Origin of the sequence: Moritella sp., from assembly GCF_033791185.1 — a bacterium.
Lineage (GTDB): Bacteria > Pseudomonadota > Gammaproteobacteria > Enterobacterales > Moritellaceae > Moritella.
Genome location: NZ_JASJHF010000104.1, coordinates 1 through 90,354 on the forward strand (window position 1 = coordinate 1; position 90,354 = coordinate 90,354).

Genomic DNA, 90,354 nt, shown 5'->3' on the forward strand with positions numbered 1-90,354 from the left:
GAAATCATCCAAGAGCGCCTTGAGCGTGAGTATGACCTTGATCTAATTACAACAGCACCGACCGTGGTTTTTGAGTTGTTGCTGAATAATGGTGATGTCATGCTGGTTGATAACCCATCAAAGTTACCTGAAGGGACAAAAATAGATGAATTTAGAGAACCGATAGCCGAAGTGCATATTCTTGTGCCTCAAGAGCATCTAGGTAATGTTATTACGCTTTGTGTTGAAAAGCGTGGGGTGCAAAAAAACCTACAGTTCTTAGGAAGCCAGGTTGCTGTACATTATGAGATTCCGATGAGTGAAGTTGTGTTAGATTTCTTTGATCGGTTGAAGTCCACTAGCCGTGGCTATGCTTCTCTTGATTACAGCTTCAAGCGTTTTGAGGCGAGTAAGCTAGTGCGTGTCGATATGTTGATTAATGGCGATAAAGTGGATGCATTAGCACTGATTTGTCACGCGGATAAAGCACAGAGTCGCGGTCGGGCGATAACGGATAAAATGAGAGAAATTATTCCTCGTCAAATGTTTGATGTCGCGATACAAGCCGCAATTGGGAGTCAGATAATTGCCCGTCAAACGGTAAAAGCGCTACGTAAAAATGTAACAGCAAAATGCTACGGTGGTGATATCAGCCGTAAGAAAAAATTGCTTCAAAAACAAAAAGATGGAAAGAAACGCATGAAGCAGGTGGGTAATGTTGAAATTCCTCAAGATGCATTTTTGGCAGTATTGAAGGTGGATAGTTAAATGGATATGGATTTCTCGCTTATTCTTGTTGTACTTGTTGGTTTTACCGGTGTATTTGTTGCGTTGGATTTATTGGTTTTTAATCGTCAACGTCAACAGGCAGTCAATACTTATAAAAATGGTGTTGACGAAAAAACGGTTGATAATGAGGTTGTTGAACGGTTGCTGTTGGAGCCTTGGTGGATTGAATATCCGAAAGCATTTTTTCCAGTATTAGCGTTAGTATTGGTATTACGTTCATTTTTATACGAACCATTTCAAATTCCATCAGGCTCTATGATGCCAACGTTATTAGTTGGTGATTTTATTCTGGTTGAAAAATTTAGTTATGGCGTTAAAGATCCAGTATTACGTTCTACACTTATCGAAACCGGTAAGCCAGAACGTGGCGATGTGGCGGTATTTAAATACCCACCACAGCCAACCGTTGATTACATCAAACGTGTCGTCGGTTTGCCGGGGGATCGTATCGCTTATCGTGGGAAGCAGGTTTACATTCAAAAGGCATGTACTGGGACAGACTGCAAAGGATTTAAAAAACTCGATCTGAGCTTAGTCGAAATCGGCAAATTTAAAGATCAAATGGTTGAATTGCAGCAATATACAGAGCAACTAGGGGATGTCGCACATAACATCTTAATTAATCCTAGTCGTCCTGATTTAGCCAGTGATTTTTATCAGCAAGTTAATCCGCCAACCCGTCAATATGAATGGGTTGTACCGGCCGGTAATTACTTCATGATGGGTGATAACCGCGATAATAGTGCTGATAGCCGTTTTTGGGGTTTTGTTCCAGAAGCAAACTTAGTCGGCAAGGCTGTGTTCATTTGGACTAGTTTCGAATTTGAACGCGACCAAGATTCTTTATTACCTAGTTGGATCCCAACAGGTATACGCTTTAGTCGTATTGGCAAGTTAAAATAATTATGACAATTTTATTAGAAAGATTACAAACAGTACTTGGTTATGAGTACAAAGATGCTGCGTTATTACAGCAAGCGCTGACTCACCGTAGTGCGTATTTCAAGCATAACGAACGCTTAGAATTTCTAGGTGATTCGGTACTTGGTTTTATTATCTCTGATGCATTATTTTGCAAGTTCCCAGAGGTGCCTGAAGGCGATCTCAGTCGTATGCGCGCAACCTTAGTTAAAGGGTTAACGCTTGCAGAGATTGCGCGTGAATTTGAGTTAAGTGAATGCTTAATCTTAGGTCCAGGTGAATTAAAAAGTGGCGGCTTCCGTCGCGAATCTATCTTAGCGGATACCGTTGAAGCCTTAATTGGTGCAATGTATTTAGATAGTGACATTGAAACAACTCGTGAACGCGTACTGGCTTGGTATGCAACACGTTTAGCGGACATCAAACCAGGTATTGGTCAGAAAGACGCGAAAACACAGTTACAAGAATGGTTGCAAGGACGTAAGCAAGCTCTTCCACTGTATCAAGTAGAGGAAGTTAAAGGTGAAGCTCATAATCAAGAGTTCACTATTCATTGCGTTATTGAAGGCCTAGAGCAACCTGTTACAGGTAAAGGTACTAGTCGTCGTAAAGCAGAACAAGAAGCAGCTCAAAAAGCATTGGAGCAATTACAATGAGTGATATGACTTATAGCGGCTTTGTTGCTATCGTTGGTCGTCCTAACGTCGGCAAATCAACGTTACTAAACCGTATTCTGGGACAAAAGGTAAGTATTACCTCGCGTAAGCCACAAACGACTCGTCACCGTATTCTAGGTATTGATACTGAAGAAAATCGTCAAACTGTCTATGTTGATACTCCAGGTCTACATATTGATGAAAAACGTGCCATCAACCGTTTAATGAACCGTGCAGCAAGCAGTTCACTAAAAGACATTGATGTTGATGCGGTAATTTTTGTCGTTGATGGTACGCGTTGGACTGACGATGACGAAATGGTATTAAACAAGTTACGTGATATTAAATGCCCAATTTATTTGGCGATTAATAAAACCGATGCGATTAAAGATAAAGCTGAAGAATTAATGCCTCATTTAAAGGTATTAGCTGATAAGTTTAACTTCGCAGAAATTATCCCGATCTCGGCAACGAAAGGTACTAATGTAGAAATGCTACGTGGTATTTGTTCGCAGCAGTTACAAGAAGGTGATTTTTACTTCCCTGAAGATTATGTAACTGATCGTTCTTCACGTTTCATGGCATCTGAAATCATTCGTGAAAAACTGATGCGCTTCACTGGTCAAGAATTGCCTTACTCAACTACGGTCGAGATTGAGCAGTTTAAAGTCAGCGAAAACGGCACATTCCACATCAATGCGTTAATTTTAGTTGAGCGTGATACTCAAAAACGTATGGTTATTGGTAATAAAGGTTCGAAATTAAAAACCATTGGTACTGAAGCACGACGTGATATGGAAACTTTGTTTGATAATAAAGTATTCCTAGAATGTTGGGTTAAAGTGAAGTCTGGTTGGGCTGATGATGAACGTGCACTTCGTAGCTTAGGTTACGGAGATGAAGTGTAAATAGCACTATTGCATGGACTTACAAAACGCCTTTGTACTGCACCGTCGACCATTTAAGGAGTCGAGTTTACTCATCGACTTCTTTACCATTAATGATGGTAAAATTTCGTTAGTGGGACGTGCAGGGCGAGGGCGTAAGAATAGTCAAAGTGCTATTTTACAGCCGTTTACCTTACTCAATATCGCCTATGCCGGCAAAGGTGGATTAAAATCCATGCGCCAGGTTGAGGCGGTATCTAACTCATTACCTCTCTCTGGGCGGCATCTTTATGCTAGCTTTTATCTCAACGAATTACTTTATCGCTTACTTGCCAGTGAACAAGCTAACCCCGAGCTATTCTCCCATTATCAACATGCCTTATTAGCGTTAGCCAAACGCGAACCTCTTGAACCCTTATTGCGTGAATTTGAACTTAATTTAATGCAATGTTTAGGTAACATTGGTACGTTAAGTTATTGTGCTGATACGATGGATGCCGTGTTCCCTGACCGTATGTATAAATACGTCGCGCATGTTGGGATAATACCGTCTATCTATAAAGTAGCTGTGGGTAGCTCATTTTTAGGTAAAGACTTGCTAGCATTTGAACAACGACAATTTAATCCAGATAATTTAGCCGCAGCAAAACGCTTTTGTCGCCAAATTTTGCTACCCTATTTAGGTAACAAACCGCTGAAAAGCAGAGAACTATTTATTAATAAGGGAATTAAACGTGAATAAGATCTTTTTAGGTGTCAATATTGACCACATCGCAACCTTACGCCAAGCACGAGGCACGACTTACCCTGATCCTGTCCATGCTGCATCTGTCGCAGAATTAAATGGCGCAGACGGTATTACGGTGCATTTACGTGAAGACCGTCGTCACATTGTTGATCGCGATGTACGTGTATTAAAAGAAACCATTCAAACTCGCATGAATCTAGAAATGGCGGTAACCGCTGAGATGCTCGATATTGCTTGTGAGATCAAACCTGAATTTGTTTGTTTAGTTCCTGAAAAGCGTGAAGAGCTAACAACAGAAGGTGGCTTAGATGTCGTTGGTCAGCAAGACAAGATCACTCAAGCTGTTAAACGTTTAACTGAAGCCGGTATTTTAGTATCGTTATTCATTGATGCAGATAAAGAGCAAATCGATGCAGCTGTTAGTTCTGGTGCGCCGTACATTGAAGTGCATACTGGTGCTTATGCTGATGCAGACTCTGACTCTGAGCAACAAGCTGAATTGAAGAAGATTGCTGCAGGCGTGAGCTATGCGCACAACGCTGGCTTAAAAGTAAATGCTGGTCATGGTTTGCATTACCATAACGTGCAACCAATCGCCGCTATTCCTGAGATTTATGAACTAAACATCGGTCATGCCATTATTGCTCGTGCGACATTTGATGGTCTAGGTAAAGCAGTTAAAGACATGCAGATTCTTATTCAAGAAGCGCGTAATAACCGTTAGATTATGACAGTCTGTCAGTATAAAGACCAATGCCAAGGCGTTGGCCTTTATTTGAAAAAGTCCAAACATGACTACTGCTTTTTGAATTGGTAATAACTCAATATTGCAAGTAAGCTAAAGAATACTGGATCACTCCAACCGAAACCAATAAACACCCCCGTTACTCCTGCATATAAAGTGATTGCAACGCCAAGTAGGTTGCTAATTAGCAGCGCGAGAAATAGCTTTTTGGCTAAAGTCCCAGGCTCTATATCCCTTAGCAATAAACTTATCGCGGCCATGCCTCCTAAGAAAATACTGTTATGTTGTGATAAAAAATATGCATATTTGTCATTTAGCTCTACCCCGTACATCGGCCATATGAGCGTAGGGATAAAAAATAAGCCCAAAGCAAAGATGCCATAGATGATGCCATGTGCGGTTAAGAAGGTGTTATTATTCATCATTGTCGCCCTCTGTTAGTGGCGCGTGGTTAATACTGGATAACGGCATGTTTATATCGAAAATATGCCCTCTGATCTCAGTCACACCCATCGCTTTTAATCGTCTCGAGTGCATGTCTAAGTAAGCCTGAGCATAAGCTTGATTCTCAAACAGATAAATACCACCACCTAATTGTGCGGTTTTCTTTTCAGTCCAAATTTTCCATATCATCCCCGGTTCATGGTTTATCGATTCGGCTAGTCCGACTAACATCGCCGACATCTCATCACCAAATGGACCGGTAAAATCGAAATCTACTTGTAATAATTTTTGCATTTTTTATCTCCAGTTGCGTATTGGTGCGCAGAGTTAAATAAAGAGAAAAGTAAAGAGTAAGCGAGATGCTTTTGCTTGCTCTTTGTTATAGGCACTATAATATCTATAAAAATTGAACATAAAAGTTCATAAAACTGTGTATAACTGTGGAATAAATAGACCGATGAGATTAAAGACAACATTAGATCAATGGCTGACCTTATTTGAGGTGGATAAGGCCGGTAGCATCCAAGCGGCCGCTACAGTGCTAAATAAAAGTCATACCACTTTGATCTATGCAATAAAGAAACTTGAAGATCAACTTGGTGTATCCTTGGTTAAAATTAAAGGTCGACGGGCTGTACTTACTGAAGACGGTAAGTCGTTATTACGCAGGGCGCAGTCGATGATTGAGCAAGCCCAAGCATTAGAGGAAATAAGCACTCAGCTAACGCAGGGGGTGGAATCTGAGCTGGTGATTGCCATTGATCATCTATGCGACCGACAATGGCTGTATGGCCCGTTGGCTGGATTCCTTGCGCAGAACAGTACGACGTCGATTAAAATTGTAGAAACGTCGTTATCAAAAACCACGAGTATGGTAGAAGCGCAACAAGCTGATATTTCTATTGTGAACTTTCCAATCACTAACCATCCCTGTGAATCATTTGGTACTGTGAGTATGTTGCCAGTGGTCATGAAGGGGCATTTATTAGCGGATAAGGCTGAACTTTGTTTGGCAGATTTAACGGTTAATAGACAAATTGTCATCCGTGATTTAGGCGTGGCAGATAATATTGATGTCGGTTGGCTAAAGTCGAGTCAGCGTATTACGGTCGATAACTTTGATCACGCTTGGCAGGCGGTTAAGCAAGGTCTGGGTTATTGTCGTTTGCCCAAGCATATTGTAGATCAACATAAGGATTGCGATGTGGTTGTACTTAGCGTCGAGTATTCAAATTGTTACCATGTGCCTTTGCATCTCACCTTGCCAAAAGGGCCGAAGACCGGGCCTGCGGCAAAGGGGTTGTATCAGCTGTTATTGGCATCGGTAAATGGAAGGTAACAATATTGCCTCGCATCCTTGCTTGCACCCGTAATAACCTCACGATCATGTTTTGCAACACCACCGTGAGGTTATAGGTTAATTTGGTAAATAAGGCTGTGCTTCTTTTATCACGCTTTCAATCGCTTCCTGTAGCTCAAAAATTTCCGGTTCGACATCTTCAATTTCAGCTCCTTTGCGTAACCCGCGTTCAATTTGATCGGCTAAATTCTGAATAGGTAATACCCCACAACAGGCCGCGCCACCATGGAATTTATGAATGATCTGCTTAAACTCAGAACGTGACAAGCTACGTGCAAGTGCCAGTTCTAAGTGTTCACTGATTTCCGGTAGGCTATTAATAAACAGCTCGAGCATATCAACGGCAAGGTCTTCTTTGCCCATCGATCGTTGCAGGGTCAGTGGCCAGTCTAAGATATGATTTTGTACCACAGTACTATCATGTGAATTACTGCTCCACTGCTGCAGAATTCGCTTAAGAATCGATTCATCAATAGGTTTAGTTAAGTAATCATCCATGCCTTTACTGAGTAAACGATCGCGTTCACCACTCATGGCGTGGGCTGTGACTGCAATGATCGGTGTTGATTGATTACGCGTACCAGAACGGATCGCTTTACAGGCGCTGATACCATCCATAATAGGCATCTGAATATCCATAAAGATAATATCAAAGTCCATCAAATTGGCTTTCGCAACGGCTTCTGCACCATTGCTACAGCTTTCAATCTTGGTGACTGAATCTGCTAACATAGCACTAATTAATTTTAGATTGGCTGGGTTATCATCAACCGCTAAAATAGACAGGTCAACTTTGGCTTTTGGTTTCTCAATCTTCAATTGCGGGATTGGATGTTCAGCGGGTTTGTCTAAGTACGCTAAGGCATTAACTAATTTACGGTGATTACATGGCTTGGTCAGGCAATGTCTTGCGCCCACGCGAATTATTTCTTCTTGTAAACAAGGATCTGAAGAGTTAATTAATACCACGACCGCTGAGCCTAGATCATGACATTGACTCATCTTGTTATACATAGGGGTTAAATTACTTTCATCGTTCTGGGCAATAATCACGCAGTGATAGGGTTGATTAATGTAATGCTGCCACTCTGCTTCATTAGCACAATGGAGCACGTCAAGATCCCAGCTATTAAGCAGTGATATTAATGAGCGTGCTGAGTAATTGTCTGCCTCGTAAAGTAATACCTGTTTACCTTTAAAATCACTCACCGGTAGTGGCTCTGATAGTGAGGTTGAGGTAACGTTAAACTTCAGCGAGAATTTAAAGTTAGAACCTTGGCCTAAGTCAGAGTCAAGTGAGATCTCACCACCCATAAACTCAACCAAGCGTTGGGTGATCACTAGGCCTAGACCTGTTCCGCCATAACGACGTGAAATACTGGTATCGGCTTGATTAAAGGCTTCAAACAACTGCGCTTGTTGTTGCTCTGAAATACCAATACCAGTATCACGGATATTAGTTTGAATGGTGACGCTATTATCCGTCCATTCCAGCAATTCGATATGAATGTCAATGTTACCATTTTCAGTAAACTTGATCGCATTACCGAGTAAGTTAGTGATCACTTGTTGGAAACGGAATGGGTCACCAATAATACCGTCAGGTACATTCTTATCAACGTGTAGCGATAATTCGAGGCCTTTATCATGCACAGTTGGTGCGAGTAAGATCGCCGCTTCTTCAATGGTATCGCGCAGATTGAATGGGATCTGCTCTAAGGTCAGTTTACCGGCTTCAAGCTTAGAGAAATCGAGAATATCATTAATAATGTTAAGTAAATTCTTAGCTGATTTTTCAATGGTCTGTAAGTAATCGGTTTGGTTAGGGCTTAGCGATGTTTTTAATAATTGGCGCGAGAAGCCAATCACACCATTAAGTGGGGTTCTTAATTCATGACTCATATTGGCCAGAAATTCAGACTTCACTCGAGCTGCTGCTTGGGCACGCTTTTTCGCCATATCCAATTCAATATTTTGAATTTCGATCTGCTCTAATGTTTCACGTAGATCTGAGGTCGCTTGGTCAATGTTTTGCTGCATTTCCTCGTGATAAGCCGATAGCGATTTGGCCATCGAGTTGATCCCGTTCTTGAGCAGGGCTAGTTCACCAGTATGCTCACCAGTAACCCTAGCGTCGAGTCGACCCTCTCTGATCCTATCAACCACGGCCACCATATCTGTAATCGGTTGGGTTACGTTTTTAACTAATCGCCAAGAAAAGATAAGTGCGCTAAAAAAGCCCAGTAATACAATAAATACCGCGACGGTAGTATCACGGTATTGCAGTAATATGGCTTTGTCACGTACTAGCTGAATCGATAAATAACCAAGAACCTGCTCTGGGTTTTCTAAGCTCAATGGGAAGTTGGTATTGTCAATTTCGGCAATAATAGGTGAGCGCAGAATAATGTAATCATCAAGTACTTCGACTTGGGTGGTATCTGGTATTTTTATGCCATCAGGATTTTTAAGTACTGAAAAATTACGATGATAATTACTGGTTACAAACAGCTTATTATTGGTATCGAAAATAGCGATACTTTTAATCGTAGGGGCAAACTTACGGTGGGTTAAGCCGAGTAATTTTTTTAGTGATTCCCTGCTGTTTTGCAGCATGCCGTACTCACCTGCAATCGCTAGGGGTTCAATAATATTGATGCCCTGCTCAATAAGTACAGTCTCTAACTGTTGATAGCGGTTAAAGGTGAAATAGCTGGCTAATAATGTACCGATCAAAATGGTCGGTAAAATCGTCAGCGACATTACTTTGGCACGAAGTCCATATTTAGTCATAAAGTCATCTTATTGGTATCGGGTTTAATGCCATCTGCGAAGTTATTTAAAGTATAAAGCGGGAAAGCAGGTTAGAATAATACCCTAATGATGACATAGGCAATAGTTGTATATCAATATGGCACAAATTTTTAAAGCAAAAAAAGTACAGAAAACTCCGAGTAAAGCGGTCGAGATCACTATTGAAAAGTTAGATCATCAAGGTCTAGGTTTTGGTCGTCTTGATGGCAAAGCGATATTTGTTGCTGGTGCACTACCAGGTGAGCGAGTATCAGTGAATATTATTGAGCAAAAAAAGCAATATGCCAAAGCGACGTTAAGAAAAGTATTAACCCCTTCTGAGCAACGAATTACACCCGCGTGTCCACATTATGCAACGTGTGGCGGCTGTAGTTTACAAACTCTCGATAGCCATGATCAGGCAGATTATAAACAAACAGCACTGTTTAGTTTATTACAGAACTTCAGTAAAAATGATGCTATTGAATGTGCCGAGCCTATTTTATCGCAACCTTGGCACTACCGTCGTACAGCACGGTTAAGTGTGATGTTTGATCGCAAGGCTAAACAATTAGTATTTGGCTTCCGTGAACGTAACAGTAAATCACTAGTGGCGATTAATGAGTGCCCTGTATTAGTACCAACCTTGTCTGCATTAATCCAACCGTTACGCCAATTAATTGCTACGCTTACAGTACGTCGTGATCTAGGTCATATTGAAATATTTGCTGTCGATTCTGGCATTATATGCTTGTTCCGCATTTTAAAACCATTAAATGATAAAGATCAGGGTTTATTACAAGCGTTCGCCCGTGAACAGCAATTAAGTATTTACCTGCAACCTGAGCCGGACTCGGTGCTTAAGCTAACGCCTGATACACCCGCCGCTTGGTATCAGCTGGCTGATGGTGAATTTAAGTTAAGCTTTACCCCTGGTAATTTTATTCAGGTTAACCCAGCAGTGAATAATCAGATGGTAAAACAAGCGATTGATTGGCTTGAATTAAACCCTGAAGATAAAGTGTTAGATCTGTTCTGCGGTGGTGGTAACTTTAGCTTGCCAGTGGCGAGCTTATGCCACTCGGTGGTTGGTGTTGAAGGCGTTGATGAAATGGTGCGTCAAGCACAAGCCAATGCGATTGCCAACAATGTTGATAATGCCACGTTTTATCAAGCGGACTTATCCGCGGATTTCTCCAAGCTGCCTTGGGCTAAAAATAGTTTCGATAAAGTATTGTTAGATCCGGCGCGCGCGGGTGCTGCTGAAACAGTGCAATATTTACATAAACTAAAAGTGAAAAAAATTGTCTATGTATCTTGTAATCCAGGAACATTAGCGCGAGACTCGAAGTTGTTGATGGAAAAGCATTATAAATTAACACGCCTAGGCATGATTGATATGTTCCCACAAACAGGACATGTCGAATCAATGGCGTTATTTGAACGCGTTTAGACATTAAACGTGTGTATTTTGGTTTAATCTTGTTAGGAATTAAGACATGGTTGCGGTACGTGATTCTCATTTGACCAACCCGGAAGACTTTGATGCGAAGACTTGGACGTCTTCGTTAGCACTCACCTCGACAGAGCAAGATGAATTATTTGAGTTATATACTCAATTAGCATTAAAAGAAACAGCGGAATCTTTAGCAGACGACGCTGGGCTCACTTTCCCGTTATTGGCTTACGGGGTAGAAATGGTCGAAATATTAATGACCATGGATATGGACATGGATACTCTTAAGGTAGCCTTGTTATACCCGTTCTTTGACGCCAAACTTTATGATAATGAACAAATTGAAGCCTTGTTTGGCAGTAAATTACTGCCGCTACTTGTTGCTGTTGTAGAGATGGATGCGATCCGTACGCTGCAAGCAAAATCACAAAAACCATCAGAAACCCAAGTCGACAATTTACGTCGTATGTTAATGGCGATCGTGGATGATGTGCGCGCGATTGTGATCAAATTAGCGGAACGTATTTGTCATCTTCGTCAGGTTAAAAATGCCTCTGAAGAAGAACGCGTACTGGCAGCAAAAGAAATTTCCGATATCTATTCACCGTTAGCAAATCGCCTCGGTATTGGTCAGTTAAAATGGGAGCTCGAAGATCTCTCATTCCGTTATTCTCATCCCGATACCTATAAGCAAATCGCCAAGTTGTTACTGGAACGTCGTATTGACCGCGAAGAGTTTATCGACAGCTTCGTATCGCAAGTTAAAGATGGTGTTGAAGCGGCTGGTGGTCGCGTTGAAGTTTATGGCCGTCCTAAGCATATCTATAGTATCTGGAAAAAGATGCAGAAGAAAAACTTGGACTTTACTGGTCTTTATGACGTGCGTGCCGTACGGGTGATCGCTGCAGAGTTGCAAGATTGCTATGCGGCATTAGGTGTGATCCATAACTTATTCCGTCCGATCCCAAGTGAATTTGATGATTACGTGGCGAATCCAAAAGCTAATGGTTATCAATCTATTCATACCGTTGTTGCGGTCGGCGATGAAAATAAAGCCGTTGAAGTGCAGATCCGCACTAAGCAAATGCATGATGATGCTGAATTAGGTGTTGCTGCGCATTGGCGTTACAAAGAAGGCGCGGATACAACTAAGAAAGGCAGCTACGAAGAGAAAATTGCTTGGCTACGTAAACTACTTGCATGGCAGGATGATATGGCTGAAAGCGGTAGCTTAGTTGATGAGTTACGCAGTCAGGTATTTGATGATCGTGTTTATGTGTTTACCCCAAAAGGTGATGTGGTTGATATGCCGCAAGGCTCGACACCGCTTGATTTTGCTTACTATGTACATAGCATGGTTGGTCACCGTTGTATTGGTGCCAAGATCAGTGGCCGTATTGTGCCGTTCACTTATGAGCTGCAAACTGGCGATCAGATTGAGATCATCACCCAGAAAAATCCCAACCCAAGCCGTGACTGGTTATTACCAAACCTCGGTTATGTGAAGTCGGCGCGTGCACGAGCGAAGATTAATACCTACTTTAAGCGTCTTGATCGCGATAAGAATGTTGCCGCGGGCAAGGACATGTTAGAGGGGGAGTTGCATAAACTTAAGCTACAACTGGCTGATGCCAGTTGTGCCTTTGAGCGTTTTAATTCAAATACCTTAGAAGATTTATTGGCGCAGGTTGGTAGTGGTGATGCACGCCTTAACCAAGTTATTAACCACATTAAAGTGCTGTTATTGCAACCTAGTGCTGAAGAAGAAGATAAACTGGCGTTAGAGTTGGTTGACCAGCAAGTACAAAAATCACAGAATCAGGCGAAGAAAAAGCGCAACAAAGACCATATTGTCGTGGAAGGCATGGGTAATCTCATGACCCACATTGCCAATTGTTGCCAGCCGATCCCGGGTGATGAAATTGTTGGTTATATCACCCAAGGCCGCGGTATCTCTATTCACCGCCATGGCTGTTTACAGTATGCTGATTTATGTAACCGCCAACCAGAACGTATTATTGATGCGGTTTGGGGCAGCGACTTTAGCGGTGGCTATGGCGTGACATTAGTCGTGCATGCCAGTGACCGCAGTGGTTTACTACGCGATTTAACGACTATTTTTGCTAATGATCGTATTCATGTCGTTGGCATGAATACTCGTACTGATGCTAAGCAGCAAACAGCAACCTTAGAAATTAATATCGAACTTTATAATATTGATACCTTAAGCCATCTGACTAACCGTATGAGTCAAGTGAAAGGCGTTATTTATGCTAAGCGGTTAAAATAACAACTTAATGGCATTATTGAAGAAGCCAGTATTGTTCGCGCAATACTGGCTTTTTTATTGGCTATTTTCGCGGAGTTGGTGTTGCTGAACGGTTGGCTTAAGGCGCTATTTTATTTTGGGTCTCTTTTTAATTCAGTTACTTATATCAATAAACAGAGTGGTTGATATATACCCAATTTCAGGTATATTTATTTTAGATAAGTGAGATCAATACTTTAATATATTTTATATAAAAATCAGTAATTGTATTTAGGGATGAACTACAATGAAAAAAACTAAGTTTTCACTTCGCTTTACTGTGGGTGGGATGTTTTTACTCGCCACAATATTAACCACGCTGGTTGCTATCTCACTGCAATATCACTTTAGTAAAAAGATGGCAGCAGAACAGGCATTGTCTTTGTTGTCAGTGTCATCGACAGAACTCAGTGAGTATGTACAAGATTTAGAGGTTGATGCCACGAGCACTGCTAAATTATTAGCCTCGATTAGCCGAACCCTTGATATGACTGCCGATGAAATTGATATTCGTGACATACTATCGAAATCAATGGAAGATAACCCGCTTTTTTATAGTATCTATATTGGTGCTGATAATAATCAATTTTATCAAGTTATTAATTTAGAGTCTTCGCCGATAGTTCGCCAAAAAATAGTTGCTGACAAGAGTGACCGTTGGGTGGTGATTAAAATAACTGGAGAGCCAAATAAACGTATTCGAGAGACGTATTATTACAATCATGCCTTTGAATTACGTGAACTGAAAACCACCCAAAGTAATTACTTTCCCAGTGTCAGACCTTGGTTTATATCGGCTAATGCCGATAGTGTCACGAAAACTAAGCCCTATTTATTCCAGCACTTAAAGATCACTGGGCAAACTTATTCTTTGCAATTTTCATCTAAATCGAATAATCAACAAAATTATGTATTGGGCATTGATATTGTATTGTCATCGTTGGCCAGTAAGCTTTCTGTTGATAAGCTTAATTTAGGTGATGACGCTAATATTGAATCGTTTATTTACCTTAAATCAGGGGAGGTTATTGCATCTAACCGTAAACATGTAAAAACGATTGAGGTGCCAGTATCGAAGCGACTTGATTTAAGCCCTGCACAAGAACGTGTATTAAGCCAGACTACCTCCATAAAAATGTCGAACCAAAATGATTGGGCTCCGATAGATTTTGCTGCATCGGGTGAGCCGAAAGGTTATGCAATTGATGTCTTGAATCTTATTGAAGATATGACGGGCATTGATTTTGAATTTATCAATGGCTTCACTTGGGCGCAATTAGTTGGTAAATACAATAACGGTTCATTGGATGGGTTACATTCATTGCAGAAATCCAATGCAAATAGCATTCATGGAGCATATTCAGCTCCGATTTATAATTTACCCTTTTCAATCGTAACCAAAGATAGCATCCCCTATATTCGTGATTACGCTGAGTTGGAAGGGAAAAAAGTGGCTATTTTATCGGGTTGGTCAATCATTCCTGCATTGAAACAAGATTTTCCGAACATTGAGCTGATTGAGTTCCAAACACTTAAAGCAGCATTTGAATCCGTGTCACTCGGTGAAACCTCTGCATTACTTGATAGTGCTGCTGTGTTGGACGCTGGACTGGTGCAATATTTCTATCAGAACCTGCGGTTACATCAATCGTTCAGCATCGCCTCACAAGGTTATTTGTCTGAATTTCATATTGTGTTAAATAAAAAATATGAAGCTCTGATCCCGATCATTAATTTAGCTATTCGTCATATCACCCCAGAGCAACGCCTGGTACTGCAACGTAAGTGGATGGATGAACGTCAGTTGCTGAGAGGGGATATCATGATCCCTTATCCCGAATTATTAGCGTTAGCTAACCAAGAAAATGTATATGGAAAAATAGTCAAACGGATCATTGACGGTGAAGAACGATTTATTTATATAAGCCCGATTAAACCTGGCAATAATGCGACTGAATTCTTTTCGGTGATCATCCCCAAAGACGTTATTTACAGTGGTGTGAATAAACGAGTCGTGATGTCTGTCGGTATTACGCTTGGGATTATGCTACTGATATTACCATTAGCATGGCTATTTAGCGGACCGATTGTACGCCCGATTTACCTGTTACGCCTGCAGGCTCAGCAAATAAAGCATCGTGACTATGATCTCGTCGAACTTGTCGATACCTCGATTAAAGAGATATGGGATTTATCGAATTCATTGACCGAAATGTCAACCGCATTGAAACAGCATGAGGCTGCTCAGGAAGAGTTTTTAGAAGCGTTTATTAAACTGATAGCCCAAGCCATTGATGATAAGTCTGCTTATACCGCAGGGCATTGTAATCGTGTTCCTGAGCTTGGCATCATGTTAGCTGAAGCGGTTGAGCTGAGTGATGCGACTTTATTTAAAGATTTCAAGTTTGCCAATGCGGATGAGAAACGTGAGTTTAGGATCGCGGCTTGGTTACATGATTGTGGCAAAATAACGACGCCAGAGTACATTGTTGATAAAGGTAGTAAATTAGAAACCAACTATAACCGTATTCACGAAATTAGAGCTCGATTTGAAATCTTGTGGCGTGATGCCGAAATAGCAGCTTTAAAACAGCGATTAGCGACACCTGCAGATAAGGTCGCGATAGATGCAGAACTGGCATCAAAACAGCGGCAATTAACCGATGACTTTGAATTTATTGCTACTTCAAATGTGGGTGGGGAGTTCATGAGTAACGATAAGATTGAGCGTATTAAATCGCTATCATCACAAACTTGGTTACGTCATTTTGATGATAGTATCGGGCTATCACCTGTCGAAGAGTTAGCCAAAGCACCGGCGTCATCAGTATTACCCGCAGTTGAGCAGCTACTGTCTGACAAGCCTGAGCATATTATCAAGCGTGAACGTAACGTTGAGTTTGATCCGAAACATGGCATTAAAATGGATGTACCTGAGCATCAATATAATTTGGGTGAAGTGTATAACCTGACGATTAGCCGCGGTACACTAACTCTGGAAGATAGGTATAAGATTAACGAGCATATGATTAGTACTATCAAGATGTTAGAGAATCTACCGTTTCCTCCAGAATTAAGTCGAGTACCACGTTATGCCTCAACACACCATGAAACGCTTAAAGGTACTGGTTATCCACGTAAGTTGACTGCAGACGATCTTTCAATTCCTGAACGTATCTTGGTGATCGCAGATATCTTTGAAGCCTTAACCGCTTCAGATCGCCCTTACAAAAAAGCCAAACCAGTCAGTGTCGCTGTCGATATCATGCATAAGATGGCATTGGATGAGCACTTAGATATTGAGTTATTTAAATTATTTTTGCAGAGCGGAACTCATGTTAAATATGCTCTGCAATACTTGAAACCTGAGCAGCTTGATGAGGTTGATTTAAGTCGATACCTGTAGGCTTACTAAAGGGCTTGAAGTATTAACCTCAAACCCTTTTCTGTTTATTGTACTAACTTAAATATTATGCGGTGGCAGGTTGTTTCTGAGTTTTGTAGTATTTAACGAGCTGCACAACGACAGCGATGTTGAGTACTAAGCTCAATGCTGCTAATGAATAAGTCATCACGTCATTTCGAGGGAATACTAACAAATTACGAGTATAGAATTCAGGGAAGGTAAAGTAGAACATGAACCAAGCAGCGAGCGTGTAAGCACGAGCTTGTAACCAAGTACCGTCTTTGATTAATACCGCGGGTATTGTTGCTGCGATAATGACCATGAGATGTGCAGATGACGATGCAGGGAAATTGATATAAACATAGACAAAGTTCCAAACGTCATAAGCAATGATCCAAAGTACCGTCATTTGTGGCCAGATCATATCTTGCTGTGGACTTCTGTCAGCAGTAATACCTTTCCAACCAAAGTAACAAGTTAATATAGATAGTGCACCTGCAAGGCCGTTAAGGATATTTGGTGTGAAACCCATCGAGAAATCCTGCACTACGGCTTCACCGATGTTTCCTGCTAAGAAAACTACACAGAAGATCTTAGCCAAGCGATATTGGTGTACAGTGGTGAAGCGCATTAACAAGAAGAACAAAGAGGCAAATACCACAGAGTATAATTTTGCCCATTTAAACCAATATACTATGCCTTGATTTGGCCATACAAAAATTGTAAGTGCCAGCCCCAATCCACCAAAGAATACAAAGCCACTCCATTTTACAAAACGGAAAAGTTCATTTAATACAAGTAATACGATCAGAGTCATGAAAAAGACAAGGTAAGCAGCAACATTATTCCATCGATACAGCTCAAACTGCATGTCTTTTTCTAAAACACCCAATGTTGACCCTGGAACGTTAAGGTTCACACTAATGGTTTTCTCATCAAGGATCACCATTGTCGCTTTATCAAAATCACTGATAATACCTATGTCCAATGGGATTATCTGGACGTTGTGTCCATCTGTGCGCCATTGATGAATTTCATCATGATCTTGACCTGCGAATTTTTTAATTATGTTGACGCTACCATTTGTTGAAAACTCTAATCGGTAGAACAAGCCACCATTCCCCGATTCGCCTTCTAAGTTGATTTGGTAAATACCGATATCAGGTAAAGGTTCTGTTGATATGCTCTGTTGCGCAAATGCATTACCTGCTGTGAGCATAAAGATAAGAGCAATATAGCTAGCCCATTTTTTAAATAAATTACTTGTATACATTCAAGCCTCTCTTTATTTTACATTTGTGTAGATATAAATGTGAACAAATCCCTGTGTCAACTTGCGCTATTGCTTCTTTAGTAAATGTACTTTCAGGTTCTGTCGCTGGATGTCTAAATAATGGATTGCGTCATTACTCGCCATATATATTCAGCCCCACTCATTGGAGTTAAAGCTCTAATTTTTAGTCGAGAAATCACCAACGAATTAATTTATCGTGTGTTTAAATTTCTTTCCGTGACAAGGTGGTACCCATTAATGGGTATCAATTGGGTGAATGATAAGTGAATGTAAAATAAAAAAAGAGATCTGGCTCAAATTGTTAGTATTGACGTGTAAATGTAAGGTAAATGTATTGATTGGTGAGGTGGTGAGTTATGTTTGATGATTTTTTATTTTGGCGAAAGCTGAAGTTTGGCTATTATTTTATATCACACAGTGGTTTTTTGGCTTTCTTTTTTTTTGGTGTTAACGTCAGCACTAGATCTGCAATGTAAAATGAATTAAAGAGGGTTTTATGAAAGAAAAGTACACGATCAATGATTTACGTGAAATGGTGGAACAATTACGTAACCCAGATACAGGTTGCCCTTGGCACTTACAGCAAAACTTCGCTTCGATCACCAAGTTCACCCTCGAAGAAGCTTATGAAATGGTTGATACTATAGAAAATAATGACCTTTCCGGCCTAGAAGGGGAACTGGGTGATTTACTCTATCATGTATTGTATTATGCGAAACTTGGCCAGGAACAGGCATTATTTAGCTTTGACGATGTTATTCAACAGCTCGCAAATAAATTAGCACAACGTCACCCACATGTTTTTGGTGAAATAAAACTACAATCTGAATCTAAAATAGTCGCCGCATGGCAACAGCAGAAGTCTAAAGAACGCTTGGAAAGTCATAAAGATAGCGCGCAGCACAGTGCATTAGACAATATACCGAAGGCATTACCCGCCTTGGTTAGAGCGGCTAAAATACAGCAACGTGCGGCCGATGTTAAATTTGATTTTGAAAGTTATAAGCAAGCATTATCAAAGGTTTATGAGGAGGTTGACGAGGTTGTTGAAGAGGCTGATGCCGCGGTTGTTGATAGCGATAAACTGGAAGAGGAGTTAGGCGATCTGTTGTTCTCTGTGGTGAATGTCACCCGCCACTTAAAGCAAGATCCTGAGCAAGCACTCAGAAAGGCAAATGAAAAGTTTGAAAAAAGATTTAGACAGGTAGAAGTACTTGCATTACAGAATGGTAAACACTTAAGTTGTTGTTCTGTAAGTGAAATGGAGTCGCTGTGGCAAAAAGTGAAATAAAATTACAACATATGATCTACCGCACAGTTATGGAAAAACGACAATGCTATACTTGTCAACATTGTGGGATGAGGGGGATTTGTTTATAATGTCGTCCCTTCTGGTATATATTCAATAATACTTATTTAATCCCTAACAACTTCAGGTTATGTATGACAACTAAGTACGTTTTTGTTACTGGTGGGGTAGTATCCTCATTAGGTAAAGGTATTGCGGCAGCATCATTAGCAGCTATTTTAGAAGCACGTGGCTTAAACGTCACAATGATGAAACTAGACCCTTACATTAACATTGATCCGGGCACAATGAGCCCGATTCAACATGGTGAAGTATTCGTAACGGACGATGGTGCTGAGACAGATCTAGATTTAGGTCACTATGAGCGCTTTATTCGAACTCACATGACTAAACGTAATAACTTTACAACTGGTAAAGTGTATTCATCAGTGCTTGCTAAAGAGCGCCGTGGTGATTACTTAGGTGCAACGATTCAGGTTATTCCACATATTACCAACGAGATCAAAGAACGCGTAATCGCGGGCAGTGAAGGCTTTGATGTTGCAGTAGTAGAAGTGGGTGGTACGGTAGGTGATATCGAATCGCAACCTTTCCTAGAAGCATTACGCCAAATGGGCGTGCAACTAGGTCGTGACCACACAATGTTTATGCATTTAACACTAGTACCTTATTTAGGTGCTGCTGGTGAAGTTAAAACAAAACCAACACAACACTCAGTGAAAGAGTTACGTTCAATTGGTATTCAGCCTGACATCCTAATTTGTCGTTCTGATCGTAATGTACCAGCGAACGAACGCGCTAAGATCTCGTTATTCTGTAACGTAGAAGAAAAAGCTGTTATCTCACTGAAAGATGTAGACAGTATTTATAAAATTCCTGCGCTATTAAAATCGCAAGGTTTAGATGAGCTAATCGTTAACCGTTTCGGGTTAACTGCACCAGAAGCAAATCTTGCTGAGTGGGAACAAGTTATTTTTGAAGAAGCGAACCCAACTGATGAACTTGTTATCGGTATGGTTGGTAAATACATCGAACTACCTGATGCTTACAAATCAGTAAATGAAGCACTTAAACATGGTGGTTTGAAAAACCGTTTCAGCGTGAAAATCAAATATATTGATTCACAAGATCTTGAAGCGAAAGGCACTGACATACTTAAAACTGTTGATGGTATTTTGGTACCAGGTGGTTTCGGTGAACGTGGCGTTGAAGGTAAAATTCTTGCAGCGAAATTTGCACGTGAGAATAACGTTCCTTACTTCGGTATCTGTTTAGGTATGCAAGTAGCGTTAATCGAATTCGCACGTAATGTTGCTGGCCTAGAAGGCGCGCATTCAACAGAATTTGACCCAGCAACTAAGTTCCCTGTAGTTGGTTTAATTACAGAGTGGATTGATGAATCAGGTAACGTTGAAGAACGTACTGGTAAATCAGATCTGGGTGGTACTATGCGTTTAGGTGCACAACTATGTCACCTTAAAGCGGGTAGTAAAGTAAGAGAAATGTACGGTAGTGCGACGATTAAAGAACGTCATCGTCACCGTTATGAAGTTAACAACAACCTTCTGCCTAAAATCGAAAAAGCAGGCCTGAAAGTAACAGGTTTATCTGCAGATAAGAAATTAGTTGAGATTGTTGAGAATCCGAACCATCCTTGGTTTGTTGCTGCGCAATTCCACCCGGAATTCACATCAACACCGCGCGATGGTCATGCATTATTTGAAGGATTCATTAATGCTGCTGGTGAATATAAAAAATCATCAACTAGCTAGTCAGAGATTTTAATATTAGTGTCGCGGTAACGCGGCATACTTAAATTTTTAATAGTTAAGGAAATCAAAATGTCTAAGATCGTTAAAGTTCTAGGTCGCGAAATCATGGATTCACGTGGTAATCCAACGGTAGAAGCTGAAGTTCATCTTGCTGACGGTTCTATCGGTATGGCCGCTGCTCCATCTGGCGCATCAACTGGTTCTCGTGAAGCGCTTGAATTACGTGACGGCGATAAAGCGCGTTACTTAGGTAAAGGCGTACTTAAAGCTGTTGCTGCTGTAAATGGTCCAATCGCTGAAGCGCTAGCTGGTAAAGATGCACTAGCACAAGCTGAGCTTGATCAAATTATGATCGACCTAGATGGCACTGAAAACAAAGCTTTATTTGGCGCAAACGCGATCTTAGCTGTTTCTTTAGCTGCAGCTAAAGCTGCTGCAATCTCTAAGAAAGTACCTCTTTATGCTCACATTGCTGATCTAAACGGTACTCCTGGTGTTTACTCTATGCCTCTTCCAATGATGAACATCATCAACGGTGGCGAGCATGCGGATAACTCTGTAGATATTCAAGAATTCATGATCCAACCTGTTGGCGCTGAAAACTTCCGTGAAGGTCTACGTATGGGTGCTGAAGTATTCCATAGCCTAGCTAAAGTACTTAAAGCTGACGGTCACTCAACGGCTGTTGGTGATGAAGGTGGTTTCGCTCCTAACCTAGCTTCAAACGAAGCTGCACTTGCTGCAATTAAAGTTGCCGTTGCAAACGCTGGTTATGAACTAGGTAAAGACATCACTTTAGCGATGGATTGTGCCGCTTCTGAGTTCTACAACAAAGAAACTGGTAACTACGAGCTTACAGGTGAAGGTAAAACTTTCACTGCTGAAGAGTTCAACTTCTTCTTACAAGACCTTACTAAACAATATCCAATCGTTTCTATTGAAGATGGTCTTGACGAGTCTGATTGGGTTGGTTTCAAACATCAAACTGAACTTCTTGGTGATAAAATTCAATTAGTTGGTGACGATTTATTCGTAACTAACACTAAGATCCTTAAGCGTGGTATTGATGAAGGTATTACTAACTCTATCTTAATCAAGTTTAACCAAATCGGTTCTTTAACTGAAACTTTAGCTGCAATCAAAATGGCTAAAGACGCTGGTTTCACTGTTGTTATCTCTCACCGTTCAGGTGAAACTGAAGATTCAACAATTGCTGATCTAGCTGTTGGTACTGCTGCAGGCCAAATCAAAACTGGTTCACTGAGCCGCTCTGATCGTGTTGCTAAGTACAACCAACTTCTACGTATCGAAGAAGCGCTAGGTTCAAAAGCACCATACAACGGTCTTAAAGAGGTTAAGGGTCAAGCTTAATTTGCTTAACACTTAATTTTGAATAGATTAAAAAACCCGCTTTATAGCGGGTTTTTTTTGTTTATACGCTAACCAATCTCTGCATTATATGTGACAATAACTGATTCATTTACGGGATGATTGTCATGCGCCTGCTTTATTTTGTATTAATCTCAATTCTCAGCTTATTGCTCTATCATTTTATTGCCGGTAATAACGGCGTGATGGACTATAAACGTATCGAACGTGAAGTCACCGACCAACATAAGAACAATCAAGTATTAATCGATCGTAATACCGCGTTAAAAAATGAGATCTTAGATCTGCGTAATGGTAACGATGCGATTGAAGAGCGTACCCGTAATGAACTGGGTATGATCAAAGAAGGGGAAACCTTCTACCGTATTATTAATGATGATAACTAGGCTACAGAGATGACTGAACAATTTATAGCGGTTGTCCCTGCCGCTGGTGTTGGTGCACGTATGGGTGCGAATATTCCTAAGCAATACTTAATGCTGCAAGATAAAACCGTAATCGAACACACATTAATGACGTTATTAAGCCACCCGCGGATTAACCAAGTTGTGGTTGTGTTAGGGCCTGAAGATGGCTGGTTCACGGATTTAAACATCGCTAACGATCCAGCAATAATACGTGTTGATGGTGGTAAAGAACGCGCTGACTCGGTATTAGCAGGGTTGCAGGCCTGTCATTCATATCAGTGGGTGTTAGTGCATGACGCCGCAAGGCCTTGCCTTACTCACGTTGATATCGATAATTTAATTTCTGCAGCACTCGATTCCGATCATGGTGCTATTCTTGGTAGCCAAGTTCGCGATACGATGAAACGTACTGATGCCCAAGGTAATATCATTGCGACTGTGGATCGAGACCTATTGTGGCATGCGTTAACGCCACAGATGTTTCCGGTTGAATTGCTGACCGATGCACTTACCACTGGTCTTGCTAGCAATGCCAATATTACTGATGAAGCCTCAGCCATTGAATTGCTGGGCTTAACCCCCAAAATGGTGGTTGGCCGTGCAGATAATATTAAGATAACTCGTCCTGAAGACATGCCGCTAGCGAAGCTTTTTTTACAGCAGCTAACGCAAAAGAATAATCATGAAATGTAATGGGGAAGATAAATAATGTTTAGAATTGGTCATGGTTTTGATGTACATAAATTTGGTAATGCTGGCCCAGTGATGATTAACGGCGTTGCAATTCCTTACCGACAGGGGTTTCTGGCTCACTCTGATGGTGATGTGGCGTTACATGCTATTTGTGATGCTTTACTTGGCGCATTAGCGCTGGGTGATATTGGTCATCATTTCCCTGATACTTCTGCCGAATTCGAGAATATTGATAGTCGTATTTTACTACGTGACGTATTTAGTAAAGTCAAAGAACTGGGTTACCGAATTGGTAATTTAGATGTCACTATTATTGCCCAAGCGCCGAAGATTGCGCCGCATATTCAAGCTATGCGCGTTGTATTAAGTGATGATCTTGAAACGGACATATCAACCGTAAATGTGAAAGCCACCACCACCGAAAAACTCGGTTTCACTGGTCGTAAAGAAGGCGTGGCATGTGAAGCGGTCGTATTGTTAATGAAGAATGCGTAAATTATTAATAAAGAATACATAAGTGAAAACAAATTAATGCAAACTAATCTTAATGCGGAGAACACAATGCTTCCTGAATTTGAATATTTATACGGCAAACCTACTATCACAGGTTTTATTAAGCAGGAAGCTGCCGATTTTGTGGTTATTGAAGACCTTGGTTTTGAGTTAACGGGTGAAGGTGAACATATCTTCATCTCGATCCGCAAGCAAGGTGAGAATACCCAATATGTGGCGCGCGCATTAGCGAAAGCGGCAGGTGTTGCAGATAAACATGTGAGCTATGCTGGGCTTAAAGATCGTCATGCGATCACGGAACAATGGTTTGGTATTCATATGCCAGGTAAGGAAACACCTGACTTCTCTGTGGTTGAAACGGAGCAAATTAAAGTATTAAAAATTGTCCGTCATAACAAAAAATTGCGCACCGGTGCACTTAAAGGTAACCAGTTTACGTTAAAGTTGACTGATTTAAGCAGTACTGACGGATTAGCTGAGCGCTTAGAAAACATCAAAACTGCCGGTGTACCAAATTATTTCGGTGAGCAGCGTTTTGGCCGTAATGGTAGCAATATAACAGCTGCTCAAGAGATGTTTGCAGGCAAAAAAATTAGAGACCGTAACAAGCGTAGTTTTTATATGTCAGCGGCACGCAGTTTGATATTCAATCAGGTCGTTAGCGAGCGAATTCGCCAGGCCAAATGGCAAACGGCAATGCCGGGCGATTGTCTAATATTACAGGGGTCTAACTCATTTTTTGCTGAAGAAACCTTAACTGACGATATTATTGAGCGCGTAGGCCAAGGTGCTTTACAATTGTCTGCACCGTTAGTTGGTAAGGGCAATAGTAGCGCCATGAGTGAGGCGTTGGCATTTGAAGACTCTATTATCGCGCAATATCCCGATTTGCTTGCTGGCTTAATTGCTGCAGGCCTGCGCCAAGAACGTAAAGCGTTAATATTACGTCCACAAAACTTTAGCTATGAGTTAGCAGAAAATAGCTTAACAGTAAGCTTCTATCTACCATCCGGTTGTTTTGCGACAAGTATTGTCCGTGAGTTGATTGAAGAAAAAGTGGTTATTCGTCATTTTGACCAAGAGCCAACATCAGGAACAGTATGATCGAACTGGGTAATACAGGAGTAGCAGGGCAACGTATAAAAGCGTTGCTTGAACAACAAGGGATCAGTGCACCAAGAGTATTAACGGTAATACAAGATACGCCACGTGACTATTTTGTTGAAGAAGCATTTGCTTTGCAGGCTTGGGGTAATCAAGCACTGCCGATTGGCGCTGGTCAAACGATATCTCAGCCTTATATCGTCGCGAGAATGACGGAACTGTTAATGCAAAGCAATCCACAACGGGTACTGGAAATTGGTACCGGTTCGGGTTATCAAACCGCTATTCTTGCGCAAGTTTTTCCGCGTGTGTATTCGGTCGAACGGATCCAAGCATTGCAGTGGCAAGCGAAACGTCGGCTAAAGAACCTTGATCTGCACAACGTGATGATGAAATATGGTGATGGTTGGCTGGGCTGGCAAAGTAAAGCCCCGTTTGATGCGATTATTGTCACCGCAGCTCCGGCTGTCGTGCCTCAAGCATTATTAACTCAGTTGGCCGATGGCGGGCAACTTATTCTGCCATTGGGTGTCGAATCACAAGTATTACAAGTAATTACCCGCAATGGCGATTGCTATACGAGCCAGAATATTGAAAATGTACGCTTTGTGCCGCTAGTTAAGGGTGAATTAATGTGAGTGTACTGTCGGCATTAAATGTAAAGGTGATGGAATCAGGGAATCAGGTGCTGTGATGGTCAGCAACAGACTATTATGCAAGTTACGCGGATGGCCGTTATGGCATCGTTGCGGGCTGTATTTTTTGCTCGCGCAGTTAGTTGGTTGTAGTACTGCCAATCATAGCCCTGCGCCTGTCACCAGTGTCCAAGGTTATAAGATTGAACTTAGATCTCGCATCAATACGCCGACTTATCGTGTCAGCAAAGGTGAAACCTTGTATGCAATTGCATGGCGAAGTAATCAAGATTTTAAATTCTTAGCGGCTTTGAATCAGATCCCCGATCCTTACCAAATTTATCCGGGGCAAGTATTAAAACTGAAAGGTAAAATACCCTCAGCTTCTTATAAAAAACCGACTGCGTTGACAGTGGCCAAAACAAACAATGCTAACAAAAGCACTGCTAAAGCCAGTACTAAGGCCCCATCAAAGCCATTAGCGAAACTGACGAAAACTAAAACAGTCACTGCGAAAGCTAGCCCGCCGATCAAGTATAAGCAGCCAGTGAAAACTAAACCTGCTGTGAAAGTCGTAAAACCAAAAGTGGTGGTGAGTAATAATAAACTAAAATGGGGATGGCCAAGTTCTGGCAAGTTAATTAGTGGTTATTCTAATAGTAAATCAGGGCAACAAGGGGTCAACATTGCTGGTACATTAGGGCGAAATATTATCGCTTCTGAAAATGGCCGTGTGGTTTATTCTGGTAATGGTTTACGTGGTTATGGCAACCTGATTATTATTAAGCATAACGATGATTACCTCAGTGCATACGCCTACAATCAAAAGCTATTAGTGAAAGAGCAACAATGGGTTAAGGCTGGTCAGAAGATCGCAACCATGGGTAATAGCGGACCTAACTCGGGTGCCGAACTGTATTTTGAGATCCGCTATCGGGGTAAACCGGTAAACCCAATGCGCTACTTGCCGAAGCGTTAAGCTCGACCGAAAGTAGTTTATTAGACTAGTCTTAATAAGCTATTTACTTCAGTCAGGAGGCGATACGTAATGAGCAAGATAACTGACGCTAATAAGTTAAACGTTGCAGATAATGAAGTATCTGATAACGCTAAAAAAGTACTGCCAGGGATGGAAAAATTTGAAGATGAACACCTCATTCCTAGCGATGCTAAAAGCTTAGATGCCACGCAGCTTTATCTTGGGGAGATCGGTTTTTCACCTCTGCTAACCGCAGAAGAAGAAGTTTTTTATGCGCGGCGTGCATTACGTGGTGATGCTAGTTCTCGCAAACGTATGATCGAGAGTAACTTACGCTTAGTGGTGAAAATAGCTCGGCGGTATAATAACCGTGGGTTGGCCTTATTAGATTTGATTGAAGAAGGTAATCTTGGTCTGATCCGAGCGGTAGAGAAATTCGATCCCGAGCGTGGTTTTCGCTTTTCAACCTATGCGACATGGTGGATAAGGCAAACCATTGAGCGTGCCATTATGAATCAAACTCGTACCATCCGTTTACCCATCCATGTTGTCAAAGAGCTCAATGTTTACCTGCGCGCCGCGCGTGAACTTGCCCATGAATTAGATCACGAACCGACAGCGGAAGACATCGCCGAGAAATTAGATAAACCGGTTGCTGATGTCAGTAAAATGCTGCGTTTAAATGAACGTATTAGCTCGGTTGATACGCCTATTGGTGGTGATTCTGAAAAAGCATTATTAGACATTATCTCGGATGATAAAGGTGATAGCCCTGAAAGCTGCACCCAAAATGAGGACATTAAATTCAGTATTGTGCGCTGGCTTGAAGAGTTGAATCCAAAGCAGCGTGAAGTATTAGCAAGGCGTTTTGGACTGCTAGGTTATGATGCTTCAACCCTCGAAGATGTTGGACGTGAGATTGGCTTAACGCGTGAACGCGTGCGTCAGATCCAAGTCGAAGCACTGCGGCGGTTACGAGAAGTGCTCGCCCAGCAAGGCTTATCTGTAGAAGCTTTATTTAGACTATAAAATACGGGTAAGTATGGTTATTGAGTAGTTAATCATTAAAGTTAAGCTAGTCTTAATAATTAGTACTTGATTCAGCCTTTATACTGGTTTTATTAAAATCAGTCATACTATTCATACATTTCTAGTATTTTAGTAACCCTCTGCAAACATGGATTGTTTAAGGAAGGTTATGTTATTGACTCACTCTCTCATTAAGCTATTACTCACTCTTAGCTTGACGTTATTTATCACATCATGCTCTACCCCTAGATTATTTATCAATAGTGATCTGCCTGTTATTGTCGATGATGCTAAATTTATTTTATTACCAACTGAAATTCATGGTTTATCGGGCGAAAATGCGGCAAGGGAGGCGGTTTTTTATGAATCCTTTGAAGCGGCCTTTGGGGCGCAGATCATTAATACCCCACCGCACTCTTCGCTACTTAAGAATAATGGCTTTGTTGATGTGTCGTGGCAAATGAGTCATGCAATGCACCGCCTTGTTACCGAACAAGATTGCTTCAGCTATGCACAAGCATATCAATTAGCGCTGGATAATGGTGAGGCGAGTAGTAAATTTAGAGCCCTTGATAGAGATGTTTATCAATTAAGCAGATGGTTAAAGCAAGCTTATCAACTACCTGTTGTACCTGAGTATATCGCGATTGCGCACATTGATAGTATGGGGGTATCCCTGGCTGGAAAACTGATAAAGTACCGTGTCATTGCGGGTATTTATGCTACTCAACACCAAGCTTTAGAGCGGGTGGTGAGTTATGTCGCAGAAAGCCCAAACCACCACAAAGCCATTTTACATGACCTAGATAATTTGGGCTTTTTAATTTACCGCGAGCTATTTGAGTTAGATTAAACCTAAGTACTTAAATTAAATGAAGAACTAAACATAAGTACTTAAAGTTGTTCTTTTAAGCGATATAACATCTCTAATGCTTCACGCGGCGTCAAGTTGTCAACGTTTAAGGCACTCAAGTCATCAATCACCGGATGAGCCGCCGGCTGTGCTTCAATTTGTTGACGTTCACCAGCTGCGACGGGATGTTGTGCGTTAAGCTCTAACTCATGTAGCTTAACTTTCGCTGCATGGATCACTGTTTTTGGCACGCCTGCAAGCGCCGCTACTTGTAAACCATAACTGCGATCGGCTGCGCCATCTTGTACCGCATGCATAAACACAATTGAGTCACCGTGTTCAACGGCATCTAAATGCACATTGACGAGGCTTGGATGCTGTTCTGTTAGCGTCGTTAATTCAAAATAGTGGGTGGCAAACAGGGTGTAGGCTTGGATCTTATTCGTCAGATATTCAGCACAAGCCCAAGCAAGTGATAAACCATCGTAGGTACTGGTACCACGACCAATTTCATCCATCAATACTAAGCTGTTCGCCGTGGCATTATGCAAGATGTTCGCTGTTTCCGTCATTTCTACCATGAAGGTTGAACGGCCGGATGCCAAATCATCTGATGCACCAATACGGGTAAAGATACGGTCGATTAATGATGTTGTTACTTGTTCTGCCGGTACAAAGCTACCGATGTGCGCCATTAACGTGATCAACGCTGTTTGACGCATGTATGTCGATTTACCGCCCATGTTTGGACCGGTAATGATTAACATGCGACGCTCTGGGTTGAGTTGCACTGGGTTGGCAATAAACGGTTCTGTCATCACTTGTTCAACCACAGGGTGGCGACCATTGGTAATATCGATACCCGGTTTAACGCTAATCGTTGGGCGGCAGTAGTTTAAAGTTTCTGCGCGCTCGGCAAAGTTACACAGTACATCGAGTTCAGATAATGCCGCCGCACTGTCTTGTAAAGCTGGGATGTAAGGTAATAATTTATCTAATAGTTGTTCGTATAACTGTTTTTCTAGCGCCAGTGATTTACCTTGGCTACTCAGCACTTTATCTTCGTGCTCTTTCAGCTCTGGAATAATATAACGTTCGGTGTTTTTCAGTGTTTGACGGCGGATGTAATGTACTGGCACTTGATCTGATTGCAGACGGCTGACTTCGATGAAGTAACCGTGCACGCGGTTATAACCCACTTTTAAGGTTGGAATACCGGTCTGCTGTTTTTCACGTTCTTCTAACGCGTGCAAGTAGTCTGTCGCGCCTTGGCTTAGTTCACGCCATTCATCGAGTTCTTTATTATAACCGGGGGCTATCACGCCACCGTCACGAATTAATACCGGCGGATTGTCGATAACCGCAAAGCTTAATAACGTTTCCAGTTCACTAAATTCGCCAGCCAGTTGTTGTAGTGAACTTAAGTGATCGGCATGGTGCTCTGTAAGCAGAGTTTGCAGTTCTGGCAGTTGCTGGAATGCATTGCGTAAACGCACCAGATCGCGTGGGCGAGCAGAACGCAGTGATAAACGCGCAATAATACGTTCGATATCACCAATAGTACGCAGTACCGGTTGGATGCTGTTTAATGCGCCCACATCCAATAACGATTGAATGCTTGATTGGCGTTGCTCTAATACTAAGCTATCGCGGACCGGCTGATGTAGCCAGCGTTTTAATAGACGGCTGCCCATCGGTGTTGAAGTATGATCGAGTATTTCAGCCAGGGTATTATCAGTGCCGCCAGATAAGTTTTGGGTCAGTTCTAAATTGCGACGTGTTGCTGCATCCATCACCACCATTTGCTCGGTTTGTTCAAGCTTGATGGCACGGATATGCGGTAATGCTGTGCGCTGGGTTTCTTTGACATACTGCATTAAGCAGCCTGCTGCACACAATGCTACTGGTGAGTTTTCAACACCAAAACCGACCAGATCTTTAGTGCCAAACTGTTGGCATAAAACGTTGCGGCCAGTTTGTAAATCAAACTCCCATTCAGGGCGACGACGTAGACCCTTAAGGTGTTTAATATGTTGAACTGATTCAAACGACTCACAATATAATAACTCCGCAGGTTCAGTACGCTGCAGCTCTGCAAGTAAGGTTTCTTCAGAATTAAATTGATTAATCAGGAAACGACCACTTCCCATATCAAGGGTGGCATAACCAAAAGTACTACCGTCATGAAATAATGCGGCGAGTAGATTGTCATTACGCTCGGTGAGTAAGGCCTCGTCACTGACAGTACCAGGCGTAACAATACGCACGATTTTACGCTCAACCGGGCCTTTTGAGGTTGCTGGATCGCCAATTTGCTCACAAATAGCTACCGATTCGCCACTACGCACTAGCTTTGCGAGATAACCTTCTAATGAATGATAGGGAATCCCCGCCATTGGAATTGGGTTACCATTTGACTTGCCACGCTTGGTCAACGAGATACCTAAAAGCTGTGAGGCTTTTTTAGCATCATCATAAAATAACTCGTAAAAGTCACCCATACGATAAAATAATAAGATATCTGGTTGCTCAGCTTTTAACTTAAAAAATTGCTGCATCATAGGCGTGTGATTAGGTAAGTCTTTAGGTGCAAGAAAGTCAGGTTGCATAGCGGCTCGGTTCTGAAAAAATAATTGCCGCTATAATAACAATGCTAAAGCATGGTGGCGACTGTATTTTTTTGTTGATAAATATGAGTTAGGAATAATTTTTAAAAAAATATTATTTTATTGCTTGATACTGTATGAACGAACAGTATACTTAAGCCATAAAATTAAATACTCGATTATGCCTCAGGGGAATAAAATGGACGCGAATAAAGAAAAAGCCTTAGCAGCTGCACTTGGACAAATTGAAAAACAATTTGGTAAAGGTTCGATCATGAAGCTAGGTGATAACCGTACCATGGACGTAGAAACAGTTTCTACTGGTTCACTTTCTCTTGATATCGCATTGGGTGCTGGTGGTTTACCGATGGGACGTATCGTTGAAATTTACGGTCCAGAATCAAGTGGTAAAACAACGCTGACGTTAGAAGTTATCGCATCTGCACAGCGTGATGGTAAAATCTGTGCCTTTATCGATGCTGAGCATGCGCTTGATCCAATCTATGCTGGTAAGTTGGGCGTCGATATTAATGAATTATTAGTATCTCAACCAGATACCGGTGAGCAAGCATTAGAAATTTGTGACATGCTAGCACGCTCTGGTGCTGTTGATATTATTGTTATCGATTCTGTAGCAGCGCTAACACCAAAAGCTGAAATTGAAGGCGACATGGGCGATAGCCACATGGGTCTGCAAGCACGTATGTTATCGCAAGCAATGCGTAAATTAACGGGTAACTTAAAAACGACTAACACTATGTGTATCTTCATTAACCAAATTCGTATGAAGATTGGTGTTATGTTTGGTTCACCTGAAACAACCACGGGTGGTAATGCACTTAAATTCTACGCGTCAGTGCGTTTAGATATTCGTCGTATTGGTTCAGTGAAAGATGGCGACGAGATCACGGGTAATGAAACACGTGTTAAAGTGGTAAAAAACAAAATTGCAGCACCATTTAGACAAGCTGAATTCCAAATCCTATACGGTAAAGGTTTTAACCGTAACGGTGAATTAATTGACCTAGGTGTTAAAGAGAAGCTAATTGAAAAAGCTGGCGCTTGGTATTCATACAAAGGTGAGAAAATCGGTCAAGGTAAAGCTAAATCAACACAATTCCTTATCGATAATCCAGCTATTGCCGCTGAAATCGATGGTTTGATCCGTGATAACCTACTTGGCAATAAAGACGAAGAAGTGGCCGTTGTTAATACGCCTGAAACTGAAAACGAATTTTAATTCTGCTATCGATTAGCGCTGAGTCATTAGACTTACGTTGATTGAACAAGATGAATGTTAAAAAAGGCAGGGTTGGTGACATCCTGCCTTTTTATTATGCATTTTTTCATGGGGTTATTTATTGGACTTTATTCACAGATTTCTTGATCATAACCACGCCCGTTAGTGCCATTAATACCAGCAATCCTAAACCGATATAACCAAACCATTGATCAAATAATTTATTGCCAGTCCAGCGTAGGTAATGAATATCATACATGGTGTTGAAGAAGCGACTATCTGCACCTTGTTGACGTAGACTTAACCGAGACCAATCAAACATCAGCTTTACCTTCGTATCCGTCAATGCGACCCCATCTTGATAGTTTAATACTGAGCCATAGCGGTCAGGATTATGTTTTATCGCATCTTGTAATAAGTTGATGATGCTCTGTGAGCTTGGTTCTGACAGCGTTTGGTTATCTAAAGGGTTAATATGCTGCCATTTGTTGGCTACTTTAATCCGATAATGGCTGCCTAAAATACTGCGGTTTATTGCAATTGCTTGCCACTCAGGCTGAGGCGCTAGCGGTAATGTTGAAGTGAGTGGATAGCTGGTGACTTGCAATTGCTCGTAGGCATTTTTATAACCAGGTTTAATCAAAAAGAATGCCCCAGTAAGCGCCCAGAGAGTCACTGGTAATATTAAGGCATAACCAAGATAGCGGTGGAGTTTGTAGCTATTCATGAGGGTCTATTAAAGGAAATGTTGTTAGGTATTCTACGGTTTAATGATGAAAAAACCAGTTTCGATGGTTATTATGACGGAAAGGTTATGATTAACGATTTGCTTACCGTCGCCAAGTTACAAAAAAGCACCTTCTAAAAGGTGCCTTTAACATCTTTAAATATCAATGAATTAGAATTTAGCTGAAACTTGTAATACAAAGCCGTCGATACCATAGGTAGCATCGTCACCAGTTGAATTGCCTGAATTAAGGCCTCCATCGCTAAATTCACCGTCTTGGTACACACTGTAAGCGCCATTTTTACTGACAGTTGCGGCAAGATCAATATGCACTAGCTCCATTGGCGAAATACCAAACCCTAAGGTATAGAGATCGTCGCGCATATCATTTAAATCATGACGCACACCAGCACGTAATTGAAGAGCGTTAAATAAGTTAACTTCTACACCACCGCGGGCATAACGTGATTCACTGTTACTTTCAAAGCCGATAGCATCGTTTAAGTCCATTTCTGCGGTTAATGTCGCATAGCTATGATGTAATGCAAAACCGGCTGTGACTAAGGGAGCTAATGTGAAGATCAGTTTTTCATCTGCTTGATTGATACCTTTATAGGCCGTGGTTTCTATTTCTAGATTTTTCTTCAGCATATTACGGCCACTAACAGCTACACGGAATATATCATAAAAATCAAGGGCAATACCGGCATCTAAATTAAAATGACTTTGCATATCGAGCCCGTCCAGAAAGCCATCTTCAAATTTACGTAAACCATTGTCATCAAGAGAAATATCATAACTATAAGTGTCGATACGCTGGTATTTTGGAGATATCCCAATCGAGACTTTGGCAATGTTAGCATCCCAGTTCATTGATAATGCTAAACCGAGGTCGGAAACCGATACTCCGGCTAAATTCACCTTACTGTCGAGGTCATCTAAGTTCTGGCTCTTGGCAAGGTCAATATCATTCTGACTCACTTTCGCTGTTGCGACACTGGTCATATAAGAGTTACCAAAGAAAGCCACAGATAAAGCACTGCTGGGTAATGCAATCGCAAAACTGGTGCCGGCGTTGATGCCCATACGTTGGCCATCAAACTCACCCAGTGCATTTGCATACGCTGCCGCGGTTGATGGGTTGCTGTTATTGTCATAAGCTTCCAGTGTGGTTTTGACGTTATCTAAGGCACCTAAAAATGCATCGGATGTTTCAGTTTGAATACCAAAAGAGGTGGGTGCATAACGGGTATGACCATTATCACTGTAAGGGATAGCCGGTAAGATCATTCCGATATAATCGGTGTTACCTTGACCCAATAAGGCTGGGTTCACAAAGGCGGCAGTAACAAAATCTGAAGACGCGACACCTGCACCTCCCATCGCATCATTACGGGCATCAAAATAAAGCTGAGAAGCGAACACGGTTGGTGTGAGCGCGTTGGTTAGTGCTGCAGTAATAAGTAAACGTTTCATATCAATCCCTGATGTTTATGCGATGTCATGCTTATTAAGTAAATGCTAGCGTGAGAATGTGCCGATTAATCCGTTAATCGACCCTGTATTTCGCTGTCATGAACCGTGAGTGATGTATGTTGCTTGATGGCTAAATAGTAGCATTGGATTAAATGAACTTAAGTTTGATGTTAAGTACTAGATTACAAGGATGGATCTGTGATCCAGATCTTTTCGTTTGAATTGCCGCCGATTTCGTTAGATTGATTTGGTCAGTCTTGTATCTCTCTAATATAGCGAGTATAAATAGCTAGACTCACGGTGAGAAACTAAATTTTATAATATGAATATATTAGCGTGGTATGCACTCGGCGGGAGTTAAGTAGCAAAGTATGAGGTGACGGTTTCATACTTTCATTCCTAGTATCGTCATGCATGACAATACAACTCGAGCTAATCACTCGTACGCTTATCTTTAAGTAAATATCTGCATTAAGTTGGCAATATTTAGCTATTATAGAAAGAATAAAAACAATAAATAAGAGGTTATTTTTGTGCTTGAAGCAAACTACGAACAGCAATTAACGAAATTATTACCTTGGCAGAAAGTGAGCTTTATTGCGGCACTTGCCGAGCGTAGTTTTCCGAACTACAAATTATTTTCTGAAGCTTGTGAAACCGGTGATGCGAAGCAATTCCGTTTATCATTAGATCTATTTTGGGAATCATTAACGGTTAAAAGTAGTAAAATCAACTTTGCTATTCAATTTGATCGCTTTGAACCAATCATTCCAGAGCTAGATAAATTTGATGTGTATGGCGTTTACCCTGCGCTTGATGCATGTGTAATCTTGAACAGCGCGTTTAATAGTTTAGTCGGCCCAGATCCGGACGTGAACGAAGCGATTAATGCATCACGTGTATCGGTTGGTACTGTGGCGAGTTATTTAGAGGCGCTAGCGGGTGAAGAACTTGACGACGCGATCATCTTTGCTGATGAACTAATGCAAAAAGAATTCGAATTTCAACAAGCGGTACTGGATCTATTAACCGTACAGAAATCAGCTGAGAGTATCAAAGCAATACGCCAGTTTGCCAAAAATGATGGTATTTCTAACATTGGTATTACCTTAGATTAAGGGGTTGAAATATCATTAAACAGCCGTCATCACTGGTATTCACGGCGGTTGTGATAAGCTAAAAGAGCAATAATAGTGGCTTTGGGATGATGTTTTTTTGTACATAGAGTGAGATTAGTGTGAGCGCTACCTCATTTGTTGATTATTCTCTCAGCAATTGACTTAATTAAAGCGATAAATCCTTTGCGGTCAAAGGTTTTTTTGAATAAAGTGTTTAACAGTTTAATGTTATTGAATAGTGGAAAGGACATTCTTATGAACAAAACTCAATTAATCGATGCAGTTGCAGCGAAAGCAGATCTAACTAAAGTACAAGCTAAAGCAGCACTAGAAGAGATCCTAAATGCGATCACTGATAGCCTTAAAGAAAAAGAAGCTGTACAGCTAATTGGTTTCGGTACTTTTAAAGTAAGCGAACGTTCAGCACGTACTGGCCGTAACCCACAAACGGGTGAAGAAATTCAGATTTCTGCTGCTACAATTCCAGCATTCGTTGCTGGTAAAGCACTGAAAGATGCAGTTAAAAACGCAAACAAATAAGCATTAATTTTTATTCATTTAAAAATTAATAAAAAAAGCACCTTAAACAGGTGCTTTTTTATTATCTACGATTTATGGTCATACCGATAGCCGCTGGTTTTAAGGTGCAGTTGTAGCCTTATTATCATCTGCGGGTTGCACGCGTACACGCTGGATAACATTGTTTTCTATTTCTAATACTTCCAGTGGGTGGCCTTCTATTTTAAGGCTGATATTCGCCTCTGGGATCTCTTCCAAATATTCTAAAATTAAACCATTCAATGTTTTTGGCCCGTCAGTAGGGAAGTGCCAGTTCATTTCTTTATTAATATCACGTACGTTTGCAGTACCATCAATAATATAACTACCGTCAGCTTGAGCCTCAATCTCTTCACTTGCAGAAGGCGCCATTGTGGTTGTAAAGTCACCAACAATCTCTTCTAAAATATCTTCTAGGGTTACTAGACCCTGAATATCACCATACTCGTCCACAATTAAGCCGATACGCTCTTTCTTGCGTTGGAACTTTAATAGCTGCACGTTAAGCGGCGTCGATTCAGGAATGAAGTACAGCTCTTTTACCGCACGTAAAAGACTGGTTTTATCAAACTGTTCTTTTAATAGCAGGCGTAATGCATCACGGGTATGCACAAAACCAACCGCGTCATCAATAGTGTCACGATACAGCAATACTTTAGTGTGTGAGATATTACGTAATTGACGTAACAGGATCTCCCATTCATCGTTAATATCAATGGCGATGATCTCGTTACGCGGTACCATGATGTCATCAACTGTCACTTTTTCAAGATCAAGAATACTGATCAACATATCTTGGTGACGTTGCGGGATCATCGAGCCAGCTTCATGCACCACTGTGCGCAGCTCTTCAGAGTTCAATGCGCCGGAGTGATTATGATTGACATTAATGCGGAAAAGACGCAATAAGCCATTGGAAATGATATTAACCAGCCATACCAGTGGATAAAATAGCGTTAATAACGGGCGTAAGATAAATGAACTTGGGAATGCTACTTTTTCAGGATGCAGCGCAGCGAGCGTTTTCGGGGTTACTTCTGCAAAAATCAGGATGACAATCGTTAACAGGCTGGTTGAAATAGCCAAACCGAGGGCTTCGTTTTCGGCAAATAAACGCATGCCAATGATAGTTGCTATAGATGAGGCCAAGATATTGACCAGGTTGTTACCAATTAAAATGAGACCAATCAAGCGATCTGGTCTATCGAGGAGTTTTTCTACACGTTTCGCACCCGTATGGTTATTCTTAACCAGGTGCTTAAGCCTGTAACGATTGAGGGACATCATGCCTGTTTCTGAACTAGAGAAATAGGCTGATATAAGGATTAAAATAGCCAGGAGGCCAAATAAGGTCCCTGTTGATATGTCGTCCAAGTGTTATCCTTTGATTACGCGTGTGTGAGTATAATAATTTATAGGTGTCTGTTGTCTGTTGTCAGTTTCGTTAAGGACTAATTGAGTAGAACCTCTTTTACAAAACGAGAACCGAAGTAGGCTAGTGATAGTAGTATAGAACCAAATAATGTACCAAATGCAATCTTATTGCTACGCCAACCTTGCTTAAAGTGTCCCCAGAGTAATACTGAATAGAACAACCAAGCTAAGATAGATAATACGGTCTTATGGGCCTGTGTATGAGTAAAGGCATCTTCAAAAAATATAAAACTGGTCAGTATCGCAATCGACAATAATACTAAACCCACGCTGAGTAATCTTATCAGTTGTTTTTCTATTGTCATTAATGATGGTAGTGCGGGGTGCATAGCGATGGGACGCTTGTGCTTGAGTTGATAATCTAAGTAAGCCATTTGCAGCGCAAGTAGGCTTGCTACAATGAACGCGGCATAGGCAAAAAGGATCACTACAATGTGGACTACCAGTGGCGTGTTATCGCTTAGGTTGGAAATATAAATTGTCGGTAATAGATAGCTTAATGTAATGATAATCGCTGAAAAACCATAGACGATAGGTAATAAAGGTAATATTTTAAACTTATTAATCGACAGCGTCATGATCATCGATATCAGTAAACTGATAAGCGCAACAACATTGATAATGCTCAGGTTAATTCCTGCTGCTGTAACAATATCAAATCCCATCCAGAATAAGTGGCAAAGTGTTGCACCTGCTCCTAACATGAAGATAGTACGTATACTCGGCTGCTGCGTGACAGTTAAGGCTTTAATGCAATAATAAGTTGCAGCTATGTAGAAGATAATAGCGCCGAGAGCAAACAGTTCCATAGGGCTCACTTTAATGTTGATTTATATGTAGTTATACACTCCAGTATACGCTTGCTGTATCTATAGAGCCATATTCAAATGCATTATTTGGAAAGGAAAATATTATTTTTTTATAAAACAATGCCTAGGATGACTTGAGTGTGTGATTTTTGCCCTCAAATAAGGTTATAATCATCAGTAATTATTGCATTTAATCTAATTTATAACGGATAACGTCATGTTTGAGAATTTAACCGATCGCTTATCGGCAACGCTGAAAAACGTCAGCGGCCGTGGTCGTTTGACTGAAGATAATGTCAAAGAGACACTACGTGAAGTGCGCATGGCGTTACTCGAAGCGGATGTTGCTTTACCAGTCGTACGCGAATTTATTAAAAACGTAAAAGAAAAAGCCCTAGGCCAAGATGTGTCTAAGAGTCTAAACCCAGGTCAAGCCTTCATCAAGATCGTGCAAACGGAACTTGAGTCGGCAATGGGTGAAGCCAACGAAACATTGAATCTTGCTGCGCAACCGCCAGCTGTATTAATGATGGCGGGTTTACAAGGTGCGGGTAAAACCACCTCTGTAGCCAAATTAGCGCTGTTTTTAAAACAACGAGAAAAGAAATCAGTATTGGTTGTAAGTGCCGACGTTTACCGTCCAGCGGCAATCAAACAGCTAGAAACATTAGCGCAAGAAGTTGATGTTGAATTTTTCCCAAGTAATATCGAACAGAAACCTGTTGATATTGCCAATGCGGCCATTGAATACGCACGTAAATCATTTATTGATGTTGTGATTGTCGATACTGCGGGTCGTTTACATGTCGATACCGACATGATGCAAGAGATTCAAGATTTACACGCAGCGATTAACCCAATTGAAACCTTGTTTGTTGTTGATGCGATGACAGGTCAAGATGCGGCAAATACAGCAGCGGCATTTAATGAGAGCTTGCCATTAACAGGTATCATCTTAACCAAAGCCGATGGTGATGCGCGTGGTGGTGCAGCATTGTCGATTCGTCATATTACGGGTAAACCAATTAAGTTTATCGGTATGGGTGAAAAAATTGATGCATTGGAACCTTTCCATCCAGAGCGTATCGCGTCTCGTATTCTCGGTATGGGTGATGTTCTATCACTTATCGAAGAAGTTGAACGTAAAGTAGATAAAGACAAAGCCGAAAAACTGGCGAAAAAAGTTCAGAAAGGTAAAGGCTTTGATTTAGAAGATTTCCGTGACCAACTTGTGCAAATGAAAAGCATGGGCGGCATGATGGGCATGATGGATAAGTTACCTGGCATGAACGAGGTACCTGACGCTGTTAAAGACCAAATGGATGATAAATTAACGAACCGTATGGAAGCGATTATTAATTCGATGACACCAGCTGAACGTCAGCGTCCTGAAATCATCAAAGGTTCACGTAAGCGTCGTATTGCGACAGGTTCTGGTACCCAGATCCAAGACGTGAACAAACTGCTTAAACAGTTTACCCAGATGCAAAAAATGATGAAAAAAATGTCGGGCAAAGGCGGCATGAAAAAAATGATGGGTAAAATGAAAGGTATGATGCCACCAGGAATGGGCGGCGGTATGGGAGGAATGGGTGGTGGTAAAGGACCGTTTGGTTAATCCACCATTTTAAATTCCTTCTTTATATAGTCATTTTTATCTAAAGCCCTGCCAATTATAGCAGGGCTTTTTTATTTCAGCTTATTCTCGCTAACTTGTATTTGAATGACGTAATTACAGCATAATGATTGTTTATAGTATAAATAGCGCTAACTAAAGTGTTCGTGTCACACAATAGGGTTGCTTTTAATTAAAATAAGAGTAAAATTGCGCGACTTCGAATCGTCTCATTCGTGAGTACTATTTGAACTAAATGGGACCTTGTCAGTGCAAGGTCGGAATACACACTTAATTTATAAAGAGGACGATATGGTAACTATTCGTTTATCTCGTGGTGGTTCTAAGAAATCACCTTTCTATACAGTTGTTGTTACAGACAGCCGTAACGCTCGTGATGGTAAATTCATCGAGAAGCTAGGTTTCTTTAACCCAATGGCTGCTGGTCAAGAAGAACGTGTTCGTCTTGACAACGTGAAAATTGAAGCTTGGGTTGCTAAAGGCGCTACAGTTTCAAACACAGTTGCTAAGTTAATCAAAGACGCTGCTAAAGCTGCTTAATTATCTTAAGGTAAGGAGATCTTGTGAGTTCAACTGACAAACCGATGGTAGTTGGCCGTCTTGGTGCTGTTTACGGCATTAAGGGCTGGATAAAAATCAACTCCTTTACCGATATTCCTGAAGGGATTTTTGACTATTCACCTTGGCTTATCGAGCAAAAGGGCGAATGGGTTGAAGTGGCGATTGAAGATTGCAAACGTCATGGCAAAGGTTTAGTTGCTAAGTTAGTTGGTATTGATGTACGTGAAGAAGCGCAGGCCCTTACGGGTGCTGAGATTGCTATTAACGCAGATCAACTTCCAGAATTAGAAGATGAGTATTACTGGCGCGATATCATTGGCTGCTCTGTTGAGACAGACAAAGGTTACACGTTAGGTAAAGTCACTGATATGATGGAAACCGGTTCTAACGACGTATTAGTAATTAAAGCGAATGCAACAGATGCCTTCGGAAAAAAAGAACGGTTAATCCCGTATCTTGATGGGCAAGTAATTATCAGTGTTGATATTACAGCTCAAAAAATTATTGTTAATTGGGATCCGAGTTTTTAAGACTCATGGTCAGCGGAGGCTAGTATGTGGTTAGGGGTTATAAGCCTTTTTCCAGAGATGTTTGATGCCATCACTGAGCAAGGAGTCATCGGTCGAGCAATAAAACGCGATCTGCTTAAGTTCCAAACTTGGAACCCTAGGGATTTTGCCCACGATAAACATAAGACGGTCGATGATCGCCCTTATGGTGGTGGCCCTGGCATGTTGATGATGGTTCAACCATTACGAGATGCTATCCATGCAGCAAAACAGGCGGCAGGTGGTGAGGCGAAAGTTATTTATCTTTCACCGCAAGGACGTAAATTGGATCAAGCTGGCGTACTGGACTTGGCAACAAATGAAAAGATGATTTTTATTTGTGGTCGTTATGAAGGTATTGATGAGCGTATCATCCAATCGGAAGTTGATGAAGAGTGGTCTATCGGTGACTTCGTGTTAACTGGTGGTGAACTTGCCGCAATGACGATGATTGATGCTGTCTCACGCATGATCCCTGGTGTTTTAGGCACTCAGGCATCCGCAGAGCAAGATTCGTTTGCAGACGGTCTTTTAGATTGTCCGCATTATACGCGTCCGGAAGTGTTAGATGGTATGGTCGTTCCTAAGGTTCTCCTTAGTGGCAATCATAGTAAAATTAGCCAATATAGACAGAAACAGTCTTTAGCTCGAACGTTAGAACGACGACCTGATTTATTAAGTAACCTAGCTCTGACTGATCTGCAAGAAAAAATTCTTGTTGAGATCGTTCGCGAAAGTCGCGAGTTAAAGTAGAGTTTTTCAGTTTATTCTAGGGTATAGAAAATGAGCAACATTATTGCACAGATCGAACAAGATCAAATGAAAACAGATCTACCAACTTTTGCACCAGGTGCTACAGTTGTAGTTCAAGTTAAAGTTGTTGAAGGTGATAAATCACGTCTACAGGCTTTTGAAGGCGTAGTTATCGCTAAACGTAACCGTGGTCTGCACTCTGCATTCACAGTACGTAAAATCACTTCAAACGGTGAAGGTGTGGAACGTGTATTCCAAACACATTCTCCAGTGGTAGCAAGCATCACTGTTAAGCGTCACGGCGATGTTCGTCAAGCTAAGCTATACTACCTACGTGGTCTTACTGGTAAAGCTGCACGTATTAAAGAAAAATTGGGTAAACGTAAGTAATCCATTTTTCATGCAGTTTAAGGTCCGTCATCTGACGGGCCTTTTTTTTGCCTGATTTTTAGGTAGCTATTAAATAACGACAGTTTCATATTATCGCGATCAGATATTAAAGTGCTTTTTGAGTAACTGATGGGTAAAGGCTTTTTTAAGATAAAAACCGCGTGGTCGCACCTGAATAATCTCCCCCTCGCTGCCATACGCCTTAGTACGCACTTTATTGTTGGCTGCCTTAGGGCGAAGTTGTAAAAATTTACCGTGACGAGCAGTGATCTGTTCTACTTGCCCAAGCGCGATCATATCCATTAGTTCTTCCCAGTCTTCTTGTAACTGTGCATTCTCAACTGCATCGGGCTGCCAGAGTAATGGTGAGCCAACTATCCGCTCAGCCACAGGAATATCACGCTCACCAAGTACTGGGATCCATAATACCTGTTTTAATTTGTTGGCGACGTTACAGGTTTGCCAGCTGATGCCATGGTTTCCGGTGAGTGGTGCGACGCACACGAACGTTGTTTCAAGGGGTTTGCCTTGCGCATTAATCGGAATAGTTTTGAGTTCAACACCAAGCTCGGGAAAATCTTGAATTGGTTTACTACCTGCCGTCGCGCCAAGGTGAAGTTCTAAGAGTTGACCGATCCAACCTTTTTCCTTACGCAAGTCATTCGGTACGGTGAGGTTATGTAGCGTGGCTATTTGCTGTAAATTGAATCCAGCAATATCTTGTGCTCGAGTCATAAGCTCATTGATGTTATGGGGTTCGTTAATCAGTGCTGGCATATCAAATGATTCTATATATCAAGGTTTCTACTAGCAGAATAACATTTTTAAATCTAGCTGTTAACGGTCGTTTTTCATACAAAGTGAGACGTCGGTCTCATTTTTATGTTGCACAGATGTTTTCGTTGAAGTTAACCCAAATAGGTTACTGTTTTTTATGCATTTTATATCTAATTGATGAGGGGGAGAATAATTCTAGCGGTATTTTATTATGTTAAATGACAATAATGGAAACTCTGCACAAGGTTATCCACAGAAAAAGTGGATAACTTGCCATTGGCATGGCTTTATTTGTTAATAAATATCGATAATAGCCATTGGCAGCCCTAATTTTCGTATGAATTGTCACTTTTCCACACCTGATATGTGCATAACTGTTTATATTGTGGATTAGGACGATAATTATGGATATATTGATGCTTTATTGACCAGTTGTTGAGGGGCTAAAGTTTGAGCATCTCTCTGCTAAAGGAAGACACTGCTAAGTCGACTATTGTTGGTAAATAGACGCTATTTTGGCTTGGTAAAGGGATCTTTGGTAAAACAAGCCGTGTAAATTTGCTGCTTATTGATTTATATGAAACAATCAAGTTAACTAAGTTCTACCCTTAAGGTGCTAATGTGATTGATAGCGATGGCTATCGTCTTAATGTAGGCATCCTAATTTGTAATCGTGAAGGTCAAGTTTTATGGGCTAAACGTTGTGGGCAACATTCTTGGCAATTTCCGCAAGGTGGTGTAGATAATGGAGAGTCTGCAGAGCAAGCAATGTATCGAGAACTGTATGAAGAAGTTGGACTCAAAGCGAATCATGTTTCGATTCTAGCCACTTCTAAAACATGGTTGAAATATAAATTACCAAAGCGATTAGTCAGATGGGATAGTAAACCAGTCTGCATTGGACAAAAGCAAAAATGGTTTTTACTGCGTCTGGAAGCGGATGACAGTCAGATCGACTTTAAACGCACAGGGCATCCGGAATTTGATGATTGGCGTTGGGTCAGTTATTGGTATCCCGTACGTCAGGTGGTATCGTTTAAAAAAGACGTTTATCGTCGTGTAATGAAAGAGTTTGCACCCGTGGCATTACCTTTTTTACGCAAAGACATCAAACGTAAACGACGTTAATGCTAAATAATGCCTGCGTATTGAATTATCTATGATTCAATACAAAGGCATTACTTATTCACCACTTCAGAAGAATACCTCTATTCTTGTTATTTTAGCTTGTTGAACACCCTCTAATACTTTGGTTTCATTTACCTTATTTTACCGATTCTATTACTGCAGTGGCTTTGTTGTGACTGGCATTTGGTGTAAGGTGTGTTTTAACTTTACTGCCTTAGCATAGGCGAGCTCTTTCTTTTACTCAGGAACGCAACGATGTCGCAGACATATCTACAATATCCAGAAATTGATCCTATTGCGATCAGCCTTGGTCCTATCAATGTGTATTGGTATGGGTTGATGTATTTACTTGGTTTTTTATTTGCTAATTGGATGGGTAATCGTCAAGCAGCTAAACCGGGAAGTAAGTGGGATAAAGAAGAAGTTGGTGATTTATTATTTTATGGTTTCCTCGGTGTTATCCTCGGTGGTCGGATCGGTTACGTGCTGTTCTATAATTTTGGTTTATTCCTTGATGATCCTATGTACTTATTCCGTATCACCGACGGTGGCATGTCATTCCACGGCGGTCTGATTGGTGTGTTATTAGCATTTGCTTATTTTGGTCGTAAGACCCAACGTTCATTTTTTGTCATTGCCGATTTTATTGCTCCTATGGTGCCATTTGGTTTAGCGGCTGGCCGTATTGGTAATTTTATCAATGGCGAACTGTGGGGACGCGTGACGGATGTGCCTTGGGCGATGATCTTCCCAACCGGTGGTGATTTACCACGTCACCCGAGTCAGTTGTATCAGTTTGCAATGGAAGGGGTATTACTACTTGTTATTTTACAAATATTTGCCCGCAAACCGCGTCCTGTTGGCGCTATTTCAGGTCTGTTCTTATTTGGTTACGGTATTTTCCGTTTTGTGGCTGAGTACTTCCGCCAACCTGATTCACAGTTAGGGCTTTATTTTGACTTAATTAGTATGGGGCAAATTTTATCAACGCCAATGATCTTCCTCGGTGCGTTAATTATGTTTATTGCGTATAAAAAACCGACGTTATTTAGTGCTAAAACCGATAAATAGTATTGTGTTAAACAAACTGAGATACCAATGCTATGCTTAGGTATTGGTATCTTATCGATGTAATTATCATTTTTGAACTGGTGTTGCCGGTTATACTTACCACCGGTAAAATAAATTAATAGATGAAACGGCTAAGTAGTATTGGGTTTACGTCTCAACCTGATGTTATGTTTACTCTGTTACTTGCCTACCTAATTATACGCTGTTAATAACAACAAGCGAATTCGACAAGCTACTCGCTTAGCCATGAGTCATACTGAAATATGAATGTTCCCTCTATTTTTTTAGTTGCGTTTGGATTGATTTTTTTATCGACCAGCTTTAAACCGGCCATTAAAATTTATAAACAAGAGCGCAGTGTAGGCTGGCTGTTACTGTTGTTATTAATCATATTCTTCTTTTTTGGTTACTGTGCTTTTCTTTATTACCTCACCACTATTTCGACAGTTTCTATTGTTGAAATTTGCCTATCGAGCATTTTATTTGGTGGTAGTATTTTTGTCTTTATGGTGATTAATTTTAGTCTTGCTAGCATCGAGGAACTGCGTCGTGTTGCGCAACAGGAGCGCCATAATGCCTTACATGATTCATTAACGGGCTTACCTAATCGTTTACATTTAATGGAGTCGCTGTCTGCGAAAGTCGTTGCCGCAGCGCCTTTCTCGGTATTTGTATTAGATTTAAATGATTTTAAGCAAATCAATGATGTGGTCGGACATTATTATGGCGACCAACTGCTGATTAAATTATCGAACAGACTGTCAGCGGTATTACCCGAGGATTGTTTTTTTTCGCGTGTAGGGGGCGATGAGTTTGTCTTGCTGCTTGATGCGATTGAGCACTCAGAAATTAGTCAGTTAGTGGCGATTGTAGATAAAGCATTAATTACCCCATTTAATATTAATAGCTATAACTTTAATGTATGTATAAGTACTGGCGTCAGTCTATTCCCCTCTCATAGTCGGACTATTGCGCCATTATTACAGAAAGCGGATACGGCAATGTATGAATCGAAAAAGCGGCTGGTGCCTTATCGACTATACAACGACACCTTAGACCATGATGCCAAAGCCCGTCTGGCTATATCGAGTAAATTAAACCTTGCATTAATAGAAAATCAATTTCAGTTGTATTACCAACCGTTGATAAAATTACAAACGACTAAGGTACATCATTTTGAAGCCTTGTTACGTTGGCCGCAAGCAGATGGTAGTTTTATTCCACCGGATCAGTTTATTCCATTGGCTGAGCAAAATGGCACGATCCGTCAAGTGACGCTATGGGTGTTAGATAATATTACCCAGCATTTAGCGCACTTTGCTCAGCAAGATATCGATGCGTGTATCCACATTAATTTATCCGCTCGCGATCTACAAGATGATGGCTTTTCTACCCGACTGGCAAGCTTGGTTCGCGAGGGGCGGTTATCTCCAGCACAATTGGTTTTAGAGGTCACTGAAACGGCAATTATGGCTGACGTAGCGAAAACCCGCGAGATCCTTTCTCAGCTCTCCCATCAGGGATTTCGCATCAGCTTGGATGACTTTGGTACTGGCTTTTCGTCACTGTCTATTTTAAGAGAGCTGCCGATTAATCAAATTAAGATTGATCGTTCATTTGTGATGGCAATGCATAACGGTAATACCAATAATGCTATTGTCCGTTCAATCGTATTTTTAGCACAAAACCTTGGTTGTAGTGTGGTTGCAGAAGGTGTCGAGACCAAAGCCATCGCGGCCGAATTGGCGCTATTGAAGTGTGATTACTTACAAGGTTATTATTACTGTAAACCGCTACCACTTGCGTTAGTGTTTCCTTACTGTGAACAGCAAGGTTGGAAAGTGACATTGCAGGAATAGTAAGTGGTTATTAAAAGTGAAAGAGGGCGTTAGCTTTATCAGCCAACGCCCTCTCTATTTTCGGATTACTTGTTATAAGTACTATACCGAGAATGGATACTTAATCGCATCATGGTGTTGATAATCGGTCACTTCAAAATCAGCCATAGTTACCCACGTTTCTAAGTCTTCTAGGGTCTTAATTTTTGGGTTTATGTGTAATTTTGGTAGCGCGAGTGGTTCGCGTTTTAACTGTACGTCACGCATCAACTCCAGTTGGTCTTCATAAATATGTGCGTTAACAATTTTATGGTATGCCTGGCCTGCTTTATGGCCAGTTATTTGTGCAACCAATGCTAACAATACGTGTACTTGTACCATATTGAAATTTAGCCCTAGCGGCACGTCACACGAACGCTGTGTACTGTTTAGGTATAACGTATCACCGAGTAGTGAAAAGTGGTGACTGTACATGCAAGGGCGTAAACAACCCAGTTCAAATGCACCCGGGTTGAAGAAGGTTAAGATCTCGCCACGGTTATCAATACCCTTGCTTAAGTCATCAATAATTTGACGTAATAAATCGACGGTACCGCCTTGTGGTTTTACCCAATTACGTGCACATGCGCCATACACATAACCCATGTCATCTTCACCTTTACGGTGTGGGCTTGCTAACCAAACCGGATTGTCATTGGCATTGGCATCCCAAGTTTTGGTGCCTAACGCACGAAAATCAGCGGCATTGTCATACCCTCGGATGTAACCAATGATCTCGGCAATGGCTGATTTCCAAAAGCTTTTTCGTGTGGTGACTAATGGAAATTCATTGTTCGCGACATCATAAGTGAGATCAGCATTGATTACGGTTAAACAGCGCTTTCCAGTACGTTCATTTTCAACCCATACACCTTGTTCCACTATTCGTGTACATAAATCAAGATACTGTTTCATCGACTACTACCCACTTTTATTGTTATACATTAATTATTGTGCATTATTTGCATGGGCAGGATCTTTACATAGATCAGTTGATGTTACAAATAAGAATGTAGCGAATAGTAGCGATTATTGCTGAGTTACTCGCAGCGATAATCGTGTTTTAACAGTGGCGGCTAAGCATGTTCGAGTTGCAGTAGTTGCGCGTTAAAACGCTTTTTGTTCTTGTCTGTAAATTGGGTCAGGTCTAATACGATTAAACCATCAATGCAGTGATTGAAGCTTGGGTCAATATTGAAATCAAAGATCTGTACACCTCCGGTTTTGCACAACTTAGTATATTGTTTAAATAAAGTTGGCACGCTAAAGCCCATATGACTGAGTTGCGCCTTTAACACTGAGAAGCCTTCTTCTGCCTCACAGCCAGCGAATAAATCGCTTAGGCGTAAGTTGGTTTGCTCTGATAGGCGAAATGGCATGGTTGCACTGGCTACATTGTTCGAATTACCGTAAAAATGGGCATAGTAATAAACCAGTAGTTCTTTTGCTGGTTGCGAGTAACTGTTGCTGATACTCACAGTGCCAAACAGATAACGGCAACTACTGTGCTGAAGAATGTATTCCATAATCCCTTGCCACAGATATTCAAGACAGCGGCTGCCCCAGTATTTTGGCTGAATAAAGCTGCGCCCCAACTCAATACCGGATGCAAGGTAAGGTGTCATCGCAGTGTGATAATCAAATAACGTCGCGCTGTAGAGCTGTTGTTGGACATTGGCTAAATTAATATTATTGGTTTCGATCAACCGATACGCACCGATTAACTCCAGTGTGCTGTCATCCCACAGTAAAATATGTACATAGGAATTATCGTAGATATCCACATCTCGGCGCTCGCCAGTGCCTTCTCCGACTAATCGGAACGATTCTTCTCGTAAACGGCCTATTTCACGCATGATGCTGGAGTTGCTTTGATGACGATAGCAGTAAATTTGTTTACCGTCTCGACTTGCATTTATTTGCTGACAGGCATGTATCTCGCTGCGTAACAAAGCTTTGTTCTCTGGATGCGCAATGGCGGACTGAGTATTGAAAATAGACGGTTTATCTTTGCTTAAGCGGTATAAATGCTTACGGAAAAGGGCTGTTTTGGTATTAATGGGTAAATCGAGTGATTGATAGGTTTGATAGTTAATCTGTTCACCAATGCGAATCGATACCGAGTTATGGGCATGCTTAAACATTTCACGGATCAACCACAAGGTCGATATTGGTTTGGATAACATCGATAAACTATAGAAAAGCAGTGAGTTTTTAGCGTTAATATAAATGGGGATGATAGGGGCCTGGATACTGCTGGCAATACGTAAAAAACCATTACGCCATTTACCGTCTTTCACGCCCTGTGGGCTAATACGCGATACTTCACCTGCCGGGAACATGATGATGACCCCCTCATCCTTGAGGTGCGCTTTGATTGCGTGTAAGCGCTCGCTTACGGTACCGCCATTCATATTATCAACCGGTAAAAAGTAATCGCTTAGCGGCTTGATAATCATCAGCATATCATTGGCAACGACTTTAACATCGGGGCGGATCTTACTGACCATTTTCAGTAGTGCCATACCATCGAGTGTGCCTATTGGGTGATTGGCGATGATCACTGCCTTGCCAGTTGCCGGAATGCGTTCTAGTTCATTAGAACGTACTGAATAGCTAAAACTAAAATGTTCGAATACTTGTTCGATAAATTCGATACCAGTGAGGTGGGCATAGGTTTCACCAAATTGGCGTAATTCACGTTCGTGGAACAGTAATCTGAGTATCGCCAGCATAGGCTTAGCGATAAGACGGGTGCTTTTTTTTTGAAAAAAGTCAGGGTAACGTTGGTTCATTTCCGTTTCTACATTGAGCATAATCTTTATCCTTTAGATTATTGTTGGTTTTATCATAGAAGCCTGAGATGACATTTTTAGTGGTTTTTTATGGCAATTGAATGACGAGTTAACGTCCTATTCTGTGAGCCACCCTGCGATCTTACGGCAGACCCAATTGCCGTCATCAAGCGGTAAATCGTGACCTGCTGTGGGGTGATAATGAATTGGACACAACCATTGTTTGGCTATTACAGTACTGCAGCGAACATCAACGAGTTGGTCGCGTGAGCTTGCGAGTAACAAAATATGCTTAATGGGCGCCTGTGTGGGCGGACTAAAACGGCAGGCCGCCACCAGTTGTCGCAGTGCATTTTGACGACTTACTGGCTGCTGCACTGCATAATCTGCCCAGCGTAGTGCTAATGCTTGATGATGATTAACTTGAGTGTGACTCTGCTGGTTATGGGGACCAGTATGGCTGGTCATCTTTAATATGAGCTGTTCTTGCTGCAAAGCTGGGCGGGTTAATATTTTCAGTAGCGTGGGGATATTATGCAATTTAAGGCGCTGGTGAAGAGGGCTGAATTGTTTGAAACTGGTATTTATGAACACCATGCGCTCGATTTCATTGGGAAAATGCTTTGCCCATTCCGTTGCGATCATGCCGCCCATCGAAATCCCCAGTAATCGGATCGGAGAACTCACGTGCTGGTGCTGCTGTCTAAATGTATGACGCAGTTGTCGCATGATAGCGGTGATTGAACTTGGTGTTGTGACTTGCCATTGACTACCCGTACCAGCAATATCACAACATATAACTTGGCAATTAAGTTGTTGATAAAGTTTGGTTGGAAAGTCTTCCCAGTGCAATTTTTGGCGGCACAGCCCACGGATTAATAGCCACATTGGAGCGGTTTTTTCCTTCTCAGTCGGTAATGGTAATACACTATTCGTTATACCAGAGCGAAGTTGCATCGGCATGATGACGTTCCTTGTTTAGTTGTGGTAACCAATGGCTATATGACCCAGTTACCTTAATTAAAAACTCCATGAGTACGTGGTGTTGGCGCAGTACGCGTTTAATACGGTGAGGTTGAATCGGATGGAAAATACCACTGGACTGGAATACTTGCAGCGGGTTCTTTTTGATCCAGGTCCAAGATCCCATTTCCAAAGTCAGTGGCAGAAAAGTGGTATTAAGGCTGAGAGATTGGTCGTATAAATAATCCCAGAGATCACCGTGAGTCATGTAATTACGCGCTTGTGGTTCGAACACATAATCTTGATGTGGGTAGGTTTCTAACAGCATTTTTCGCAGTTTAAATATTTCAGCAAGGTGAGGAATTGGTTGCTTGGATTTGGCATAAGGAAACCAGATCTGATTATTAAAACCAAAACCAGAATGGCAGTCGAGCGCGATGCTAAATGGCGCGTTGAATAACTGCTGACTGATATGCTCAACCAGTACCCGTGATTCATGTTGCATGACGTTGCCTTTTTTACCTCGATACCAAGGTAAGGCATTGCTAATCCGTTGCCCGCCAACAAGCCAGGGTACACGGCCTACGGCATCAACAGGGGCATTACGCATTAGGTCGATGCCATTACCATTGGCGCGACGATTGTTTAGCATACCGATGGGATTCATTAATGGCAGGAAGACTAATCTGACTTGGCTGAGTTCTTGGTGCAGGGATTTATCCCACTTTAAGCGCCGAATAAGGCTTTCAAATAAGGCTAAGATAACCTGAGTTCCGATACGCTCTACACCGTGTATTCCGCCAATAAAAGCGACAACAGGGACATTCGGCTCTTGTGATCCCATACTGATAGAGTACAGCGGGTAGCTCGATGTCTTGTAAGATACATGGGCTAAAATTTCGCTGTGTAGATGTTTACCACCTAATTTGATTAATTTTTCTAGTTGCACCAGTTCGGGCAATGGCTGTTGCTGTTGGCTTTTTAATGGCATTAATAATTACCTAAATAGGGTGATTAAAACGATTAATGCATACCAATATAGCGAAATTAAACAAATTAAAGGTTAAATCTTTATGAACTTTCTATACTAGACCTATGTGGTTGATGCTTTGATTATTTATTGAGTTCAACTACCCAATAAAAGCAAGGAGGCTGATTTGTATAAATCTTTAATGCAATTCTTACGTACTGAGTCATCAGGCGGTGTATTACTTATCATTGCCGCATTGTTAGCGATGATCGTTGCTAATTCCCCTTTATCTGAACTTTACTTGAGTTTTTTACATACCGAGATCCAAGTACGTGTCGCTGATATAGATATTAATAAGTCATTCAGTCATTGGATTAATGACGGTTTGATGGCGGTATTTTTCTTATTAATTGGGTTAGAAGTAAAACAAGAACTGGTGGAAGGGGCACTAGCGAGTCGTAAAAAATCTCTGTTCCCAGTCATTGCCGCTGCTGGCGGTATGTTCGCGCCCGCATTGGTATATCTAAGTTTTAATGGTGCAGATCCACAAGCGGTTAAAGGTTGGGCGATCCCCGCTGCTACGGATATCGCTTTTGCGTTAGGGGTATTGTCATTACTGGGCAAGCGCGTGCCGCTGAATCTGAAAATATTTTTATTAGCGCTCGCGATCATGGATGACTTGGGCGTGATTATCATTATAGCCCTGTTTTATACTGCCGAGATGTCATTGTTATCATTGGGTTTAGCTTGTGCCTGTATCAGTGCGCTGTGGTTAATGCATCGATACAATATCATGAGTCTAACGCCATATCTCATTGTCGGTGCGCTCTTATGGGTGGCGGTATTAAAATCGGGAGTACATGCAACATTAGCAGGTGTGGTTATTGGTTTTGCTATCCCTATGTACCGCAAAGATAATAAAGATGATGTCGAGAATCCGCATTCACCAGCAAAAACCTTAGCGCGCTGGTTACACCCTTGGACTAAATATTACATTTTACCTTTGTTTGCATTTGCTAATGCGGGGGTCTCGTTAACCAATATTCAATTCAGCGATATGACATCTGCATTGCCTATTGGTGTGGCATTAGGGCTTTTCATTGGTAAACCGTTAGGGATTTTTACGGTTAGTTGGCTAGCAGTGAAATTGAAAATTGCGACGTTACCAGAAGGCGTTAATTTTAAACAAGTTTTTGCTGTATCTGTGTTGTGCGGTATTGGCTTTACGATGTCGATGTTTATTACATCATTAGCGTTTACTGGACCAGTGATGGCTGATTTGGCGCGTTTAGGGATATTAATTGGGTCGACGTTAGCGGCGGTGTGTGGTTATTATTTATTGGCGTGTGCAACAAGGGCTAAGGATCAGATCGATATAGAAGAAGCTGCGGGGTAGCTAGGAATATTATTTGGTAAGTCTGACAGACTTAATTTTTAGGTATAAAAAAACCAGCCGAAGCTGGTTTTTCATTATCGTATTAAGCAATAATTAAAGTGCTTTGATCTTTGCAGAAAGACGGCTCTTAACGCGAGCAGCTTTATTTGCGTGGATCAGGCCTTTAGTAGCCATACGATCAAGAATCGGTTGTGCAGCAACGAATGCAGCAGTAGCTTCTTCTTTGTTACCTGCAGCGATAGCTACGATAACTTTCTTTGTAAGTGTACGCATCATAGAACGACGTGAAGCGTTATGTTGACGGCGTTTTTCAGATTGGATTGCGCGTTTCTTAGCAGACTTGATATTAGCCAAGGTCCTACTCCTAAATGTCTAAAGACGTTAATTTTATAAAGGCGAGGAATATGCCTTGCCTAACGAAATTTGTCAATATTTTTGTGTAAATAACAGCCAAAATATTGGCAACTAACTGCAATGACAGTTAAGATGTGGGACATATTTTAGCAGCAAATGCGGCCCACGAATAGGGTTTGATTGACATAAAAGGTGTTTCTTGAGTAATAAATTAATAAAATCTGGCCTTATTGTTAGTTCGATGACCATGATCTCGCGTATTTTGGGTTTAGTTCGAGATGTTATTGTTGCAAATCTGATGGGGGCGGGTGCCGCTGCCGATGTTTTTTTCTTTGCCAATAAAATTCCTAATTTTTTACGCCGACTCTTTGCCGAAGGGGCATTCGCACAGGCGTTTGTGCCAGTTCTGACCGAATATCAACAAACTGGTGATAAACAAAAGGTACAACAACTGATTGCCTCAGTATCGGGCACATTAGGTGTGCTAGTGACGATTGTTACCTTTTTGGGGGTAATCGGCTCGCCATTAATCACCATTTTGTTTGGTGCTGGTTGGTTTGTTGACTGGCTCAATGATGGACCCGATGCACATAAATTTGAACTTGCTTCATTTATGCTGAAAATTACTTTCCCTTATTTGTGGTTTATTACTTTTACAGCACTTTCTGGTGCAATTTTGAACACTCTGGGTAAGTTTGCCGTTGCTGGCTTTACACCCGTGTTTTTAAATATTGCCATTATTGGCGCGGCATTATTTATTTCACCTAACTTAGAGCAGCCTGAGATTGGCCTCGCTATTGGGGTATTCATCGGCGGAGCGATCCAGTTCTTATTTCAGATACCATTTTTAGCGAAACAGCAGATGTTGGTGAAACCACGTTGGGGTTGGCATGATCCTGGCGTGACTAAAATTAGAAAGTTAATGATACCGGCAATGTTTGGGGTATCAGTAAGCCAAATCAATCTATTGTTTGATACTTTTATTGCTTCATTTTTAATGACGGGCTCGATCAGCTGGTTGTATTACTCAGACCGCTTATTAGAGTTTCCATTAGGGTTATTTGGTATTGCGATTGCAACGGTGATCTTACCTGCGCTATCTCGTACTCATTCAGCACGTTCAGATCAGCTGTTTAAGCAAACCATGGATTGGGGCGTGAGAGTGGTGCTATTGCTTGGTATTCCGGCGATGATGGGGATGATCGTACTGGCCGGTCCAATGCTTAAAGTGCTGTTTATGCGTGGTGAGTTTGGCGCGGATGATGTTTCTATGGCCTCAATGAGTCTGATGGCTTATGGCTCAGGGCTACTGAGTTTTATGCTTATTAAGGTACTTGCCCCTGGCTATTATGCGCGCCAAGACACCCGTACTCCGGTTAAATTTGGCATCATCGCGATGATCAGTAATATGGTCTTTAACATTATTTTAGCTATTCCCTTTGGTTATGTCGGCTTAGCATTGGCGACAGCCGGCTCCGCGACCTTAAATGCGGGCTTATTATATTGGGGTTTACACACGGAAGGGGTGTATAAGATCAATGCCGATACAGGGAAGGTCGTTGCCAAGTTATTCTTGTCTGCAGGTTTGATGACTGGCTTAGTTCAATACGCTAAACCCGAGATGCAACAGTGGTACGCTTGGGACTTATTAGACAGCAGTTTATACTTATTAGGCTTAATTGGCCTGGCTGCAATAAGCTATATTATAGCGTTATTGGTGTTGGGTTTACGCCCTCGGCATTTTAAAATTAACGACTGAGTACAAATTGTTGCTGACCCTGTGCGTTGACTAAGTTATAATTTGTCGTTTTAGTGGAATAGTTGGCAAAAACATGGAGCTGATTCGAGGCATTCACAACCTGAAGCCCCACCATCAAGGGTGCGTTTTAACTATAGGTAACTTTGATGGCGTTCATCTTGGGCACCAATCGGTATTACAACAGTTAATCGAAAAAGCGAGCCAGTTGAATTTACCTGCGACGGTAATGACGTTTGAGCCGCAACCACTAGAGATGATTATTGGTGACAAAGCACCTGCGCGATTAACGCGATTACGTGACAAATACGCAGCGTTAAAAGACCAAAATATAGATCAACTATTATGTGTTAACTTTAATGCTAAGTTTGCTGCACTTTCTGCCGATGATTTTATTACCCAGCTACTAGTGAAGCAGCTTGGGGTTAAATATTTAGTCGTTGGCGATGACTTCCGCTTTGGCCATAAGCGCATCGGTGATTTTGCCATGCTGCAAGCCGCGGGTGTTAAATATGGCTTTGATGTGGTGAGCATGGATACCTTTAGCGTCGCACAAGCACGTGTCAGTAGTACCATGATCCGTAACGCATTAGCACAAGATAAACTTGATTTAGCCGCTGAATTACTCGGCCGACCATTCAGTATTTTTGGTAAGGTTTCTCACGGCGCGAAATTAGGCAGGACGATAGGATTTCCAACCGCAAACATACCACTAAAACGTTGCGTAGACCCAATCCACGGTGTTTATGTTGTGGAAGTATTCGGTATTAAAGAAACAGCGGTACAGGGTGTTGCCAATATCGGTAAACGCCCTACAGTGGGTGGCGTTCGTACCCAGCTGGAAGTTAATTTATTTAATTTTGATGGCGATCTTTACGGTAAACAGTTAGAGGTTGTACTGAAGAAAAAATTACGCGGTGAAGAAAAATTTGCATCTTTTGATGTACTTCGCCAGCAAATAGCAAGAGATGTCATTGCAGCCAAAAACTATTTTGGTCTGTCAGTTTAATTTTTAATAATACGCATTACATTACGTAATAAGTATAAGACCATAACGGAATTAGGATACATGAGCGAATATAAAAAAACGCTGAACCTGCCGAAAACTGGCTTTGCGATGCGCGCTAATTTAGCGAACCGCGAACCAAACATGTTGAAGCAGTGGACTACTGATGATTTATACGGAAAAATCCGTGCCGCTAAGAAAGGTAAAAAAACCTTTATTTTGCACGATGGCCCTCCTTATGCGAATGGTAACATTCACATCGGTCACTCAGTTAACAAGATCCTGAAAGACGTTATTATTAAAGCCAAAGGCTTGTCTGGATTTGACGCACCTTACATTCCAGGTTGGGATTGTCACGGTCTACCAATTGAATTAATGGTAGAAAAGAAAGTGGGCAAACCTGGCCGTAAAGTAACGGCTGCACAGTTCCGCGAAGAATGTCGTAAATATGCGACAAAACAAGTTAACGGTCAACGTCAAGACTTTATCCGTCTTGGCGTATTAGGTGATTGGCAGAATCCGTACTTAACAATGGATTTCAGCACTGAAGCAAACATTATCCGCGCTTTAGGTAAAATCGTTGAAAACGGTCACTTACAAAAAGGTTCTAAACCTGTTCACTGGTGTACAGACTGTGGTTCTGCACTTGCTGAAGCAGAAGTTGAATACGAAGATAAGAAATCACCTGCTATCTACGTGCGTTTCACTGCGCAAGATCAAGCGGCTGTTAAAGCGGTATTCGGTAGCGATGTTGAAGGTTTAGTGTCAACTGTTATCTGGACAACGACACCTTGGACATTACCTGCTAACCGCGCGGTTGCATTAGCTGAAAGAGTAGAATACTCATTAGTTAATATGGTAACTGAAACTGGTTCACAACAGTTAATTCTAGCAACAGATTTAGTAGAATCTTGCATGGCGGCATTTGCACCTGAAAGCTTCACTACACTGGGTACTTGTACTGGTGCGGCACTAGAAAACTTACGCTTTAACCACCCATTCTACGATTTCGATGTACCAGCTATCTTAGCTGATCACGTAACGACTGAAGCGGGTACAGGTGTTGTACATACAGCGCCGGGTCACGGTCAAGAAGATTACGTGGCTGGTCTACGTTATAACCTAGAAATTGCAAACCCTGTTGGCAACAATGGTGTTTATCTTGAAGATACGCCGTTATTTGCTGGCCAACATGTATTTAAAGCCAACGATAGCGTACTTGAAGTGCTAACTGAAAAAGGTGCGTTACTAAACCACCAAGTGCTGAAACACAGCTATCCACATTGCTGGCGCCACAAAACGCCAATCATTTTCCGTGCGACCCCACAATGGTTTATCAGCATGGAACAAAATGGTTTGCGTAAGGCTGCGATGAAAGAAATTCAAGATGTGCAATGGGTTCCTGCATGGGGTCAAGAGCGTATCGAAAGTATGGTAACGAACCGTCCTGACTGGTGTATTTCTCGTCAGCGTACTTGGGGCGTGCCAATTTCTTTATTCGTGCATAACGAAACTCAAGAACCGCATCCACGTTCTGCAGAGTTAATGCAAGATGTTGCTAACTTAGTTGAACAAAAAGGCATCCAAGCTTGGTGGGATCTTGATTCTGCTGATTTATTAGGTGACGACGCTGTTAACTATACTAAAGCACCTGATACCTTAGACGTATGGTTCGATTCGGGTTCAACACACTTCTCAGTTGTTGATGCACGTAAAGAATACGACGGCGCAGATATCGATCTTTATCTTGAAGGTTCAGATCAACATCGTGGTTGGTTCCAATCATCATTGATGATCTCGACTGCAATTAAAGGTAAAGCCCCTTACAAAGACGTGTTAACACATGGCTTCGTTGTTGATGCTAAAGGCCGTAAAATGTCTAAATCTATCGGTAACGTAATGGCACCACAAGACGTAATGAATCGTCTTGGCGGCGACGTATTACGCTGGTGGGTTGCAAGTACCGATTACACCGGTGAAATGACAGTATCTGATGAGATCTTAGATCGCAGTGCTGACGCTTACCGCCGTATTCGTAATACTGCGCGTTTCCTACTGTCTAACCTTGAAGGTTTCAACCCTGAAACTGATATGGTTGCAGCTGAAGACATGGTGGCGTTGGATCGTTGGGCTGTTGGTCGTGCACACGCACTACAAACTGAAATCCTAGCTGATTATGAAAACTACCAAATGCAGAATGTAACGCAAAAGCTAATGACATTCTGTTCAATTGAATTAGGTAGTTTCTACTTAGATATCATTAAAGATCGTCAGTACACGGCAAAATCAGACGGTATTGCCCGTCGTAGTTGTCAAACTGCGATGTTCCATATCTTAGAAGCGATGGTTCGTTGGACTGCGCCGATCTTAAGCTTTACATCGTTTGAAATTTGGAATGCTATGCCAGGTGAACGTTCTGAGTATGTATTTACTGAAGAATGGTACACAGGTCTAACACCACTTGCAGACGATGCTGAGCTAAACAATGCTTACTGGAGCAAGTTACAAGCTGTGCGTAGTGAAGTGAACAAGACTGTTGAAATAGCCCGTAACAACGCTGTTGTTGGTGGTTCACTACAAGCTGGCGTAACATTGTATGCCAATGCTGAATTAGCGGCAGACCTTAATAAGCTTGGTAACGAGTTACGTTTCCTACTATTAACGTCAAACACTAACGTTGTGGCTGTAACTGAAGCTCCTGCTGATGTTGAAGCAAGCGCTATCGATGGTTTATGGATCAGCGTTGCTAAGAGTGAAGCTGAAAAGTGTGAGCGTTGCTGGCACCATAATGAGACTGTTGGTCAGTCTCAAGCACATCCAACTATTTGTGCTCGTTGTGAAGACAATATCGATGGTGAAGGCGAACAACGTCAATTTGCTTAATCGCATTTGTACGAGCTAAATAGCATAAGTAAAGAAGGGTAATAGCAATTAAGTTGTTATTATCGTTCACATAGAATGCCTACTGTATACTGGTCATCATCACTAGTATAAATACAGTAGGCATTTTTTATGGATAAATGCTTAACCCATGTCATGAAAATGATATGATTGTTAACATTCTATTCAAACATGCGGGATTGATAGTGTTAGCAATGCCGTCGTTGCATGACATTTATCGTAATCACATTGGCGTATCAGAGGATAATAATGACCGTAGGCACACATAAGAGAACGGGATTAATTTGGCTGTGGCTAGCCGTTATCGTATTTTTTATTGATTTGGGCAGCAAGTCTTTTGTAATAAGTCATTTTCAATTAGGTGAATCGGTAAATATATTACCCGTATTCAACTTTACCTATGCACGTAACTATGGCGCTGCATTTAGTATGCTTGCTGATGCGGGTGGTTGGCAACGTTGGTTCTTTGGATTGATTGCTGTATCGGTTTCTGGTTTGTTGATTTATTGGTTAAAGCAACAATCGGCCCAAAAGTATTGGAGCAACATTGCTTACGCGTTGATCTTAGGCGGGGCGTTAGGTAATTTATACGATCGTATTATTCATGGCTATGTGGTTGATTTTTTACATGTATATTGGGAGAGAAGTCATTTTCCAATCTTTAACTTAGCAGACACTTGGATCTGTATTGGTGCCGCGATGTTAATTTTGGAAGCCATTATGGAAAGTAAAAACGACAAGGAATCATCAAATGACAGTTAACGTAGCAACAATTGGTAATGATAGTGAAGTACTGATGCATTTTACTATTACCTTAGCAGATGGCTCTGTTGCCGATAGTACTGAATTACAAGGTAAACCTGCTAAGTTAGTGATCGGCGATGGCAGTTTAACGCCTAATTTTGAACGTTGTTTATTAGGTTTAACTGTTGGTGACAAGAGTAAGTTTGAACTGCAACCTGAAGATGCATTTGGACAGTCGAATCCTGACAATATTTATTATTTAGACCGTGCTAAATTTACTGAAGTTAAAGCAGAAGTCGGTTTAATTGTTGGTTTTACTCAGCCTGATGGTGCTGAATTACCGGGTATGATCCGTGACGTGGTTGGCGACTCAGTAACGGTCGATTTTAATCATCCGTTAGCGGGACAAATCGTGACTTTTGAAGTTGAAGTTTTAGAAATTAATGCAGAATAAATAAGGTTTATGATGGAAATTTTACTCGCTAATCCTCGAGGGTTCTGTGCTGGTGTTGACCGTGCAATTAGCATTGTTGAACGTGCGCTTGAGTTATTTGAAACCCCTGTTTATGTACGTCATGAAGTTGTACATAACCGTTATGTGGTTGATGGCCTAAAAGAGAACGGTGCTGTTTTTGTCGAAGAGCTTGATGAAGTGCCAGACGGCCGCGTGGTTATTTTTAGTGCGCACGGGGTATCAAAAGCAGTACAAGCTGAAGCTAAACGCCGTGACTTAAAAGTATTTGATGCAACCTGCCCATTAGTCACAAAAGTACACATGGAAGTCACACGTGCGAGTCGCCGTGGTATTGAATGTGTATTGATTGGTCATAAAGGTCACCCTGAAGTTGAGGGCACTATGGGTCAGTATGATAATGCTGACGGTGGTATGTATTTGGTTGAATCGATTGCTGATGTTGCAGCGCTCGACGTGAAAGATGTAACGAATTTGACTTACAGTTCGCAAACGACGTTATCGGTTGATGACTGTGCAGAGATCATTGATGCATTACGTGAACGCTTCCCTGAGATCAAGGGCCCACGTAAAGATGATATTTGCTATGCAACACAGAATCGTCAAGATGCAGTCTCTAAACTCGCCAACATGGTTGATATTATGTTTGTGGTTGGTTCTAAAAATTCATCTAACTCAAACCGCTTACGTGAAAAATCAGAGAATATCGGTGTACCGTCATATTTGATTGATAACGCGGGTGATATTGACCCTGCGTTATTGGTCGGTAAGCTGAAAGTCGGTGTGACTGCGGGAGCATCTGCGCCTAAAGTACTTATCGATCAGGTGGTTGAAAAGCTGCAAGCTTGTGGTGGTAAACTAGTGACTGAAGTGGAAGGTCGTGCTGAAAACACGATATTCGAAGTCCCTGCTGAACTACGTATCAAACAAGTCGATTAAGTATCATCATTAAAGAAGTTCGTTTAACATTTGGTTAGACGAACTTTGTTCACTTTTCCTGTCCCCGATTATTTACCTACTCTACAGATCAAACGCTGTCTCATTTAACGTTATCTATCACAGAATGTAAAATCACTGCATTTACATGAAATAAACACTTGTGTAACATGTTGCGCAGTAAATTATTTAAGTGAGTTAAATATGCAATCTAGAAAGGACTCTGGATTCAGTCTCATTGAAGTGATGATCACATCATTCATCCTTGCCGTAGGCCTGCTGGGTATTGTGGCATTGCAAGGGATTGCGAAGAAATCATTAGCAGACACAGATAAGCAAATTGAAGCTTCATTTCTTGCGCGTACGGCGCTGCAAGAATTGCGAGCTGATACTAGCTGGCTTGATGCAACCTCAAACATAACTCAAGACACCATTATATCCACCATTCTCGCTAATGCGGAAAGCTCTGCTTCGCGTAGTAATCTGAGTTTATGTCGTAATATTGCAGTGACAGTGACCATCGCTGTGAGCTGGCAGATTCAGCATACGGCCATGTCAGATCCGGCTGATGATGGTGCCGCATGTGGCCAAGCAATAACTAATCGCCGACAAGTCGTATTGACCAGCTTAATCTCGGAGGCGATATGACGATGAAGCAAGCAGGTTTTAATTTAATTGAACTGATGATTGCGCTCGTTGTTGGGATTGTATTGATGGCATCGATCACGACCATGTTTGTTGATACTAAGCTATCTGCCAATCGCTCTTCGACCGTTTCTAATCTACAACAACAAGCACAGTTAGCGCTGCAGATACTCGTGGAGGATGTACGCAGCATAGGCAGCTGGGCTGAATTTTCAGGCGAGGCGATTAGCGATATTAAAGTCCCTAATATGGTGGCTGGAAACTGCAGTATTGTACCAGCAGTGGGAGTGGTTAATACTGGTAATGCCCATCTCCCCGCTACCGCAAATTGGGTCCTGCGCGCAAATTTAGCGAATGCAATCGGTGTTGCAAGTATCAATATTGATAATGTTTGTCTTGCGCCGGATCACACGATTTCAGATGATAGTGATGTTATTTCGATCGCGCGTATTCGTGGTTCAATTACAGCGATAAGTGATATTGAATCAGCTAGTTATTATGTTGCGATTTCCCCTCAGCAAGCGCAGCTATTTAAAGGTGATACGCCTAATAGTGCAACCAATACAGATAATGTTGAGATTTACCCCTACTTACATCACACCTATTTTGTACAATCGCATGAGACTGAAGGCACGCGATTAAGCCGTTTTAGCTTTATTGACGGTGTCTTTACTAATGATTTAGTGGTTGGAAATATCGAAAAAATTAGGATTGATTTTGGTATTGATAACAATAACGATGGTCGTCCTGATAATTATTCGATTAGTAATAATGTCACGGATGCTATGTGGGTTAATAACCAAATTGTAGCAGCCCGTATTTATGTTTTAGCGCGAGCTAAAAATAAAGATGTAGCGCTAAACAATAATCAAGCTTATAACGCCAGATTTCGACCTTTTACACCAACTAATAATGATAACTATCGCCGTTTTTTATTGGCCACCACGGTCGTGATTAAGAATAATATGATGGCGGTGACACAATGAAAAACCAGCAAGGTGTGACTTTATTTATCGTTATCATTATATTGGTGGTCGCCACCTCATTAGCCGCTGCCGTTATAACTGAAACACGGTTAGGCCAAAATTCGATTGGTTTGACGAGAGAGAAGTTAGCTAATGAGCAGGAGTTATTAGCTGGTGTGGAAAGCATCGTCAGTGATACCGGACTGCTTGATAAGATCATGGGGATGAGTGCCAGTCATGACGTTCAGATGTCTGCGAGTTCTTTTCATACTAACGCTAATATAACCCTGCGTGGTGAGGGTTATTGTAAGCGTAGTGCTATAGCTTCTAGCATCAACTTAATTCAATGTCGGTATGTCAGGATCGACTTCAATCAGCAAAACAATGCACGACGCGTACAAGGGAATAGTATGACATCGGGTGTTGAACAGCCATTTTTAGCGGCTAAAAATAATTAGGGATAGGCAATGAAAAGGATTTTCAAACAAGCCAGTATTATTCTCACAGGGTTAATGGCATTACATGCAGGGGCTGATGAAGGTGAAATTTATTCTGTCAGCTTAAATGGCAAGCCCCAAGTACTTGTTATTCTAGATACCTCTTCACATATGAAAGACGAAGCTGATTTTCCTTACCCTAAATATTATGATCCGCATATTGCTTACCCGCCAATTCCAGATACTAAAGCTGAAGATCTTATCTATCGTTGGTTCTATGGCGGTGAACAATTTTATTACAATCGAGATCAAGAGGCTCGAGTTCTCAATCATTCTGAGTTAGTTAGGATCTCCAAAAAAGCAGTCGACAGTTATGTTGGAGGCAGTGCTTTAACGAGTACTGAAGAACAACTATATAATGATTTTGTGGCAACAATTCCGGATTTAGATAGTGGCCCTAATATCGATTATTCGTATATGAATTGTTACTCTGCACTGGAGCATTTCCAGGGTTCGCTTGGTGCTTATCAAGACTATATTGCTCAGTGGTTGCCTAATGGTATCGTATGGGGTGATGGCATTGTCGGTGAACAATATCTGTGGAAAAATATCGGTAGTCGAAGCGCTATTGGTAAGAAATTTGTGGATTGCCAAAAAGACATAACTGATGATGAAGATCGCAACCCTGGTTATGAACATAGTGCGATTATTCAGCCAAGTGATATCTCTGATGGTGAAACCGACGGTTATCAAGAAAAAGAATCTCGTCAAGGTTTTCCGACGGAAGGTCCTCAATATTACTGGGATTCATATCAAAATACAGTGGTTAGAAATTTCAATGGCAGTAACGATAATAAAGCTTATTTATATTCCGATAATTTGGTGAAGTGGGCAGCTCTTTCACCAGATAGTCGCGGTAATATTCGCTTATCTAATTTACAAATAGCGAAAAAAGTGGTGTTAGATTTAATGCTAGATACCACTGAACTTAATACCGGATTAGAAATTTTCAATCCGAATAACTCTATTACTAAACTCGATATTTTAAATAATAATGGTGGTCGAGTTATATCGGGCGTGAGCTCTTATGATCCTGAGGATTATGATTCGACTACGGCGTATAAATCAAAAGTAAGTTTGTTAAAAAGCAAGGTTAAAGATATTTTTACCACGGGATATTCGAAATCAGCCTTGTGTGAAAGCCTGTATGAAGGATTCCGATATTTATATGGTCAAGATGTTTGGTATGGGGATGATGTGTTAATTGGCGCTAAACCACAGCGTGATAAAAGTATAGAAGATAATAAACGCTATATTAGTCCGATGGACTGGGTTAATAGTTGTCAAACGGAAGCTTACATTATTATGGTGACCGCTGGTTATCATGATGTCACAGACCGTCCATTAGATTTGATAGAATGTGGTAGTATTTTTAACGGTTTAATCCGTGTAGATGATTATGATCATGACAGTAAAGCAAACAGTTTGATTGGGCAGCTGCCTGGTATTACAGAACAAGATATTAAAGATAAAGCCGTACAAGTTAATTCGCCAGATAAGAGCTGTGATAAAAATTTGTTACCAGTACTCTCTGGCTGGTTAGCGAATAATGATATTGATATAACGACGAAAGATGTTAAAGAACGCATTGTTACATATACCGTCGGTATGGGGGCGTTGCCTGATGGCAACCGTAATTTATTGGAAAAAACGGCTGAATACGGTGACGGTGAGTTTTATCATGCTGTAAATGCTAATGAGTTACGTCAAAAATTAGAAATGGCGTTTGCTGATATTATCGCAAGACAAAAAGGGATAGCAGCATCTGTTGGTACCTCCATTAATAGCAGTAATTCAACCAAGAGTAATGAGTTTGTTTATTATTCTATGTTCCAGCCTAATCAAACCAGTAAATGGCAAGGCAACCTGCGTAAATTGAAGGTCACTAGTGATGGTACTTTAAGTGCATGGACGCAACCAGCCAGTGATGCGCCATCAACGGCTTCGGATGTATCGCCAGCTTTAGTCAATGAAGATGGCCGCTTTTTTAATGATGATTTATACTCTGGCTGGAGCTCACAGCAAGGTCTGAATGATGCCGATAAAGGTGGTGTAGGGGAAGCTTTTTCTTCATTGGTATCGACAGATATTCGTAATGTGTACATTACTAATGCCGACAATACGGCGTTACTCACGTTAAATAAAGATAATTTAAAAGCAGCATTATCAGCAACATCGGATGCTGATTTAGCCAGTGCTATTGGTGTATCTGAAGCAACGCTAGATTCGGCAATTAGCTGGTTACATGGTAAGAACGAAACCGGTGATTATCGCGACGATATTTTTGGTGACCCCATGCACGCTGAGCCCTTAATTGTCGAGTTCCCAGATAGGGTAGATTCAAGCACACCGACTAAAGCTCGTATATTTATTGGCACCAATGCTGGCTTTTTCCATGCCTTTAAAGATAATGGCCGTAGTGTGGAAGAAGAGTGGGCATTCATACCAAAAGAGCATATAGCCAGGGCTCTGAAGTTAAACCTACAAGTCACTAAAGCTGAAAATCGTATTTATGGCATCGATGCGAGTGCCGTTGATGCTCCGTACCTTGATAGTGCTGGCAATATTCAGCATGTCATTAGTTTTGGTTTACGCCGTGGCGGTAATCAATACTTCTCTTTAAACGTAAACCTTGATAACGCGAAGGTCAATACCACCAAACCAGGACTTAACTGGGTCATTAATGCTGAAGATAATCGTTATTCAGAGCTCGGTCAGACTTGGTCGACACCTGTGGTAAGCAAAATATTTAGGGGGGATACAGCGACAAATGACAAACCAGTATTAATTTTTGGTGGTGGTTATGATGCCCAAAAAGATGACTGTGGTGTAAATAATAGTGTTAATGCTTGCGGTGATATAATGGGACGTGCGGTGTATATTGTCGATGCTGATACTGGTATTTTAATTAAATCATTTGAAAACGGTATTAGTGACAGTATTGCGAGTCGTTTAGCGGTAATGGACAGCGATGGTGATAGCTATGCTGATCGCATTTACGCACCAGATACAGCCGGTAATATTTATCGTATCGACATGCCAAAAATATTTGATGCAGATAAGCATAAATTCCTTATGGAAGTTAATCAATGGCGGTTATTTAAGCTGGCTAACCTTGGTGGTTCGGCGGTTAATGATCGACGATTCTTCAACGCGCCATCCATTGTCAGAGCAAGAGATATCGAGGGTAATTCTTATGATGGATTACTGTTAGGTAGTGGTGATATTACCCACCCTAATTCGAATATGACGGTACAGAATTATTTCTTTAATCTGAAGGACACAAATATTTACCCTAAAGTGTGGGGTAATGCTGAAGGAGAAACGCCGATACCATCAGCAATTACCATCGCTCATTTATCGGTGATTAAACATAGCAGTCTCTCAGGGAACGATGCACTCTCTGATGTCGCCAATGATATGAAAGTCGCAGGTTGGCGTTATGTATTAAACCAAACGGGTGCCGCCGATGGCTCGAGTTTAGGTGGTGAGAAATCCCTTGGCAGCGCCGTGGTGATTAATGGTGTCGTGCACTTTAATACCTACACACCATTTGCGAAGGATTATGTCATTGAAGATGGTCAATGCGTGGTGAATCAATCAGGTAATAGCCATTATTATCAACTTAGCTTAAATGCGGGCACCACGAAATATTATCAAAAACTACCTAATATTATTGCTAAAGATCTTGCGGTACATGCTGCATCAAGTTCTGGCGCATCGGTATTACGTCTATTAGGGGCGGGTAAAGGAGAAAGCAAAACGGTCGATGGTATTGTTATCAATAAAGGCTCGGTTGATACGAATGTATTATTAGAGCCTCGTTCAACCTATCGTTATTTCAATGAGGAGACCCAATAATGACCAATAAGAAAACTGGCTTTACCCTTGTTGAGTTAATGATAGTCGTGGCGATTATCGGTATTTTAGCCGCTGTTGGTTATCCATCTTACAGTGCTTATATCCTTGCTAATAATCGAAATGATGCCAAAACGACATTGTATAAAGCCCAGTTATTACAAGAGCAGTTTTATTTAGATCATGGTCAGTATGCAACATCATTAGCCAGTGGTGCGGCCAACTCATTATCAGGCTGGAGTGATAATACTGACTATTATAGTTTTGCGTTTGACCCAAGCGCCAGCATCGGTACCTATAAGATAACGGCCACAGCTCAAGTATTAAGTGCACAGGTTGCTGATTCAGACTGTGCGTCTTTTAGCATTGATCACTTAGGTACAACAACCTCGATGAGTAGCAACCAAAGGGTTAGTGCGGATTGCTGGTAAGTTGGGTTTAACTTTAAGTTTAGCCATTTCATCGATTTAATTGCTCGTCTGATTGGCAATTTCAATTTGCTTAGGTATGCTAAGAGTTATATTTAGGGGCTAACAGGGACAGATAATGAAAAAAATTGAAGCGATTATTAAACCGTTTAAACTTGACGATGTACGTGAAGCTCTTGCTGAAATCGGCATTACAGGTATGACAGTATCTGAAGTTAAAGGTTTTGGCCGTCAAAAAGGTCACACTGAACTTTACCGTGGTGCTGAATACATGGTGGATTTCTTACCTAAAGTAAAACTTGATCTTATTGTGCAAGATGATGACGTTGATGCATGCATTGAGTCTATCGTTGAAACTGCGCATACCGGTAAAATCGGCGATGGTAAGATTTTTGTTACCGCTGTAGAACGCGTGATCCGTATCCGTACTGGTGAAGAAAACGAAGAAGCTATTTGATCATTACAGGCGAAATTAACCGCTAATATCGTCACTATTTCTACAAGACACCGAGCATTTATGTTCGGTGTCTTTTTTTTACTGATAGAGCTTATAACCGTACATAAATAGCGCGCCAAGGGCTTCTCTGAGTTAGCATTTTGACGTAGTTTGGGTATAATCACTTCATTAACAGATCCGTTTATATTATTTAATCTAAACAATCGCTCATAATTCAAGCACCCAGGACAATTACATGACAATGTCTACAGCTGAGATCCGCAACGCGTTTCTTGATTATTTTGCCGAAAAAGGGCACAACAAAGGCACAAGTAGTTCACTTGTTCCTGCTAATGATCCAACTTTGTTATTTACAAATGCGGGCATGAACCAATTTAAAAACGTATTCCTCGGTGCAGAACAACGTTCATACACACGTGCTACAACGTCACAACGCTGTGTACGTGCTGGTGGTAAACACAATGACTTAGATAACGTCGGTTATACAGCGCGTCACCATACATTCTTTGAAATGTTAGGTAACTTCAGCTTCGGTGATTACTTTAAAGAAGATGCGATCTTATTTGCATGGGAATTCTTAACGGTTGTTCTGAAATTACCAAAAGAGAAATTACTGGTTACTGTTTACGAAAGTGATGATGAAGCATTTTCATTCTGGGCTGACAAAGTAGGCGTGCCAGAAGATAAAATCATCCGTATTGGTGACAAATCACCAGAGAAGAAATTTGAATCAGACAACTTCTGGTCAATGGGTGATACCGGTCCATGTGGTCCATGTTCTGAAATATTCTACGACCATGGCGAAGATATTTGGGGTGGTGTACCGGGTTCTCCAGAAGAAGATGGCGATCGTTTCATCGAGATCTGGAACTTAGTATTCATGCAGTTTAACCGTCAGTCAGACGGTACTATGCTGGAATTACCAAAACCATCTGTTGATACCGGTATGGGTCTAGAGCGTATTTCTGCAATTATGCAAAACGTCCACTCAAACTACGAAATCGATATCTTCCAAAGCTTAATCAAGCACGTCGCTGAGCTTATCGGTACGACTGATTTAGAAAACAAATCATTACGCGTGATTGCCGATCACATTCGTGCATGTAGCTTCCTGATCTCTGACGGTGTTATGCCATCAAATGAAGGTCGTGGTTATGTATTACGCCGTATTATTCGTCGTGCAGTACGTCATGGTAATAAACTTGGCGCTAAAGGCCCATTCTTCAACAAGCTTGTTGCTAAGATGGTTGAGCTGATGGGCGACATTTCTGATGATCTAGTAAAACAACAAGCAATTGTTGAAAAAATCCTACTTATCGAAGAAGAACAGTTTGGTAAAACATTAGAACGTGGTCTGAACATCCTAGATAACGAACTGTCACAGCTAACAGGCTCGGTAGTTCCTGGTGATGTGGTATTTAAATTATATGATACATATGGTTTCCCATCAGATTTAACCGCTGATATCGCGCGTGAACGTGAGTTAACGATTGACGAAGATGGCTTTAAAGCTGCGATGGAAGAACAGCGTAATCGTGCGCGTCAAGGTTCAAACTTTGGCACTGATTACAACGAGATGCTAAAAATCGATGCGAACACTGAATTCTTAGGTTATCAAACGCTGACATCTGATGCGCAAATTGTTGCGTTAATCAGAGATAATGCTGAAGTTGAAATCTTAAATGATGGTCAAGCAGGCGCGATTGTTTTAAATAAAACACCGTTTTACGCAGAAGCGGGTGGCCAATCTGGCGACCAAGGTGTAATTAAACTGGGCGATGCTGTATTTACCGTAACTGATACCAAAAAAGCGGGCAACGCAGTTGTTCACTTTGGTACTGTTTCAGGTGTTATTGAAGTTAATAACCACGTTATCGCCGATGTTGACGTTAGTCGCCGTAAAGCGATTGGCCTTAACCACTCAGTAACTCACTTAGCACACGCAGCGTTACGTAAAGTTGTTGGTGAAAATGTCCAACAGAAAGGTTCATTAGTATTACCTGAGCGTTTACGTTTCGATTTCTCACACTTTGAAGGCGTAACTGCCACGCAACTACTTGAAGTTGAACGCCTTGTTAATGCACAAATTCGTGCTAACCACGAAGTCGTGACTGAAGTGATGGACATTGATGCCGCGCGTGAAGCGGGTGCAATGGCATTGTTCGGCGAGAAGTACGATGACGAAGTTCGCGTAGTACGTATGGGTGACTTCTCAATCGAGCTGTGTGGTGGTACGCATGTTAAACGTACCGGTGACATCGGTTTCTTTAAGATCTTGTCTGAGAGTGGTATTGCTGCTGGCGTACGCCGTGTTGAAGCGGTAACCGGTGATTCAGCATTAGCGTATGTACACGATCTTGTGGCTAAAATGCAAGAAACAGCAGGATTAGTGAAAGCGGATCAAAATACACTGGCAGCGAAAGTTAGCCAAGTATTAGACCGTAATCGTAGTCTAGAAAAAGAAGTTGAAAAACTAAACGTGCAAGTAGCTAGTGCTGCAAATGCCAACTTGATCGACCAGATAAAGGTGATTAATGGTGTTAAAGTACTTGTGGCGAATCTAAAAGGTGCTGATCCTAAGTCATTACGTAGCTCTATGGATGAACTGAAAAATAAACTGCAAAGCGGTATTATTGTTCTTGGTATTCCAAGTGAAGGTAAGGTTAATCTGATTACCGGTGTAACTAAAGACTTAATCGGTAAAGTAAAAGCCGGTGAGCTAGTAAGCTACCTTGCTGTGCAAGTTGGCGGTAAAGGTGGTGGTCGTCCAGATATGGCTCAAGCTGGTGGTTCAAACCCTGAAGCACTACCTGCAGCACTTGAATCAGTGACGCCGTGGTTAACTGAAAAACTGTAAGTCATGACTGTTAGTTAGCTGTTAATCGTTGTTAACTAAGCTTAAATAAACAGTGTAACGAAAAGAGGTAGGCAGTCCTACTTCTTGCTCTGAGCACAGGCGGTGATAAATTTAAAGGTTATTAAAGGAAGTTTGTTGTGGCGTTGTATGTACAAAAATATGGGGGAACTTCAGTTGGTTCAATTGAACGAATTGAAGCCGTCGCCCAGCGAGTGAAAAAATCTCGTGAACAGGGAAATCAAATAGTTGTGGTCGTGTCGGCAATGTCTGGTGAAACGAATCGTTTACTGGGTATGGCGAAAGAGCTCGATGAGCACGCGAATCGCAGAGAAATGGATGTATTAGTTTCAACAGGTGAGCAGGTGACTATCGCATTGTTAACCATCGCCCTGCACAAAGCAGGTGTCGATGCGATATCAATGACGGGCGATCAAGTTCAAATGAAAACCGATAAAAGCCATGGTAAGGCTCGCATCAAAACAGTTGAAACAGACAACTTACAACGTCATCTAGATGAAGGTAAAGTAGTCGTAGTCGCTGGCTTCCAAGGGCGTGATGAAAGTAATAACATCACTACACTCGGTCGCGGTGGCTCGGATACCACCGCAGTTGCAATCGCAGCTGTACTGAAAGCTGATGAATGTCAGATTTATACTGATGTTAACGGCGTCTATACCACCGACCCTCGGGTTGAACCTCGCGCACGGAAATTAGATTGCATCACTTTTGAAGAGATGCTTGAAATGGCGAGTTTAGGTGCCAAAGTATTACAAATTCGTTCAGTCGAGTTTGCAGGGAAATATAATGTGCCTTTACGCGTACTGTCTTCATTTGAAGAAGGTGAAGGGACATTGATTACTTACGAGGACGTAAAAATGGAATCAGCAATCATATCTGGCATTGCGTTTAATCGTGATGAAGCAAGTTTAACTATATCAGGTATTCCTGATGAACCTTTAATCGCAGCAAGTATCTTAGCGCCAATTGGTGATGCAGATATTGATGTCGATGTTATCGTACAAAATCCACATGGTGAAGACGGCCTAGTTGATTTTACTTTTACGGTTCATCGTGATGATTACCAAGCTGCGAAACTACTCTTGGAAAATACTTGCGTAGAATTATCTGGAAAAAATGTGCAAGGTAACGATCGTATTGCTAAAATTTCAATAGTAGGTGTCGGTATGTGGAATCATCCTGGTGTCGCTAAGACGATGTTTGAGGTTTTAGGTAACGAAGGAATCAACATGCAGTTGATTTCCACCTCTGAAATTAAGATTTCGGTGATCGTTGACGAGAAGTATTTAGAGCTTGGTGTTCGTGCATTGCACGCTGCATTCAACTTAGATGTCGCTTAAACTGAGTGAATAAACAACAAATTAAGTCTTATTTATTCTTTTCTTGTTTTATATTGAAGCTTTTAATAGAATAAAAAGTGGCTTAACAAAATATACTGAATTAGTTGAGGAATATATTAATGCTAATATTGACACGCCGTGTTGGTGAAACGCTTATGATTGGTGACGAAGTTACTGTTACTGTTCTAGGTGTTAAAGGGAATCAAGTTCGTATCGGTGTTAATGCGCCTAAAGAAGTATCTGTTCACCGTGAAGAGATCTACATGCGAATTCAAGCAGAAAAAGGCGAAAGCCCTGAAGGCAACTTCTAAATTAGAATAATAAAGATTATTACAGATTGGGTTTAGCTATAGCTAAGCCCTTTTTTTTAGCTGTTTTTTGACTATTTTGGGGCTTCCATTCCATTTCTGCTGTAATAGTGGTTCTGTTGTTTGAAACTTAAACAGTTGTTGAGGTGGGGATAATTAACATTTGACTTATTTTTCAGTATCCGTATTATGAGCGCCAACAACACGGAGAGGTGGCCGAGTGGCCGAAGGCGCTCCCCTGCTAAGGGAGTATGGGCTTTAAATCCCATCGAGGGTTCGAATCCCTCCCTCTCCGCCATTGTTGTCCTGCTCCTATCACATGTTGGAAAATGTGTTATAGTGTTTGGGTCAGCTTTTTGGACGTTGTAAGAAATAATTGTTGTGCGGACGTAGCTCAGCTGGATAGAGTACTTGGCTACGAACCAGGCGGTCGAAGGTTCGAATCCTTCCGTCCGCACCATTTATTCAAATCAACTAGAGATTTTAAACTAGACGTTGTAGAACGAAAACCTAACAGAACAAATTATGTGCGGATGTAGCTCAGCTGGATAGAGTACCTGGCTACGAACCAGGCGGTCGGAGGTTCGAATCCTCCCATCCGCACCATTTATTATATTATTATGAATTGTTCTGATGTAACTATTTACATTGTTGATGTTTTTCATGATAATAGGGTTTGTGTGGAGAGGTGGCCGAGTGGCCGAAGGCGCTCCCCTGCTAAGGGAGTATGGGCTTTAAATCCCATCGAGGGTTCGAATCCCTCCCTCTCCGCCATTAAATAAGAAAACCGCTTAATTGCGGTTTTTTTATGTCTAAAATTCGACCTTAATATCTCCAATCACTCTACTCGTTTAGAGTTGATCATTTTGATGGCACTCCAACCAGTCTTTTGCTAATTGATTAAATGCCTCTGGTTTCTCTGTCATTACCCAATGACGGGTATCAAATGCCACGACTTCATTACCTGGTATTGCCGCCATTTTATTTTCCCATTGTTGAGAATGGAACATACCGGGTTTATTTTTACCGTAAACAAACAGCAGAGGGCAGGTAATATCAACAGGCAGGTTCCCTAAAGGACGTCCTGTGAGTGTATGACTCCATTTCCAATAGTATGAATACGTCATTGCTGAGGTGATGCTTTCTGGATCGCCAGGGGCATTTAATGCCTTTGCCATCTTGCGCGTCATCTTATCACCTGTTTTGCCACCTATCTTCCAAGCGGCTGCTAGCCACATTTGATAGGCAAACATAAATACTTTAGCTTTATTACTGAGTAGGTGGTCTGGAGAGCCTGCATCACCGATGTCAATGCTAATAATTTTACTTACTTTAGATTTATTGCGCATGTAATATTGATAACCGAAGAAACTCCCCCAGTCATGAATTAATAAAGTGACAGGCTTTCCTTCGTTAACTTCATCCACAACGGCATCGATCGTTTCCAGTATTGTTGGCAGATCATAATATTTTCGTGGTTTATCGGTAGCGTAGCCTGGTAATGTAAAACGTACGCAGCGATAAGACTCTTTTAATGCGGCAACTTGGGTATCCCATACTCGGTAAGTATCTGGCCAACCATGGATCATTATAATCGTATCTTGCCCTGTGCCTTCGATATGCACGTCAACATCACCAATACTGAGTTTTTTCGTCATAGTAATTCCTTATTACTGCAAGGCTGATCGTTGCAGAATTTGAGTTGTTAGTAATATAGAGTAATTACTCTACATTATTTTGATCTCAAAACTATGCATATGCACTTAGATTGCGAGCTGGTTCCAACTTTATTATTCTTTAAGCGTTAAGATCACGCAGCTGTCATCAAACAACACTGTGTTGCAAACTATCGATGTCGTGTATTTAGTTGGGATAGTGGTGGGATAATCACTAGAGCAGTGAAGAGTGACTGCTGTGATAGTAGTGTTTATCGAGTTAAAAACATCATTAGGCTTAAAAAAGCGATAATGGCACTGGTGCCACAGATAATGTAGATAAATCCTTTTTTACCTTGCTGTATTGTCCAGTTGTTGTATTGCAAAAAGCCAATCCATAAGATGCTAAGTATCAAAGGTAATAAAAAAAATTTAAACATAAACGTCCCCAACGTATCGATTAATCACTGTTTATTGAATTATATAGTAGCTAAACTGTCCTACTACTTTTACTTATACACTTAATATTTACTGTGCTGTTAAATATACTAATGTGTCGATAAGTACATTAAGCAATGATATTAGCATGCCTAACTTTGATTATACGTCTAACTTCAATATATAGTGTGACTTAATTCTCTTACTAGACATACCGTGAGTAAATGAAATTTAGAGGATTTAATGGGTCTTTGGTTATTATTTTTTAGTAGTTTTACGTCAGCGACCATTTTACCCGGTAGTTCGGAAATATTATTAACCGCAATGCTGGTCGAGGGGTCGTGGTCACATTGGCAACTATTTGCGATGGCCACCAGTGGCAATGTATTAGGATCTATTCTCACTTTTTATATGGGTTATTTCATCTATGCGAAAAAGCCCATCGATTTTTCTGCGAATAAGCACTATCGCCGTGTGCATGATGTGATCCAACGCTGGGGTTGGGGCAGCTTGTTATTTAGTTGGTTACCTATTTTTGGTGATGTTTTTTGTTTATTAGCGGGTTGGTTACGTTTAAATCCGCTGCTTGCTTTTGTCGCTATCATGCTCGGTAAATCAATTCGTTATGCAATTTTGATTTGGGTTATGAGTTCAGTTAGCTAATGATTTTATATTTTATTTTAAACGGACGAGGAATTTTTGATGCGTTTTAATGCTTTTTATAGTGCTGTAGTACTGAGCTCTTCGATAATGTTACTGGGTGGTTGCTCATTACTAGATAAAGATAATGATGTGGCGACATTACCTGCGGGAATAACCCTCATCGATAAGCAAATTAAAACCCCGGACAGCTTATTAATTCCGTATGAAAAATACCAGTTAAGCAATGGCCTTACTGTGATCTTACATGAAGATGACTCCGATCCTTTGACCTATATTGATATGACTTACCATGTCGGCTCTGCACGTGAAGAGCTCGGTAAATCAGGTTTTGCGCATTTTTTTGAACACATGATGTTCCAAGGTAGCAAAAACGTCGGTGATCAACAGCATTTTAAAATCGTTAATGAAGCTGGCGGATCAATGAATGGCAGTACCAATCAAGATCGAACTAACTATTATCAAACTGTCCCTGCTAACCAATTAGAAAAAATGTTATGGCTAGAAGCAGACCGTATGGGCTTTTTATTGGATGCAGTTGATCAGCGTAAATTTGAGATCCAACGTGCGACCGTTAAAAATGAACGTTCACAGCGTGTTGATAACCGTCCTTATGGTTTACTTGGCGAACGCATTGGTGAAGCCTTATATCCACGAGACCACCCGTATTCTTGGCAGCCAATTGGTTATATTGAAGATTTAGATCGTGTAGACGTTAATGATTTAAAACAGTTTTTCTTACGTTGGTATGGACCAAACAATGCAACATTAACCATCGCGGGTAAATTTGATAAAACAGAAACTTTAGCTTGGGTGAACAAGTATTTTGCGAGTATCCCTAAAGGTCCAGAAGTAAAAGACGTCGAACCTGCACCAGTAACGCTGGATAAAGACCGTTATATCACCTTAGAAGACAATGTACCTCAGCCAATGTTGTATATGAGTTATCCAACCGTGTATATGGGACATAAAGACGAAGCGCCACTGGATCTGTTTGCTTATGCCTTGGGGGGGGGGAAAAACTCGGTGTTATATAAAGATCTTGTGGAAACGGGTTATGCGACCTCTGTTGCCGCTTATCACAGCTGCAGTGAGCTAAGTTGTACCTTTGATATCTATACCCAACCTAATCCTGCTAAAGGTATGGAGCTTGCTCCCTTGCTCGATAAAATTAATGCATCGATGAAGGCACTGGCAGCTGAAGGTATTGCTGATTCTGAAGTTACACGTTTACGTTCTATTATCGAAAGTTCAACAGTATTTGGAATGCAGAGCGTCGCTGGTAAAGCCAAGGAGTTAGCATTAGGGCAAACCTTGATGAATGATCCTAACTATTTAACTAAAGGTTTGTCCGTATTTAACCATATTAGTGCAGAGCAAGGCTTAGTCGCTTACCAAAAATACCTCGAAAACAAGCCAAAAGTGATCATGAGCGTGGTACCAAAGGGGCAATTACAATATATCGCCCACCAATCGACTTTCAGTCCTGCACCGCGTGATATTGATAAGTTGAATACTACACCAACGAAAACACTTGCCGTACGTACAGCGCAAGATAGCTTTGATCGTTCAATCATGCCAAGCGCGGGTAGCAACCCTGTGCAAACATTACCGGCTTTATGGCGCCAGTCATTAGCCAATGATATCCAAGTTCTGGGTACGGTATATGATGAAACGCCGACAGTGAGCATCCAAATTAACTTGAAAGGTGGACGACGAGTAGAAAGTTTAGATCAGCAAGGTGTGGCTAAGTTAACGGCTGCGATGATGAACCAGTCTACAGTGCTACACAGTTCGGCTGAACTCAATGACCAGTTACAATCATTGGGCAGTAGCATTAACTTTTCTGCAGGTCTTTATGGCACGGTCATTAACGTAAATAGCCTATCTAAAAACTTACCTGCTACCTTGGCTATATTAGAAGAGAAACTCTTTAAACCTGGTTTTGTAGATACTGACTTTATACGTATTAAAGCGCAGTCAAAACAAGCTTCATTACAAAATAAACAGCGCGTTGGTTGGTTAGGACAATTGGCTACTCAGCGGATCTTATACGGTGAAGAACGTGTCACAGGTAATCCATCATCAGGCTCGCTAAAAAATCAAGCCGCATTCACACGTGAAGATGTGCTTGCATACTATCAGCAGTACTATAATTTGGCTGAAGCTAAAATAGTCGTGGTTGGTGATGTGAGCGAAAAGAGTATTACTGAATCGTTAGGTTTCTTACAGCAAGGCGCGCGTTTACCTGCTGTGACTTATCCAGCACTTGTCAAAGCGCCATTATGGCAACCAAATACCTTATATATTGTCGATAAGCCGGATGCGGTTCAATCTGTGGTTAAAGTTGTATCACCTGCAATCCCTTATGACGTAACCGGAAATTTCTTTAAAGCTAATCTGATGAACTTTAATTTAGGCGGTAATTTTAATAGCCGTTTAAATCAGAACTTACGTGAAGACAAGGGTTATACATATGGTGCGACTACCGGATTTTATGCTGACCGTGAATACGGTTACTTCTCGGCCTCTGCGGATGTTCGTGCTGAAGTCACTGGCGAGGCTATTAAGGAAACATTAACAGAATTAAAAGGTTATACAGACAATGGTATTACAGACTCGGAACTGAATTACATGAAAAGTGCCGTTTCACAGCAAGAAGCACTGTCTTATGAAACGCCAGCGCAGAAGTCTAATTTCTTAATGCAGTTGTTATTATTGGATTTATCACCTGATTTTGTCGATCAACAAGCACAGATTATTCAAACCATGGATAAGTCTGAAATTCAGTCATTAGCAAAGACTTACTTATCGAGCGATCAATTTTCTGTTATTGTGGTCGGTGATCGTCAGTTGATTGAAAAACAGGTGAAAGATTTTGGTTTAGATATCCAAGTTTTTAATCTGTTTGATAAATAATAGACTTAAAATTAACCTTAAAGGTTGGCGCATTGATAGTGCAATCTTTAAGGTGCTACTTTATATATAGTTCATTGGTGGATTTAATTTGAACGTTACATTTGAATCTCTGGTTTCAAAATTATCAGAGCCAAGCAATATACAGTCCCTTAACGGTATTACTCGAGGTATTGAACGCGAGTGTTTACGCGTAAATACAGCAGGTGATTTATCTCAAAATGACCACCCTGCAGCGTTTGGCTCGGCATTAAGTCATCAGCACATTACCACAGACTATTCTGAAAGCTTACTCGAATTTATTACTCCGGTTAGCGATAGCGCAGCTACTGCACAGCAGCAGTTAAGCGACATCCACCGTCATGTAGCAAAAAATCTTGATGGTGAGCTGTTCTGGCCATCAAGTATGCCATGCCAAGTTGATGATGCAGATGATATCCCATTAGCAAAATATGGCTCATCGAATACTGGAAAAATGAAGCATACTTATCGTATCGGTCTCAAGCACCGTTATGGTAGCAGTATGCAAATCATTTCAGGCCTGCATTATAACGTGTCATTGCCGATGACGTTCTGGCAAACACTTTATGATCTCAAAAGTGAAACTGGCGAACTACAAGATTTTATTTCTCATAGCTATATGGGACTTATTCGTAATTTTTACCGTTTTGGTTGGCTAGTGCCCTATTTATTTGGTGCATCGCCAGCATTAAACCGTTCATTCTTACCGGCAGAAAAGCAAACTCCGTTTTCATCCCTGGGTGAAAATACGCTATATATGCCGTATGCAACGTCATTACGCATGAGTGATTTGGGTTATACCAATAACGCGCAAGATGATTTAGTTATTTGCCACAATACGCTTGCTAACTATACCGACAGCTTAAAAAAAGCGATTAAAACTAAAGCGCCAGAGTTTGCCAATATAGGTATTAAAGTTGACGGTAAATATCGCCAGTTGAATGACAATGTGCTGCAAATTGAAAACGAATTGTATGCGCCAATTAGGCCTAAACGAGTTGCAAAATCAACTGAAAAACCATCTGATGCATTAGCGGCACGAGGTATCGAATATATTGAGATCCGGTCTCTGGACGTGAATCCATTCACCGCAACGGGTATTACAACCGCACAGATGTCGGTATTAGATAGCCTGCTCGTGTGGATGGCATTACAACCTTCAGCGCCGATGACTACAGATGAAATGATGATATGTCGTGATAACAGCAGCAAAGTGGTGATGGAAGGGCGTAAGCCTGGTCTAACATTACAGCTCGATGGTCAGTCACGTGTATTGACTGATGCTGCTACAGATATTCTCGCTGAAGTTCAGCAAGTTGCACAGCTATTAGATGGTGCGCAATTAGCCACTGATACGGCAGCAAGTCACTTTGCTCAAGCCGTAAGCGAACAGCAGGCACTAATTCGTGATCCTCAAGCATTATTGTCAGGCCAAGTACTAAGCACAATGAAAGAACAAGGGCTTGAGCATAATGATTTTATTTTAGGTTTAGCCAATAAATATAAAAAAGAATTATTAGCCACGGATTATGGCCAGTGGGATGATGTTTACTTTGCGCAAATGCAGCAGCAGTCTGTTGCCGAACAACAGCAGATTGAAGCCGCTGATACTCTTGATTTTGATATGTTTTTAACTGAATATTTTACTAAAACTGAAAAGTAGATAAAAAAGGAGCCTTAATAGGGCTCCAAAAAATGAAAAAACAACTCTTGCAATGAATCTGACTACAGGATGCAGTTATGCTTCATAAATAATTGTAAAGTTGAAAAATAGATAAAAAAAAGGAGCCTTAATAGGGCTCCCAAAAAATGAAAAAAACAACTCTTGCACTTAATCTGACTACAGCATTAAGCAATGGTTCATAAAATTATTATTTGTTTATTAAATTATTTCCAAGGAGTGTTAATAATGCCATTACTGGATAGTTTTACCGTTGACCATACCATCATGAATGCACCTGCAGTACGAATTGCCAAAACGATGGCAACACCAAGCAAAGATACTATCACTGTCTTTGACCTGCGTTTCTGTGTACCCAATAAAGAAATCTTAAGTGAAAAGGGCATTCATACTTTAGAGCATCTTTATGCTGGTTTTATGCGAGATCATCTTAATTCAGCAACGGTAGAGATTATTGACCTTTCGCCAATGGGTTGTCGTACCGGTTTTTACATGAGTTTGATTGGTGCGCCGACAGAGCAGCAAGTTGCTGATGCTTGGTTAGCAGCGATGCAGGATGTGCTTACCGTTAAAGATCAAAATGCGATCCCAGAGTTAAACGAATATCAATGCGGCACTTACTTGATGCATTCGTTAGATGAAGCGAAGCAGATTGCCCAAGCGATTATTAGCGCTGGAATTGGTGTGAATCAAAACGATGATTTACTGTTGGCAGATGAAATTCTGAATAAATTGTAATAATGAAAGGCGACGATTGAGTCGCCTTTTTATCGACAGCAATTAATTATCGACAGTATTGAATAACAGGTTGTATTTAATAACGAGGAGGGCTTATGAAAGCACGACTACAGATTAATAAAAAAGCTTATTTAGTTGCATTATTTAGTTTGCTATTAACAGCATGCTCAAGCGTTAAAGTAAGTACTGATTATGACCAAGATGCCGATTTTACCGCGTTGAAACATTTTAACTGGTTACCTCAGTCTGCGAAGATTGAAAAAGAAAGTGTCTATCTGAACAACCGTATTATGGATGTTCGCCTTACTAAAGCCATCGACAAACAGTTGGTTGCCCAAGGTTTTAGTTTTTCTACAGCCCCCGATTTTTATGTGAATTATAATATTACCTCGGAAAAGAAAACTGATATCCGTAGTTATGATAATTATTCTGGTTATGGCCCAAGTTGGGGTTGGGGTGTTGGTTATGGACACCGTGGTATGTCATTGAGTGCGCATACCGAAACGCGTGTTGATGAGTATCAACAAGGCAGCTTAATTGTCGATGTGATTGATCCGAAGAGCTTAGAGTTAATTTGGCGTGGCATTGGTAGTAAACGTCTACCTGAATCGAGCGATGCGGCTGAGATGGATAAATTAGTTGCAGAAATAGTAAAGAATATCTTAGTCAAATTTCCGCCCAAGGCAGGTAAATAATAAGACTCAGTAGTAACCATACGTTGGATCTTAAACATTAATGGCGCTCATCACACTATGTATACAGTGTGATGAGCGCCATTAATGCTGTTGAGTCTATGGATTTATTTATTCTTTAGTTATTCACTTTCTGTGGTTATAAATTAGAAGCTAGGAGGTGTGTGTGCGCTGATGATCTTACACACTTTTTTAGAGCGATTGATAAATTGGTGTGGAAGCTGAGTTGAAAATTTGTAGCTATCACCTTTAGTCAATTTATAAGTTTGACCTGCAACTGTTATTTCAATGTTACCTTCGATAATGGTGCCCGCTTCTTCACCTGGGTGACTGATCATTTCAGTACCCGTTTTAGCATTTGGCTCATATTTTTCGATTAGAAAGGCTAATTGTGCATTGCTATCGTTACAGCCAACTAACTTTAACTCGACCCCATCACCGCCAATATCAATTAATTCATCAGCTTTAAATACCACTTGGCTTTGCTGTTCAAAATCGAGAGTAAAGAATTCGGTGATAGACATGGAGATGCCACTGAGGATACGTTTTAGAGAGCTGATTGAAGGGCTAACCGTGTTGCGCTCAATCATAGAGATCGTGCTATTTGTAAGACCAACGCGTTTGGCTAATTCTCGTTGCGATAAGCCGTGCATTTGACGAATTTTTTTGAGCCTGTCACCGACTTCCATTTATAATTCCCTATCGTTAAATATTGCATACTGTCCATTGGTTGATAATAGTATGCAATATTGTGACAAATAGGTAGTAAATATTCAACATTGACGCAGATTATGCAACTTATTCGACTTCTAATTGAATTAATGTAGTTTTTAATTCTGTATACTTATCTAAGGCATGCAGTGATTTATCACGCGCATTGCCAGATTGTTTGAAGCCGCCGAAAGGAACCGTCATATCACCGCCATTGTAATTATTGATCCATACAGAGCCGGCACGTAATGCCTTAGCGACTTTGTGAGACTTATTTAAATCAGCAGTCCAAATACCAGCGGCAAGGCCAAATTTAGAATCATTGGCAATTGTGATTGCTTGCGCTGCATCGGTAAAGCTAATAACCGCCATTACAGGGCCGAAAATCTCTTCTTGGGCTATACACATTTTGTTATCAACGTTGTCAAAGATTGTCGGAGCAAGGAAATAGCCACCTGTCTGCTGCATACTCTGTTGACCACCAGTGATGATATTAGCGCCTTGCTCATTACCAATGTCGATATAATGTAAGACTTGGTTGAGCTGGTGATCATCAACGATAGCGCCCATGCTCGTTGCTGGATCTAATGGATCTCCGGGTTGAATATCTTGACATGCGGCGACGAGCAGTGGCATGAATTCAGCTTTTATCGACTCTTCGATTAATAATCGAGTACCGGCCACACAAACTTCACCTTGGTTATAAAAACAACCCCAAGCTGCAGCTTCTGCGGCTTTCTTTAGATCGATACAATCGGCAAATACGATATTTGGGCTCTTACCACCGGCTTCAACCCAAACACGCTTCATGTTTGATTGCCCTGAATATTCCATTAGCCTTTTTCCGACTGTGGTTGATCCCGTAAACACTAAACAGTCAACATCTTCACTGAGCGCCAATGCTTCACCAACTTCATGGCCAAAGCCTGGGAGTACTTGGAATACACCTTGCGGTAGTCCAGCTTGTTCGGCTAATTGAGCAATAAAAATCGCCGTGAGAGGAGATTTTTCTGAAGGTTTTAAAATCACCGAATTACCCGCAGCGAGAGCGGGGGCAAATTTCCAACTTCCCATAAGCAGTGGAAAGTTCCACGGTACAATAGCAGCGACAACGCCGATGGCTTCGCGAGTAATGAATGCGACTTGATCTTCAGGTGTTGGTGCCACTTCATCATAAATTTTATCAATCGCTTCAGCGTACCAATTCACACAATTGATCGCGCTGGGAATATCGACATTAAGGCTTTCACTGATTGGCTTACCCATATCAAGTGTTTCTAGCAGCGCAAGTTGTTGCGCATTTTCTTGTAATAAAGCGGCAAATTTTTGTAATGTTTTTTTACGTGCAACAGGGGTTTGGCTTGACCAAACACCCGATTCAAAAGTTTGCTTGGCGATACTCACAGCAAGCTTTACATCATCTTTATTACAACGAGCTATCTCAGCGAGGCATTCACCGTTTGCGGGGTTAATGCATTTGAATGTTAATCCTGAAATGGCCTGGGTATATTCACCGTTGATGTAGGCATTGCCGTTAATGTTTAACTCGCTCGCTTTTTGTTGCCATTGTAGATAGGTTAACAGTGTCATGTCTTATTCCTTATTTTGCTAGTGCTGCAGCGGTTAGATCGAGGGCTTGCCATGCTTTATTAAACAACTCATCAACTTCTGTATGTGTCATCACTAACGGTGGCGCAACGACCATAGTATCGCCAACAGCGCGCATAACTAAGCCAACTTTGACACACTGATCGCGGCAAGTCGGGCCAGCAATACCATTTGCGAAGCGAGTACTATTATTTTTATCAGCAACAAGTTCAATGGCGCCAAGCATGCCTATACTTCTGGCTTCGCCAATGAGTGGGTGTTCACCTAGTTGCTGCCAACGAGATTGAAAGTAAGGACCAATATCGGTATTAACTTTGTTGATGATGTCTTCATTCTTTAAGATATCTAACGTCGCAATGGCTGCTGCGCAAGAGGCTGGGTGACCTGAATAGGTGAAGCCATGTGCGAAATCATTACCTGCATCTTTAATAACATCTGCCACACGATCGCTAATTAACACGCCACCCAAAGGTTGATAACCGTTAGTTACAGCTTTAGCAAAGCAGATAAAATCAGGTTTTATATTGAAGTATTCACTGGCAAACATCGTGCCTAAGCGTCCAAAACCACAGATCACTTCGTCAGCCACAAGTAATATTTCATAATGATCACAAATGCGTTGGATTTCTGGCCAGTAACTTGCTGGAGGAATGATCACACCACCCGCCCCTTGGATTGGTTCAGCAATAAATGCGGCGACATTATCTATCCCGAGTTCGAGAATTTTTTGCTCTAACTGCTGGGCAACTTGGAGGCCAAAAGTACTTTCTTCTTGGCCATTAGCTTCACCAAACCAATAAGGTTGATCGATGTGTTCAATATAATCGACACCTTTAAATTGATCATGCATGAAACTCATACCACCTAAGGAAGCTCCTGCAATGGTACTGCCGTGGTAACCGTTATGGCGACTAATGATGGTTTTCTTATTTGGTTTGCCTTTTAAATCCCAATAACGATGAGCAAACCGGATCATAGTATCATTGGCTTCAGAACCTGAATTGGTATAAAACACAGTGTTTAATTGTGCTGGCGCGACTTCAGCTAAGCGTTGTGATAGTTCGATCGCTGGTGCGTGTGAACATTGAAAAAAGCTGTTATAGAAAGGTAACTGAGCTAATTGTGAGCTAACGGCATCTGCAATTTCAGTTCTACCGTAACCAAGGTTACAGCACCATAAACCAGACATACCATCTAAGATAGGCTGATCATCTTGTTGATAAATATAGATACCGCTGGCTTTGCTTATTACCCTTGTTTTAGCTTTCGCTAACGCATTGTGATCGGTAAATGGGTGAATAAAATGTTTGCTATCTAAAGATTGTAAGTTTGCTAATTCTGACATAACGACCTCTTAATTGGTTTTTTGTGATTGAAATTTTGCACATGCGACGCCAAAACTTCGGTAGATTTGTGTATAAAATGGATTACGCTCAACTTGCCATTCTGGATGCCACTGTAATCCCAAGTAATAACTGGCATTACTTGCCAATGAAAATGCTTCAATTAGCCCATCTGGCGCAGTCGCTTCAATTTTTAAGCTGCTTGCCAAGCGAGCCACTCCTTGTCCATGTAAAGAGTTTATTTGTTGTTGTAACTCACTCGGATTGACATCTGCCCTCATCAGGTCTGCTAGTAGCCCTGATGGGATTAAGTCAATGGCATGAGCAATATCATATTGTGCATCTATCGCAGCACCTTTAACTTCTCGATGTTCGATCATCTCGGGCAGCGTAAACAGTTGCTGATGTAGGCTGCCACCTAATGCAACATTCATTTCTTGAAACCCTCGGCATACTCCCAGTACTGGCATCTTTAACTCTAATGCAGCTCTTATGAGGGCAAGATTGATTTGATCTCTCCGGCTATCTCTGGGCATCGGTTCTGCTAATTCATCCTCTCCGTAGTTGTGTGGTTCCATGTTGGAATAACTCCCCGTGAGATAAAGGCCATCTAAGTGAGACAATAAAGCTAATGCTGAACTTTCCCATGCTGGTATTAAGATCGGTACTACTTCACTGCAAGTGATAGCTGCATTGATATATTTATCAGCGACCATCTGAAAATCGTGAATACCTAATTTATTACTACAACAAGGGATGCCAACTAAGGGTTTTTTGTGTGGCTTATTTTTATCGCTCATATTGATGCTTACTCCCATAGTGCTGTCTAGTGTTAAATTTAAGTTACGGTAAATGTTAGAACTACAATCTAGTTTTAATCAAAATAATTAACAATAACGAGGTTTTAAAGTGGTTAACCCCATCGCAATGTTTCACACTTGTTTAATTTAAGTTAAATGTCGCGTTGACATGTGACGACTTGTCACCTTTAATTGTTCTCGTTGTGAAGAGTATTTTCTTCACTTAGCCTTTTTGAAAACAACGATGTCGTATGCTTTAAAGGCGTTAATTAAGGAGTTTATATGTCCGAACATGGTCACGTGCAGGAAGCTGAAGAGTTTTTATCTAATTATCCTGAGATCGAATCAATTGATTTACTCATTTCCGATCTCAATGGCATAGCAAGGGGTAAGCGGGTTGAACATTGCGCGATTAAGAAAATATATCAAGACGGTGTTAATTTACCCGCGTCAATATTTTCGATGAATATCTTAGGTGAAACGGTGGAATCTTGTGGTCTTGGGATCGAGATCGGTGAACCTGATATGGTGTGCAAGCCAGTAGCAAATACTTTACATGCTGCTAGTTGGCATCAACGACCAACAGCGCAAGTATTGTTAAGTATGTATCATCAGAACGGGGAACCATTTCATGCTGACCCTCGTCATATCCTGACCAATATTTGCAACAAAATGTCTCCGTTAGGATTGACCCCCGTGGTTGCTGTTGAGCTCGAGTTTTATCTATTTGATAAAAATAGAGATAGCCATGGTCGTCCACAAGCCCCGATTTCTCCAAAAACGCACAAACGCGATGTACATACTCAAGTTTACTCGGTTGATACCATCGCTGATTACACCGCGTTCTTAGATGATGTAAATAAAGCCTGTAAAGAGCAGCAAGTACCAGCAGATACCGCGGTTTCTGAATGCGCACCTGGACAATTTGAAATAAACCTAAAACATCAAGCAGATCCTTTATTAGCTTGCGATAACGCTATTTTGTTGAAGCGAATTATTAAAGCGATTGCGGATAAACATGACTTTGATGTTTCATTTATGGCGAAACCTTACAGTGATGAAGCGGGCAGTGGCATGCATGTGCATGTGAGTTTACTTGATGAAGCGGGATCTAATATTTTTGCTGATGAAAATAAAGCATATAGCTCGCAACTTGAATATGCGATTGCTGGTTTGCTTGAATTTCTACCCGCATCCATGCCTATCTTATGCCCAAATGTAAATTCTTACCGTCGTTTTCAACCTCAGTTCTATGTGGCTACATCTCTAAATTGGGGGTTGAATAATCGCACTGTGGCCTTGCGCCTTCCTTCTGGTGGCAAAGCTGCAACTCGGATAGAGCATCGCGTTGCAGGAGCTGATGCCAACCCTTATTTAGTGATGAGTGTGATTTTAGCGTCGATACATCATGGCTTAACCAATAAAAATAAACCTTTGTGTTCGCCAAGTATTGGCAATGCTTTTGATAGTAATGCGGAGTCATTGCCCACCAAGTTACCTCAGGCGGTAGCTATCTTGAAGCAAGATAGTGCATTGAGCGAATATCTCGGCAAAGAGTTTATTGATATTTATTTAGCGGCAAAAGAGCAGGAGTTAATACAGTTTGATACCCACATTACCGAATTAGAAACTCTTTGGTATCTCAATAACGTTTAAGTTCGCAATGTTGAAATAGCAGGTTAGGTCTTATTAGTAAAATCGTTCAGTATTTTTATTAACAGTTGTTTATCAAGGCAGTTAAGCGACAACCGCAGTAAGGTATCGAGTAGAGTGTTTAGAGGATCTACCCATAGCGAAAATACTGGTCATAACAAGTTAACAATAACGAAAGGAATGATTATGACAGACATACAGAGTACATCGCTACCACCCAAGGAAAAGGGAACCTCAGAGTTAAAAAATTCATTGTTATTATATGGCAGCATCATGGCTGTATTCGCATTTTTATCAACAACTCATGTTGAAGGTGAATCATACGGATTTTTGAGTATATTGCCGGTGGCATTAATATTATTTACGGCAATCAAAACACGTAAGGCGTTGGAAGGTATTTTTGCTGGTATCGTTGCAGGCTTATTGTTATTAGACCCCAATACTGTGTTCTCTCGTTTAGGTGAGATCTCGACTAAAGTGATGATGGATGAAACTATCGCTTGGATTATTTTAGTGTGTGGCATGATGGGCGGTTTGATTAATATGTTAGAGCGAGGTGGCAGTGTCCTTAGTTTTGGCGATTTTCTCGCTGGGAGGATAAAGACAAAGCGCGGCACCTTATTAACAACAGCGGGTCTTGGGATTATGGTATTCATTGATGATTACTTGAATTCTTTAGCCGTATCATCCTCGATGAAAGGGATGACAGATCGTTTCGGTATTTCGCGTGAAAAATTAGCTTTTATTGTTGATTCAACTGCGGCACCTGTTTGTATTATTGTACCGATCTCAACTTGGGCTGTGTATTTTGCGGCTTTGTTAGAGGAAAATGGGGCAACTGCTGCCGGTCAGGGGATGTCGCTTTATATTGAGTCGATTCCTTACATGGCGTATGGCTGGATGGCATTGTTTGTTGTTTGGTTGGTTGCTATGGGCTACTTAAAAGATTTTGGTTCAATGAAAGTTGCTGAAGAACGAGCTCAAGCAGGGCAACCAGTGCCTGATGATATTAAGCTGCCTGAGTTTGATACCTCGAAGATCAAGAAAGTGTCAACCAATATGGGGTTATTGAACTTCTTCCTGCCAATGGCGGTATTAGTTGGGGCAAGTGTTTATTATGAAATAGATCTGTTATTAGGTGCGCTGGTTGCATCCTTATTTACCATGATCTTGTATTTTGTACAGCGCTTACTTACATTTGAGGAGTTAGTTGAATCTATGCTGGATGGTTTCAAAATTATGTTACATCCGATTGCTGTGGTTTGTGCTGGCTTTATGGTGAAAGAAATCAATGATTCATTGGGGATGACTACTTATATCATTGATGCCATTGCTCCATACATGACCAAAGAACTATTACCAGCGATCATCTTTGTTGTGATGGCGGTGATTGTATTTGCTACAGGCTCAAGTTGGGGAGTATTTGTTATCTCATTACCGATTGTGATCCCAATGGCACAAACATTTGATCTATCCATGCCTTTGGTTGTTGGTTCACTATTATCGGCGTCAGCATTCGGTTCTCATGCCTGTTTCTATAGTGATGCAACGGTATTATCCGCACAAGGCTCTGGTTGTACGCCGATGCAGCATGCAATAACTCAGTTTCCTTATACTATGATTGCAGCGTTATTAACGCTCATAACACTGTTGTTCTTCGGTTATAGCATGGCGTAAAAAAGCGTTTTATAGCCATAGGCCATTCCGTATTGCACAAACAAAAATGAGCAACCTAAGTTGCTCATTTTTATAACATTAAAAGGACTAATTAAAGCTATTATTCATCGCTTTTAATTAGTGTTCTATTTAATGCCTTATTTTTGGTTTTCACGATCGATAGCACGGTAAGCAATATCAGTGCGGTAGAAAGCACCTTGCCAATTTATTTGCGCAGCTAGCTTATAAGCATTCGCTTGTGCTTCAGTCACTGTGTTACCCAGTGCTGTCGCGCAAAGCACACGGCCGCCGTTAGTCACAATATTGTCACCTTGCAATGCGGTACCAGCATGGAAAACTTTACTTTCCGTTGAATCAGCTTGTGGTAGACCGGTGATGATATCGCCTTTTGCGTAGTCAGCAGGATAGCCGCCAGCGGCAATCACCACTCCAACAGCAGCGCGTTCGTCATAATCAGCCGTTACTGTATCTAGTTTACCTGCAACAGCGGAAAGACAAAGTTCAACAAGATCTGATTTCAAACGCATCATGATAGGTTGTGTTTCAGGGTCGCCAAAACGACAGTTATATTCAAGTACTTTAGCAGTGCCATCAGGTGCAACCATTAGACCCGCGTAAAGGAAACCTGTGTAGGTATTACCTTCTGCTTTCATGCCATCAACAGTTGGACGAATAACTTCGTTCATTGCAAAATCATGTACCGCTTGTGTTACCACTGGTGCTGGTGAGTAAGCACCCATGCCTCCTGTGTTTGGCCCTTTATCGCCATTGTCACGTGCTTTGTGATCTTGGCTTGTTGCTAGCGCAAGAATATTCTCGCCATCAACCATGACAATGAAACTAGCTTCTTCACCTGTCAGGAATTCTTCAACCACAACACGTGCGCCAGCATCACCAAATTTATTGCCTTCAAGCAT

General features: G+C 41.3%; 76 protein-coding genes, 4 tRNA genes and 1 pseudogene. 59 read left to right on the forward strand and 22 right to left on the reverse strand.

What is annotated here, in order from left to right:
• From QNK26_RS06345 to pdxJ, 6 genes and pseudogenes are all read left to right on the forward strand, one after another.
• Positions 1–747 (forward strand): annotated as a pseudogene (locus QNK26_RS06345) (elongation factor 4); the annotation flags it as partial.
• On the forward strand, positions 748–1,671 hold the full coding sequence (lepB, locus tag QNK26_RS06350) for a signal peptidase I (protein WP_319221618.1): 924 nt from the start codon (positions 748–750) through the stop codon (positions 1,669–1,671). It abuts the pseudogene before it with no gap.
• Positions 1,672–1,673: 2 nt separating this feature from the next.
• On the forward strand, positions 1,674–2,345 hold the full coding sequence (gene rnc, locus QNK26_RS06355) for a ribonuclease III (protein WP_319221619.1): 672 nt from the start codon (positions 1,674–1,676) through the stop codon (positions 2,343–2,345).
• Complete coding sequence (gene era, locus QNK26_RS06360; protein ID WP_319221621.1) at positions 2,342–3,253, forward strand: GTPase Era; 912 nt, start codon at positions 2,342–2,344, stop codon at positions 3,251–3,253. The genes rnc and era overlap by 4 nt, the downstream gene beginning before the upstream one ends.
• 13 nt (positions 3,254–3,266) lie before the next feature.
• Positions 3,267–3,974 (forward strand): DNA repair protein RecO, encoded by a 708-nt coding sequence (gene recO, locus QNK26_RS06365; RefSeq protein WP_319221622.1) that lies wholly within the window; start codon positions 3,267–3,269, stop codon positions 3,972–3,974.
• Complete coding sequence (gene pdxJ, locus QNK26_RS06370; protein WP_319221623.1) at positions 3,967–4,704, forward strand: pyridoxine 5'-phosphate synthase; 738 nt, start codon at positions 3,967–3,969, stop codon at positions 4,702–4,704. The genes recO and pdxJ overlap by 8 nt, the downstream gene beginning before the upstream one ends.
• A gap of 71 nt (positions 4,705–4,775) precedes the next feature.
• Here the strand turns inward: pdxJ and QNK26_RS06375 are convergent, their stop codons facing one another.
• Complete coding sequence (locus QNK26_RS06375; protein WP_319221625.1) at positions 4,776–5,150, reverse strand: hypothetical protein; 375 nt, start codon at positions 5,148–5,150, stop codon at positions 4,776–4,778.
• Positions 5,140–5,463, reverse strand: coding sequence for a monooxygenase (locus tag QNK26_RS06380; RefSeq protein WP_319221627.1), 324 nt, complete (start codon positions 5,461–5,463; stop codon positions 5,140–5,142). Before QNK26_RS06380 ends, QNK26_RS06375 begins: the two co-directional genes overlap by 11 nt.
• Before the next feature lie 163 nt (positions 5,464–5,626).
• Between QNK26_RS06380 and QNK26_RS06385 the strand changes: the two genes are divergently transcribed.
• On the forward strand, positions 5,627–6,508 hold the full coding sequence (locus QNK26_RS06385; RefSeq protein ID WP_319221628.1) for a LysR family transcriptional regulator: 882 nt from the start codon (positions 5,627–5,629) through the stop codon (positions 6,506–6,508).
• Positions 6,509–6,586: 78 nt separating this feature from the next.
• Here the strand turns inward: QNK26_RS06385 and barA are convergent, their stop codons facing one another.
• The gene (gene barA, locus QNK26_RS06390) at positions 6,587–9,322 is read right to left on the reverse strand and encodes a two-component sensor histidine kinase BarA (protein WP_319221629.1); all 2,736 of its coding nucleotides are present in this window, start codon (positions 9,320–9,322) and stop codon (positions 6,587–6,589) included.
• Between the two features lie 118 nt (positions 9,323–9,440).
• Between barA and rlmD the strand changes: the two genes are divergently transcribed.
• From rlmD to QNK26_RS06405, 3 genes are all read left to right on the forward strand, one after another.
• Positions 9,441–10,775, forward strand: coding sequence for a 23S rRNA (uracil(1939)-C(5))-methyltransferase RlmD (rlmD, locus tag QNK26_RS06395; protein WP_319221630.1), 1,335 nt, complete (start codon positions 9,441–9,443; stop codon positions 10,773–10,775).
• A 46-nt stretch (positions 10,776–10,821) separates the two neighbouring features.
• Positions 10,822–13,068: a GTP diphosphokinase gene (gene relA / locus QNK26_RS06400; protein WP_319221631.1), complete on the forward strand. Its 2,247-nt coding sequence runs from the start codon at positions 10,822–10,824 to the stop codon at positions 13,066–13,068.
• 265 nt (positions 13,069–13,333) lie between these two features.
• Positions 13,334–16,492, forward strand: a complete 3,159-nt coding sequence (locus tag QNK26_RS06405) for an HD domain-containing phosphohydrolase (protein WP_319221632.1) — start codon at positions 13,334–13,336, stop codon at positions 16,490–16,492.
• A 64-nt stretch (positions 16,493–16,556) separates the two neighbouring features.
• Here QNK26_RS06405 and QNK26_RS06410 read toward each other — a convergent pair whose 3' ends face one another.
• Complete coding sequence (locus QNK26_RS06410) at positions 16,557–17,765, reverse strand: DUF5692 family protein (protein ID WP_319221634.1); 1,209 nt, start codon at positions 17,763–17,765, stop codon at positions 16,557–16,559.
• A 517-nt stretch (positions 17,766–18,282) separates the two neighbouring features.
• Between QNK26_RS06410 and mazG the strand changes: the two genes are divergently transcribed.
• From mazG to QNK26_RS06465, 11 genes are all read left to right on the forward strand, one after another.
• Positions 18,283–19,077 (forward strand): nucleoside triphosphate pyrophosphohydrolase, encoded by a 795-nt coding sequence (mazG, locus tag QNK26_RS06415; RefSeq protein ID WP_319221635.1) that lies wholly within the window; start codon positions 18,283–18,285, stop codon positions 19,075–19,077.
• Positions 19,078–19,229: 152 nt separating this feature from the next.
• The gene (locus QNK26_RS06420; protein WP_319221636.1) at positions 19,230–20,867 is read left to right on the forward strand and encodes a CTP synthase; all 1,638 of its coding nucleotides are present in this window, start codon (positions 19,230–19,232) and stop codon (positions 20,865–20,867) included.
• A gap of 69 nt (positions 20,868–20,936) precedes the next feature.
• Positions 20,937–22,238, forward strand: coding sequence for a phosphopyruvate hydratase (gene eno / locus QNK26_RS06425; protein WP_319221637.1), 1,302 nt, complete (start codon positions 20,937–20,939; stop codon positions 22,236–22,238).
• Positions 22,239–22,363: 125 nt separating this feature from the next.
• The gene (gene ftsB, locus QNK26_RS06430) at positions 22,364–22,642 is read left to right on the forward strand and encodes a cell division protein FtsB (RefSeq protein WP_319221638.1); all 279 of its coding nucleotides are present in this window, start codon (positions 22,364–22,366) and stop codon (positions 22,640–22,642) included.
• Positions 22,643–22,651: 9 nt separating this feature from the next.
• A complete protein-coding gene (gene ispD, locus QNK26_RS06435; protein WP_319221640.1) occupies positions 22,652–23,356 on the forward strand; it encodes a 2-C-methyl-D-erythritol 4-phosphate cytidylyltransferase in 705 nt (234 codons plus the stop codon).
• Positions 23,357–23,371: 15 nt separating this feature from the next.
• Entirely contained in the window at positions 23,372–23,851 is a 480-nt protein-coding gene (gene ispF, locus QNK26_RS06440) for a 2-C-methyl-D-erythritol 2,4-cyclodiphosphate synthase (RefSeq protein WP_319221641.1), read from the forward strand.
• 66 nt (positions 23,852–23,917) lie between these two features.
• Positions 23,918–24,973, forward strand: a complete 1,056-nt coding sequence (gene truD, locus QNK26_RS06445; RefSeq protein WP_319221643.1) for a tRNA pseudouridine(13) synthase TruD — start codon at positions 23,918–23,920, stop codon at positions 24,971–24,973.
• Positions 24,970–25,611, forward strand: a complete 642-nt coding sequence (locus tag QNK26_RS06450; protein ID WP_319221645.1) for a protein-L-isoaspartate(D-aspartate) O-methyltransferase — start codon at positions 24,970–24,972, stop codon at positions 25,609–25,611. The genes truD and QNK26_RS06450 overlap by 4 nt, the downstream gene beginning before the upstream one ends.
• A 55-nt stretch (positions 25,612–25,666) precedes the next feature.
• Positions 25,667–26,587: a peptidoglycan DD-metalloendopeptidase family protein gene (locus QNK26_RS06455; RefSeq protein ID WP_319221647.1), complete on the forward strand. Its 921-nt coding sequence runs from the start codon at positions 25,667–25,669 to the stop codon at positions 26,585–26,587.
• A 69-nt stretch (positions 26,588–26,656) separates the two neighbouring features.
• Complete coding sequence (gene rpoS, locus QNK26_RS06460; protein ID WP_319221649.1) at positions 26,657–27,616, forward strand: RNA polymerase sigma factor RpoS; 960 nt, start codon at positions 26,657–26,659, stop codon at positions 27,614–27,616.
• Between the two features lie 169 nt (positions 27,617–27,785).
• On the forward strand, positions 27,786–28,469 hold the full coding sequence (locus QNK26_RS06465) for an RNA polymerase subunit sigma (protein ID WP_319221650.1): 684 nt from the start codon (positions 27,786–27,788) through the stop codon (positions 28,467–28,469).
• A gap of 41 nt (positions 28,470–28,510) precedes the next feature.
• Here QNK26_RS06465 and mutS read toward each other — a convergent pair whose 3' ends face one another.
• A complete protein-coding gene (gene mutS / locus QNK26_RS06470) occupies positions 28,511–31,078 on the reverse strand; it encodes a DNA mismatch repair protein MutS (RefSeq protein WP_319221651.1) in 2,568 nt (855 codons plus the stop codon).
• A gap of 178 nt (positions 31,079–31,256) precedes the next feature.
• Between mutS and recA the strand changes: the two genes are divergently transcribed.
• Positions 31,257–32,315, forward strand: coding sequence for a recombinase RecA (gene recA, locus QNK26_RS06475; protein WP_319221653.1), 1,059 nt, complete (start codon positions 31,257–31,259; stop codon positions 32,313–32,315).
• A 118-nt stretch (positions 32,316–32,433) separates the two neighbouring features.
• On the opposite strand, the gene QNK26_RS06480 is transcribed toward recA, so the two are convergent.
• Entirely contained in the window at positions 32,434–33,042 is a 609-nt protein-coding gene (locus QNK26_RS06480) for a PepSY domain-containing protein (protein WP_319221654.1), read from the reverse strand.
• Between the two features lie 171 nt (positions 33,043–33,213).
• Positions 33,214–34,518, reverse strand: a complete 1,305-nt coding sequence (traF, locus tag QNK26_RS06485) for a conjugal transfer protein TraF (protein WP_319221655.1) — start codon at positions 34,516–34,518, stop codon at positions 33,214–33,216.
• Between the two features lie 533 nt (positions 34,519–35,051).
• Between traF and QNK26_RS06490 the strand changes: the two genes are divergently transcribed.
• Together QNK26_RS06490 and QNK26_RS06495 are read left to right on the forward strand one after the other, a co-directional pair.
• Complete coding sequence (locus QNK26_RS06490; RefSeq protein WP_319221656.1) at positions 35,052–35,636, forward strand: YjaG family protein; 585 nt, start codon at positions 35,052–35,054, stop codon at positions 35,634–35,636.
• Between the two features lie 255 nt (positions 35,637–35,891).
• Positions 35,892–36,176 carry an HU family DNA-binding protein gene (locus QNK26_RS06495; protein ID WP_211684557.1) on the forward strand — a complete coding sequence of 95 codons (285 nt, stop codon included), beginning with the start codon at positions 35,892–35,894 and terminating at the stop codon, positions 36,174–36,176.
• A 99-nt stretch (positions 36,177–36,275) separates the two neighbouring features.
• On the opposite strand, the gene QNK26_RS06500 is transcribed toward QNK26_RS06495, so the two are convergent.
• Both QNK26_RS06500 and QNK26_RS06505 read right to left on the reverse strand, forming a co-directional pair.
• Positions 36,276–37,568 carry an HlyC/CorC family transporter gene (locus tag QNK26_RS06500; RefSeq protein WP_319221657.1) on the reverse strand — a complete coding sequence of 431 codons (1,293 nt, stop codon included), beginning with the start codon at positions 37,566–37,568 and terminating at the stop codon, positions 36,276–36,278.
• Positions 37,569–37,645: 77 nt separating this feature from the next.
• Positions 37,646–38,437, reverse strand: coding sequence for an inner membrane protein YpjD (locus QNK26_RS06505; RefSeq protein WP_319221658.1), 792 nt, complete (start codon positions 38,435–38,437; stop codon positions 37,646–37,648).
• 217 nt (positions 38,438–38,654) lie between these two features.
• On the opposite strand from QNK26_RS06505, the gene ffh reads away from it, so the two are divergent.
• From ffh to rplS, 5 genes are all read left to right on the forward strand, one after another.
• Positions 38,655–40,055: a signal recognition particle protein gene (gene ffh, locus QNK26_RS06510; protein ID WP_319221660.1), complete on the forward strand. Its 1,401-nt coding sequence runs from the start codon at positions 38,655–38,657 to the stop codon at positions 40,053–40,055.
• A gap of 309 nt (positions 40,056–40,364) precedes the next feature.
• Positions 40,365–40,613 (forward strand): 30S ribosomal protein S16, encoded by a 249-nt coding sequence (rpsP, locus tag QNK26_RS06515; protein ID WP_006033748.1) that lies wholly within the window; start codon positions 40,365–40,367, stop codon positions 40,611–40,613.
• 23 nt (positions 40,614–40,636) lie between these two features.
• The gene (gene rimM / locus QNK26_RS06520; protein ID WP_019442329.1) at positions 40,637–41,164 is read left to right on the forward strand and encodes a ribosome maturation factor RimM; all 528 of its coding nucleotides are present in this window, start codon (positions 40,637–40,639) and stop codon (positions 41,162–41,164) included.
• Between the two features lie 24 nt (positions 41,165–41,188).
• The gene (trmD, locus tag QNK26_RS06525; RefSeq protein ID WP_319221667.1) at positions 41,189–41,935 is read left to right on the forward strand and encodes a tRNA (guanosine(37)-N1)-methyltransferase TrmD; all 747 of its coding nucleotides are present in this window, start codon (positions 41,189–41,191) and stop codon (positions 41,933–41,935) included.
• A 30-nt stretch (positions 41,936–41,965) separates the two neighbouring features.
• The gene (rplS, locus tag QNK26_RS06530; RefSeq protein ID WP_211684562.1) at positions 41,966–42,325 is read left to right on the forward strand and encodes a 50S ribosomal protein L19; all 360 of its coding nucleotides are present in this window, start codon (positions 41,966–41,968) and stop codon (positions 42,323–42,325) included.
• 99 nt (positions 42,326–42,424) lie between these two features.
• On the opposite strand, the gene mutH is transcribed toward rplS, so the two are convergent.
• Positions 42,425–43,102, reverse strand: coding sequence for a DNA mismatch repair endonuclease MutH (gene mutH / locus QNK26_RS06535; RefSeq protein WP_319221668.1), 678 nt, complete (start codon positions 43,100–43,102; stop codon positions 42,425–42,427).
• A gap of 621 nt (positions 43,103–43,723) precedes the next feature.
• Between mutH and rppH the strand changes: the two genes are divergently transcribed.
• The 3 genes from rppH (at position 43,724) to QNK26_RS06550 (ending at position 47,160) form a co-directional block, all read left to right on the forward strand.
• Positions 43,724–44,230 carry an RNA pyrophosphohydrolase gene (rppH, locus tag QNK26_RS06540; protein WP_319221669.1) on the forward strand — a complete coding sequence of 169 codons (507 nt, stop codon included), beginning with the start codon at positions 43,724–43,726 and terminating at the stop codon, positions 44,228–44,230.
• A gap of 255 nt (positions 44,231–44,485) precedes the next feature.
• A complete protein-coding gene (gene lgt, locus QNK26_RS06545) occupies positions 44,486–45,301 on the forward strand; it encodes a prolipoprotein diacylglyceryl transferase (protein WP_319221670.1) in 816 nt (271 codons plus the stop codon).
• A 263-nt stretch (positions 45,302–45,564) separates the two neighbouring features.
• Positions 45,565–47,160, forward strand: a complete 1,596-nt coding sequence (locus QNK26_RS06550; RefSeq protein ID WP_319221671.1) for a putative bifunctional diguanylate cyclase/phosphodiesterase — start codon at positions 45,565–45,567, stop codon at positions 47,158–47,160.
• Positions 47,161–47,241: 81 nt separating this feature from the next.
• On the opposite strand, the gene QNK26_RS06555 is transcribed toward QNK26_RS06550, so the two are convergent.
• From QNK26_RS06555 to QNK26_RS06570, 4 genes are all read right to left on the reverse strand, one after another.
• On the reverse strand, positions 47,242–48,093 hold the full coding sequence (locus tag QNK26_RS06555) for a thymidylate synthase (protein WP_319221672.1): 852 nt from the start codon (positions 48,091–48,093) through the stop codon (positions 47,242–47,244).
• A gap of 161 nt (positions 48,094–48,254) precedes the next feature.
• Positions 48,255–49,994, reverse strand: a complete 1,740-nt coding sequence (locus QNK26_RS06560) for a GNAT family N-acyltransferase (protein WP_319221673.1) — start codon at positions 49,992–49,994, stop codon at positions 48,255–48,257.
• A gap of 96 nt (positions 49,995–50,090) precedes the next feature.
• A complete protein-coding gene (locus tag QNK26_RS06565) occupies positions 50,091–50,936 on the reverse strand; it encodes an alpha/beta hydrolase (RefSeq protein ID WP_319221674.1) in 846 nt (281 codons plus the stop codon).
• Positions 50,902–51,927, reverse strand: a complete 1,026-nt coding sequence (locus QNK26_RS06570) for a M14 family zinc carboxypeptidase (RefSeq protein ID WP_319221676.1) — start codon at positions 51,925–51,927, stop codon at positions 50,902–50,904. The genes QNK26_RS06565 and QNK26_RS06570 overlap by 35 nt, the downstream gene beginning before the upstream one ends.
• A 166-nt stretch (positions 51,928–52,093) precedes the next feature.
• Between QNK26_RS06570 and nhaA the strand changes: the two genes are divergently transcribed.
• The gene (nhaA, locus tag QNK26_RS06575; protein WP_319221678.1) at positions 52,094–53,302 is read left to right on the forward strand and encodes a Na+/H+ antiporter NhaA; all 1,209 of its coding nucleotides are present in this window, start codon (positions 52,094–52,096) and stop codon (positions 53,300–53,302) included.
• A gap of 93 nt (positions 53,303–53,395) precedes the next feature.
• On the opposite strand, the gene rpsT is transcribed toward nhaA, so the two are convergent.
• The gene (gene rpsT, locus QNK26_RS06580; RefSeq protein ID WP_319221679.1) at positions 53,396–53,656 is read right to left on the reverse strand and encodes a 30S ribosomal protein S20; all 261 of its coding nucleotides are present in this window, start codon (positions 53,654–53,656) and stop codon (positions 53,396–53,398) included.
• A gap of 199 nt (positions 53,657–53,855) precedes the next feature.
• Between rpsT and murJ the strand changes: the two genes are divergently transcribed.
• From murJ to QNK26_RS06675, 19 genes are all read left to right on the forward strand, one after another.
• Positions 53,856–55,415 (forward strand): murein biosynthesis integral membrane protein MurJ, encoded by a 1,560-nt coding sequence (gene murJ / locus QNK26_RS06585; protein ID WP_319221681.1) that lies wholly within the window; start codon positions 53,856–53,858, stop codon positions 55,413–55,415.
• Between the two features lie 73 nt (positions 55,416–55,488).
• The gene (ribF, locus tag QNK26_RS06590) at positions 55,489–56,421 is read left to right on the forward strand and encodes a bifunctional riboflavin kinase/FAD synthetase (protein ID WP_319221683.1); all 933 of its coding nucleotides are present in this window, start codon (positions 55,489–55,491) and stop codon (positions 56,419–56,421) included.
• A 60-nt stretch (positions 56,422–56,481) separates the two neighbouring features.
• A complete protein-coding gene (gene ileS / locus QNK26_RS06595; RefSeq protein WP_319221685.1) occupies positions 56,482–59,301 on the forward strand; it encodes an isoleucine--tRNA ligase in 2,820 nt (939 codons plus the stop codon).
• 267 nt (positions 59,302–59,568) lie between these two features.
• The gene (gene lspA / locus QNK26_RS06600; RefSeq protein ID WP_319221686.1) at positions 59,569–60,081 is read left to right on the forward strand and encodes a signal peptidase II; all 513 of its coding nucleotides are present in this window, start codon (positions 59,569–59,571) and stop codon (positions 60,079–60,081) included.
• Complete coding sequence (gene fkpB, locus QNK26_RS06605; protein ID WP_319221687.1) at positions 60,071–60,517, forward strand: FKBP-type peptidyl-prolyl cis-trans isomerase; 447 nt, start codon at positions 60,071–60,073, stop codon at positions 60,515–60,517. The genes lspA and fkpB overlap by 11 nt, the downstream gene beginning before the upstream one ends.
• 12 nt (positions 60,518–60,529) lie before the next feature.
• Entirely contained in the window at positions 60,530–61,474 is a 945-nt protein-coding gene (gene ispH / locus QNK26_RS06610; protein WP_319221721.1) for a 4-hydroxy-3-methylbut-2-enyl diphosphate reductase, read from the forward strand.
• A gap of 201 nt (positions 61,475–61,675) precedes the next feature.
• Positions 61,676–62,119 carry a prepilin-type N-terminal cleavage/methylation domain-containing protein gene (locus QNK26_RS06615; RefSeq protein WP_319221688.1) on the forward strand — a complete coding sequence of 148 codons (444 nt, stop codon included), beginning with the start codon at positions 61,676–61,678 and terminating at the stop codon, positions 62,117–62,119.
• Positions 62,116–63,102, forward strand: coding sequence for a PilW family protein (locus QNK26_RS06620; protein WP_319221689.1), 987 nt, complete (start codon positions 62,116–62,118; stop codon positions 63,100–63,102). The genes QNK26_RS06615 and QNK26_RS06620 overlap by 4 nt, the downstream gene beginning before the upstream one ends.
• Positions 63,099–63,539, forward strand: a complete 441-nt coding sequence (locus tag QNK26_RS06625; RefSeq protein ID WP_319221690.1) for a hypothetical protein — start codon at positions 63,099–63,101, stop codon at positions 63,537–63,539. The genes QNK26_RS06620 and QNK26_RS06625 overlap by 4 nt, the downstream gene beginning before the upstream one ends.
• A 9-nt stretch (positions 63,540–63,548) precedes the next feature.
• The gene (locus QNK26_RS06630; protein ID WP_319221691.1) at positions 63,549–67,439 is read left to right on the forward strand and encodes a pilus assembly protein; all 3,891 of its coding nucleotides are present in this window, start codon (positions 63,549–63,551) and stop codon (positions 67,437–67,439) included.
• Positions 67,439–67,867 carry a type IV pilin protein gene (locus QNK26_RS06635; protein ID WP_319221692.1) on the forward strand — a complete coding sequence of 143 codons (429 nt, stop codon included), beginning with the start codon at positions 67,439–67,441 and terminating at the stop codon, positions 67,865–67,867. The genes QNK26_RS06630 and QNK26_RS06635 overlap by 1 nt, the downstream gene beginning before the upstream one ends.
• Positions 67,868–67,982: 115 nt before the next feature.
• Complete coding sequence (glnB, locus tag QNK26_RS06640) at positions 67,983–68,321, forward strand: nitrogen regulatory protein P-II (protein WP_019442300.1); 339 nt, start codon at positions 67,983–67,985, stop codon at positions 68,319–68,321.
• A 235-nt stretch (positions 68,322–68,556) separates the two neighbouring features.
• Positions 68,557–71,178 carry an alanine--tRNA ligase gene (gene alaS / locus QNK26_RS06645; RefSeq protein WP_319221694.1) on the forward strand — a complete coding sequence of 874 codons (2,622 nt, stop codon included), beginning with the start codon at positions 68,557–68,559 and terminating at the stop codon, positions 71,176–71,178.
• Between the two features lie 137 nt (positions 71,179–71,315).
• A complete protein-coding gene (locus QNK26_RS06650; RefSeq protein WP_319221696.1) occupies positions 71,316–72,536 on the forward strand; it encodes an aspartate kinase in 1,221 nt (406 codons plus the stop codon).
• Positions 72,537–72,655: 119 nt separating this feature from the next.
• Positions 72,656–72,847 carry a carbon storage regulator CsrA gene (gene csrA, locus QNK26_RS06655; protein ID WP_006033372.1) on the forward strand — a complete coding sequence of 64 codons (192 nt, stop codon included), beginning with the start codon at positions 72,656–72,658 and terminating at the stop codon, positions 72,845–72,847.
• A 203-nt stretch (positions 72,848–73,050) separates the two neighbouring features.
• Positions 73,051–73,142 (forward strand) — tRNA-Ser (locus QNK26_RS06660).
• Between the two features lie 85 nt (positions 73,143–73,227).
• Positions 73,228–73,304: transfer RNA gene (locus tag QNK26_RS06665), tRNA-Arg, on the forward strand.
• A 69-nt stretch (positions 73,305–73,373) separates the two neighbouring features.
• Positions 73,374–73,450: transfer RNA gene (locus tag QNK26_RS06670), tRNA-Arg, on the forward strand.
• 76 nt (positions 73,451–73,526) lie between these two features.
• Positions 73,527–73,618: transfer RNA gene (locus QNK26_RS06675), tRNA-Ser, on the forward strand.
• 77 nt (positions 73,619–73,695) lie between these two features.
• Here the strand turns inward: QNK26_RS06675 and QNK26_RS06680 are convergent.
• Positions 73,696–74,502: an alpha/beta hydrolase gene (locus tag QNK26_RS06680; RefSeq protein WP_319221698.1), complete on the reverse strand. Its 807-nt coding sequence runs from the start codon at positions 74,500–74,502 to the stop codon at positions 73,696–73,698.
• Between the two features lie 269 nt (positions 74,503–74,771).
• A complete protein-coding gene (locus tag QNK26_RS06685) occupies positions 74,772–74,939 on the reverse strand; it encodes a hypothetical protein (protein ID WP_319221700.1) in 168 nt (55 codons plus the stop codon).
• Positions 74,940–75,180: 241 nt separating this feature from the next.
• On the opposite strand from QNK26_RS06685, the gene QNK26_RS06690 reads away from it, so the two are divergent.
• The 5 genes from QNK26_RS06690 to QNK26_RS06710 all read left to right on the forward strand — a co-directional run bounded on the left by QNK26_RS06690 (position 75,181) and on the right by QNK26_RS06710 (position 81,648).
• Entirely contained in the window at positions 75,181–75,600 is a 420-nt protein-coding gene (locus QNK26_RS06690) for a YqaA family protein (RefSeq protein ID WP_319221701.1), read from the forward strand.
• A gap of 39 nt (positions 75,601–75,639) precedes the next feature.
• Positions 75,640–78,516: a pitrilysin family protein gene (locus QNK26_RS06695; protein ID WP_319221702.1), complete on the forward strand. Its 2,877-nt coding sequence runs from the start codon at positions 75,640–75,642 to the stop codon at positions 78,514–78,516.
• Positions 78,517–78,604: 88 nt separating this feature from the next.
• Positions 78,605–80,197: a glutamate--cysteine ligase gene (gene gshA / locus QNK26_RS06700; RefSeq protein ID WP_319221703.1), complete on the forward strand. Its 1,593-nt coding sequence runs from the start codon at positions 78,605–78,607 to the stop codon at positions 80,195–80,197.
• Positions 80,198–80,443: 246 nt separating this feature from the next.
• Complete coding sequence (gene luxS / locus QNK26_RS06705) at positions 80,444–80,953, forward strand: S-ribosylhomocysteine lyase (protein WP_319221705.1); 510 nt, start codon at positions 80,444–80,446, stop codon at positions 80,951–80,953.
• A 95-nt stretch (positions 80,954–81,048) separates the two neighbouring features.
• Positions 81,049–81,648: a DUF4136 domain-containing protein gene (locus tag QNK26_RS06710; protein ID WP_319221707.1), complete on the forward strand. Its 600-nt coding sequence runs from the start codon at positions 81,049–81,051 to the stop codon at positions 81,646–81,648.
• A 143-nt stretch (positions 81,649–81,791) separates the two neighbouring features.
• Here the strand turns inward: QNK26_RS06710 and QNK26_RS06715 are convergent, their stop codons facing one another.
• The 4 genes from QNK26_RS06715 to QNK26_RS06730 all read right to left on the reverse strand — a co-directional run bounded on the left by QNK26_RS06715 (position 81,792) and on the right by QNK26_RS06730 (position 86,107).
• Entirely contained in the window at positions 81,792–82,334 is a 543-nt protein-coding gene (locus QNK26_RS06715; protein WP_319221709.1) for a cupin domain-containing protein, read from the reverse strand.
• 109 nt (positions 82,335–82,443) lie between these two features.
• Positions 82,444–83,946, reverse strand: coding sequence for an aldehyde dehydrogenase (locus QNK26_RS06720; RefSeq protein WP_319221710.1), 1,503 nt, complete (start codon positions 83,944–83,946; stop codon positions 82,444–82,446).
• A 10-nt stretch (positions 83,947–83,956) separates the two neighbouring features.
• A complete protein-coding gene (locus QNK26_RS06725; RefSeq protein WP_319221712.1) occupies positions 83,957–85,309 on the reverse strand; it encodes an aspartate aminotransferase family protein in 1,353 nt (450 codons plus the stop codon).
• A 9-nt stretch (positions 85,310–85,318) separates the two neighbouring features.
• Entirely contained in the window at positions 85,319–86,107 is a 789-nt protein-coding gene (locus QNK26_RS06730; protein ID WP_319221714.1) for a gamma-glutamyl-gamma-aminobutyrate hydrolase family protein, read from the reverse strand.
• Between the two features lie 282 nt (positions 86,108–86,389).
• Between QNK26_RS06730 and QNK26_RS06735 the strand changes: the two genes are divergently transcribed.
• A complete protein-coding gene (locus QNK26_RS06735; protein ID WP_319221716.1) occupies positions 86,390–87,763 on the forward strand; it encodes a glutamine synthetase family protein in 1,374 nt (457 codons plus the stop codon).
• A 183-nt stretch (positions 87,764–87,946) separates the two neighbouring features.
• On the forward strand, positions 87,947–89,437 hold the full coding sequence (locus QNK26_RS06740) for a Na+/H+ antiporter NhaC family protein (protein WP_319221718.1): 1,491 nt from the start codon (positions 87,947–87,949) through the stop codon (positions 89,435–89,437).
• 137 nt (positions 89,438–89,574) lie between these two features.
• Here the strand turns inward: QNK26_RS06740 and purD are convergent.
• A partial coding sequence (purD, locus tag QNK26_RS06745) for a phosphoribosylamine--glycine ligase (protein WP_319221719.1) occupies positions 89,575–90,354 on the reverse strand: 780 nt, incomplete at its 5' end.

Excerpts from the sequence above, each read along its gene's own strand:
- lepB (WP_319221618.1), top strand. The coding sequence starts at position 748 with ATGGATATGGATTTCTCGCTTATTCTTGTTGTACTTGTTGGTTTTACC.
- rnc (WP_319221619.1), top strand. The coding sequence starts at position 1,674 with ATGACAATTTTATTAGAAAGATTACAAACAGTACTTGGTTATGAGTAC.
- era (WP_319221621.1), top strand. The coding sequence starts at position 2,342 with ATGAGTGATATGACTTATAGCGGCTTTGTTGCTATCGTTGGTCGTCCT.
- recO (WP_319221622.1), top strand. The coding sequence starts at position 3,267 with ATGGACTTACAAAACGCCTTTGTACTGCACCGTCGACCATTTAAGGAG.
- QNK26_RS06375 (WP_319221625.1), bottom strand. The coding sequence starts at position 5,150 with ATGATGAATAATAACACCTTCTTAACCGCACATGGCATCATCTATGGC.
- QNK26_RS06380 (WP_319221627.1), bottom strand. The coding sequence starts at position 5,463 with ATGCAAAAATTATTACAAGTAGATTTCGATTTTACCGGTCCATTTGGT.
- QNK26_RS06385 (WP_319221628.1), top strand. The coding sequence starts at position 5,627 with ATGAGATTAAAGACAACATTAGATCAATGGCTGACCTTATTTGAGGTG.
- barA (WP_319221629.1), bottom strand. The coding sequence starts at position 9,322 with ATGACTAAATATGGACTTCGTGCCAAAGTAATGTCGCTGACGATTTTA.
- rlmD (WP_319221630.1), top strand. The coding sequence starts at position 9,441 with ATGGCACAAATTTTTAAAGCAAAAAAAGTACAGAAAACTCCGAGTAAA.
- relA (WP_319221631.1), top strand. The coding sequence starts at position 10,822 with ATGGTTGCGGTACGTGATTCTCATTTGACCAACCCGGAAGACTTTGAT.
- QNK26_RS06405 (WP_319221632.1), top strand. The coding sequence starts at position 13,334 with ATGAAAAAAACTAAGTTTTCACTTCGCTTTACTGTGGGTGGGATGTTT.
- QNK26_RS06410 (WP_319221634.1), bottom strand. The coding sequence starts at position 17,765 with ATGTATACAAGTAATTTATTTAAAAAATGGGCTAGCTATATTGCTCTT.
- mazG (WP_319221635.1), top strand. The coding sequence starts at position 18,283 with ATGAAAGAAAAGTACACGATCAATGATTTACGTGAAATGGTGGAACAA.
- QNK26_RS06420 (WP_319221636.1), top strand. The coding sequence starts at position 19,230 with ATGACAACTAAGTACGTTTTTGTTACTGGTGGGGTAGTATCCTCATTA.
- eno (WP_319221637.1), top strand. The coding sequence starts at position 20,937 with ATGTCTAAGATCGTTAAAGTTCTAGGTCGCGAAATCATGGATTCACGT.
- ftsB (WP_319221638.1), top strand. The coding sequence starts at position 22,364 with ATGCGCCTGCTTTATTTTGTATTAATCTCAATTCTCAGCTTATTGCTC.
- ispD (WP_319221640.1), top strand. The coding sequence starts at position 22,652 with ATGACTGAACAATTTATAGCGGTTGTCCCTGCCGCTGGTGTTGGTGCA.
- ispF (WP_319221641.1), top strand. The coding sequence starts at position 23,372 with ATGTTTAGAATTGGTCATGGTTTTGATGTACATAAATTTGGTAATGCT.
- truD (WP_319221643.1), top strand. The coding sequence starts at position 23,918 with ATGCTTCCTGAATTTGAATATTTATACGGCAAACCTACTATCACAGGT.
- QNK26_RS06450 (WP_319221645.1), top strand. The coding sequence starts at position 24,970 with ATGATCGAACTGGGTAATACAGGAGTAGCAGGGCAACGTATAAAAGCG.
- QNK26_RS06455 (WP_319221647.1), top strand. The coding sequence starts at position 25,667 with ATGGTCAGCAACAGACTATTATGCAAGTTACGCGGATGGCCGTTATGG.
- rpoS (WP_319221649.1), top strand. The coding sequence starts at position 26,657 with ATGAGCAAGATAACTGACGCTAATAAGTTAAACGTTGCAGATAATGAA.
- QNK26_RS06465 (WP_319221650.1), top strand. The coding sequence starts at position 27,786 with ATGTTATTGACTCACTCTCTCATTAAGCTATTACTCACTCTTAGCTTG.
- mutS (WP_319221651.1), bottom strand. The coding sequence starts at position 31,078 with ATGCAACCTGACTTTCTTGCACCTAAAGACTTACCTAATCACACGCCT.
- recA (WP_319221653.1), top strand. The coding sequence starts at position 31,257 with ATGCCTCAGGGGAATAAAATGGACGCGAATAAAGAAAAAGCCTTAGCA.
- QNK26_RS06480 (WP_319221654.1), bottom strand. The coding sequence starts at position 33,042 with ATGAATAGCTACAAACTCCACCGCTATCTTGGTTATGCCTTAATATTA.
- traF (WP_319221655.1), bottom strand. The coding sequence starts at position 34,518 with ATGAAACGTTTACTTATTACTGCAGCACTAACCAACGCGCTCACACCA.
- QNK26_RS06495 (WP_211684557.1), top strand. The coding sequence starts at position 35,892 with ATGAACAAAACTCAATTAATCGATGCAGTTGCAGCGAAAGCAGATCTA.
- QNK26_RS06505 (WP_319221658.1), bottom strand. The coding sequence starts at position 38,437 with ATGGAACTGTTTGCTCTCGGCGCTATTATCTTCTACATAGCTGCAACT.
- ffh (WP_319221660.1), top strand. The coding sequence starts at position 38,655 with ATGTTTGAGAATTTAACCGATCGCTTATCGGCAACGCTGAAAAACGTC.
- rpsP (WP_006033748.1), top strand. The coding sequence starts at position 40,365 with ATGGTAACTATTCGTTTATCTCGTGGTGGTTCTAAGAAATCACCTTTC.
- trmD (WP_319221667.1), top strand. The coding sequence starts at position 41,189 with ATGTGGTTAGGGGTTATAAGCCTTTTTCCAGAGATGTTTGATGCCATC.
- rplS (WP_211684562.1), top strand. The coding sequence starts at position 41,966 with ATGAGCAACATTATTGCACAGATCGAACAAGATCAAATGAAAACAGAT.
- mutH (WP_319221668.1), bottom strand. The coding sequence starts at position 43,102 with ATGCCAGCACTGATTAACGAACCCCATAACATCAATGAGCTTATGACT.
- lgt (WP_319221670.1), top strand. The coding sequence starts at position 44,486 with ATGTCGCAGACATATCTACAATATCCAGAAATTGATCCTATTGCGATC.
- QNK26_RS06550 (WP_319221671.1), top strand. The coding sequence starts at position 45,565 with ATGAATGTTCCCTCTATTTTTTTAGTTGCGTTTGGATTGATTTTTTTA.
- QNK26_RS06555 (WP_319221672.1), bottom strand. The coding sequence starts at position 48,093 with ATGAAACAGTATCTTGATTTATGTACACGAATAGTGGAACAAGGTGTA.
- QNK26_RS06560 (WP_319221673.1), bottom strand. The coding sequence starts at position 49,994 with ATGCTCAATGTAGAAACGGAAATGAACCAACGTTACCCTGACTTTTTT.
- QNK26_RS06565 (WP_319221674.1), bottom strand. The coding sequence starts at position 50,936 with ATGCCGATGCAACTTCGCTCTGGTATAACGAATAGTGTATTACCATTA.
- QNK26_RS06570 (WP_319221676.1), bottom strand. The coding sequence starts at position 51,927 with ATGCCATTAAAAAGCCAACAGCAACAGCCATTGCCCGAACTGGTGCAA.
- ribF (WP_319221683.1), top strand. The coding sequence starts at position 55,489 with ATGGAGCTGATTCGAGGCATTCACAACCTGAAGCCCCACCATCAAGGG.
- ileS (WP_319221685.1), top strand. The coding sequence starts at position 56,482 with ATGAGCGAATATAAAAAAACGCTGAACCTGCCGAAAACTGGCTTTGCG.
- lspA (WP_319221686.1), top strand. The coding sequence starts at position 59,569 with ATGACCGTAGGCACACATAAGAGAACGGGATTAATTTGGCTGTGGCTA.
- fkpB (WP_319221687.1), top strand. The coding sequence starts at position 60,071 with ATGACAGTTAACGTAGCAACAATTGGTAATGATAGTGAAGTACTGATG.
- ispH (WP_319221721.1), top strand. The coding sequence starts at position 60,530 with ATGGAAATTTTACTCGCTAATCCTCGAGGGTTCTGTGCTGGTGTTGAC.
- QNK26_RS06615 (WP_319221688.1), top strand. The coding sequence starts at position 61,676 with ATGCAATCTAGAAAGGACTCTGGATTCAGTCTCATTGAAGTGATGATC.
- QNK26_RS06620 (WP_319221689.1), top strand. The coding sequence starts at position 62,116 with ATGACGATGAAGCAAGCAGGTTTTAATTTAATTGAACTGATGATTGCG.
- QNK26_RS06625 (WP_319221690.1), top strand. The coding sequence starts at position 63,099 with ATGAAAAACCAGCAAGGTGTGACTTTATTTATCGTTATCATTATATTG.
- QNK26_RS06630 (WP_319221691.1), top strand. The coding sequence starts at position 63,549 with ATGAAAAGGATTTTCAAACAAGCCAGTATTATTCTCACAGGGTTAATG.
- QNK26_RS06635 (WP_319221692.1), top strand. The coding sequence starts at position 67,439 with ATGACCAATAAGAAAACTGGCTTTACCCTTGTTGAGTTAATGATAGTC.
- glnB (WP_019442300.1), top strand. The coding sequence starts at position 67,983 with ATGAAAAAAATTGAAGCGATTATTAAACCGTTTAAACTTGACGATGTA.
- alaS (WP_319221694.1), top strand. The coding sequence starts at position 68,557 with ATGACAATGTCTACAGCTGAGATCCGCAACGCGTTTCTTGATTATTTT.
- csrA (WP_006033372.1), top strand. The coding sequence starts at position 72,656 with ATGCTAATATTGACACGCCGTGTTGGTGAAACGCTTATGATTGGTGAC.
- QNK26_RS06680 (WP_319221698.1), bottom strand. The coding sequence starts at position 74,502 with ATGACGAAAAAACTCAGTATTGGTGATGTTGACGTGCATATCGAAGGC.
- QNK26_RS06685 (WP_319221700.1), bottom strand. The coding sequence starts at position 74,939 with ATGTTTAAATTTTTTTTATTACCTTTGATACTTAGCATCTTATGGATT.
- QNK26_RS06690 (WP_319221701.1), top strand. The coding sequence starts at position 75,181 with ATGGGTCTTTGGTTATTATTTTTTAGTAGTTTTACGTCAGCGACCATT.
- QNK26_RS06695 (WP_319221702.1), top strand. The coding sequence starts at position 75,640 with ATGCGTTTTAATGCTTTTTATAGTGCTGTAGTACTGAGCTCTTCGATA.
- luxS (WP_319221705.1), top strand. The coding sequence starts at position 80,444 with ATGCCATTACTGGATAGTTTTACCGTTGACCATACCATCATGAATGCA.
- QNK26_RS06710 (WP_319221707.1), top strand. The coding sequence starts at position 81,049 with ATGAAAGCACGACTACAGATTAATAAAAAAGCTTATTTAGTTGCATTA.
- QNK26_RS06715 (WP_319221709.1), bottom strand. The coding sequence starts at position 82,334 with ATGGAAGTCGGTGACAGGCTCAAAAAAATTCGTCAAATGCACGGCTTA.
- QNK26_RS06720 (WP_319221710.1), bottom strand. The coding sequence starts at position 83,946 with ATGACACTGTTAACCTATCTACAATGGCAACAAAAAGCGAGCGAGTTA.
- QNK26_RS06725 (WP_319221712.1), bottom strand. The coding sequence starts at position 85,309 with ATGTCAGAATTAGCAAACTTACAATCTTTAGATAGCAAACATTTTATT.
- QNK26_RS06730 (WP_319221714.1), bottom strand. The coding sequence starts at position 86,107 with ATGAGCGATAAAAATAAGCCACACAAAAAACCCTTAGTTGGCATCCCT.
- QNK26_RS06735 (WP_319221716.1), top strand. The coding sequence starts at position 86,390 with ATGTCCGAACATGGTCACGTGCAGGAAGCTGAAGAGTTTTTATCTAAT.
- QNK26_RS06740 (WP_319221718.1), top strand. The coding sequence starts at position 87,947 with ATGACAGACATACAGAGTACATCGCTACCACCCAAGGAAAAGGGAACC.